Genomic DNA, 115343 nt, shown 5'->3' on the forward strand with positions numbered 1-115343 from the left:
AGTATGAAACCTTTACTTTGGTTAAAAGAAAACAACTATTTAATTTTAATTTTATTGGTTGGAACAATCTTGAGATGTTATCATCTCGACTTTCAAAGTGTTTGGCTAGACGAAATACATACATTAAATGAAGCAAATCCCAATTTATCCTTATCGGATTTATTCAATTCTCTCGCGGCTTCAGATCCTCATCCACCCTTATATTTTATTATTCTTCAAATTTTGTTTAAAATTTTTGGCTACACCACTTTGGTCATGCGGGCATTTTCTGCAATAATGGGCATAATGGGAATGGTTTCAATTTATTTATTAGCCAAAGAATTAATGAATAAAAAGGTAGCGTTGTTTTCTATTGCATTATTAACCGTAAATTATTTTCATATTTACTATTCTCAAGAGGCTAGAATGTATGCAATGATGTTTACAACAACCGTTTTCGCGTTTTATTTTTTAATTAGATTTATTAAAACACCTACCTTAAAAACGGCTTTTTTACATGGCTTTTTTGCTGTTTTAATGATATACACGCACTTTTTTGCTTTGTTTACGCTCTTATCTCACTATTTGATTCTTTTATTTTTTATTGTAAAACCCTATCAACAAAACGGAAAAAAGCTATTTTACTTATCCTTTTTTTCTGGAATAACAACGTTATTATTTTATTTACCTTCTTTGCAGTTGTTTTTTGTTGCTTCTGAACGAAAATCTATATGGATTCCATTACCAACGATAGATGTTTATACACAAATATTTAAAGACTTTTTCGGGCAATCAGAAATAGTCTTGTATTTTATTTCATTTTTGCTCATTTCAGTTTTTATAAAATTATTTCAACAAAAAAACAATAGTAACACCCTTTTAAACCCTATAAAAGATAAATTTATATTCAGCTTTTTTATTGTTTTTATATGGGTATTTATCACATTATTAATTCCATTAATTAGTTCGTTTATTAATTTACCAATGATTATTAATCGTTATTTTATTTCAATACTTCCCGCAATTATACTATTGGCAGGAATAGGGCTGTATTATATAAAAAACAATTTAGTACGGGGTTTGTTTTTAACAGTAATCGTTGTGTTTTCTTTAACGGATCTTATTGTTGTAAAAAAATATTACACACAGATATCTAAAACCCAATTTAGAGAAGTTAGTATGTTCATCATAAACAATAATAAAAAGAAAGAAGATGTTGTTACAAGCCTTGAATGGTACTTTCCTTTTTTTATGAAAAATGAAAAAGTAAACATTATTCCCAAATCACTTGACGAAAAAGTAAACGAAATGATTCTAGACACCACTAAAATCAAGCCCTTTTGGTATGTAGATGCTCACCTAAGACCCTTTAATCCCAGAGAAGAATCAAAAAGTTTTTTAGATAAAAATTTTGTAGTTGAGAATTCAGTTTCGTTTTATGATGCGTGGACAAAACATTTTATTCCTAAAAAGGAATTCCAATCTTTATTAGATGTATCCGAATTGATTTTAAATCAAAAAGAAAAACAAATACACTATTCAATAGAAATGTTCAATGAAAGCGTTGATAAAATAGAGCTTAAAGGATGGGCTTTTTTTGAAAACCAAGATTCTAAGAATACGAGCATCACAATTTTAGCTATTAAAGATGGAAAAGCACAACGAATTTTTAATGAAAATGAATTTAGGGCAGATGTAACAACTTATTTTAAAAGTAATGTTGATCTTTCGTATTCAGGATTCAAGGCAGAATTTAATAAAAAAACATTTTCCCCAGGAAAATATGAAATAGCTATTTTATTGACAGATAATGGTTCAAATCAAAAAAAATTACAATTAACAGATAAAAATTTTCTTGTAAATTAATTTTTATTTGAGTTAATTAGATAATATAAAAGAGTATATATTTGCAAAAAAAATGACAACAATGAAAACAAAGATTTTATTTGTATTTACTTTATTTACAATTGTATTTTTTTCATGTAAAGAAGAGAAGAAAGCTGAAGAAGTTTTGACAGAAGAAACCAAAGAAGTTCTTTATGAAAACTTTACTGTTACGTTAGATATTGTCGCTAAAAAAGATGATAATTTACATCTTTATTTTACAGAAGATAACTCTATCAATTTTACAGTAGACAAATCGGTATGGGCTGAAATTAAAGGAAATGATGCTGCTCAACAAGTAGTTTTTAAGTTGCCAATTAATGCTATGCCTACTGACTTACGTCTTGACTTAGGGTATGGAAAAAATCCAGAGCAAATGGAGATTTTAATCAATTCAATTAATTTTAATTATTTTGATAAGTCTTTGGCAGTTAAAGGTTCAGAACTTTCAACCTATTTTTATCCAAATGAACAGAATACGGTATTAGATATTCCAACGGGAACTGTAAAACGAATAAAAGCTGACCAAGAAACCGCTCCTTCTCTATATCCTCATACCGCTTTAGAAGAAGCCCTCGTTAAGCTTATAAGGGAATAATACTCTTGTTTAAAATATTTTAAATTGTTTAAATCCACTTTTATTTTTTTAGTGGATTTTTATTTTTGATTCAATTTAATAAAAAGTATTTTTACAATCCAATTATGGATATGTGAAACGGATACGCTTAATTAAAAACAACAAACATTTTCAAAATTTTTCAATTTATGGAGTAGGACAATTCTTTAATCTCCTTACTCCATTAATTGTTGCTCCTTATATAATTTCAATATGTGGAGAAGAAGGATTTGGAAAAGCAGGAATTGGATTATCATTAGTTTTTATTTTGACCGTATTAGTTGATTTTGCCTCCGGAATTAATGGTGTAAAAGAGATTTCAATTCATAGAAATGATCCGAAGACTGTTGAAAAAATTGCCACCACATTGTTTTCAATTAAGTTAATCTCATTAGTTTTAGTTGTGGCTTTTGCAACTGTTTTGATATTCAGCATTCCTTTTCTTTATCAAGAAAAAGCACTGTTTTTTTTTAGTTTAATTGTATTAGTATCTCAAGCAATAAACCCAACATGGTTTTTGCAAGGAATTGAAAAATTTAAAATCATTTCTTTAATCACAATTTCAGGGAAATTACTTTACATAATTATAATTCTTTCACAAATAAAAAACCCTGACGATTATATTTTTGTCAATTTCTATTTTGGTTTGAGTATGATAATAACAAATGTATTTTGTTTATTTTGGCTGATTAGAAAAAGATATTTAGTTTTAAATGTGCCCAAAAAGGAGGATATAATCACAGTATTTAAAAGGGATTATAAACTTACTTTTTCTCAACTTTTGTTGTCGTTACAACAGTACTCTCCCATTCTTTTAATTGGCTATTTTGGGAATAACATTTTAGCAGGACAATATAAAATTATTGAACAAATCGTAATGATATTTAGAACCTACCTTCAAGTAATTTTCAATTTTATCTATCCGCGTGTTTGTTATTTACTAACACAAAATAAGGAAAATGGAATTAGAAAATGGTTTTATTTTAATGGTTTAAATTTCATTTTAATCTTATTTTCTTCGTTCTTTCTATTCATTTATGCCAAGGAAATTTTAGAGTATTTTAATGTGTCTGACAGTTTAAATTTATCATTTTACTTAAAGTTAGCAACATTTATTCCTCTTTTGTTCGCCATAAACATTCCACTTCAACAACTTGTTTTAGCATTTAATTTTCAAAAAAAATATGTAAATAGTACCGTTTTAACTTCTATCGTTTTAATGCTATCAATAGTTCTGTTTTTTAATTTATGGCAGTTAACCGGGGTTTTTATTTCTCTTCTCTTTGCTGAACTGCTTGTCATTTTAATTTACATTTATATTCTTCGAAATCATATAACCAACCACAAATGAGAATTAGTTTTACTAAAAATTATTTATACACCTTTTTATTCGCAATTTGTGTCGCAGTCCCCTATTTAAACAATTACGAACTTACATTTCTGGTTTGGACAGCAACGATGGCTATTTCGTTACGAAGAACTTACAGCAAACAATTGATGGTTCAGGTTGCTTTATTCACGCTAATTTTAGGCATTGCTTTTTTTAGTAGCTTTTTTCAAGATTTTAACAATTATGATTTTATTAGGGATATTACATATATGGCCAAACCAATTATCGGGTTATTAATTGGCTACCAATTGTGTAGAAATAGACTTAACAATCCAATCCAAACCGTTGTGAATACCGGTGTTTTATTAGCAATAATCCATCTTTTCATTGTTTTTTACGGAATCATTTTTGTCGGCTTTAGAAATATTCATCAAATTAGAGGTTATGCCGGGTATTTTAGTGATTTTGAAATTTATGTAATCATCATCATCTTATTTTATGAAAAATTTGGATTAACCCTATCTCGAAATAAAAAGAGTCTTTTTCTTTCTGTTTTAGTATTATCTTCTGCTTTTTATCTGTCAAGAACCAATTTTATTCAATTTGGGATTCTATTTTTGGCAATGAAAGGGTATTTCGTTCCTAACAGAAAAAACGCAACAATTTTATTTTCATTCCTACTAGCAGGACTAGTAGCTTATTCGGCAATATTGTATTACAACCCTAAACGGAATGGAAAAGGAATCGAGGCTTTTTTGTATAAAGTAAAAATAGCTCCTACAGAACCTTTTAAAACAAAAATAAACACAGAAGACTACAAAGATTTTAACGACAATTATCGTTCTGTCGAAAATATAAACACTTACCGTCAAATGGAAAGAGATGGTGCCTTTACGGCTTTCTTTGGAAAAGGTCTTGGCTCTAAAGTGGATTTAAAAAAAGAAGTTTGGTTAGATGACACCTCTTTACGCCATATCTCAATACTTCACAATGGTTTTATGACTGTCTATCTAAAAGCCGGAATTTTAGGGCTTATTCTATTGACTTTCTCTGTATTTCTTTTATTTAGAAAACAACTATCAAATAGTGATGAGTTGACCCATTTGAATTTTTTACTTACGGGTACAGCTCTTTTTCTTTTAATTTCCTATTGGGTGTTTATGGGTTACTATTTTAAAGCGGATACCAAATCCATCCTGGTCGGGCTACTTTTCGCTCTATCAGAAAGATATACTTCAAGAAAGACTATGTAAATGATTGTAGAATTCTCCTAATTTGATTACTGGTCGTTCCGTCTCCATAAGGGTTGGAAGTCGAAGCAATTTTTTCATAATAAATTTGATCATCCAATAATTTTAATGTTTCCGAACAAATTTTATCATAACTGGAGCCCACCAATAATGCCGTTCCTGCATCTACACCTTCAGTTCTTTCGGTTACTTTTCGTAAAACCAAAACCGGTTTTCCCAAGGTTGGAGCCTCTTCCTGAATACCGCCGGAATCCGTTAAAATTAAATTACTTTTATTCATCATCCAAATCAATTCAGGATAATCCAACGGGGAGATAAGTTTAATATTTGGTGCAATCAACCATTTATGTGCATATTCTTTTATATTCGGATTCAAATGAACCGGATAAACAACTTCTACACTCTCTTCTTTTTGCTTAGCAATCGCTAAAATTGCTTGACATATTTCTTCAAAAGGTTTTCCAAAATTTTCTCTTCTATGACAGGTAACCAAAATAATTTTCTTAGAAAAATCTATACCATAAAATTTAGTAAGCATGGTTTGTTCATCAGTAGCTTTAATTTTATGTAAACCCATTAGCAAAGCATCAATCACGGTGTTCCCAACCACAAAAACATTGTTAACAATTCCCTCCTTAAGGAGGTTTTGACGTGCGTTTTCTGTTGGACAAAAATGTGCAAACGAAAGCTTGGACGTTAAAACACGATTCATTTCTTCAGGAAAAGGTGAATACATTTGATTACTTCTTAACCCCGCTTCAATATGAATAATTTTAATTTTTTGATAAAATGCAGCAATAGATGTGGCTAAAACCGTTGTAGTATCACCTTGTACAAATACAAAATCAAAAGACTCTTTTAACAAAACATCATCCGTTATTTTTGAAATTAAACGTGCTGTTAATTCGTGTAAAGATTGATTAGGCTGCATAATGTTAAGATCGTAATCAACAGATAATTCGAAAAAATGTAAGACTTGATCAAGCATTTCTCTATGCTGTGCCGTTACTGCAATTTTTACTTCAAAGTGTTTGTCTTCAGAAAAATTTTTTATTAAGGGTGCCATTTTTATGGCTTCAGGGCGAGTTCCGAAAACAAATAGAACCTTTTTCATTTAATAGAATAAAAATATTGAAATGTAAAACTACTAATAAAAACTATATTTGCAAGGTATAAAATGACTATATGAAAGTTTTATTTCAAACAAGAACAAATTTATTTGATGCTCCCGGCGGGGATATGGTTCAAATGCTAAAAACGAAAGAATTTCTCGAAAAAGAGGGTATCCATGTAGATATTTCTTTAGAACTGGAACCCAACCTTGACAATTACGATTTAGTTCATTTGTTTAACTTAATGGAACCTCAGGACATCTATATTCAGATGCTTAATGCAAAAAAGCAAAATAAAAAAATTGCCCTTTCTACCATATATGGACTTTATACAGAATTTGAAAGAAAAGCAAGAGGAGGATTATTTCAAAAAATTGCTAATTATTTATCTCCCTACCAAATTGCTTTTATAAAAAACTTTGTAAAACACCTTAAAGGAGATAGAATGCATAAAGGTGTCTACATGATGATTCTTAAAGGTTATTATGGATTAATGAAAGAAATTGTGGACAACACAACTGTTTTTCTACCTAATTCTCATTCTGAAATGAACAGAGTTATTCGTGATTTTAAACTAAAAAATCCAAAATACGTAAGCGTTCCAAACGCTATAGATAAATCTATTTTTACAACTGAAACAAAATCTCTGAACAATCCATACAGCATCTACAAAGACTGTATATTATGTGCTGCACGAATTGAAGGCAGAAAGTCAACTTTAAATTTGGTCAGAGCAATCAAAAACACCAATTATCATTTGGTCCTTGTAGGAAATGAATCTAAAAATCAAAAAAAATATGTGGATCAGGTTCATATAGAAGCAGGTAAAAATGTTACTTTTTTAGGTGCTATTTCGCAAGAAGAATTAAGGCAACTTTATGATGTAGCTAAAGTACATGCACTAATTAGTTGGATGGAAACCCCCGGTTTGTCTTCATTAGAAGCCGCAGCCATGGGAAAAAACATAGTTGTAACACGCAAGGGTGATACGTATGATTATTTCGATAAATATGCTTTTTATTGTGAACCAGACGATATTGATTCTATTCGCATTGCAATTGATAAAGCTTTTCATTCACCAGTTGACCCTAACTTCCGAAAAAGAATTCTTGAAAATTATGTTTGGGAAAAAACAGCTCTTGAAACATTAAACGGATATAAGTTGGCGTTTTAAAACTTCTTTATTAAATTATTTAGTATAGTTGGTGTCAAAAAGTTATTTTTGCAATCACTCAATGTCATATAATGAAAATAGCTATACTGGGCACCCGCGGCATACCTAACTATTACGGAGGATTTGAACAATTTGCAGAATTTTTTTCAGTATATCTGGTTCAAAAAGGGCATGAAGTATATTGTTATAATTCACATAATCATAAATTTCAAGATAAAATATTTCATGGTGTAAATATAATTCACCAACATGACCCAGAGTATAAATACGGTACGTTCGGACAATTTATTTATGATTACAACTGTATCATTGATTCTCGAAAAAGAGATTTCGACATTATATTACAATTAGGCTATACGAGCAATTCGATTTGGTTTTTTTTACTTCCAAAGAAGTCAATCATTATTACCAACATGGACGGTATCGAATGGAAACGTTCAAAATACAGTAGACCAGTTCAACAATTCTTGCGTTTTGCTGAACGATTAGCAGCACTCAGTAGCGATTTTTTGGTTTCAGACTCATTGGGGATTCAGTCTTTTTTAAAGAAAAGATATAAAAAAGAGTCCACTTATATCGCTTATGGAGCTCATCCCTTTACCGATCCAAATGAAGCTATTTTAGAACAATATCATGTTGAAAAAGAAAATTTCAACATGATTATGGCTCGCTTTGAACCCGAAAACAACCTTCAAATGGTGTTAGACGGCGTGGTAAAAAGTGAGGATAAAACACCTATCCTCGTGATTGGAAACCATAATACTAAATATGGAGAATACTTAAAAAAAAGATATAAAAATTACACCCGTATTCGATTTTTAGGAGCCATTTATAATCTGGAACATCTCAACAATTTACGTTATTTTTCCAAATTATATTTTCACGGTCATTCTGTAGGTGGAACAAACCCTTCCTTGCTCGAGGCTATGGCGTCTAAAGCATTAATTTTGGCTCACGACAATGATTTCAACAAAGGAATTATTAAACAAAATGGTTATTATTTTGCCAATGTCGAAGAAGTGAAAAATTTACTACTCACTATCAAAAAAAATGATAACTTGCAATTCATTCAAAACAATTTTGAAGCCATTGTAAACGAATTTAATTGGGATAAAATAAATGGAGAATACCTCAGCCTTTTTGAGCAATGTATGGAAAGATCTAAAGAAGGAAAATAAAGAACATTTTTCATTTATTCCTTTTTTACTGTTACTCTGCACCATTCCAATGCCGTTAGGGATAAATAACATTTGTTTGGCAATCTTTATTCTTTCTGTGGTACTAAAGAGTAATAAAAACAAGTTTTCTTTTCAACACCCTCTCATACTTCTTATTTCGCTTTTTTTATTGATGGTAACTTCATATTTATGGAGTATCGATACAAAAGCAACACTAAAGGCGATTCCTAAAGAGATTGGATTAGCATTAATTCCTCTTTGTTTTTCTATTATGAAACCGTTTTCAGATGAACAAAGGCAAAAAATAATAAAATACTATAGCTACGCTATGGTCTTTTTTGTTGTTTTTTACCTCATTAAGGCCTTTCTAAGGTTTTTGATGAATGGTGATTCATTAGTGTTTTTTTATCATGAATTAGTCACAAAAGAAGTAAATGCCATCCATGTTTCTGTATACATGGCTATTGCTTTTTTTTATTTTTTTAACAAAGAAATCAAATCTAAAATGGAGGTTGTTTTTGCTTTGCTTCTCTTTTTATTTGTTTTTCTGTTGTCGTCCAAAAACATCATTATCATTTTTGTATTATTGATTTTAATTGATTTTTTCTTTTTTTCAAAAAGCGGAAACAAGATGAGAATGCGAAATTTGTTTGTTCTTAGTCTGGTTTTATTCTCTTTTTTGTTTATAGGAAAAATCAAAGAACGATTCCGAGCAGAATTCCAATCCAATACAGGAAAGAGCATCAGTCACACTGTACTTGATCTTGATAAAAATTTAGAAGGTGTTAATATTCTGAGCATAAAAGAAGCTTGGACAAATGAAAAATTTACACCTAACGACTTTTTTCCTGGAACAGCTTTTCGAGTATATCAAGCCAGAATTTTCATTGAACTTTTTAAAGAAGAAAATGTTTTTTGGACCGGCTTTGGACTAAATGCTTCTTATAAAAAACTTGACGAAAAAGCAATTGAGTACAATATTTACAGAGGAAAAGGCGGTGATAAAGAAGGTTATCAAAATAAAAACTTTCACAACCAATATATACAGAATTTTGCTGAATTGGGTTTCTTTGGTTTTTTTCTTTTAATAATAATTCTAATTGTAAATTTAAAAAAAGCAATAAAAAATAAAGATTTTGTGCAAATTGCTTTTGCAGTTCTGATGATAAGTTTATTTTTGACTGAATCTTTTTTGTGGAGGCAACGCGGTGTAATTTTTTTCAGTTTGCTATATTGTCTCTACAATACAAAAGAGTATATAGCCCCTAAAAATTAAAAGTATGAAAAAGATATTAATAACAGGAGCCGCCGGCTTTTTAGGCTCGCATCTTTGTGACAGGTTTATAGCAGAAGGATATTATGTCATTGGAATGGATAACTTAATTACCGGTGATTTAAAAAACATACAACATTTATTTAAAGAGAAAAATTTTGAGTTTTACCATCACGACGTAACTAAATTTGTTTTTGTTCCAGGAAAATTAGACTACATTCTTCATTTTGCTTCTCCTGCCAGTCCGATTGATTATTTAAAAATCCCCATTCAAACCCTAAAAGTTGGCTCATTGGGTACGCATAATCTATTAGGCTTGGCTCGTGTAAAAAAAGCAAGAATTTTAATTGCCTCTACATCAGAAGTATATGGCGATCCTCTAGTGCATCCCCAAACAGAAGAATATTATGGGAATGTAAACACCATCGGACCACGTGGAGTATATGACGAAGCCAAACGTTTTCAAGAATCCATTACTATGGCTTATCACACGTTTCATGGTTTAGAAACCAGAATTGTGCGTATTTTTAACACCTATGGGCCTCGTATGCGATTAAATGACGGGCGTGTTATTCCTGCTTTTATTGGGCAGGCTTTACGAGGTGAAGATTTGACTATTTTTGGTGATGGTATGCAAACGCGTTCCTTTTGCTATGTAGATGACCAAGTTGAAGGAATTTACAGGCTTCTTTTATCGGATTATAACTTGCCTGTAAACATTGGAAATCCAGATGAAATTACTATAAAGGATTTTGCAGAAGAAATCATAAAACTTACAGGAACAAGACAAAAAGTAGTGTATCATCCTTTACCAATAAACGATCCGCTACAACGTCAACCTGATATTTCCAAAGCCAGAGAAATATTAGGCTGGGAGCCAAAAGTATCCAGAGAAGAAGGAATGAAAATTACATACGATTATTTTAAAACTTTATCAACAGAAGAACTTTTGAAAGAAGAGCACAAAGATTTTTCGGGATTCATTCATTAAAAAATGGTAGCAACCCAAAAAGGAAGATATTCTAAATACATCAGACCTATAAGTATTCTATTAGACTTAGTGGTAGTGGTGTTATTATCTTACTTTTTGTTTGATGAACTTCAAGTAGATTTTTTTCTATTTGAACCTTTTTTAGTTATAACCTGGTCTGTCATTGCTTTTTTTGTTGGTTTTTATGAGGTCTACCGGTTCACAACACCTGTAGAAATTCTCTCTAAAATTCTTAAGCAATTTGTTGTATTTTGCTTAGTAGTTATTGCCTATTTTCCGTTTGCAAAAGAATCTGTTTTCAGTGGTAAAGTAATCGCTGTTTTTATTACTATTAGTTTTATACTTGTTGTTTTAATCAAGTATCTACTTTTTTATTATCTTAAAAAGTATCGAATTATTACCGGTAGTAATTTCCGAAATGCAGTTATTATTGGCTACACACAGGAAGCCAAAAATCTAAAAGAACTATTTGAAAAAAGAAACGACTACGGCTATCGTTTTTTTGGGTATTTTTCGGATAAAAAAACAAATGAACAAATTAGAGGAAAAGTAGCAGACATCAAAAATTATGTGACCGAAAACAAAATTGATGAAATTTATTGTTCGCTAAATGAAATAACAAATGAACAATTAAAGGATTTGGTAGAATTTGCTGATGAAAACAACAAGACCATTAAATTTATTCCGGATACAAAACAAATTTTTTCAAAAAACTTAAAAGTTGATTATTACGAAATGTTTCCCGTTCTTTCTCTAAAAAGAACACTTTTACATGAACCAACGACAAAAGCTTTTAAAAGGACATTCGATATTATTTTTTCTCTTATTGTAATTGCTTTTTTACTTTCATGGTTAGTGCCATTACTAACCATTTTGATTAAACTTGAATCTAAAGGCCCTGTCTTTTTTAAACAAGGAAGGCCTGGTTTAGACGAGCAAGAGTTTTTTTGTTACAAATTTAGATCCATGCAAATTAACCACACAACAGAAAAAGAGGCCTCAAAGAACGATCCGAGAGTAACCAAAATTGGCCGTTTTCTGAGAAAAACCAGCTTAGACGAAATGCCACAGTTTTTTAATGTATTAATGGGTGATATGTCTGTGGTTGGTCCTCGCCCTCACCTTTGGTCTCAAAATAAAGCCTATGGTAACAAAGTAAAAAAATACATGGTTCGCCATTATGTTAAACCGGGTATAACCGGATTAGCCCAAGTAAAAGGATTTAGAGGAGAAATTGAAACCGATGAAGACATGATTAACCGAATTAAATTTGACGTTTTTTACATTGAAAATTGGTCTTTTGTGCTCGATTTAAAAATTATTTTTCAAACAGTAGTAAATATTTTCAAAGGTGAAGAAAAGGCTTATTAAAAAACATCTTTTAGAAACAATTCTGCTACTTGATTGTCCAAATTAAATATTTGATTTGCGTTTTCAAACAACCTGTTTTTCATAGTGGCTAATTCTTCTTTACTTATTTTTGAAATTTGTTTTATTTCCTCATTTAAGGCAGAATAATCGCCAACAGCGGCAACCCATCCCAATTTATTTTCTTGTACAATATCTTCCCCTTCTCCACCTCCAAAATATAAAACAGGAAACCCTAAAGCTCCGTATTCAAATATTTTGGAAGGAACTGAGCCATAAATTCTTGTTTTTAAGGGTACTAAAGCGATATCAAATGTTTTTAGTTCTTCTAACAACTTATTTCGTTCCTTCATTCCATGAAAAAAAATGTTCTTTTTTGGGTGATTTCGAATAAAATCTTGAAGTTGATTTTTTTCTGCTCCATCACCAAAAATATGAAGCTCTATCGGTAATCCTTCTAAATTAATTTGCTTGCACAATTCAAAAACACCTTGAGCAACACCTAAAAGACCTGCGTAAAAAATTTTAACCGGTTCATCTATATTCGTTCTTAAATCAATTTTAGCCTTGTTATGATCAGGAAAGTTGCGGTATAAATAACAATTTTTAGTGGAAGCTATTGTCTTTACATGAGCTATGATTTCGTTAGATTGACCCAAAATCAAAGTTGCCTTTCTATAAATAAACCGTTCAAGATAACAGGAAATCTTATGAGATAAAGAATTTGTTTTAATGGCACCTAACTCAATTGCTGCCAATGGCCATAAATCAGAAACATTGAGAATTATCTTTTTGGATTTAAAAGAAAGTGTTAAAACAGAAATAAATGAAAGCAACAAAGGAGGCGATTGTACAATGACTTTTTTAGGCGTTTTTTTAAACAATAAAAAGAAAAAAAGACTCAATGAAAATGATAAAATAGAAAAAACGCGTAAAATAAAATTTTTACTGTTACTGGGGTAAATCCACAATCGTTTTACCGTGATTTGCTGAAGCTCTTCTGTTATCGAAAATTTACCTTTGTATTCCGGAAAAAGTTCTCCTTTTGGATAATTTGCTAGTGGACAAACAACTGAAACGTTATACTTGTTTTGTTTTAATTTTAATGCCAACTGCTCAATTCGGTTGGCTGCAGCTCCCTTTTCCGGTGGATAGTAATTGGATATTATCAGTATTTCTTCCATTACTTTTTCAAAAGAATTTCAACAATACGCTCAGAAGCCTTTCCATCCCATAATTCAGGTATTCCAGACGCTTTTCTACTTGTTTTAATAAATTCGCTATACACTTTTCGAAGTTTCTCAATCGAGGTTCCTACCAATGTATTTGTACCTATCGATTGTGTTTCGGGTCTTTCGGTATTGTTTCGCATAGTAAAACATGGTATTTTCAATACCGTGGTTTCTTCAGAAATACCGCCGCTATCTGTAATCACCGCAAAACTATTCTTAATTAAAAACATAAAGTTCAAATAACTCTGTGGTTCAACAAGATAAGTGTTTTTTAATTGTAATGAAATATCTGCTAAAATTGACTTCGTTCTCGGATGAATCGGGAAAATAATTTTTTTGTCTTCAACCATCTCATCAATACCTTTTAATAAGTCAATTAATGAATTTACTTCGTCTACATTAGCTGGTCGATGTAATGTAAGAACTACATAATTGTTTTGTTCCAACTGGTAATCTTTCCAAAAAACAGGGGCAGATATTCGATTTAGATTTTCATACAGCGTATCAATCATTACATTGCCTACAAAATGTACATGATCCGGATTGGTACCAATCTGTAATAAATGCTCAGAAGCTGTTGTTGATGTTGTAAAAAAATAATCAGTAATGCTATCCGTCACAATTCTGTTAATTTCTTCCGGCATCGTCATGTCTCCTGAACGAATGCCGGCTTCAACATGAGCGACTTTAATATTCATTTTTTTGGCAACAATTGCACAAGCCATCGTTGAATTTACATCGCCCACAACCAAAACTAAATCACAAAGGTTTTGCATTAATTCCTTTTCAAATGCAACCATTATCGCAGCAGTTTGAATGGCTTGGGAACCGCTTTTTACGTCTAAATTTGCGTCGGGTTTAGGAATATTTAATTCCTCAAAAAAAGTATCACTTAAATTTTTATCATAATGTTGACCCGTGTGGACCAAACGATAGGAAATATCTTTTCCTAGTTTTTTGTTTTTTTCAATTGCTTTAATAATGGGAGCTATTTTGATAAAATTAGGTCTTGCTCCGGCAATTATTGTAATCTTCATAAATTCTGATTTACAAGTGATTTAAATTGTTTTAACTTTCCGCTCTTGCTTCGTTCTAATTTTTCTTTTCTAATAAAAACATACGTTAAACCCTCTTCGAGATAGTCGGTTAATTTTTTTTCAAAATAGAGTATTCTTTCTTCAGAAAGTGGTATTTCGCTGACATATTCAATCTCAAAGGTATTTTTTTCTGTTTGAGTTATTACAAACTCTTTCAAATTACCATCTTCTTCCATAACTGTTTTTGTAATGGAATAAAAAGTCATGCCCGGTGCTTTCTTCCCACTGGGTAAAAAAGCAAAATCATTGGTCCGTCCTGTTAATTTTTTTAAAATGATTTTTTTGGAAGATTTTTTTTCTATAACACCAACATCACCGATTTTATAGCGAATAAAAGGATGGGCTTTATTGAATAAAGCCGTTACTACAATATTTCCTTCCTGGCCAAAAGGCAATGGATTATTTTGGTCGTCTAAAATCTCTATAAAAAGGTTTTCATTGTTTATAAGCCATTCATCGTGTACGTTTTGAAAAGCAATAATATCAAGTTCTGAGGCACCATACTCATTAACAACGGGAACACCCAACTGTCTTTCTAATAATATTTTATCTTCTTCAAATAACATTTCAGAAGTAACAATACAAACTTTTAAAGTAGGACAAATGGTTTTCAGAACAATGTTTTCTTTTTCTAAATATTTAGCCAGCATTACAATGGAGCTTGTATAACCATTGATGTAATGAAATTTTTTTAATTCAAACGTTGCAACAAAGTCCTTTAATGATTTATCTGATAGGTCAAAAATGGGAAAACGATAGCGATTACTCAAAAAATCCTTTAATTTAACTTTATATTTATTCAAAAATTCTAAAGGATAACCATAAAATCTTGCTTGATACGCTTTGTTTAAATCCAAATCATACCAACCAAATCGATGGTAAATGGAACTCCAAACCAAGGCATGACAAAATTTGTCTTTAGCAAAATCAAACGGATCGCCACTTGAACCAGAAGTTCGATTTATGTAAACATTTTTAATGTTGTAACCAAAAGACAATCGTTCAGAAAGTGGTTTTTGAAAATCTGTTTTTGTTAAAACAGGTAAATTATTCCATTTTTCTATAGTAAAATCATCTATTTTGTTTTTTGCTAAATTTTGATAAAATGCATTATTTGACAAGTGATAAGATACAATTTCTTCTCTTTTTTGATTTGTAAAATCCTCAAATTCGTTTTCAGGAATAGCAATAATCTTATTAAAGTACTCCTTTGCCTTTTCTAAGGGAAATCCATTTATTTTGAGAGATAAATCAAGAATATCAAACACAGTCTACTATTTTGTTCAAAAATAACAAAACCATTTACCGAAAACCAATAGAACTTACTTTTTTTACTACTTCGTTTTAACTTCTGTTTAAAACAAGTTATTTTTGCAACATAAAACTGAATTCGTTCAGCTAAACAACAACACAACATGACAATTTTACTCCTTGGTTCAGGCGGACGTGAACATGCGTTGGCTTGGAAAACACTTCAAAGTTCTAAATGCACAAAACTTTTTGTGGCACCCGGAAACGCAGGAACAGCCTCCATTGCAATAAATACTTCAATACAACCCACCGATTTTGAATCGATTAAAAAGTTTGTAATTCTAGAAAAAATTGAAATGGTTGTCGTTGGGCCGGAAGATCCTTTGGTTGCTGGGATTTTTGATTTTTTTAAAAATGATGCCGATTTAAAATCAATTCCTGTGATTGGTCCGTCAAAAGAAGGAGCAAAATTGGAAGGAAGTAAAGAATATGCCAAAGAATTTCTAATCAAACATAAAATTCCTACCGCCGCTTATGATAGTTTTACGGCTTCAACAGTGGAAAAAGGTTGTAAATTTTTAGAGACTTTGTCACCTCCGTATGTTTTAAAAGCAGATGGTTTAGCAGCTGGAAAAGGCGTTGTGATTTTAAATGATTTAGGCCAAGCAAAAACCGAATTGAGAAACATGCTTGTGCATCAAAAATTTGGAAATGCCAGTTCAAAAGTGGTGATTGAAGAGTTTTTAGATGGAATCGAATTAAGTTGCTTCGTTTTAACCGATGGTAAAAACTATAAAATTCTTCCCACCGCCAAAGATTATAAAAGAATTGGCGAAGGTGATACCGGTTTGAATACTGGTGGTATGGGTGCTGTTTCTCCGGTTCCCTTTGCCGATAATGTTTTGATGGAAAAAATTGAGACCCGAATTGTAAAACCAACGATTGAAGGCCTTCACAAAGACGGAATTGAGTACAAAGGTTTTGTATTTATTGGTTTAATTAACGTAAGTGGAGAACCTATGGTGATTGAATACAATGTACGAATGGGCGACCCTGAAACGGAAGTGGTAATGCCAAGAATCAAATCAGACTTGGTTGAATTATTTCAAGCGGTTGCCAATCAAAAACTAGACGAAGTTTCGCTAGAAATTGATTTACGAAGTGCTTCTACAATCATGGTTGTTTCCGGTGGCTATCCCGAAGAATTTGAAAAAGGAAAAACAATTATAGGTATTGATAATGTACAAGATTCTATTGTTTTTCATGCCGGAACTAAATTAGAAAATGGAAATGTGGTTTCAAACGGTGGCCGTGTTCTAGCAGTAACTTCCTATGGAAATGATTTTAAAGAGGCCATAAAAAAATCTTACCAAAATATAGAAAAACTACATTTTGATAAGATGTATTATAGAAAAGATATCGGATTTGATCTTTAAACTTAAAACAAGTAGAAGTTGGATTGAAACAATCTGACTTCTTTTTATTTTAAAAAGGAATGAGCCGTAGTATCTTGATTTTCTTCGTTGTTAGCTTTGTGCAATTTCAATTGCTTAATCCAATAAACAATCGCTACAGAACAAATTATCATGAATAACCAATTGATAGTGTTGGCTCCCCACCAATTAGACAATTCCAATTTTCTGAAAAAATCATATGGAAGAAAAAGAAAATCAACAAACAACGATTGAATTCCCTCGAAAAATGCTTTCATGCTATAAAGTATTATATTTACAACCACAAAAGTATAAAATATCCTTATGATTGCAAGTATTTTTACTAAATCGAGACCATTTAATTATATTTTAGTTTCGAGTTTGTTGGTTTTGTGTTTTCTAATTTATCATTTTTCTTTCTTCGGAACATCTGAAAACGATACTTTTTCATTGTCTGAAGGCATCCAAAAATTGGTTATTTTATTCTTTTTAATCGCTTCATTATTCATCACCAATTTTATTACAAAACGAAATGGTTTGAGTAAAGACAATAGCTTTTCTGCCCTTTTTTTTGTTTCTTTTTTATTATTTATACCGTCTGTTTTCGATGATTTTAAAATCGTGCTCTCCGCTTTCTTTAATTTGTTAGCAATGAGAAGACTAATTTCTATGAAATCATTACTCACGCCTAAAGAGAAAATATTTGATGCCTCATTGTGGATCTTTATTGCCGCACTCTTTCATTTTTGGAGTATATTATTCATTTTTATTGTTTTTGTTTCCATTGTTTTCCATGTTTCGGGAGACTACAGAAACTGGGTTCTACCCCTTATCGCTTTTTTTACAGTGGGTATTCTTTTTCTTTTCTTTTCGTTAATTATTAATGAGGAATGGATTTCTTCCGTTGGAAGTCAAATGAGTATAAATTTTAAATTTTACCCTTATGAAAAATCTGCCAACAACTTAGCTTTGGTTTTGTATGCTCTTTTTTCTATTTCGTTTTTAATTTCTATGATTTTTACTTTGTCAAGAAGACCAATAATGATGTTAGCCTCTTATAAAAAAGTGATTTTTGCTTTCTTAATAAGTGTTTTAGTTTATATTATTTCTCCTGACAAAAGCAACGCATTATTGCTTTTTGGACTTATGCCGGTTTCCATCTTAGCAACCGGTTTTATTGAAATAAATAAGGATTCTGTCTTAAAAGAAATTGTGATAGGAACTATTTTGGCTACGGGAATTTTACTTTTTATCTTCCAATTATAATTTCACGCCATAAGCCAAATCGCCTGCATCGCCCAAACCGGGAACAATATAATTTTTCTCATTTAGCTTCTCATCTAAAGCTGCCACCCATAGATGACAGTTGTCCGGAAGATTTTTCTCTAAATAGGCAATACCTTCGGGAGCAGCAATCACCACAGCAATATGAATTTCTTTTGGCTTTTGTTCTAAATGCAATTTATTTAAAACCGCCACAATCGATTGTCCTGTGGCCAACATCGGATCAATTAAAATTAATGTTTTATTTTCAAAAGAAGGGGCTGCCTGGTATTCTACCAAAATATCAAAATAATCATCGTTATTCGGATGGTGACGATAAGCCGATACAAAACCGTTTTCTGCATTATCAAAAATATTCATAAAACCGGTATGCAATGCTAAACCAGCTCTTAATATGGAACATAAAACCACGTGGTCTTCTAAAGCTGTTGTTTTTTTAATGCCAAGTGGGGTTTGCACTTCAATTGGAATATAAGGCAGCGTTTTACTCAATTCATACGCCATAATTTCACCTATTCGCTCTATGTTTTTTCGAAAACGCATACTGTCTTTTTGAACCGAAACATCTCTAATTTGAGCTAAAAAATGATTGAGAATACTGTTTTGCTCTGAAATATAATGAAGATGCATAAAGCTTTTGAATTTGAATTAGTTTGATAAAGGTATAAAAAGTATATTTGTAATTTAAAATTTAATCCTATGTTTTCACAATTTGCCTTTTCTGTTTTTGAACAAAGTATAGCCGATTATCACGTGCATGATAATGTATATCAACCTGTTAACAATCCTTATCCAAAAGATAAAATTGAGCATTTATTGTACGCCAAAAATTGGGTGGATACTGTTCAATGGCATTACGAAGACATAATTCGCGACCCGCAAATTGACCCGGTGGCAGCGTTAGACTTAAAACGCAAAATTGATGCATCTAACCAAGTTCGTACCGATATGGTGGAATATATTGATAGTTATTTTCTTCAAAAGTACAAAGACATTTCGGTAAAAGCAGATGCAAAAATCAATACAGAAAGTCCGGCTTGGGCAATTGACCGTCTTTCTATTTTGGCTCTAAAAATTTATCACATGAGTGAAGAAGCTAATCGTGCAGAAGCGACTCCGGAACACAGAGCCAAATGTCAGGAAAAACTAAACGTGTTGTTAGAACAAAAAAGCGATATGTTTTCTTCCATCGACCAATTATTGAAAGACATTGAAAGCGGAGATAAATTTATGAAAGTGTACAAACAGATGAAAATGTACAATGATGAGGAATTGAATCCGGTGTTGTATCAGAATAAAAAATAGATGTCGATTGATGTCTAAACCAAAACATATATTGGTCATAAGGCTTTCAGCAATGGGAGATGTCGCTATGACAGTTCCGGTTTTGAGAGCCTTAGTTTTACAGCATAAAAAAGTAAAAATAACTGTCGTTTCTAGACCCTTTTTTAAACCCTTTTTCGACGAAATTCCGAATGTCAATTTCTTTGCCGTTGATTTACAAAAACGCCACAAGGGATTTTTAGGATTACTTCGATTGTTTTCGGATTTGAAAAAATTGAATATTGATGCCGTTGCCGATTTGCATAATGTTCTTAGATCAAAAGTTGTCCGAAGTCTATTCGCTTTAAGCGGAAAAAAAGTTGCCTTCACCGATAAAGGGAGAGCAGAAAAGAAGGCGTTGACCAGTTTGATAAACAAAGTTTTCAAGCCCATAAAACCAATGGTAAAACGTCATCTGGAAACGTTTGAAAAACTTGGCTTTTCTATTGATTTAATTAATCCTCAGTTTCCCGACAAAGCTATTTTGTCGGATGAAATTCTGAAAATAACCGGAATTAAAAATCAAAACTGGGTCGGAATTGCACCTTTTGCTCAATACCAAAGGAAAGTCTATCCACTCGATTTGATGCAACAAGTGATTGATGAATTGGCCCAAAATACTTCCCTCAAAATTTTTCTTTTTGGTGGCGGAAATGAGGAAATTAAACAATTAAATCAATTACAAAACAACCATTTGAATGTGGTTGTAATTGCAGGAAAAATAAAATTTAAACAAGAGTTAGATTTAATTTCTAACTTAGATGTGATGCTTTCTATGGATTCTGGAAATGCACACATTGCAGCAATGTTAGGCGTAAAAGTCATCACGCTTTGGGGAGCTACACATCCGTTTGCTGGATTTTCGCCATTCAACCAACCGATTGAAAATTGTATTACTGCTGATAGAGAAAAATATTCGCTTTTGCCTACATCCATTTATGGCAACAAGAAAGTTGAAGGTTATGAAGAGGTTATGCGAACTATTGAACCGGAAAAAGTAGTGTTCCAAGTTCAGTATTTGTTGGGAGTTTAGTTTTCAGTCGCAGTAGTTTTCAGTCGCATTCTCAGTTTTTCAGGGATAAATTACAAGTAAATTTTATTGTCTATACACATTCCAAAAATAAACGATTTTAAATTGGAAACGGCTTCGGCATAATTGGGAGCATCATAGCCAAACCTTTCGTGTTCCATTTGCGCTTTTTCCATGGCATTGCATCCTTTGATGACTTCCCGAATCATATCGAGTAGAATCAACTCTTTGTTTTTGGTTTTTTCAAACTTTAAATCGACCAATTCATCTTCCAATCGGTCGCAATATGCCAAAAGCTCTTGTACTTCGGGTTCATACAAAAGGTCTTGAGCTTTTTTAAATATGTCCAGTTTGTTTTTCATTTAATTGATTTTTATACGCAATCAAAGAAACCTACAACCAACAACTGATAACCAATTTAAACATCATCATAATCCACGAAAATCTCACCCGAAGTTGGATGAGCTTGACATGTTAGAATTAAACCTTCGGCAATTTCACCATCAGTTAAAATCGTGTTTTTCTTCATTTCGGCAGTTCCTTTTGATATTCGGGCAATACAGCTACTGCAAATTCCGCCTTGGCAAGAATAAGGAGCGTCTAAACCTTGTTTTAAAACGGCTTCCAATAAGGTTTGCTTTTGCGACATTTCAAATGAAGTTTCGTCACCATCCACCAAAACAGTAATTTTTGTATGACCTTCAAGCGATTTTTGCACATCATTTTCGGGGGTAGTGGTTGAAAACAATTCGAATTTTATATCTTTTTCTTTGACGTTGTTTTCTTTCAAAACGTTACTTACGGTGTTAATCATCTCTTCCGGACCGCATAGGTAATATTTGTCAAATTCTTTTTCTTTGTGCTTGTTTTTCAACACAAAATTTACAACTGATTTTTCAATTCTACCAAACAATTGCTCTTCCGTTTTTTGCTGACTAAAAACATAATGCACAAAAAATCGACCGACATATTTTAATTGTAAATCGTGTAATTGGTTGTAGAAAATGGTATCATTAGTTGATTTATTACCGTAAACCAATACAAACGTACTTTTAGGTTCTTTTTCTAAAACCGTTTGCAAAATTGACATTACCGGTGTGATTCCGCTTCCGGCTACAAAAGCAGCATAATTTTTTTGTCGAGACGCAGCGGGTTCAAACGTAAATTTTCCTTCGGGAGTTCCTACTTCTAAAACTTTTCCAGCCGTTAATTGTTCGTTGGCAAATTTGGAGAAATAACCGTTTTTTACGGCTTTAATCGCAATTCGCAATTCACCACTTTCCGGTGTAGAACAAATGGAATAAGCACGACGAATTTCGTTTCCGTCTAGTGTAAGTTTGAGATTGATATATTGCCCGGCGGTAAATTGATAGTTATCCTTCAATTCTGAGGGTACGTTAAACAAAACTGAAACCGCCTCGGGTGTTTCGCGAGTAATTTCTTTGACTGCTAGTTTATAGAAAGTAGACATGAATTTTATTTTTTACAAAGGTAGTAAACCACAGTTTTTATAAACAGCATATTTTTTAAAAAAATATACCTAAGATTTTTATGTATAAGAAACTTATGTATATTTGTGTTTCAAATTCACATCAGATGAAAAACTCAGCATTATACAAAGGAAGTCTTAATACCATTATAATGAAGCTTTTAGAAGAAAAAGGACGAATGTATGGGTATGAAATTACGCAAAAAGTAAAAGCTATCACACAAGGCGAATTAAACATTACAGAAGGGGCTTTGTATCCCGCTTTGCATAAATTGGAAGCCGAAGGTTTGTTGGAAGTAGAAGTAGAAAAAGTAGATAACCGCTTACGTAAATACTATAAACTTACCGAAAAAGGCAACAAAGAAACAGTAAATCGATTGGCTGAACTGGAAGAATTTATTAAGAATATGCAAAACATTGTTAATCCGAAATTGAGTTATTAAGATGAAAACATTAACTACACAAAATCTCAAATTCATTGATAATTATCTCAAAAAAAGCGAAATTATTTATGATGATATTCGGATGGAACTCACCGATCATATCGCTTCTGCAGTTGAAGAAAAAATGAAACTTGAAAGCATTGATTTCTATGATGCTTTTAAAAGTTATATGATTTCAAATAAAAAAGAGCTTTTAAAAAAGTTTTCCGGGAGCGGATTCAAATCTTTTGAACCTATTAAAAATTTTGGTTTGTTTTTATTGAAGCCCTATTTGATTTTATTTGCATTATTCTTCTACTTGGGAATATGTTTTTTTCAAACAACAATTGATATAGAACCATTTATTTATGAATTTCATCATTATTGGCTTTTATCAATGTTTTACTTTGTAATTATTCATTTAGTCTATTTTAATTTTATAAAGAAAAAACGATTTTATGCCATTGAGCAGTCTTTTTTTGTACTGACAATTATATATTATGTTTTTATATTTTTTTCAATACCATACCAAGTAGAAGATTATAATTTTATTTTCTGGACAGATACATCAATACTTTTTTTCTCGATAGCTTTTCTATTTTTTTATTTTAATCGCATCAAAAAATATTATAACAATAAGCATATATGGAACTAAAAGTTAACCAAGAACAAATAGACCGTCTCTACCGCTTTACCCGTGAACATTTTGTAGAACATTATGATTTGCAAACCGAATTGGTCGATCATCTTTCCAATGCTATTGAGCAACAATGGATAGAAAACCCAAAGCTTCCGTTTGAAGAAGCCTTGCAAAAAGAATTCAAAAAATTTGGTGTTTTTGGATTTATGAATGTAGTAGAACAAAGACAAGCTGCTTTACAAAAAAAATATAATTTATTGATATGGAAACACTTTAAATCTTTTTTTTCAATTCCAAAAATAATAGTCACCATTTCATTAATTATTGCCTTATTTTATTTTTTTAAATATGTTTTTTTCTACGAACTGATGGCGTTTGGTATGTTGCTTTGGTTTCTTTTTCTTGTAATTGCATTATTATATGAAAAGAAAAGGATGAAAAAACGTAAAAATCAAACCGGAAAAAAATGGATGTTCGAAGAAATTATCTATGGCTACGGTTCTTTTTCAGGTGTCTTTACTTTTCCCATTCACATGATGAATCTTTTTTCTAATCAAGGAAACGGAACGCCAAACGATTTTGTGCTTTTCGGGATAAGCTTTTTTCTTGTTTCGGTTTTCATTGGAACCTATATTGTTACAAAAATCATCCCATCCAAAGCCGAAGAATACTTAAACCAAACGTATCCTGAATATACTTTTTTAAGCTGAACATGTAACAAATCAAAAAAATTACAGTCCAATTATACAACCTAACATATACACAACCCATAAACCAATCAATCGATGATAAAACGTTTTCTCTCACTCGAATGGAAATATTTTTTTAGAGCTGCTTCGTTTCAGACAAATTTAGCCATTAAAATTCTAATGGTGTTTGGGGCGTTATATTTTACCGTCATGTTTTTATTTTTGGGTGGCGGCTCATATTATTTTATTCAAGAAGTACTGAAAAAAGAACCTTTTTATTTGATAAACAAGTTCATCTTATACTATTTCGTTTTCGATTTAATTTTCCGCTTTTTTCTTCAAAAAACACCAGTCATGAACATCCGACCGTTGTTGTATATCAATATCAAAAAAGATACTATCGTTAATTACACCTTAGGTAAAACCGTTTTGTCTTTTTTTAATATTATGCACTTGTTCTTTTTTATTCCGCTTGCAGTTGTTTTGGTGGTGGAAGGGTTTAATGTAATAGGAGTATTGACATGGACTTTAGGAATGTTAGCTATTGTTCTGATAATTAATTTTTTAAATATATTAATCGATAAAAAAGACATCGTTTTTTATACCGTTGTAACCCTTTCCGTTACTTTAGGCTCCTTACAGTATTTTAATTTATTTGACGCCACCGATTACACCGTTATTTTTTTTAAAGGAATGTACGATTACATTTGGATGGTCATCATCCCAATTGCAGCATTAGTCATACTCTATAAAATTGTGCACCGGTTTTTCAAAAATAATTTATACCTCGATGCCGGACTATCCACTCAACACGAGATTGCCAAAACTCAAAATTTTGAATGGCTAGACCAATTTGGGACCTTAGGAACATTTCTTAAAAATGATATTCGTTTAATTACCCGAAATAAAAGAGCCAAATCGGTAATTATGATGAGTGTCCTATTTCTTTTCTACGGGCTTCTTTTCGGGTCAGGAGCAATTGAAGTATATGATGGCCCTGTTTGGCAAGTCTTTGGGGGAATTTTCGTTACCGGCGGATTTATGTTCAGTTTCGGTCAATTTGTACCGAGTTGGGACAGCTCGTACTACAATTTAATGATGAGTCAAAATATTCAATACCGTGAATATTTGAGTTCAAAATGGTGGCTAATGGTAATTGTAACATTAATAGCTGCAGTATTTGCTTGTTTCTATCTTTATTTTGGTTGGAAAGCATATTTACTTGTTTTGGTAACGGCGGTGTATAACATTGGAATAAATGCTTACATCGTTTTGCTTGCAGGAGCTTTCACAAAAACTCCCATCGATTTAATGAGTAATAAAAATGCATTCGGTGACAAGAAAGCGTTTAACCTCAAAACTTTATTACTTGTTATTCCTCAAATCATTCTGCCTTTAGGTCTTTATTATTTAGGTATTTTAATGTTTGACGAAATAACCGGACTTGCTTTTATTGCATTAGCCGGAGTTCTAGGTTTTGCTTTTAAATCACGCGTATTCAATTGGATTGAAACTATTTATAAAACACAGAAATACGAGACCATTGCCGCATACAAACAGAAAAACTAAAAACGAGACACCATTTACCAATCACTCACAATCTTAAAATCATGATACAAGTTAATAATCTTAGTAAAACGTATAACGGAACAACCGTTTTAAAAATAAATGAATTAGAAATTCCGAAAGGACAAAGTTTTGGTTTAGTTGGAAATAATGGTGCCGGAAAAACCACTTTTTTCAGTTTATTGTTGGATTTGATCCAGCCTTCAACCGGAATGATTACTAGCAATTCTATTCAAATCAATACCAGCGAAAAGTGGAAACCCTTTACTTCAGCATTCATTGACGACAGCTTTCTAATTGGGTATTTAACACCTGAAGAATATTTCTATTTTATCGGTGAGCTTCGCGGATGGAACAAAGCCGATGTGGATAGTTTTTTGTTAAAGTATGAAGATTTTTTCAATGGTGAAATTTTGAATAACAAAAAATATTTACGTGATCTTTCTAAAGGAAATTCTAAAAAAGTAGGTATTGTAGCTGCTTTGATTGGCGAACCGGAAGTGATTATATTAGACGAACCGTTTGCTAATTTAGACCCAACCACACAAATTCGTTTAAAAAAAATCATCAAAGAATTAGCAGAAGACCCAACTGTTACCATTTTGGTCTCCAGTCATGATTTGCAACATACTGTTGAGGTTTCTAATCGGATTGTTGCTCTTCAAAAAGGAGAAGTCGTGTTAGACTTGATACCTTCTTCTGAGACGTTAAAAGAACTAGAAGCTTTTTTTGCTGCTTAAAGACTTCTTATTTCTTAAAAAGCAGGAAATAAGGTTTCTACATAAAAAAGCAGCAATAGTTTTCTCAATTTCAAAAAGAAATGTATTTTTACCCTTGCTATATACTAAAAGTATAGGTTTTTAGTTATGCATTAAAACATTTTTTATTTTGAAATTCATTACTTTTAAATACTTTATTTTTTTTGTTGTTGTTTCTTTTTTAATAGCGTGTTCAACCAAAAAGGACAAGTTTATTAACCGAAATTTTCACGCTGTTAATACCGAATATAACGTTTTGTTTAATGGCGAATTGGCTCTACAAGCCGGTTTGAATGAAGTACGAGATACCTACCAAGATAATTTTTGGGAGATACTTCCCATTGAGCGTATGCAAACGGAAGATGAAGAAGTATTCTTACCCGGGCAAAAAGTTAAAAATGCCAATTTTGAAAAAGCAGAGGAAAAAGCGACCAAAGCCATTCAAAAACGTTCTATGTTGATTGGCGGAAGCGAAAAAAACCCTCAAATGGATGAGGCTCACTTATTACTTGGAAAATCAAGGTATTACGACCAACGTTTCATCCCTGCTTTAGAAGCATTTAATTACATTTTATACAAGAGTCCGGCCAGCGATAAAATTTATGAAGCAAAAATTTGGCGTGAGAAAACAAATGTTCGCTTAGAAAACGATGCCTTGGCCGTAAATAATCTTTCTAAATTATTACGTGAAATTAAATTTAAAGATCAGGTTTTCGCTGATGCCAACGCAACGCTAGCCCAAGCTTTTATTAACTTAGAGCAGAAAGACAGTGCTATTTCCCGTTTAAGATTAGCCTCTAAATTCACAAAAATTGATGAAGAAGAAGCTCGATACAAATTTATTTTAGGACAATTATTCGAATCAATCGAAGAAAAAGACAGTGCATTTGTTTACTATCAATCGGTAATTGATATGAAAAGAAAATCTCCGAAACGGTACACTATTCAAGCTCACGCTAAACAAATTCAACAATACGACATAAAAAAGGATACAATTGCTCTTTTTGAAAGATTTACTAAACTGTTAGAAGATCGCGAAAATCGTCCGTATCTAGATATCCTTTATCATCAAAAGGCATTGGTTTACGAACGGTTGAAACAGCCTGACAATGCCATCAAAAACTATAACAAATCGCTTAAGGCTCAGTCGTTAGACAATTATTTATTGGCTTCGAATTACAGAAATTTAGGAGAAATTTACTTTTACAAAGCAAAATACGCTACTGCTGGACATTATTATGACAGTACTTTGGCCTTGTTAAAACCTCGCACACGAGAATTTAACACTTTTAAAAAGAAACGAGACAACTTAGACGATGTGATTAAATATGAGGGAATTGCACAGCGAAACGACAGTATTTTAAATGTTGCATCACTCGCTAATGGTGATAAAATAGCTTTTTTTGAAGATTATATTGTCAAATTAAAAAAGAAAGAAGAAGAAGCTGAAAAGCTGGCAAAAGACCAAGCAGATAGAGCAGAAATAGCTGCTGCTGCTAATCAAAACGCAAAAGACCTTTCAATAAGTAACCGAAATAGTATTAGCAATTCTACTCTAACATCCTATTCAGGTGGAGGTTCCGCAAACAATTCTAAATTTTATTTTTACAATCAAGTTACTGTCGATTTTGGGAAAAAAGAGTTTGTTAAAAAATGGGGCAAAAGAGATTCCGGTGGAAATTGGCGATTGTCTTCCAACTCCTTTTCAAAATCTAAAGAAGAGGAAAACCAAGAATTAACGGAAGAGTTGGCAACGGCCTCAAAAGAGACTGATCCTAAGTATTCTCCTGATTTTTATATTGCTCAATTACCAACGTCTAAAACCGAGTTAGACAGCATTGCCAAAGAGAGGAACTTCGCGTATTATCAATTGGGCGTGATATATAAAGAAAAATTCAAAGAGTACCAATTGGCATCCGACCGTTTAGAAATTTTATTGCGAAGAAATCCGGAAGAGCGTTTGATTCTACCAACAATGTATAATTTGTTTAAAATATATGAAATTACCGATCCTTCCAAGGCTTTGGCAATGAAAGATAAAATCATCACACAATTTCCCGATTCTCGATATGCTCAAATCCTTTCAAAAGCCGGTACTTCTGCAGAAAATTTAATTGATGACCCTGAAATAGTCTATAAAAACCTCTATAAATCTTATGAAAAAGGTGAATATAGAGAGGTTGTTACTAATACAGTTTTTGCCATTGAAAAATTCACAGGTGATGAAATCATGCCTAAATTGGAATTACTCAAATCAAAAATTACTGCCAAAATAGAAGGATTGGCTGCCTATAAAAAAGGATTAAATTATGTGGCGTTAACTTATCCGAATTCCAACGAAGGAAAAGATGCTGAAGCATTATTATATGATAATATCCCCTACTTAGAAAGTTTATATTTTGATCAAGTAGAACCAACAAGTTTTAAAGTACTTTATCATGCAGACAATTTAGATGATAAAAAAGTAAAAACACTGATAGAAAAAATCACAAAATTCATTAAAGAAAGAAACCAATCTCAATTAACCACTTCCATAGATTTATACACTATGGATAAGAATTTTTTTGTAATTCATGGTTTACGGGATGAAGATTATGCTAAAGGCGTTGTTTCAATTCTGAAAGAATTCAAAGAGTATAAAATTTCTGAAGAAGCAATCATCATTTCGTCTGAGAACTATAAAATAGTTCAAATGAAAAAGAACCTAGAAGAATATTTAGACCCTAATCTACGTGTTGTTCCACCACCTTATACGCCAAAACCCAAACGTATCCAAGAACAACAAGAACGTCCGCAAATTATTATTCCTGCTCAAAACCCCATATTACCTCCAACTCAAAGTAAAGGTACTATGCAACCACCATCAGGAAATGACCCGCAGACAGCACCAAAAAGCAGAACTAATTCTAAAAACACTCGAAACAATGAACAGGAATCAAGATCTGCGATAATGCCACCTTCGGAAGGAGGAAACCTTAAAAAAGGATAATTATGTTTAAAAAAGACGCAAAATCATATACCGACTTGCTGGGAAAAACCAATAGAATTGTTGAAGGAACCGTTATTAAAGGAGACATCACAACAACTACAGATTTTAGACTAGATGGGCAGCTTATCGGAAACTTTCATTCCAATGGAAAAATTGTTATTGGTCCAAGCGGAATAGTAAAAGGAGATATTGTCTGTAAAAATGCTGATGTTGAAGGCAAATTTGAAGGGAAAATACAAGTATCCGAGATCCTTAGCTTAAAATCAAAAGCCGTTATTCACGGTGAAGTAATTTGTGGTAAATTGGCCGTAGAACCCGGAGCAGAATTCAGTGCGACTTGTGTGATGAAACCCAACGTAAAAACGTTACTAACTCAACATGAATCCGGAACCGAAGAAAAAACCGCTTAACAAATGGTTGCAATTAATCAACATTCCTATTCAAATGGGACTAGTGATTTTTCTTTTCGCTTTTTTCGGAAAATGGTTAGATGAATATTATGGCAATCTTAATAGTCCAAACGTGAAAATTTTCACAATGATTGGTGTTTTTTTAGCCCTTTATAATGTTATTCGACAGGTTAATCAACTCAATAAAGAAGAATAAAAATGAATTTTAAAAAACTTTGGTTTTTTTTCGGACTATTAAAATATACCATTCCGGTTTTTATTATTCATTTACTCCTTTTTCAATTACCTGATTTAAAAGTTGCATCACAAAACTTCTACCTGAGTATACCGGAGTTATACCTTATCTATTTTATCTTTTCAAAAATTATTCTTTTCGTATTAATTCAGGTTTCTAAAAAAAATTTCGACAATGTAGGAATGACATTTTTAGTTATTACCAGTGTAAAGTTAGCTATGTCTTATTTTATTGTGCGACCTATTTTAAATTCTACAACCGAAAACACACTTGAAAAAGCTAATTTCTTTTTTATTTTCATTCTTTTTTTAGCAATTGAGACCCTAATTACGATTCGATTATTAAACAAAAAACAATAATCAATCGGTTATGGTGCATATTAGTCAAAAAAAATAATTTAATACACTTGCAGAATAAAGAAAAAATGTACCTTTGCACCAAATTTTAGAAACCCTAATAGTTAAGTTTAATCAATATGGTGATTTCAAAAAAACCACTTCATTTTATAGTTGCCTTACTAGTGTCGGTTTTACCGCTACTATCCTCAGCAAATAATCCGGATTCTACTGCTGTTCACAAAGAAGTTGCTCATGCTGAAATAGAAGAACATCATAACGTAGAGTCTAAAGATTTAAAGACGGAAATAAAAGAATATATAGCTCACCACTTATTAGACTCTTATGATTTTCATCTGTTTTCTTGGGAAGACGACACTAAAGTAGCACACCACATTGGTTTCCCACTTCCGGTTATTTTAATTGATAATGGTATTCAAATTTTTTCTTCTTCTAAATTTCATCATGGAGAGTCTGTGGCAGAAAGCAACGGTAACTATTATAAATTATACCACGGAAAAATTTACAAAACAGATGCAGAAGGAACTGTTAGTTATGATGATAAGCACCATGTTACCAACACAAAACCAACGTTAGATTTATCCATCACCAAAAATGTTTTTATGATGCTGGTGGTTTCTGTTTTAATGTTTTTATTATTTTCCGGCTTAGCAAAATCATATGCTAAAAATGGTGGAATTGCAAAAGGAGCAGGACGCTTTTTTGAGCCTATCATTTTATACATTAGAGATGATATTGCCATTCCTAATATCGGACACAAAAATTATAAAAAATACATGAGTTATTTGTTAACCATCTTTTTCTTTGTGTGGTTTTTAAATATGTTCGGATTAACACCTCTTGGGGTAAACGTTACCGGTAACATTGCAATAACTGCAGGACTTGCTATCTTAACGTATTTAATCACAACATTTACAGCTAATAAAAATTATTGGGGACATATTTTCTGGATGCCGGGAGTTCCAAGTTTAATGAAAATTGTTTTAGCTCCAATCGAATTATTGGGAACAATCATTAAACCTTTTTCATTAATGATACGTTTGTATGCAAACATTGTTGCAGGCCACGTTGTATTAATGAGCATCATTGGTTTGATGTTTATTTTCAAAAACTGGTTAGGAAGTAGTTTATCTTTCTTCTTAGCTTTTGCTTTATCCTTGTTGGAAATTTTGGTTGCAGCGTTGCAAGCTTATATTTTCACCATGTTATCGGCTCTTTATTTTGGAGCAGCCAATGAAGAGCACCATCATGAGGATGCTCATCATTAATAAATTGAATGTTTAATTAATTAATATATACATTATGCAAATTCCAACAATTGTAGGAGCAGGATTAATCGTTATCGGTGCTGGTTTAGGTATTGGTAAAATTGGTGGTTCAGCAATGGATGCTATTGCTCGTCAACCAGAAGCTTCTGGAAAAATTCAAACAGCTATGCTTATTGCAGCAGCTCTTATTGAAGGTATTGGTTTCGCTGCGTTATTCGCTGCTTAATTAAAAAACAAACAACAGTTATAACGGTTGGTTATAACTGTTGTTTTTAAAAAAATTAAAATTTTCTAAATTATTGATATAAATGGAGAAGTTAATAGAACAGTTTTCACTTGGTTTATTTGTTTGGATGCTTGTCATCTTTGTGGGCTTAATTTTTCTTTTGAAAAAGTTCGCTTGGAAACCAATTTTAGATGCCGTTAACGAAAGAGAAGAAGGTATCAAAAACGCATTACTTTCAGCCGAAAATGCTAAGAAAGAAATGTTAAACCTTCAATCGTCAAACGAAAAATTAGCCGCCGAAGCAAGAGCAGAACGTGATGCCATGATGAAAGAAGCACGTGAAATCAAAGAAAAAATGATTAATGATGCGAAATCAGAAGCACAAGCACAAGGCGAAAAAATGATTGCTCAAGCGAAAGCCGCTATCGAAAGTGAAAAAAATGCTGCCATGGCAGAATTGAAAAATCAAGTTTCTACCTTGTCATTAGAAATTGCAGAGAAAGTATTAAAAAGTGAATTGTCTAACACTGAAGCTCAATCAAAATTGGTTGAAAAAATGTTAGGTGATGCAAAATTAAATTAGCCTGTATGTCAAGAGCTGCGATTAGATATGCCAAAGCAATTATAGAAAATGCTGTTGCCAACGGAAAGGTTGAAACAATTAGTCAGGATATGATTTTAATCAACCAGACGGTTAGCTCAAACGAGGAGTTGAAAGCGTTTTTAAGTAGTCCGGTAGTAAAACCTCAAGCAAAATTTGACACCATTAACGAGGTGTTTGCTTCAGTTCAACCGGATACTAAAGGGTTGTTTTTGTTACTTAAGGAAAACAAGCGTTTTGAACTTTTGGGTGAAATTGCTCAGCAATATAAAGTACAACACGATGTGCTAAACGGAATTGAAGAAGCTCATGTAACTACGGCTTTCCCAATTACGGCGGAGTTAGAAACGAAAGTGTTGGCTAAAATAAAAGAGTTTTCAAACAAGAAAATCACGTTAATCAATACAGTAGATCCATCCATCATTGGAGGGTTTATTTTGAGAATTGGCGATCAACAATACAATGCATCTGTTTCCAGCAGACTGCAACAATTAAAGAGAGAATTTAGTAATTAATATTCCAATAAAGATATAACAATGGCGGAAATTAAACCTGCTGAAATTTCAGCAATATTAAAAAAACAATTATCTGATTTCGAATCAGGTGCATCGTTAGAGGAAGTAGGAACAGTACTTCAAGTAGGTGATGGTATTGCTCGTGTATACGGCTTATCAAATGCTCAGTACGGAGAGTTAGTACAATTCGACAACGGATTGGAAGCAATCGTATTAAACTTGGAAGAAGACAATGTTGGGGTAGTATTGTTAGGTCCTTCAACAGGTATTAAAGAAGGTTCTACTGTAAAAAGAACACAACGTATCGCTTCTCTGAAAGTAGGTGAAGAAATGGTGGGTCGTGTAGTAGACACATTAGGAAACCCAATCGATGGTAAAGGACCAATCGGTGGCGATCTTTATGAAATGCCCTTGGAAAGAAAAGCTCCGGGAGTAGTTTTCCGTCAGCCGGTTAACGAACCACTTCAAACAGGAATCAAGTCAATTGATGCGATGATTCCGGTAGGAAGAGGTCAACGTGAGTTGGTGATTGGTGACCGTCAAACAGGTAAAACAACCGTTTGTATCGATACCATTTTAAATCAAAAAGAATTTTATGATGCGGGTCAACCGGTGTTTTGTATTTATGTTGCTGTGGGACAAAAAGCCTCAACAGTAGCCGGAATTGCTAAAACATTAGAAGACAAAGGAGCAATGGCTTACACGGTTATCGTGGCCGCAAATGCTTCAGACCCTGCACCAATGCAAGTATATGCACCATTTGCCGGTGCAGCTATCGGAGAATATTTCCGTGATACAGGTCGTCCGGCTTTAATTATCTATGATGATTTGTCTAAACAAGCGGTGGCTTACCGTGAGGTTTCTCTTTTATTAAGAAGACCACCGGGACGTGAGGCTTACCCGGGAGACGTTTTCTACCTTCACTCAAGATTATTAGAAAGAGCAGCAAAAGTAATTGCCGATGATGATATTGCGAAAAACATGAACGACTTACCGGACTCTTTACGTCCAATCGTAAGAGGTGGAGGTTCATTAACTGCTTTACCTATCATTGAAACACAAGCGGGTGACGTTTCGGCGTATATTCCAACTAACGTAATTTCAATTACTGATGGTCAGATTTTCTTGGATGGTGATTTGTTTAACTCTGGGGTTCGTCCGGCAATTAACGTAGGTATTTCGGTATCACGTGTAGGTGGTAACGCTCAGATTAAATCAATGAAAAAAGTATCCGGTACGTTGAAGCTTGACCAAGCTCAATTCCGTGAATTGGAAGCGTTTGCTAAATTTGGTTCAGATTTAGATGCCGTTACCTTAAACGTAATTGAAAAAGGAAGAAGAAACGTTGAAATCTTGAAACAAGCCGTAAACGACCCTTATACAGTTGAAGATCAGGTTGCAATTATCTATGCCGGTTCTAAAAACTTGTTGAGAAATGTTCCTGTGAATAAAGTAAAAGAATTCGAAAGAGATTTCTTAGAATATTTGAATAACAAACACAGAGATACATTAAACGCTCTAAAAGCAGGGAAATTCACAGACGAAATTACCGATGTGTTAGACCGTGCAGCGAAAGAAGTTTCAGCGAAATATAACTAAAAAGTATTAAGTAGTAAGTATCAAGAATTAAGACGTCTTGATACTTACTACTTAAATCTTAATACTAAAAAAATGGCAAATTTAAAGGAAATCCGTAATAGAATTAGTTCCGTTCAGTCAACGATGCAAATTACATCGGCGATGAAAATGGTTTCTGCCGCAAAGCTAAAAAAGGCCCAAGACGCCATTACAGCGATGCGACCTTATGCCGAAAAATTAACCGAAATTCTGCAAAGTTTAAGTGCTTCGATGGAAGGTGAAGTTGGTGGAGAATTTACAGCACAACGTGAAGTAAAAAAGGTTTTAATTGTGGCTATTACTTCTAATAGAGGTTTATGCGGTGCTTTTAATTCGAATGTTAATAAACAAGTAAAGTTGTTAGCCGATTCTTATGCCGGTAAAAAAGTGGATGTCTTAGCCATTGGTAAAAAAGGGAATGATGTCTTAGGTAAAACTTATTCGGTTATTGCTAACAAAAGTGACGTTTTTGATGCATTGACTTTTGAGAATGTAGCTGCCATTTCTGAATTATTAACCGAAAAGTTCATTTCAGGCGATTACGATAAAATCGAAATTGTATATAACCAATTCAAAAATGCAGCAACACAAATCGTTCAAACAGAACAATTTTTACCGTTAGCTCCTGTGGTTGGTGCGGCTACTGCAAGCTCCGATTATATTTTTGAACCATCCAAAGAAGAAATTGTGTTAACGTTGATTCCAAAATCATTAAAAACACAATTATACAAAGCCATTCGCGATTCATTTGCTTCCGAACACGGAGCTCGTATGACCGCCATGCACAAAGCAACGGATAACGCAACCGAATTGAGAAATCAATTGAAATTAACCTACAACAAAGCTCGTCAAGCAGCGATTACGAATGAAATCCTTGAGATTGTTGGTGGTGCTGAAGCGTTGAAAGGATAAATAAAACATATCTTTATATTAAAAAGAGTCAAACATTAGTTTGGCTCTTTTTTTATTAAATGTAAAAGTTAAACATTTTTTCGTTAGATTTGAAATGCTAATTCACTTATTTCTAAGTATATGAAATTAGTTCTACTCTCGAACACTCAAAAATTAAAGTTTGTTAAATTATTTGTATTTACTTTCTTTTTAATGAATTATTTAATTCATGCACAAGTACAACAACCAAACCATTTTACACCAGGTGGTGTGATGGATAATATTTTTGATAAAAGCGGAAATCAATATACTTTTAATGATATTTTAATAAATACTCAAAGTAATGCACAAAGTAGAGTAACTTTATTATCCTGTTCAAACAATTCCATTTTTAATTTGTATTTTGAAGAAGGAAGTGGTTGTGAAGATAATTCAATTAATGAACATAATTTAAGGCGACAAGTTATTTGTAATGTCTTTGAGGATTTATCCGCTTTTTTAACAACATCGTCTTCTGCATTACAACCAACTTCAACCACAAAAGTAAATATTTGGGTTAGAAATATAGCTAATATATCAAACGTTTCACCACAAACATTAGGTTTAGCTAGTGGTTTTTATAATTTACCTGCAAGTGCTACTACTGGAGGGATAACGGACAATGAAATTTGGAAGACAATTCATAACGGAATAGATTCATACACAAATGTTGTGAATCCTATAATTACTATTGGTAATGGTTCAAACTCTTCCGGAATATTTTTCCATGGTTATATGGCATTTAACTTTGATACATCAATTAATTGGAATTTAGACACTTCTGTATTTGCAAGTACAACAGAAAAAGATCTCTATACCGTAGTGCTCCATGAAATAACTCACGCATTAGGTTTTAATAGTTTAATTGATGTTGATGGAAGTTCAAAATTTTCCGGCGATTTTAATTATTTTTCCCGATATGATTTGTTTTTAAAAAGCAATACAAATGTTCCTTTACTTTCTACAAATTCAACTATAAATTTATATAACAATTCTTTCAATTCAACTTCATTATCTAGTACTATTTTACACCCAAATTGCACTATAAGCGGAAATGTCAATACAGGAAGTACTGTAAATACTACTGTTTGCAACAATGCAGTTAAATATTTTGGAGCGGTTTTTACTGTTCCTGTTTATACGCCAACTTGTTTCGAGAGCGGAAGTAGTTTAAGCCATTTTGAAGACGAACTCTATCCCATTTGCAGTAATGCTTATGGTAATGATAGTTATTTTGTAATGAGTAATGCCAACGGAAATGGTGTAACTAAACGTTTTTTAAAGCCTGAAGAGAGAAATGCTTTATGCGATTTAGGCTATACTGTGAATACAACCTATGGAGTAAGTGGTACAATAATTAATGGGGTTGATACTTTTTACGATTATGGAGGCTCAACATGTGATGGGATAATAGTTGCAGGAATTAATGATGGAATTACTTTTGGTGCAAATGATTTTGTCACATACACCTTTTTAGGTTATACTAGTATGGTTCCAAATATTAATATCTATAATATTTTGCAAAACGATCAAAACGCAACGGGATTTGAGGGTTTAGAAGATATTACTGGCAATTCCACTTTATCAGTAACGTCAGGAAATGCTTCTACAATTATAGAATTTAATAGTACAAGTGTTGGGTTGCATTTACTACGTTATGTACCAACTTACGGTGCACAAAAAGGAAATATAACATATATTTATGTCTATGTAATACCAAATTATCCAGAAGAATTATCAAGCTGTGTTCCTTTACCAAATCCATGTGATTTAATTTTGAACGGTGATTTTGAACAAAATTCATCTATACCTAATAACTGGTCAAATTTAAATTTTGCTTGTGGTTGGTGGGAAGATAGTATTTCCGGCCCGGATTATTTTCACATTGATTCACCAATTCAAACAGGAAGTCCTTCGATCCCTTGTAGTTCTACAGGAAATCAAAACCCGACAAGTTTTTCAAGTAATGGTCATGCCGGATTTTATGCTCTAAAACATATAAATTCAAGTGAACTAAATGTATATGAAACAATTACTTCAAAATTATCTTTTCCTTTGGAGCCTGATACAGACTATCAGTTAAGTTTCAATATTTCACTATCAGAAATGACAAGTACCAATCCAATTAAAGTGCAAGCTTTTCTAAGTTCAGATTATATTCCAAGAGCATTTCCAAATAATCATGACATCAGTAATGGTATTTTTCTAGAAAATGCAACTTTTACAACTAATTCTATTGATAATCAGTGGGATACTGTCGTTTTTAACTTTACAACTACTAGTGGAGGTGAACAATATTTATATTTAGGAGGAATTAATAATGTCCAATTTTCGACAAATCCTATTATTACTTCTCCTTCAAATGGTTGTGCTTTTATTGAGCAGAATGAAATTATTGATAATTATATTCATTCCTATAACTTTATAGATAATATCTCTTTAATTCCAACAAATGGTGCTAAGTTTATTCTTCCGGAGTCAGTCACATGTACTTCTGCCATTATTGAGGATTTACATGCTTTTTTAGGCGGAACGCCTCTAGATGGTTATTTTTCGGGACCAGGTGTTTCAAATTCTGTATCAACACCAGGAACTTATTCTTTTAATCCCGCTTTAGCTGGAGTAGGAACTATAGCAATTACCTATCATTATCAAAATAGTTCGGGTTGCACGATTGAATTAATTAGAAATATTTTAGTAACAGGAGCCGAAATTATTCCGCTTTTCTCACCAATTGACCCAATTTGTATAGGTGCAGCCTATACTTTACCTTCTGTATCAAATAATGGTTTCGCGGGAACTTGGAGCCCTGATTTTAACAATCAGTCCACCACAACTTATACGTTTACACCAAATGCAAATTCGTGTGCAATTCCCACAACACTCACTGTGGAAGTTACCAATACTAATGCTGTTACACCTATTTTTACGAGTTTAGCCCCTGTTTGTGCAGGTGCTACATTTATCTTACCAACTGTCTCTAATAATGGTTTTACAGGTACTTGGTCGCCAGAGATAAACACTGATTTTTCAACTCAATATATTTTTACACCAGATAATGGTCAATGTGCAACTCTTGCCCAAATGAACATAGAAATAATTAATCCTGAAATAAATTTAGAGGGAAGATTAAATGTTTGTATTGGAGAAAATCCTACATACAACTCCAGTATTCTTGGCGGCTTGTGGTCAAGTTCAGATATTTCGATTGCAACAATTAATCCTGTAACAGGTGAACTTACAACTTTTAATACGGGCACAATAACTTTAACATACACGCTTTCTGACTCTTGTTCATCATCGTCAAGTATAATTGTTAATATTATAGATCGCTACACAATCCCAGAGTTTAGTTTCCCAACAACTATTTGCAAAGGTTCAATCCCTCCAAGACTACCTGATATCTCTGATAATAATTTAACTGGTGTTTGGCTACCAGCCATTATTAATAATGTTGAAACAGGGGATTATACTTTTTTTGCAGATGACATCTGTATTGATCCAGTAACAATAACAGTTACTGTGATTACTGAAGGTGAACTAATAGCTACCGAAGATAATTTCAATTTACCTTATATGCCGGAACCCCATTTATCTCCAAGTATTTTAAATAATGATTTGTTTAACGGTAATCTAATTACATCTAATTTTTTAGGGCTTACGATTCAATTAATTGGGTTTAGTCACAATATTACAGTAAATAATGATGGTACTTTAAATATACCACCAGATTTACCCCCTGGGTTGTACTCCTTTGAGTATATATTAGAAAATACATGTTTGCATAGTGAAAGTAAAAAAATAACACTTAATATTTTTTACGTAGAACTATCTGCAAAAGAAAGGTTTATTGTTGATGTATGCTATAAACCTGATGCTTATATTACAGAACAATCCTTTTTAAGCGATGTTGCCTATGGCGAAATTCGTGCCACTTCAGAAAATGTGACTTTTAGTAATATTACTGCACCGGCAGGCTTTTCCATTAATCCGGATGGCACAGTAAATGTACCTGCAAATGCTTTACCCGGTGATTATATTTTTACCTACACACTTTGCCCAATAGGAAGTACAACGGGTTGTGTGTATGATATTATAGTAAGTTTTACAATTTATCCTACCGTTAGAGCTGAACCTGAAATTTTTTATTTTGATAAATTTGGTGTTTTCATTAACTCTAGTCACAATGACCCCCTAGATTTTAATGTTATTAGTAACGATGGGTATTCAGAGAATTGTGCTCTTCTGGCTCCGAATAGTTTTTTACCTCCAGAAATAAATTTAACTATCACAACTATTTCAAATGTGGTTTATGAATTTCCAACGGGTAATCATTTTATTTTGAATGAGGCAACTGGTGTAATAACTTGTTTTTCTAACATTGGTTTATTATCTGGTTATTATTCATTAGAATATTCTATTTGTGATTATCAATATCCTACGGTTTGCAGTAGAACAAATGTTTTAATTTATGTTATAGATGCTGTCGCAAGAACTCAAAATCAAATTAAAGAAACAGAAGTTATTAAAAACATAAGTATTTATCCAAATCCATCCAATGGAATTTATATTGTTGATTTTGGAACAGTAAAAGCTAATGCCTCCATAAAAGTTTTTAATGTTTTAGGTCAGGAAGTGTTACATGAAAAAAATATAAATGATAACTTTTATACTTTAGATATTTCTGAATTTGCAGATAGCTTTTATACCGTGAGAATTATTAATGAAAATGCTATCGTAACTAAATCTATTATAAAAAAGCAGTAAGTATAGAATATTATCATCAAAAACGTAAGTTTTTTTACCTCTTATTAGTAAAGGTATTAGGTATTAATCTTTAAATTATGAAGTCATGAAAAAACTATTATTTATTCTGTTGATTTTTTCAACTAATTTTTCGATGTCACAAATCATTAATTTTCCTGATGCTAATTTCAAGACAAAGTTATTGCAAGCTAATGTAGGCGTTAATATTGCTTTCAATGCTCAATATCAATCTATGAAAATTGACAGTAACAACAATGGAGAAATTGAAGTAAGTGAAGCATTGTTGGTATATAGGCTTAGTGTTGAATATGGGGATGTAGTAAATTTAGACGGGTTAGAATATTTTACTAATTTAATAGTTTTTAGTTGTAGGTTTAATCCAATCTCTTCTTTTTATTTTCCTACTCTTAATCAATTACAAGCTTTAACCATAGGTAATTCAAATATAACAAGCATTGATTGTACACCTTATATCCTGTTAGATACTTTGGCGGTAGGAGAAGGTCCTTTAGAAAATATAGATTTAGCAGGTTTAAATTTATTGCGTAGTATGAATTTTAAAAACACTTTTTTAAACAGTGTGGATTTTTCAAGTTTAACAAGTTTAAAATATGCTCTTCTTTCAGATAATCAATTTACTTCATTGGATTTTAGTACTAATTCGTTGTTGGAAGAATTGGTTTGTAAAAACAATATGTTAACTTCTATTAATATAAAAAATAATTCACTGCAAGACATTGGTCCAACTTCACTATTCAACGACTGTTGGAAAACAGGCAACCCCAACCTAACCACCATTTGTGCCGATGAAAGCGAAGTGGTTGCCGTACAAAATTTCCTGAATAGTTGTGGTACGCCGCAAACCATCAATGTAACGAGTGATTGTAATTTGAGTAGTGAGGATTTTGTAAATAATAAAGTGAAGATTTTTCCTAATCCTTCATCAGGTGTTTTTACTATCGCGTTGCCAAATAGTATTGAGGTAAGGAAAGTTCAAGTTTTTTCTTTAATAGGGCAAGAGCTTTATGTTGATTTTATTTTAAATACGACGGAAAAAACGATTGATGTTAGTCATTTGTCAAAAGGTACATATTTGCTTAAAGTGAGTGGTAATAATAGTACGACGGAGGAGTTAGTGGTTGTGAAATAAAAAGCTTTATTTTACTTATATTTATTATACATGAGAAAAACAAAAGCCACCTCAGAAAATGTAACTTTTAGTAACATTACTGCTCCGGCAGGATTTTCGATTAATCCGGATGGCACAGTAAATGTACCTGCAAATGCTTTACCCGGTGATTATATTTTTACCTACACACTTTGCCCAATTGGCAGCACAACGGGTTGTGTGTATGATATTTTTGTAAGTTTTACAATTCATAACACCGTTCGAGCAATAGCCGATGCCTTTAATTTTGATACTCAAGGTAATTTTTTAGGCTCAAACCATGACGACCCTACCAGCTTCAACATATTAACAAATGACGGCTATGCCGTTGATTGTGGGTTTTCTGCACCTAATAGTTTTGTGGGTGCCGTTTTGAATGATAATGTCACACTATCCAATATTAATCAAACTGAATTAGCTGGATATTTTAATATTTTAAACAATGGAGCTGTAAACGCAATAAATAATATTATCCCTACTGGATATTATAACTTTACGTATGAAATTTGTGATTTTATTTATCCGAATGCTTGTTCAACGACTTATGGTTGGATAAATGTGATTAGCACAGCCAGAGGTTTCTCTACAAATATAAAAGAAAAAGCAGATGACAATTTAGTGTCTATATATCCTAATCCTTCAAAAGATTTTTTTACAGTTTCTTTTCAAAACACAATAGATAAAGGCAATATTAAGGTGTTTTCTTCTTTGGGGCAAGTACTTTTTAGTAATTCCTTTCAACAAACTAATGAAGAAATAATTGATTTAAGTCGTTTTCCAAATGGCACTTATTTAATTCAAGTTATATTAATTGATACTGTGTTTAATAAGAAAATAATTAAAAATTAAGGTTATGAAAAGCATATTTTTATTTTTTATTTGTGTTATTTCAAATGCCCAAATAATAAATATTCCCGACCAAAATTTTAAAAATAAGTTGCTGCAAGCAAATACTACCAATCAAACAGCCGCGGGTAATATTATTGATACCAATGCGAATGGAGAAATTGAAATTAGTGAAGCGTTGATGGTTAACTACTTGTTTGTAGCGGCTTCAAATATTAGTGATTTAACAGGTGTTGAATATTTTACTAATTTGCAATATTTATTTGTAAATGTGAATCAAATTACAAGTATAAACTTATCAACTTTGACTAATTTAATTCAATTTAGATGTAATAACAACAATTTATCAAATTTAGATTTAACGGGTTTAATTAATTTGGTGGGTGTAAATTTTTCTCATAATAATATTACAGAAATTAATTTTTCTTTGTTACCAAATATTAACCAAGTTGTATGTAATAATAATTTATTATCTGAACTAGATTTTAGTAGTAATCCATTATTTACAAAATTATATTGTAGCAACAACAATTTAACAACTTTAAACATTAAAAACGGCATCAATCAAGATTTTAGTGATGTAAATTTTAATGACTGCTGGAAAACAGGCAACCCCAACCTAACCACCATTTGTGCCGATGAAAGCGAGATAGCCAGCGTTCAAAGTTTTTTAGAGGATTGTGGTAGTCCGCAAACTATCAATGTAAACAGTAACTGTAATTTAAGCAATCAAGAGTTCACAAAAAGTAAAATTACGATTTACCCAAACCCTGTAAACGATGTTCTAAACATCAATTTAGAAAACAGTATTATTTCATCGGTTACAGTTTTTAATACATTGGGTCAAAAAGTATATTTTAGTTTTTCAACGACCAGCCAAATAGATGTTTCAAAACTGGAGGCCGGAGCTTATTTTTTAAAAGTGGATGGTTTGGAAGGTGAGTATTATGGTAGGTTTGTGAAGAAGTAAATGGATAGATAGTCAAATAAATAAATGACTTTTTTATCTTTGGCAAACTAGTTTTGTACCTATAAAAATGATTCAACTAAAAGAACGCACAACCAAGGCTGAAATGCTTCAACAATTGCCTTTAATTCAACAATTATATCCTGAATTTACCGAACAAATTTATAGTGATTTGTTAGACGAAATGTTACCCAACAACTACAAACAAGTAGTTGCGTTTGAAAACGAAATAGCCGTTGGACTTTCAGGTTTTTGGGTAGGAACCAAATTATGGTGCGGAAAATATTTAGAATTAGACAATGTGATAGTTCATCCCAACCATCGTTCCAAAGGTGTTGGTAAAGTATTGACAGAATATTTGAATCAGAAAGCAATCGATTTAGGTTGTAAAGTGGTTGCTTTAGATGCGTATACGAACAATTTCCCGGCTCATAAATTTTATTTTAACCACGGTTTTGTGCCGAAAGGGTTTCACTTTGTGAAGTTTTTGGAGGAGAAAAACTAACCTTTTTCTTTAACCGGATCTTGTCTAGAATCGAAAACATCCGTTACATAAACTCTATTTTCATCGACGCTGTAATAATAGATAATCTTGTAATTGCCACAAATCAATCGTTTGTGATTTTTATTAAGATAACCTAAAAACTCATCTTCTTGCCATTCAACTTCTTTGTTTTTAAGTGTTTTTATTGAAGTTATTATTTCTAATTTAATCTTTTTTGCAATTTTTACCGAGGCGTAAATGCAATAATAATCATAAATAGATTTAATTTGAAATAGAGCAAAATGAGTAATTACAACTTTTCTCATCTATAAATCGTCAACATCTATAAATCGTCCCAATTTTATATCTTGCTCAGACTGTTCCGCCCTTTTTTTATATTCATCAACAGTAAATGGACTTAAAACAGCCGCCGTTTTTTGCTTTTTAGCAAAAGCCAATAGCGATTTTATTGAGTTAATTAGATTTTCATCTTGAATCAATTCTAACTCTTTTTGAATTTTTTTTATTTCAAGTGATACATTCATAACTTTATTTTTTACAAACTTACAAAAACTTTTAATTGTTTGTTTTTCAGTTTGAAACAACAATACATTATGTTCTCTTATTTTTAAAACAAATTTCAGAGGATAATTGTATTTTTATAAAATGAAAAGATTGCTTTACATACAATTACTATTTTTATTCGGTTGTGCTTCTAACGAAACATTTCAAACCCAATTTCCCATGCCCATTTCTGATTGTTTTTATCAAATAAACGGAAATAAAACCCATTTTGTCATTGAATTTCAACAATCCATTTCAAAAGATATCAAATTTGAAAAACTCTATTTCAGAAACCAAACCGCAAAAATTAAAATGATTTCCAATCAAAAAGCAGAAGCCATTTTCATTAAACCGGATTTAATTTTAGATGCAAATCCTGAAAATGAATACGAAAATCAACCACCAATTCCTCAAAAACAACGTTTTCAAATCAATTCCTACGAAGCGGTTTTAGAATTTACCCAAAACGGAAAAATAAAACACTTCAAATTCACTAACGTGACTGAAAAATCAAATAAATAGTTAATTTTGCTTGATTGCAAAATAAATTCAACAGCCACTTTGGGACTTTACAAATCACTTTTTAAACAAACCGCCATTTATGGGTTAGCCACCGTGCTTCCCAGAATGCTTAGTTTTTTGTTGGTTCCGCTTTATACAGATATACTGAACCCCGGCGAATATGGAGAAGTTTCCATTATTTTTTCGTGGTTGGTCTTATTTAATGTGCTATTAGCCTACGGAATGGAAACTTCTTTTTTCCGTTTTTATAACAATTATGACGACAAACGTGCGGTCATCGGAACAGCAACAATTTCCATATTTTGGACAACAATTGTCTTCTTAATTGGTTCACTTTTATTTCGAAATACGTTAGCCAATTTTTCCGGAATTGATGTGGAATACATCACCTACACCATTTGGATTTTGGTCTTGGACGCATTGGTTATCATTCCGTTTTCCAAACTTAGAGCTTATCAACGTTCGATCGTTTATGCCATTATTAAAATTGGAAATGTCGCCATCAACCTAGGTTTGAATGTTTTCTTTTTACTGTATTTGCCTAAAATTGCGGCAGCCAATCCGGATAGTTTTTTGGCCAGTTTATATGTAGAAAACTTTCAAATCGGTTATATTTTTGTTGCGAATATTATTGCAAGTTTATTAACGTTAATTGTTCTTTCGCCCAATTATTTCCATATTCAATGGCATTTTGATACGCAACTCTGGAAAAAAATGCTTCGTTATGGTTTCCCGATTTTAATTGCCGGATTAGCGTTTGCCATCAACGAGCATTTTGATAAAATTTTGCTCGAAATCTTTAACATCAGCAAATCTGAAATTGGTGCTTATTCCGCTTGTTACAAAATCGGCTTGTTTATGGTACTGTTCAGAACCGCTTATTCATTGGGAATTGAGCCGTTTTTCTTTAGCTATGCGAATAACGAAAATGCTCCACAAACCTATGCCGATATCACCAAATATTTTGTAATTTTTGGGTCGTTAATTTCGTTGTCGGTTATCGTATTCTCAGATATTTTAAAACTGTTTTTAATTCCGAATGAAACATATTGGTCAGCTATGAAAGTTGTTCCATTGATTGTTTTAGCGAATTTCTTTTTAGGAATTTATACGAATCTTTCCGTTTGGTATAAGTTGACGGACCGAACCAAAATGGGAGCATACATTTCAATTGTTGGAGCAATTGTTACTTTAACAATCAACTTTTTGTTAATTGAAAAATTCAGTTATATTGGTTCTGCCATTGCAACCATTGCAGCGTACGGTAGTATGATGGCCATTTCTTATTCGCTGGGAAATCGTTATTATCCCATTCCGTATGATAAAAATAAAATTGGAGGTTATCTAGGACTTTCCGTTTTGTTTTCGTTTGTTTATTTTTATGGATTCAGAGAAAATTACTTTGTCGGAATCGGATTGTTAGTTGTTTTTATTTATTTTGTTTACCGAAATGAGAAAAACACACTTTTAGGAATTTTAAAAAAGTCAAGTTAAATGCAAATCAAAATCATCAATAAATCGCAGCATCCATTACCAAACTATGAAACAATTGCCTCAGCCGGAATGGATTTACGAGCCAATTTATCCGAACCAATTACCTTAAAATCATTAGAACGAACTATTGTGAAGACTGGTTTGTTTATTGAACTACCAATGGGTTACGAAGCACAAGTTCGCCCGCGTAGTGGATTGGCCGCCAAAAAGGGAATTACCGTTTTAAATTCACCCGGTACAGTTGATGCCGATTATCGTGGCGAAATCGGGGTTATTTTAGTAAATTTATCCCGTGAAGATTTTGTCATCGAAAACGGTGAACGAATCGCTCAGTTAATCATTGCCAAACACGAACGAGCCGAATGGATTGAAGTTGAGGAATTATCTGAAACATCAAGAGGCGAAGGAGGTTTTGGTAGTACGGGAGTGAAGTAATTCTGCATTCAGTATTCGTTATTCATCATTCAAAATTCTAAACATTAACATTAATAACTTAAACGCCATGAAAAAATTTGATTTAAATGAAAGATTAATTGATTTTGCCGTACAACTAATCTTTACAACCGATTCTGTTAAAAATACAAAAGCAGGAAATCATTTAACAAGTCAACTTATTCGTTCAGGAACTTCACCAGCATTGAATTACAGTGAAGCTCAAAGTGCAGAATCAAAAAATGATTTCATACACAAAATGGCTATTGTTTTGAAGGAGCTTAGAGAATCTCTAACAAGTCTTAAAATTATTCATAGAGCTAACCTTTTTGCTTCGGATGAAAGCCAAATTTTAAAAGTGATAAATGAAAACAACGAATTAGTATCTATTTTTGTCAAAAGCATAGAAACCACTAAAAAGAATAAATTATAATCAGCATAATTCATAATTTTGAATAATGAATTTTGAATAACGAAAAACGAACTTTTACATGAAAATAATTGTACCCATGGCCGGACGCGGCTCTCGATTAAGACCTCACACCTTAACAGTGCCAAAACCCTTAATTCCTGTAGCAGGAAAACCAATCGTTCATCGGTTAGTTGAAGATATTGCGGGAGTTTTAAACCAACCGATAGATGAAGTTGCCTTTATCATCCACGAAAGTTTTGGTAAAAAAGTAGAAGAGGAATTAATTGCTATTGCTCAAAAATTAGGTGCAAAGGGTACTATTTACTACCAAAACGAAGCTCTTGGAACCGGTCATGCCATCATGTGTGCCAAAGATTCGTTGAGCGGACCGGCAGTAATTGCTTATGCTGATACGTTAATTCGTGCCGATTTTGATTTGGATACATCCGCCGATAGTGTAATTTGGGTGAAACAAGTCGATCAACCGGAAGCTTTTGGTGTAGTTAATTTGAATGTCAATGGTGAAATCATCGAATTAGTAGAGAAACCGAAAGAATTTGTATCCGATTTAGCAGTCATTGGAATATACTATTTCAAAGATGTTGCCGTTCTTAAAAATGAGTTACAATCCGTTTTAGATAACAATATCATTCACGGTGGCGAGTACCAAATTAATGACGGAATTAAACAAATGATGGCCAAAGGCATGAAATTTGTACCGGGTAAAGTAGACGAATGGATGGACTGCGGAAATAAAGACGTAACTGTTGAAACCAACACAAGAATGTTGGGTTTTTTACACCTTGATGGAGAACAATTAGTTGCAGATGATATTAAATTAGAAAACGCAACCATTATTCCGCCTTGTTATATTGGTGAAGATGTAATTTTGATTAATGCAACCGTTGGACCTAATGTATCGCTTGGAAAAGGATGTCATGTGATTGATTCAACCATCAAAAACAGTTTGGTTCAAACCCATGCACACATAAAAAATGCCAATTTAGATAATGCTATGATTGGAAATCACGCCTCGTTTGATGGAAAATTTACAAGTATTAGTATTGGAGATTATTCCGTTTTAGAATAAAATTAAACATAATGCTCGCTCCCCTCTCCTTCTTGTCTCGTCCGAAGGGGGATGGAGAGGGGTTAGGGTGAGGTAAAATGATAAAGAACAAATTATATTATGTAATCTTTCTTGGAATTCTTTTCCAATCCATCATCGGATTCTCTCAAGAAGAACCGGAAGATATTGAGTTGGAAACAAGCGAATTTCAAGAGGCTTTTTATGCATCACTTCGTGAAAAAGGAATTGAAAATTATGACAAAGCAATTAATGCTCTTCAAAAATGCTTGACTTTAGAGCCCAATAATCCGGTAGTACATTTTGAATTGGGTAAAAACTTCCTTTATCAAAAAGATTACAAAAACGCCTACGACAGTTTTGAAAAAGCAACACAATTAGAGCCAAATAACCGTTGGTATTGGGTAGGTTTATATGATGCTTATTACGCCACAAGAGATTATTCGAATGCGATTGTCATCATGAAAAAACTGATTGAATTCAAAAAAGAATACAAAGAAGATTTGGTTCCATTGTATATGTTTACACAACAATATGATGAAGCCCTAAAGTTAATTGATGAATTGACAGAAACAGTTGGGAAAACGGAAATTAGAGAACAATTCCGAAATCAAATCATGTCAACCACTCGCTACCAAGGTCAGAAAACAGAAAAGCTTTTGGAAGCCATTAAAAGTAATCCTAAAACAGAAGATAATTATGTGGCTTTGATTTACTTATATTCTGAGAATAATCAGGAAGACAAAGCGTTGGAAATAGCCAAAAAATTAGAAAAAGAAATTCCTGATTCCGATTGGGCTCAAGTCAGTTTATTTAAATTTAATATCGATAAGAATAACGGGGAAAATGCTGCTTCAGCAATGCATAAAATTTTGAAAAGTCCAAAAATTGATCAAAAGATTAAACACCGTGTCTTTAATGAATTTTTAATTTTCACCAAAGATAACCCTTCTTTTTCTACAGATTTAGAAAAGGCTATTGCCTATTTTAGAGACGATAGAGAAGTAAAAGTTGCCAAAGAAGTAGGTAAATTTTACGAACAAAAAACGGATTGGTCCAATGCAGTAAAATACTATGAATTATTTGCCAAATCCAATCCGGACGATATAGAAAATGTACTGTTACTTTTCAATGCCTATGCACAAAATAATCAATTTGAGATTTTAGCCAAGCAAGCCGAAGAAAAAGTTGAACTATATCCATTACAACCTGATTTCTATTATTACGCCGGTTTGGCAAATAATCAACTTAAGAACTTTAAAAAAGCAAAAGATCTATTAGAATCCGGTATAGATTATATTGTCGATAATAAATCGTTAGAGGCTAATTTTTATATTCAATTAGGTGAAGCATACCATGGATTGAACGATACGAAGAAAAAGGAAAATTATTTTATCAAAGCCGACAAGCTTTTAAAAGAAATTAAATAATGAAAAAGTCTGTGTTGGCCTTAGTACTTGTTTTTACATTGGTTGGATGTAAAGCCAAAAAAGGATTAGTCGAAGCAAATGCTTCTGCTGATTTGGCCACACAAAAAATCATTGAAAATCATTATGATGTTAAGAAAGATTTTTCAACGGCTTACATTCGGGCAAATGCAAAATACAAGGACAAAAATCAGTCGTTGAGTTTTTCGGCGGAAATCAGAATTAAAAAAAATGAACTGATTTTAGTAAGCATTCGTTTTTTGGGAATAACCATGGCAAAAGGTTTAATTACACCCACCGAAGTAAAATATTATGAAAAAAATGGCGGAAAATTTTTTGAAGGCGATTATTCCACTTTAAGCAATTGGCTCGGAACTGATTTAGATTTTTATAAAGTGCAAAACATGCTTATTGGTCAAGCAATGGATGATTTGCGAAAAGGAAAATATGTAAACACTATTGAAAATAAATTATACAAACTCAAAGACATCAATGATAAACAAAACGTGAAATCATATTATTTTGAGGCGTCCAATTTTTTAATCAAACGACAAGAAATTGAACAAATAACTAAAAACAGAAAGTTAAACGTATATTATCCTAACCACAAAGAATACAGTGAAGCCATTTTGCCTTTAACTATTCTAATTGAAGCTTTTCAAGAAAATGAAAAAAACACGATTTCGCTGGAATATAATTCTGTTACATTTAACGAACAATTATCTTTCCCTTACAGTGTTCCAAGTGGTTATGAACAAATTTTTATAGAAAATTAAAACTCCCAATATGATAAAGACTGTATTGACATTCATCGTTATTCTCTCTAGTTCTTTCCTTTGGGCTCAATCAGATGCACAAAAGAAACTAGAAAAACGCAAGGAACAGTTATTGGAAGAGATTAGAGTAAACGAACGAATACTTCAAGAGAACAGGAAAAAAGAGAAGTCCATCGTTAATGTCATTCAACAACAAAAGGCAAAAATTGAATTACGCGAAAAGCTCATTCAAACTAATGAAAAACAAGCCAAGTTATTAAATGATGATATTTACACCAACCAATTAAAAATAAACAAGTTAAAACGTGAATTAGAAGCCCTCAAAGAAGATTATGCCAACATGATTGTTAAATCATACAAAAGTCGTTCTGAACGCAGTAGAGCAATGTTTCTTTTATCGTCTAAAGATTTTACACAGGCTTACAAACGGGTACAATACATGAAACAATATGCCGGTTACAGAAAAAACCAAGGCGATGAGATTAAAGTAAAAACTACGGAACTAGAAGGATACAATGTAAAACTAACCGCTCTTAAATCCGAAAAAGAAAAAATTATTCAGGAGCAAGAAAAGGAAAAATTAGTCCTTGTTCAGGAAAAACAAGAACAAGAAAAATTGGTAAAATCAATTAAAAAAGATCAAAAGAAAATTATTGCTGACATCAAAAAAAAGCAACAAGAAGCAAAAGATATTGACAAGAAAATTCAAAAAGCAATCCGAGATGCTATTGCTGCAGAAAATAAAAAAACAGCCAAAAAAGGAGGTACAAAAACTACATCAACAGGAACTTCATCTTCAAAAATTGTATTAACCGCTGAAGGCAAAATAGAGTCAGATAATTTTAAAGCCAACAAAGGAAAACTCCCTTGGCCTGTAGAAAAAGGTTTTGTTTCTGTAAAGTTTGGAAATCAACCTCATCCTATACAACCAAGTTTAATTATTCACAGCAGTGGCGTAGAAATTACTACCGAATCTGGTTCTTCTGCCAGAGCCGTTTTTGCCGGTGAAGTAATGTTAATTCAAGTTTTAACGCCTATAAATAAAGCCGTTTATATCAAGCATGGTGATTTTATTACGGTATATCAAAACTTAAGTTCTGTATCTGTAAGTAAAGGTGATAAAGTTACCATTAAGCAACCTATCGGTCGAATCAGAACAAATGAATCAACAGGAAAAACAGCAATAAAGTTCTCAGTACTTCAAAATGACTCGTTTTTAAATCCCCAAAGTTGGCTCTACAATATGTAATCAAAAAGCCTGAAATAAAATGTTCAGGCTTTTTGATTTAAATAAACAATGCTCTTAGTTCCGTAGCGTCATTGGGTTTCATTTTTCCGGCTAAAACTAAACTCAATTGCTTTCTTCGTAAAGCGGCATCAAATCGTTGTTTTTCTAATTCCGTCTGCGGTTCAATTTGTGGAACAGATACGGGATTACCGGTTTCATCTACTGCCACAAACGTATAAATCGCCTCATTAGCTTTAGTTTTGTTTCCCGATTCCCGATCTTCAATCCAAACATCTATATAAATTTCCATAGAGGTGTTAAAAGCTCTGGAAACTTTTGATTCTACAGTAACTACACTTCCCAGAGGAATTGCTTTGTTAAACGCAACATGATTCACCGAAGCGGTTACACAAATTCTTCTCGAGTGTCTACGAGCAGAAATACTGGCTGCTCTGTCCATTCTAGCGAGTAATTCTCCACCAAAAAGATTATTTAACGGATTGGTTTCGCCCGGTAAAACAACATCTGTTAAGGTGGTAGTAGAATCAGAAGGGTATTTTACTTGCATATTGAATTTTTTTGCAAAGGTAGAAAAACAACATTGAATCTTATGGAGTTATACCGAATAAAAAAAGCCCCATAAGTGAAGCTTTAATCAAGATTGTATGGGCAAAGGGTTTATTGTTCTAACGATAAAACAAGCATCCAAGCTTCTTTGTTGTGCGATTGTTTAATTGATTGTAATGCCTCTTGTGCTTCTTTAGCTGTAGCATAACTACCATACAACACAGGGTGCAAACCATATTTATTAGGAGTAATTTTTTTAGCGTTGTAACCTAACTCTTTCAGTGATTGCAATGCTCTTTCTGCATTACTTTCTTCTTTATAAGCTCCTGCTACAAGATGATAATGAAAAGAAGTCTCATCTTCTTTTTCTTCAACATTCATTGAAACAAAAGGAATTGGGCTTTCGATAAAAAAAGTAGCTTGCTGAATCTTATCTTGAACTTTTTGTTGAACATTTTTTTCAACAAGTAAGGTTTCTGTAGCAATTTTCTTCGTATACCATTGGTTGCCAAAATAACCAATCAGACCAAAACCAAAGGTAAAAACAGCTGCATATTTTAACCATACATTCGATTTGCTTCTTTTTTCAGGTGTAAATTGGATTGGAGCTCTTTCTTCTAATTGTTCTACTTCTTTTTTAAAGGTCTCTCGTTTGATTTGCGGTGAAACAAAAGAGGTTAAACCGAAAGAATGCGTAGAATAATTTAAACTGTCAGCCGGCTGAAAAACTAAACTACTCTCTGAATTTAAAAAAAGCTTACCTACATTTTTCAGCGTTATCGATTCGCTTTTTTGAATGGTATATTTCCACAATGTCACTTGCTCTTCAATCATTGCTATGGCTTTTTCATAGTCTATTTGCTCTGAAATAGCCACGTGTTTCGCCAAAAGTCCATCATTGTTTTTTAAATGAAAATTAAAAGAAATTACTTTTTTTGGAGGATAAAAAGTATTCGTCTCTAAAGAAAGGCTTGCCGGTTGATTTTCAGTTAAAAAAGCACCAAAACCCGGTACTGTAACACATTGGTAACGATACAATAGTTGGGATATGTAATGCTCTATTCTCATGATGACAAAGAAAAAATATTCAACAGCCGAAACAAAATTTTATGTTCAAAATTTATTAACAATTTAAAGCAATTTGATAACTATTTCCCTTTCATTGAATTAGAATTCTCTCTCCCTTTTCAAAACCTCAAAAAAACTTTAAAATTGTGTTTTTTTGTCAATTCCTTTTAGAAAATCAAAAAAAGATGTTTCTTTGAGGTTCAATTATACGCCATGACAGAATCTGAATTATATTATACGCTTGCGTTACTTCAAGTAGAAGGAGTCGGTGACATTGTTGCCAAAAAACTCATCAACCACTGCGGTTCTGCAGAAAAGGTTTTTCAATCAAAAAAGAGTAAATTAAAAACGATTGATGGTATCGGTCAATTTCTACTAAGAAATTTAGCAAATTCTTCTGTTTTTAAGTTGGCAGAGGAGGAGATAAAATTTATCAAACAGCAAGGAATCACTTATGCTTCCTTTTTAGATAACGAGTATCCTGAACGGCTTAAACATTGCGTTGACGGGCCTACAATTTTGTTTTCTTCCGGAAACATCGATTTAAAAAAACACCGTATTGTAAGCATAGTCGGTACAAGACAAATCACGAGTTATGGAATAGACTTTTGTAGAAAACTCATTGAAGATTTATCCCCATTAAACCCAATTATTGTGAGCGGTTTTGCTTATGGAGTAGATATTGTTGCTCATCAGGCTGCCATGGAAAATAACCTGCAAACCATCGGTGTGTTGGCACACGGGCTAAATCAAATTTACCCCAAAACACATCATAAATACATTGCAAAAATGGAGCAAAATGGGGGGTTTTTAACTGAGTTTTGGAGTTCCTCAAATCCGGACAAAGAAAACTTTGTTAGACGAAATCGAATTGTAGCGGGTATTTCGGAAGCAACCATTGTTATTGAAAGTGCAGAAAAAGGAGGCTCGTTAATCACGGCTTCACTTGCCAATGACTACAGCAGAGAAGTATTTGCCGTTCCCGGACGAACCACCGATAAATACAGTTCAGGGTGCAATAATTTAATCAAAACCCAACGGGCTCATTTACTTACTTCGGCAGCTGATTTAATTTATATTTTGAATTGGGAGTTGAATTCAAAACCAACCCAATCCGTTCAAAAAAAATTGTTTGTTTCGTTGGAGGAAGAAGAACAAAAAGTCTATGATTATCTCTTGAAAAAAGGCAAAGAACTCATGGATATTATCGCTTTAGAATGTGATTTTCCCATCTATAAACTATCCGGAATTTTATTAAATATGGAATTAAAAGGTGTCGTTCGCCCGCTTCCCGGAAAATTATTTGAAGCTATTTAATTACTGTAATTTTTCCCAAACCACTTCATATTTAGCATATTGACCGTTTTCAATGGCTTCTATTATATATATTTTTGGGAAAAGTTGATTGATATCTTTTCTAAATTTTTCCTCTTCCTCGCGGGAAATCATTTCGTCTAACGTAATCATTTTATAACCAGCGACTGCTGAACCATCAACCGTTTCAAAACTGTTTTTCTTAAATTCAAACACAAAAATATTTCGGCATAAAATAAAACGGGTGATGTTGATTTTGCGATGTCTTTTTTGCGAATAACTCAGTTTGATTTTCTTTATTGGCTCCTCTCGCTTCACCGGAAATTGACAGGTTGCTGTTTCGTTCTGGTTAAAAAGAATATAAACGGGTTCTTGTTGCTGACTAAAACCGAAAACAAAAAACAAAAGAACAACAACCGTGATATACTTTTTCATATTACAAAAATCCTAATTTGTTTCGGACACGTTTCAAAACACCATCGGCTACTTTTCCGGCTTTTGATGCTCCTTCGGCTAATGCCTTGTCCACTTCGGTTAAATTAGCCATATAATAGTTATATTTTTCTCTTTCTGTTTTAAACCGCTCTAAAACCAATTCATACAAAGCTTGTTTAGCATGACCATAGCCATAATTTCCACCCAAATAATTGGCTGTCATTTGTTTAATTTCTTCCGAAGAAGCAACTAATTTATAAATAGCAAAAACCTTGCACGTTTCCGGATCTTTGGGTTCTTCCAACGGTTTACTGTCGGTTTCAATAGACATAATTTGTTTGCGTAACGCTTTGTCGTCCAAAAAGATATTGATGATATTGCCTCTGGATTTACTCATTTTATGTCCGTCAGTTCCGGGAACATACATCGTTTCTTCCTGGATTTTTGCTTCAGGAAGTACCAAGGTTTCACCCATTTGATGGTTAAACCGTGAAGCGACATCACGGGTGATTTCTAAATGCTGCAATTGGTCTTTTCCTACCGGAACCACTTCGGCATCATACAACAAAATATCGGCCGCCATCAACATCGGATACGAAAAAAGACCTGCATTAACATCCTCTAATCGGTCAGCCTTGTCTTTGAACGAATGAGCCAATGTCAACCGTTGAAAAGGAAAAAAGCAACTTAAATACCAAGACAACTCTGCTGTTTGCGGCACATCGCTTTGGCGGTAAAAAATTACTTTAGAAATGTCTAAACCGCATGCCAACCACGTTGCAGCCACGCTGTAGGTGTTTTGACGAAGACTTTCTCCGTCTTTAATTTGTGTGATGGAATGCAAATCGGCAATAAACAAAAACGATTCGTTTTCCGGCTTGCCGGCCATTTCTATAGCCGGTAAAATGGCTCCTAATAAATTTCCTAAATGGGGTGTTCCGGTGGCTTGTATTCCGGTTAATATTTTTGGCATAATGAATGGGTTGTAAAAAGGCAAATTTCGGAAAGTTTTTGAAAAATACCGCAACTTATTTTCGTTTAAATACAGTTACAAAAGTGATAAACTTAATTTTATGCTTTCAAAAATAGTTTAGGTTTGCTTACATTTGGCTTTATGAAAATAGTTCAACTTCTTTTATGGTTGCTTTGGAGAATTTGGTTTTACGTTGTTCTTGCCTCTCTCATTATCCTGCTTTTTCCTTTCTTACTTGTTTCTATTTTGAAAGAAGAATGGTATCCCTTTTTCTTTCGTTTGGCTCAACTGTGGGCAAGAGGAATTTTGTTTGCGATGGGATTTTATCCCAGAATTGTTCGTGAACAACGTTTTAAAAAAGGAGATAGTTATATGCTAATTGCCAATCACACGTCTATGACCGATATTATGTTGATGTTGATTATCGCAAAGAATCCGTTTGTTTTTGTGGGAAAGAAAGAATTGGCTAAAATTCCGTTATTCGGGTTTTTCTATAAACGAACCTGTATTTTAGTGGACCGCGACAGTCCAAAAAGCAGGTTAGCGGTGTATGATAGAGCTCAAAAACGATTAAATCAAGGCTTAAGCATCTGTATTTTTCCGGAAGGATTAGTGCCTGATGATGAGTCAATCGTGTTAGCCGACTTTAAAGATGGTGCGTTCCGGTTGGCGATTGAACACCAAATACCCATTGTTCCTATGACGTTTTATGACAACAAAAAAAGGTTTTCTTACACTTTTTTCAGTGGAAGTCCAGGTATCATGCGAGCTAAAGTGCATGAATTTATCCCCACGGCCGGCTTTACGGCAGATGATAAAAAAGCCATCCGCGACAAAGCATGGGATGTGATTTACAAAGAATTAACGAAACAATAATTTCCTTGGAATTAAAATTGTTCATCATGCTGAGACACATCCAATCCAATTTGTTCCGATTCTTCCGAAACACGAAGTGGAATAATAAAATTGGTGACTTTATAAAGCAACATCGAACCAAAGAAGGTAAATACCGCCACTAACACCAACGCAATCATGTGGTGACTAAAAACGCCCCAACCACCGTGCAATAAACTAGCATTTTCGCCTTGGGCAAAAATCGCGGTTAAAATCATCCCCATAATTCCGCCTACGCCGTGACAGGCAAAAACATCTAAGGTGTCATCGATGGATTTTAATTTTTTCCAATACAGCATTTTGTTGGAAACAATGGCGGCTATAAAGCCAAAAAAGATGCTTTGCGGAATAGTTACAAATCCTGCGGCAGGCGTAATGGCAACCAAACCAACCACCGCACCAATACAAGCTCCCATCGCAGAAACTTTTCTACCGTTTAACCGGTCGAAAAATATCCATGTGAGCATAGCCGAAGCTGAGGCTACCGTTGTGGTAGCAAAAGCCATCGCCGCAGTGGCATTAGCAGCTAAAGCAGAACCGGCATTGAACCCAAACCAACCAAACCAAAGCATTCCCGTACCCAGCAATACAAACGGAATATTGGTAGGAATATGTTCGCTGTTTTTGCGTTTACCTAAAACCAAAACACCGGCTAAGGCAGCAAAACCGGCACTCATGTGTACCACTGTTCCGCCGGCAAAATCTTTTACGCCAAAGTAACTACCTAATAAACCATTGGGATGCCAAACCATGTGGCACAGTGGGGTATAAATAAATAAGGTGAATAAACAAATAAATAATAAATAGGAAATAAACCGAACGCGTTCTGCAAACGAACCGGTAATAATGGCCGGTGTAATTACAGCAAATTTCATTTGAAACAAAGCAAAAAGGATAAATGGAATCGTAGAAGCCATTTTAGCATGTGGTAACACTCCTACTTGATCCATAAACACAAATTGAAACGGATTTCCAATGAGGCCATAATGGGTTCCGTTAACCATAAAGCCAATTGAATCACCAAAAGCCAAACTAAAGCCTACCACTACCCAAAGCAGCGAAACCACTCCTAAACAAATAAAACTTTGCAACATAGTAGAAATTACATTCTTTTTACCTACCATACCGCCATAAAAAAACGAAAGACCGGGTGTCATCAATAAAACCAAACAAGAGGAAGTGAGTAGCCAAGCCACATCGGCTGTAACAATTGTATCGGCTGAATTAAATAGGACTGATTCTGTTGCAGGAGTGCTTTCCCAAAATAATCCACTAATGGCAGCGATACTGATTAAGACAAAAGAAATTACCCAACGTTTTTCTATTTTCATAATTAACCCTATTTTATTTAGGGTGTAAAAATATAAATTATTTTTTTACTTACACATTACCATACAAAAAATAGGGGTTGTGTATAAAAATTATGGTATATTTTGCTTTTTAGTCGCTTAATTTATTTTTTATAAACGTTATTATTTTTTGCTACATTTGAATTTCAACCCATAAAATAAATAAACAAATGAATACAAATGTAATCTGTTGGTTTGAAATTTATGTGGATAACATGGAGCGAGCCAAGCAATTTTATGCAACCGTTTTAGGAACAAAATTCCATGATATGCCTTCTCCGGACGGAAGCGAAGATTTTAAAATGTCTTGTTTTTCTTCGTCGGAAAACCAAGGTGTAAGTGGTGCTTTGGTGCAAATGAAAGAAGCCCGAACCAATAATCCCGGAAACACTTCCACCATTGTTTATTTTCCTTGCGAAGATTGTAGTGTAGAAGAAAGCCGCGTAGAAAATGCCGGAGGTAAAGTACATTGTCCTAAAATGTCAATAGGGGAACACGGTTTTATCAGCATTTGTCTTGATACAGAAAACAACACGTTCGGATTATATTCTATGCAATAAACAAATAGATATGAAAATAGTAAAATTAGTATTGTTCACATTATTCGGATTGATGTTCATCAATGCCGGTTTAGACAAATTTTTGCACTACATGCCCGTTCCACCGTTGGAACCGGAAATGATGAAAGTTTTTGAATCCTTTATATCCATCAATTGGTTAATGCCGCTTGTAGGAGCTGTGGAAATTCTTGCCGGATTATTGTTCATTTTTCCCAAAACACGTTTGTTGGGAGCTATAATGATTTTTCCGGTGATGGTGGGAATCATGCTTCACAATGCCGTTTATATGCCGGAAGGATTAGCAATTGCCGGAGTATTTTTTCTAATCAATCTTTGGGTATTATACGAAAATAAAGAGAAAATAAAAGACTTAGTTGGTTAATGGTTATTAGTAATAGGCTACGAACTTCGAACCGACAACCAAAAAATATGAAACTAATTATCCAAACTAAAATTCAAATTCAAAAACCCATTGAAACGGTTTTCGAAAACATAGTTAATCCCGACAAAATGAACCAATATTTTATTGGAACCAGCACGGGAAGAATAGAACAAGATGCAGAACTCATTTGGACATTCCCTGAATTTGAAGAAAAATGCCCATTAACCGTTACCGAAGTTATACCGAATAGTAAAATAGCCTTTGTTTGGGATCCCGAAACGATTGTAACCATTCAATTGACGGAGCAAGCCGATAAAAGTACTTTAGTTCACGTAACCGAAGACGGTAAAGAAAACACTGAAAAAGGCATCAAATGGTTTGGCGGAAACACCGAAGGCTGGGCAAATTTTTTAGCCTGTTTGAAAGCGTTTTCAGAATATAACATCAACCTCAGAAAAGGAGCTTTCGACTTTCTAAAAATCCAATAATCGAACAATCAAACAATCGAACAATTGAACATGGAATCTATCCAACACTACATCGCAAACCTCTCCGAAACCGACCAAGCTATTGGACAACTACTCTCAGACTTAATTGATACTCATTTGTCGTTTACAGAAAGTAAAATCTGGCATGCTCATCCCGTGTGGTTTATTGACGGAAACCCGATTGTAGGTTTCAGCAAACAAAAAGCAGGTATCCGGTTGATGTTTTGGAGCGGGGCCGACTTTGACGAAGAACAATTGGCTGTTCGCGGTCAGAAGTTTAAAGATGCTTCGATTTTCTACAATTCAGTTTCAGAAATTAATGCGGAGGATGTGCAACGCTGGCTTCAAAAATCAGAAACCATTCAGTGGGATTATAAGAATATTGTGAAGAGGAAAGGGGTTTTGGAACGGTTGAAGATTGTTTAAGGGTTTAAAGGTTTAAAAGGGTTGAGAGACTTAGAATGAATACTACTATGAAAGCAATACAAATTACTATTGAAGCTACGGTAAATCAATCACCGGAAATTGTTTGGGATCATTATACCAATGCAAAACACATCGTCCATTGGAATTTTGCCAGCGATGATTGGCATTGTCCAAAAGCAGAAAACAATCCGGTTGTGGGTGGAACCTATTTTTCACGAATGGAAGCCAAAGATGGTAGTTTTGGTTTCGATTTTAGAGCAATTTACGAAGAGGTCATTCCAAATGAAAAATTGGTTTATTCCTTGGAAGACGGGCGAAAAGTAACCACAGTATTTGAACAAGCAGGTACCACAACCAACGTTACTACCATTTTTGCTGCAGAAAACCAAAACCCGGTGGAGATGCAAAAGGCAGGTTGGCAAGCGATATTGAATAATTTCAAAAGTTATGTGGAGCGAAATAACAGTTAACTAAACGCAACTTCACACTCCTCATTACCTCAGCACCTTAAATAAATCAACATGAAAAAACTACACTATTCAACAGAAATTAAAGCTCCGGCAGCAAAAGTGTTTGCTACCATGATTGCAAAAGCTACCTACAAACAGTGGACGGCAGCATTTAACCCTACTTCTGATTTTGAAGGAAGTTGGAACAAAGGCGATAAAATCTACTTCATCGGAACGGATGAAAACGGGAAAAAAGGCGGCATGGTTTCGCGTATTGCCGAAAACATTCCGAATCAATTTATTTCTATTCAGCATTTAGGGATACTCGATGGAGACAAAGAAATCCTTGATGGTCCTGCAGTAGAAGGATGGGGTGATGCCTTAGAAAATTATTCTTTTGCTGAAAACAATGGTATCACAACCGTGTCTGTTGAAATGGATACGAAAGAAGATTATGCCGACTATTTTGATGGTACTTGGCCAAAAGCGTTGGAGATTCTCAAGGATTTGTGTGAAGTTTAGTGTAGAAGTTTAAGGGTTTAAAAGGTTAAAAGGCATTGCCTATTGCCATTACATGAATGGGGTATAACTTTCACATGGCTTTGACTCGGCTTTGATCAGGCTTTGATCAGGCTTTAGTATGTTATACTACTACTATACTAGTACTATATCTATACTATACCAGTACTATTACAACTTGTAAAAAAAAGGGAAAAAACAGCGAAAAAGAATGGTTTACCTGCCTGAAACAAAGATAACAATTTTGGTGAAAGTTTGGGGTGGTTAGCCTCTTTTTTGAGTGTAACGGCAGATAAAGTGCCCTTTGGTTCTGAAACACCCCTTTTTTTGAAAATACGCCATCAACAATGGGTACCACAACCCCGAACCAATATCGAACAAAACCCGAAGGAAACCCGAAGCAAACAGCAATCACAACAAAAGCCACTACGCTCCTTTATTGACGGGCGATTAGGTAGCATTTACGCTCTTTTACAAGAGAGGCAAACTTTGCTGAGCGGTTGGGTTGAGCAGAAAACGACTGGTTTTAGGGAGAATTAGTGAAAAAGGGTACCACAACCCCCTAGAATTGAGATGAAATCGGGAAGAAATTAGCTCCCAATGTAGTAGTGAATAAAATCATTTTCTGTTTCTTGCTCGGCATCGAATTTTAGGACAAATTGAGAGAGTAGAAATGCTATTTTTTGTTCAATGGCTTCAGGACTGTTTAGCTCATGTAAAAAGGCAAATTGTGGGTTGGCTTCGGTAAAATCATCATTGAAATAAAGATGAATATCAGCTGTGAAATCATTATAATAGGAATGATGGGTTTGGTTAAGGAATTTTTGGAGGTGGTGGATTTTTTGGAGGTGGGTCATGTTATTTTTCTTTATCAGGATATATAGAATTAAAAAAGTTTTCAAAAGCTTTTGATAATAATTCCTTATCTATTTCTAACAATTCATTTCTAATATTGCGGTTAGCATATTTTTTATCATCTTCATCATAAGATTCGCCATCTAATATCCTAGTGTATATGTCACTTAATAAAACACTATCACAATGATAATAATTGGGATAATATTTTTCAATAAAACTCCAATAATCAAATTCAGGTTCTTCTTTTGACTTTAGATTTATTTCAAACTCTTTTATAACATGAAATTCTAACCAACCTACAGTTTCATTAATTCCTTTGTAAAAGGCGTTCCTTTCTTCAAAAGTTTCAAATTCATATTTTTTCAAATTGATAATTTTTTCATAATTGGTTAATTTTTCTCCATTAAGAAATTTCTTTTTTTCAGATTGACCAAAAATTATTTCTACACAATAACCCATTTAACCTCAACTTTAAATTATTTTCAAAGATAAAAAAACCGGACTATACTCCGTTGTTTTATAGTCTACATTTTTAAACTTTTGTTAACTATGGATATAAAACAAAAGTTTGGTATAAAAATTAAAGAATTGAGAAAGGCTAAAAAACTTTCTCAAGAAAAGTTAGCTAACATGGCTGATATTGATCGTACATATCTTCCAACTATTGAAAAGGGGGAAAGAAATGTTTCAATAGAAGTTGTAGAAAAGTTAGCAAAAGCCTTAGAAGTTAAAATAAAAGATTTGTTTGATGAATAGAGCATATTACTCAAATACAATCGAAAATTTTTTAATTGAAAGTGATGATTCCATCTATGGAAAAATTTCAGGCAATTATGATTTAAATAAGCTTTCTATTCAACAATCAAATGCTTGGAAAAAACAAATAAAAATATTAAAAGGAACTTTAGCAGGGTTTAATGGACAAGTTTATTTCGAATTTACTATTCCTAGAATGGGAAAAAAAGTTGATAATATTTTAATTATTGATGGGTGTATTTTTGTTTTAGAATTTAAAATTGGCTCTGATAGCTATGATAAATATGCAAGAGAACAGGTTCTTGATTATGGATTAGATTTAAATAATTTTCACGAAGGAAGTCATAATAAAATCATAATTCCAATTTTAATTTCTGAGAATTCTAATGAGACTTTAAATGCCCAAAATATAATTATTGATAATCTTTATAGTCCTATTTTAACCAATCAAAATGATTTGAAAAATGTTTTAAGACAAACTTTGAATTTGTTTTTATATTCTGAAAAAATCATTGTCGATGTTTGGGAAAATTCAATTTACAAACCAACACCAACAATTGTAGAAGCAGCAACGGCTTTATATAAAAAACATAATGTTGCCGAAATTTCTAGAAGTGATTCGGGAGCAGAAAATCTATCAGTAACTTCAAATTGTATCTCTGAAATAATTGATTATTCTAAAGCAAATAACAAGAAGTCAATTTGTTTTATTACTGGAGTTCCGGGTGCTGGTAAAACATTAGCAGGATTAAACATAGCAAATTCTAGATTGAACCATTTAGAGGAAGAACATGCTGTTTTTTTATCTGGAAATGGACCTTTAGTAGATGTTTTAAGAGAAGCATTAGCAAGAGATAAATATTTCACTTCAATAGAAAATGGTGAAAAAATAACTAAATCTGCTGCACATTCTCAAGTTAAAGCATTCATTCAAAATATTCATCATTTTAGAGATGCGTCTATAAAAGATGAGAAAGCTCCAATTGAAAAAGTTACAATTTTTGATGAAGCACAACGAGCTTGGACTAAAGAACAAGCATCTAGCTTTATGAAAAGAAATAAAGGAAATTCAGAATTTAATAAATCTGAGCCCGAGTTTTTGATTGAAGTTATGGATAGACATAAAGACTGGTGCACAATTGTTTGTTTAATTGGCGGCGGTCAAGAGATAAATACTGGCGAGGCTGGTTTGGAGGAATGGATTAGACCATTTTCAGAAAATTTCTCGGATTGGGATATTTATTATTCTTCAAAAATTGTAGAAGATAAAAATTACATAAAAGATATGTTTGCTCTTTCGATTCTTCAAGATAGAAAAGCAGTTAAAAAAGATGAATTACATTTGTCTGTTTCTTTAAGATCTTTTAGAAGTGCTCAATTATCAAATTTTATTCAAGAAATTATTAACAATGATATTGAAAAGGCTAAGTTAATTTATTTAGAATTTATCAAGAAAAATTATCCGATTAAACTTACCAGAGATTTAGAGACTGCCAGAAAATGGCTAAACACAAGTTCAAAAGGTTCGGAAAGAACAGGAATTGTAGCTTCATCTGGCGGAATCAGATTAAGACCATTTGGATTAAACGTTAAAGCAAAAATTGATGCACCTATTTGGTTTTTAAACGATAAAGACGACATTCGTTCATCTTATTTTCTTGAAGAAGTTGCTACTGAATTTGATATACAAGGTTTAGAGTTAGATTGGACATGTGTTGCTTGGGATGGGGATTTATTTTATCACAATAATAAATGGAATTATAGGAAGTTTAAGGGGACAAAATGGCAAAGTATTAACAGTGTTGAAATAACCAATTATTTAATAAATTCATATCGAGTTTTGTTGACTAGAGCAAGACAAGGAATGATTATTTATATTCCTAAAGGGAATAACGAAGACTTTACAAGACCTGAATATATTTATGATGGAACATTTAATTTTTTCAAAACAATTGGTATTGAAGAAATTTAGTTTATAAGTTCTTATAAATAAGGAACAATTCCATAATACAATATTCTGAATAAGAATTCGCTATTCCATTTTGGAATAATTGATGTTATCATACTCCATACCTCAAGCATAGATAAAGTATGGATAGTGTATGAAAAAAGCATCAAACCTATCCGTTCATTTACCTTCATCATTTTTCATTGGTGAGCAAGAAAGTAGAGCTTGTTGAAATACGTTAGAAAGTTTACCTTTACCTCATGCAAGTCAAAACCAAAGCCCTCGTGATTTCGGCGTTAAAGTACCAGGAGAAATCCCTGATTGTAAAGTGCTTTACCCGCTCCGATGGGGTGAAGAGTTACTTTGTGCCCAACGCGTTTTCGGCCCGAAAGAGTCAACAGAAGATGGGTTATTTTCAACCGCTTACTTTATTGGACATTGTGGCGACGCATAAAAACCAAGGAAAATTGGAGTATTTTAAGGAAGTGCGTATCGCTCAACCGTATGTGAGCTTGCCTACTAACGTGGTGAAAAGTTCTATCGTGTTGTTTCTCTCGGAAGTGCTCCACCATTGCATCCAGGAAGAGGAAAAAAATGAAGCCTTTTTTGATTACCTGGAAACGGCGTTGCTTTGGTTAGACAACCACGAAGAAGTGGCCAATTTTCACTTAATTTTACTGCTGGGCATGACCCGCTTTTTAGGGTTTTATCCGGATGTTTCGCAACAAGAGGCTCCTTTTTTTGAATTAACCGAAGGAATGTTTACGCACTATCATGCCGTAAGTTGCCTCTCTGAACACGAAACGGTGTTGTTTAAAAAATTGCTTTCTTTAAAACTAACCGGTGACACGAAATGTTTTGTATCGGCAGAACGGCAACTGCTGTTGAAGGTGTTGATGGATTATTATGCGTTTCATTTGGATGGGTTTAGGCGGCCGAAGTCGTTGGAGGTGTTGGGGGAGGTGTTTTCTTAAGTGCTAAGGTGCTGAGGCTCTGAGTTTTTTTACCGCTGAGAAGGTCGAAAAGGGCACAAAGACGCTTCGTTTTATTGGGATACGGATTGTTGCGGATTGAACGATACCAGTTGAATTTATTCTATGTATTAAACTAAAATACATTTCCTAACTTTGTGAAATTAATATAACTTCTCTGTGTCAAAACAATACGATTACATCATCCTGGGTTCCGGATTATCGGGTTTGCTCACTGCTTATCGAATGATGAATGATACCTGGTTTGATGATAAATCGATATTGATTATCGACAAAGAAATTAAAAACCAAAACGACCGAACGTGGTGTTTTTGGGAAGTACCCAATGGTGAATTTGATTCCATCCTAACTAAAACTTGGGAAAAAGCATTTATAGGAAATCATGATTTTCAGCAATCGTTTGTTATGCAACCGTATTTGTATAAAATGATTCGAAGTAGTGATTTTTATAAATTGGTATTCGATACTATTTCATCCAAATCTAATTTTACAATAATTACAGATGAAATATTGAGTTGGAAAACGATTGAAGATTCGGTTGAAGTACAAGGGAAAAATCAATCTTATTCCGGTCGTTTTTTATTGAATAGTTTTTTCAATGTGGATCCTCTTCTCAATCAAAAAAAGTATCCGTACTTAAAACAACATTTTATTGGTTGGTTTATTAAAACGAAAACAGAAATTTTTGATGATTCGGAAGTAAAGTTTATGGATTTTAGGATTGAACAAGAGGGTAACACGCGTTTTATGTATGTTTTGCCTACTTCCAAAACCGAAGCGTTGTTTGAATATACCTTGTTTTCGGAAGAGTTATTAGAAAAATCAGTTTATGAAAAAGCCATTCAAAACTATCTTCAAAATTTAGGCATTAACGATTATGAAATTGTAGAAAAAGAAAACGGAAATATTCCGATGACTTGTTTTCCATTTCGCAAACAAAATTCAGAACGCATTTTATTTATAGGAACGGCCGGTGGTTGGACAAAAGCGAGTACCGGTTTTACTTTTTTCAACAGCAAAAAGCAGTCTGAAAAATTAATAGAATTCTTAAAAACCAATCAAAACCTAACCCAATTTCATCAAAAGAATCGTTACTGGTTTTACGATTTAATTTTGTTGGAGGTTTTACATCAAAACAATGAACTGGGAGCACAACTTTTTGGAACGCTTTTTCAAAAAAATTCCATTCAAACAATTTTCAAATTTTTAAATGAAGAAGGCACTTTTTTCTCTGATTTAAAAGTGATGTTAACGTTACCCAAATGGCTTTTTATTAAGGCTACTTTTCGATCTTTGTGGAAGTTAGTATAACCGTTGTCCGTTGTCTGTAAACGGTTGACTGATAACGGATAACTGACAACCGACAACTGTAATAAACGTTAAATCTTTCCATTGTTAACAGCATTTTATAATTGCTTGATATTCAGGTAACATTAAATTAACATCGGTTGTTGATAAATTGAGATAGAATTTTAGAAGTATTTTAATGAGGTAACATTTTTTTTCTAATCAAAAATTGAAATGAAAAAATCAACTTTAGTTTTAAATTTTTACTTAAAAATTATCAACTTTTTCAACTCGGTTTTCAACAGTTTTTTTTACTAAACTTATTCAAAATTTTAATTTACAATTGACTATTAACAACTGTTAATAAAAACCAAAAATTACATCATTTTCAAGTTTTTAACTTCTCAAAAAGCTGTTAATAATTTTGTAAAACAAATTGAAACTGTATTTCAAATTTTTTATCAAAAAAGTTTTTCTACAAATTAACACACCATAATAACCATCATAAAATTAAAATTAATTTAAAATTTCTTTTTGTTGTTTTTAATGAATGTTGAAAACTATTTGAGTTTTGGATGGAAGCGGGAAGTTGGGAGATGGAAGAAGTTTAAAGTTTTATAAATCTGTGTTCTTTTTAATTTTGATATAAAAGAAAATAAAAATGATTATATGAGATATATAAATAAAAATTGGATTTAGTGTCATATAGAATGCAGAATTTGTAATAGTTTCAATGAATTGTAGTTTATATTTTTCTGTGTAATTAATAAATAAATATTCTGATAAGTATAAGCTATATAAAAATTGTAATAGTTGAATTAAAAAGTAAGTTATGAATAATTTCAAAAGAATTTTTTTTTCAAAATTTAATTTCAATTTTTTTTCAAACCTTTTTACTAATACTAATAGAACTATAAAAAGACTTGAATAACTAACAAGATTTGTCAAGTAGAAATTTAAATGATGATCAACTTTTAAAATTAATAGAAAATCGAAAATAACAACTTCTATTAAATGTTTGACAGAAGATGCTATTAAAAAAATAAAAATACCGGAACCAATCTGAAGTAAATTTTTCATAATTATTATTCTACAATTCGCAAATGACTATCCAAATTATCTAAAATTCCTCTTACCACTTCCACATCATTGTGATGCACTTTTAATTTAATTCCGCCATACGCAATACTCGCAAACGGATCGATTGAGACGATTGTTTCATTTTCAAAAAAATAATGAATACCTTCTTTTTCGAAAATTGATTTTAAAACAGCTATCTCGGACGGTAAAGAAAATACGGCAACAGTTACAAAGTCTTTCATTTTTCAAATTTTCATAAAGATACAAAAGTTATATTTTCAATAAATCTACTTTGTAAATTCTATTATCTCCTATCTTATTCGTAATTTTCAGCATTATTAGAAAAGAAGTATGAGTAAGAAACCCAAAAAATTAGGTAAAAAGAATAAAGATTTTACCGCACAAATATTCAAAATATTATCCAAAGAACCCAATAAATCATTCAATTACAAACAAATAGCAGCTGTTTTAGAACTATCTGATACCAAAAGCAGAAACGAAATTATCCGCGATTTAAAAATTCTAAAAGCTCAGGATAAAATTCACGAAACCGAAATTGGTAAATACCAAATGGTATCCAAAGCAGAATATTACGAAGGAACCATCGATATGACTTCCCGAAAAACCGGCTATTTTATTTGTGATGAATTGGAAGAAGATGTGTTTATTCCGTTCATCAATTTGAATCATGCTTTAGATAATGATAAAGTAAAAGCGTATATCTATAACCGAAGAAGTTCTAGGCGACCCGAAGCAGAAGTTTTAGAAATTCTTGAACGAGCTAAAACTGAATTTGTAGGTGTAATAGATGTGCAAAAGAATTTTGCTTTTGTCACTACTGCCAATGCCAAAATGTACACCGATATTTTTATTCCAAAAAATAAAATGGGTGATGCCGAACATGGTGATGTGGTATTGGTAAAAATGGAAGATTGGCCAAAAAAAGCAGATAGTCCGTTTGGTTCAGTAATTAAAGTGTTGGGAAAACCCGGTGAGCACAATACCGAAATTCACGCTATTTTAGCTGAATATGGTTTGCCATATGATTTTCCGATTGAAGTAGAAGCGTATGCCAACAAAATTGATACTTCCGTAACTGAAGAAGAAATTGCCAAACGTCGCGATATGCGAAAAACGTTAACGTTTACGATAGATCCAAAAGATGCCAAAGATTTTGATGATGCGTTATCGTTTGAAAAATTAGACAATGGAAATTACGAAATAGGTATTCACATTGCTGATGTTTCCCACTATTTACAAGAAGGAACCATTTTGGACGATGAAGCGTATAAACGAGCTACATCGGTTTATTTAGTCGATCGTGTGGTTCCGATGCTTCCTGAGGTGTTAAGCAACGATGCGTGTTCGTTGAATCCACATGAGGATAAATTTACCTTCTCTGCCGTTTTTGAAGTTTCACCCAAAGCAGAAGTAGTGAATCAATGGTTTGGAAGAACGGTAATTTATTCTGATCAGCGTTTTGCGTATGAAGAAGCACAATACATTATTGAAACTAAAAAAGAGGTAATTCCGGCTGAAATTTCGTTAACCGGAAAAGATTATAAAGTAGATGAAAAAGTGATAGAAGCTACTTTAAAATTGGATGAATTAGCTAAAATTTTACGTCAAAAACGAATGGCAAACGGAGCAATTTCATTTGATAAAGTAGAAGTAAAATTCAATTTGAATGAACAGGCAGAACCGGTGGGTGTTTTCTTTAAAGTATCTAAAGATGCCAATCATTTAATTGAAGAATTCATGCTGTTGGCCAATCGAAAAGTGGCGGAATTTATAGGAAAACAAAAGAAAACCTTTGTGTATAGAATTCACGATGAACCCAATGAAGATAAATTAATCAATTTACAAACGGTGATTTCAAAATTTGGTTATAAAATAAATTTCAAATCCAAACAAGATATTTCGAAATCCTTGAATAATTTATTAAATGAAGTAAACGGAAAAAAAGAGCAAAATTTAGTAGATACGTTGACTATCCGAAGTATGAGCAAAGCGGTTTATTCTACTGAAAATATTGGACATTACGGATTAGCGTTTGATTATTATTCGCATTTTACCTCGCCTATTCGTCGTTATCCTGATGTGATGGTGCATCGTTTGTTGCAGTATTATTTGGACGGCGGAAAATCGGCTTCGGCTGAATTGTACGAAGAAAAATGTGCTCATTCGTCTGATATGGAAAATTTGGCAGCTCAAGCCGAACGAGATAGTATCAAATACATGCAAGTGAAATACATGCAAGATCATAAAGATCAGGAGTTTTTAGGAGTCATTTCCGGAGTTACAGAATGGGGAATTTATGTAGAAATCATCGAAAATAAATGCGAAGGCATGGTGAGAATCCGAGAAATTCGCGAAGATTATTATGTGTTTGATGAAAAACAATATGCGTTGGTAGGTGAAGTTTCTAAGAGTATTTTACAATTAGGCGACGAAGTGTACGTTAAAGTAAAAAATGCCGATTTGGTAAAGAAACAATTGGATTTTCATTTTATTAGAAGGAAAGAGTAGTTGTCTGTTATCGGTTTTCTGTTGACTGTTTTCCTGTACGTTTTTTAATGTTATACGTATTTGTAATAACTAATTATTTATAAAATGGTATTATTTTTGAGCTAATCAATCATCAAAATTATTACATCATGAAAAAAATCATTTTCCTTTTTATTTTAGCTACTTCTCCCCTTTTTGCTCAAACGGTAACCAAAAGTCCGGGCGATTTTACAACGGTAAAAGTATTTGACAGAATTTCAGCTCAGCTCATTCCTTCCAATGAAAATAAAGTTGAAATCAAAGGTTCAAGAGCGGCAGAAGTGGAAGTAGTGAATAACAATGGTGATTTAAAAATCCGTATGCCATTGACTAAATTACTCAAAGGAGAAACTATTGAAGCCACCGTTTATTACAAGAAATTAGAAGGTGTAGAAGCCAGTGAAGGTTCGTATGTGAATGCTGAAAAAACAATAACGGCTGTTAATTTTGAATTAAATACCAAAGAAGGAGCAGAAATTAAAATTGCATTAAATGTGCAAAAATGCAATAGTAAAGCTTCTACCGGTGGAAAAATAAATATTACCGGAACTACTCAAAATCAAGAGGTTATCGTTACTTCCGGAGGTGAAGTAAATGCAAATAAATTCAATTCCAATCAAACTACTGTGAGCATTAATGCCGGTGGAAATGCCAGTATTCATGCCACCGATTATGTGGATGCTAAAGTAAGAGCCGGTGGTTATATTTATATTTACGGAAAACCAAAACAAATAGACCAAAAAACAGTTTTAGGAGGTTCAATTAAAGAAATGAACTAAGAAGTGTGTTCATTTGAATTTTAAATTTTAAATTAGCCTTTATAAAGTTTGGGTTAAACTTGAAACCTGAAACTTGAAACAAACATTCATGCTTAACGATATTTTAGCTGCCATTCCGTGGGGAATTCTTTTGGCTTTTACCATTGGTCCTGTGTTTTTTGTACTGATAGAAACCAGTATAACCAAAGGTTTTAAAGCAGCTATGACATTTGATTTAGGCGTTGTTTTTGGTGATTTGGTTTTTATTTTGATTGCTTATTTCAGTACTAATCAATTGCTGGAAAAACTTAAAGACGACCCAAGTCTGTTTATTTTTGGAGGTGTTATTATGTTTTTGTTTGGTTTGATTTCCTTTATCAAAGAAAAAAACAATAAAAAGAAGCATTTACAAACAGATATAGAACAGGATATTCTACCTAAAAACAATTACTTAGGTTTATTTTTTAAAGGTTTTTTACTAAACTTCATCAATATTGGTGTGTTGGGTTTTTGGGTAGGTATCATCATTGTTTTTGGTCCGCAAATGAATATGAATCCCAGTCGGATTGTCCTTTTTATGTCGGTTATTCTCATTACTTACCTTATCACCGATATTGTTAAAATCATTTTAGCCAAACAACTCAAAAACCGTTTAACGCCTTATATTATTTATAAAATTAAACGTGTTATCAGTGTAGTTTTAATGATTTTCGGGTTCTTTTTAATCATTCAAGGTTTTTTTCCTGAGGAAAAGGAAATGATTAAGGAGAAGTTTGAGAGGATGAAGGAGTGATTTTTTCCAAAAAATGTAAGTTTTTAGCTTTTAGTCTTTTTCAGTTCTAAATATAAAAATAATGAACTTATTAAATTAAAATTTGTTATATTTTTAGTTTTATGATAAACCAATGTTATATTTTTAATTAAAATTTAGTAATATTGGTTAGAAATTATACATAGAAGTAATATTAATAAAAATGCTAACAAATCAGGAAGCAAATTATTTATTGGAATTAGAAAAAGTTCTCTCTAATCCTAATCAAACAGTAGATTTATCAAAAAAGAAAAATAGATTAGAATTGATTTCACATCAAGATTCTGATTATCAATTTTGGGTTGAAATAACTACAAATCAGAAAATTATACTTAAAACTTCAATACATCATTTAGAATGTAACTCTTATATTGGTTTATTAAGAATCGACTTTAGAGGAGGTCATCACAATCCTTCAACTATTCTTCCCACATTACCAGAATTTCTTATTCCATTTGCAGATAAATGGTTTGATCCGTCTGAATCTCATGTTCATTTTTATGTTGAAGGTTACAAACCTTTAGCTTGGGCAATTCCTTTAACAGAAAGCGACTTTCCTGTTAAAGATATTACACATCCTTCAGACATATCAGATTTAATAATTAACTTTGCTCGAAAGATAAATTTAAAGTCATTAATTAATATTCAACAAGCAATACTTTGAATTGGGTAAATACATATGTTAGTAATTATTACAATTGGTTAAAAGAAAAAACTTTTATTCAAAAGGATTCTAATACTGAATGGTTTCTAATAAGCACACCTTTTGTTGGAGCATTTAATGATACAATTGAAATTTATGCTCAAAAGGATGGTAATTTATTAAAGTTAAGTGACAATGGTGAAACAATGTCTAATTTAGAGCTACAAGGTTTACATATACAAGGATCCAAACGAAGAAAAACAATATTGGATTCAATATTATTAAATTATGGAGTTAAAGTTGAGAATGAAGAGTTATTAATTGAAGCAAATATTGATAATTTTTCTCAAACAAAACATAATTTTTTATCTGCAATTATTGAAATTAACGACTTATATGTATTATCTAATCATAATGTAGCTTCAATTTTTAAAGAAGACGTTAGAAACTATCTAGATTCATATGAAGTAATTTATACTCCTGATTTTATTTCTAAAGGTTCAACAGGTTTGGAATTCAATTTTGATTTTCAAATTGCAAAAAAAGATAAAGAGATTGTCATTAAATCATTCAATACAATAAATAAATCTAATTTACCTTCTTTTCTTTTTTCATGGGATGATATAAAACCAGTACGTGAAAAAATAACTAAAAAGAGTGTGAACGCAATTGCAATAATAAATGATATTGATAAAGAAGTTAGAACTGAATTTTTAGATGCACTTAAATCTAAAAATGCAGATTATATTCTATGGTCTGAGCGAGATTCAGAGAGAAGTAAACAGCTTATTTCTGCGTAAACACTTTAAACAGTAACTTGGTTAAAGGTAATTTAATAGTATTCAAATTTAAAACAAAAAAAGCTTCTTGAAAAAGAAGCTTTAATTTTGAGGCATCGCCCGGATTCGAACCGGGGTAGACGGTTTTGCAGACCGGTGCCTAGCCGCTCGGCCACGACGCCTTATCGTTGGACGGCAAATGTAATTAAAAAGTTTAAAGTTAAAAAGCTAAACTTTAAAAAACTTTTGTAAAAGTAACCTTATTCTTAAAGTCAAGAGATCCTTCCTTTGTCAGGATGACAATTTTACGAAAAAACCCCGCAACCTTTTAACTCCCTACTCCAAACTATCAACTCCTATACTCCTCCATCACCACCGTAACCGCTTCCACATCACCACCAATAGGCGGATTCAGTTTAGAAACAGAAACCATCACGCGTGAAACAGCCGGAAGTTCATCAAAAATGCGTTTGATAATTCGATGGGCTACGTGTTCCAATAACTTGGAGCGAATAGCCATTTCTTCCACAACCACTTTATTCAGGTGAACATAGTCTACTGTATCATGCAAATCATCTGAAACAGCCGATTTTCGCATATCGGTTTTAACTTCTAAATCAACCGAATAATCGGAGCCAATTTTACTTTCCTCCATCAAACAGCCATGAAACGAAAATGTTCGGATGTTTTGTAATTTAATTGTTCCCATTTGTTGTTTTTAATAAGTACACGGACAGTTGCTAATGCCTTGGAAAATATCTATCCCAAGCGTAACCATGTGGGTACCCGAATTGTAATTCACCAATTTGTTGAGCGTGATTTGATAGGAATAAGCGAAATAAAAATTACTTCTTTTTAATCCCAACATCGGACCAATATTCAAAGGTTCTAACAATTGATCATTTAAAAACCGATAGGAAACACCTGCCCAATAATAATCCTCAAAGTTATAAAAACGCAGCTTCAAATTCAAGTCGGTCGTTGATCTTTGATCACTTTCAAAATATTGAAAAAATCCGGAGGGTTCTACTTCAAAATCACTGTTGGAACTGCTTCGCCATTTGTAGCCTGTAAACACTTGATAATTGCGAAGTTCCAACGGTTCTATATCATTAAAAACATCCAAATTTTTGTTTAATAAATTTGCCACCGTAAAACTTCCGTAGAAGCCGTTTTTACGATACAAAAAACCAACATCCACGTTGTGGTTAGTTAGTCTTCTGTCGTCAACAACAGCCATATCTTGTCCTGTAAAATTTTCAATTTCAATTCGAAACTGATTTAAAGCATACGAAATTCCAAACGAAACAAATTGTTCGGCATATTTATCAATCACAATATGATGGGCAAAACTCACTTTTGCTCCCGATTGACGTGTGTTTCCGTTTTTATCACTGTACAAATACAAACCGATTCCGGATTGATCGTGAATTCGCATATCAGCAGCAAGCGACATATTTTCGGGTGCATCTTTAATGCCAACCCATTGTGTAAATCCGTTGGCTCTAATTTTCACATGGTCTCCAATTCCGGCATATACCGGCGAAATTATAAAAGGATTATCTGCCAAATATTGCGTAAAGGAAGGTAGGTTTAACTCTTGTGTTTTTCCGCTTAAACAAGCAAGTAAAATGAAAAATGGGGCTAATTTTTTCATGGTTGTAGGTTTTTGGGTTAAACCAACTCCAAACTTGTGGCGATTTGGAGTTGGCATTATTAAAAATTTTTATCTGTAAAGGGTAACGTTTCCAACAAATTGTCTTCCGCCGTCGAGCGTGATGGTGTACCAATAATCACCGGTAGGTAACAGTGATCCGTTGTAAGTTCCATCCCACTCGCCTTTGTGGCCAAATTGGGTAATAATTCTTCCGTAGCGGTCAAAAACTTCTACGCGTGCATTAGGGAATCCTTCTAAATTTTCCGGAACCCATGTATCATTATCACCGTCATCATTCGGTGTAAAGAAGTTTGGAATATCGATGTCTATAAATTCCATGTTAATTTGAGCTTCGGCAGTACAACCGTTTTCATCCGTTACAACTACAGTATAAGTTCCGGTAGCTAATATTTGGAAGACATCATTGTATCCGTAGTTTACACCATTTAGGTAATAAGTATAATTACCTGTTCCCCCCGTTGTTGTAGCTGTAAACTGATTTTGATAGGTTTCAGCTAATGTCAACACTATAGGCGTATAGTTGGTGATAGTAAATTCAACTGTTTCTATACAGCCACCTTCATGAAAAACGGTTACCGTATGGTTTCCATTTGCTAAATTGGTGAATACATTTTCGTTTTGGAATGCTCCGCCATTAAGCGAATAGGTAACTTCTGAATCCAATCCTTGCATAACTTTAATGGTAACTGTATTAAAAGCAGCGTCGCCAAAACAACCATATATTACATTTGCCGCAGGGGCTATTGTAATTCCGCCGTCTACGTCAACTTCCAATGTAGTTACACATCCGTTGGCATCTCTTACATAGATGGTATAGGATTGTCCGCCTGCTAAATTTTCAAACAAAATACGGTTTGGGGTATAGTTGTTTTCGTTGTTCAGGCTGGTTGCGTAAGGAGCGGTTCCACCATTGATTGCTATTTCAATTGCACCGACATTGTCGCCTGCACACAAATCAGGGAACATGGTTACTAAAGATGCGTCTAACACATTCGGTTCGTTGATTGTGATGTTTAATTCGATAGTACAACCAATTTCATCTCTAACAATCACTGTGTAATCTCCAGCCGGTAAATTGGTAAATGTTTGGTTTGAGCCAAAATCTGTCAAGTTAGGTGAAACCGCAAATTCTAAAACACCGCTACCTCCTGATGCAGATACCTGGAACGAACCGGTTGATTCACCGTGACATTTTACATCTACTTGCGTAAATACGGCTTGAATAGGTGTTGATGGATTGATAGTAAACTGCACTTGTTGTTCACAACCATTCGCATGTCTCACCGTGATGGTATGATTGCCAACTGCAATATTGTTGAAAGTTGCTGATGTTTGAAAGGCTCCTCCATCTAACGAATAAGTGACATCATTTTCAACTGCAGCATCTACACTAACGGTTACTGTATTTCCAACTACATTACCAGCACATACATACGTTACCTCAACACTAGGAGCGATAGTTACCGCAGCATCTAATGTTACCGGTAGGGATGAAATACAACCATTCGCATCTTGAATGAAAATCGTATAGGTTTGTCCACCGGTTAAATTAGTATACGTAAATTGATTCGCAACAAAGTTAGTTTGGTTATTTAAACTTGTTGAATAAGGAGCAACACCACCGTTTACTGCAATTGTAATGCTTGCATTACCATCGCCGGTACATAATTCCTGTACTAAAGCTGAAACGGATGAAGTTACAATGGTTGGTTCAGTAATGATAACTTGTTGCGTTACACTACATCCAATTCCGTCACGAACAATAATGTCATATGTTCCTGCTGCTAAATTCGTAAACACATTGTTTGTGGTAAATGTGGTTAAGTTTGGTGAAATCGCATACTCAATCGTTCCGGTTCCTCCGGTTACATCAACCGTTACGCTTCCGGTTGATTCACCGTTACAAAGTACGTTTTGAACACTTGATAAAGTAGCTTTCAACGGTTGATTATCATCGATATTCACATCAACAGTTTTGATACAACCGTTTGTGTGTTGAACTGAAATAGTGTGATTTCCTGCCGGAACATTTATAAACACGTTAGAAGTTTGATACGTTCCACCATCGATAGCATATTGAACATTTCCAACGGCGGAAGCATTAACAGCAACAGTTACTATGTTACCCGGCACATTTCCGGTACAGTTATAAACCACTGATTCAATGGTTGGAATTACTTCTACCGGAGCATCTAGGAAGATGTACGCTATCGTTTCACAACCGTTAGCATCTTTTACAAAGATGAAGTAATCAGTTCCACCAACTAATCCCGTGAACGATAATTGTCCTTCAACAAAAGCATTTGGATCTTGGTTATTCAAACTAGTTGAATACGGAGCAGTTCCGCCAGAGATAAGAACTGTAAATGAACCATCATTATCACCTAAACATAAATTTTGAACAACAGATGTTAAATCAACATCAGCAACTAAAGGAGCGGGTTCTGTGATTTCTACGTCTAATAAAATAAAACAGCCGTTTTGATCTTGAACGATAATATCATAATTACCCGGAGCCAAATTGTTAAATGTTCCGGTGTTAAAGAATTGATTCAAGTTAGGTGAAATCGCATATTGAACCGTTCCTGTTCCGCCTGTCGTTTGGATGGAAACACTTCCGTTTGCACCACCATGACATAAAACATTATTAACAGTCAAATTAGAAATCATCAATTCTTGCGGATCAGTGATTTGGATAACTGATGAGACCTCATTACAATCCACACTATCCACCTCAACAATATAATTCCCAGATGGAAGATTAGTAAATGTTCCACTAGCTTGTGGACCGGCAATTACGTTATTTGCATCGTCTAAAAGGGTGTAACTGTAATTTCCTAAACCACCTGTTGTGTTAGCAATTATCGTTGCTGTACTTTCTCCAAAACAGTTGATGTTAGCACTATTCAGATTCAAATTCAACTCTAAATCAGGAATTGTTTCTATCGTAATTTGATTGGTTTGAACAATTTCACAATTATTGGCATCTCTTACAAAAAATTGATAGGTTCCGTGACCAACAGTATAAACCGTTGTATTGGTAAAGTTCACTCCATCTGTACTGTATTGATATGGAGCCGTTCCGCCCGAAGCAGAAACAGTGATAACCGCATCATTTAGACATGTCAATGAACTAGTCAATGTTAATGAAGCAACAACCGGAGTTGGTTCAGTTATTGTGATGCTGTTGGTTGTAAAATCACAATTCCATCCGTCGGTGATGGTGATGCTGTAAATTCCGGCACCTAATCCATCAAAAGTTGGACTTGTTTGTCCTGCTGAACTGGTTACAATTGTTGTTCCGGTTGCATCATACGTATTTAAAATATATTGATATGTTACTTGTCCTCCGGTTACATTTGTAGCGGTTACAGAGGCATTTGTATCACCATTACAAAGTAAATTAGTATTGGTAGAAGTAAGGTTAGCTGAAATGAAACTCGGTTGAACCAGAATAACCGTTGCACTTACTAAACATCCACCGGCATCTTGTACAGAAACTGTATAATTTCCGGCAGTAAGTTCTGTGAATAACGAATTGGCTCCAAAAGGTTGAATGGTTGTAGCAGTCGTGTTGTTGACCAATTCATATTGATACGTTCCCCATCCGCCTGTTGCAGTGGCAAAAATTTCACCTAAATTGTTTGTACACGTCACATTTGCTGTTTCATTCGCAGTTAAAACTAATAGCTCACTTGGCGAAGAAACAACGGCAAAGTTGGATGTAGCTGTACAGAAAGGTGTTTCAGTAGCTGTAACAACCACTTGATAGTTTCCACCCGATAATCCGGAAACAATGAATGGATTTACAGTTGTATTTCCACTTCCCGAAGCAACTGTATTTCCTTGAATGTCTATTACATCATAGGTTACATTTCCAACATAACCTAACACATTTACAGTTATCGTTCCATCTGTATCGCCATAACAAGTTACAGCTGATGAGTTGATGATACTTGCTTCAATTGTATCAAAAGGAGCAATTGTATAAGGAGCTGTTGTAAAATAACATCCTGTAACATTATCTGTTACTTGGAATGTATAGGTTCCAGGTTCAGTCAACGTAAAGTTAGTACTGAAAACGCCACTTCCCGGTGTGATGGCAGGCTGACTGCCTTGCGGTAATAATTCAAAAGTGAAATCTCCGGACCCACCGGTTACATTAATTTGAACGGATCCGTCATTTGTACACGTTAAATTCGTTACCGTTGTTGCAGTAACTGCAGCAATAGTTGGTAATGGATTAATATTCACAAGAGTTGTCGCTAAACAATTATTAGCATCGCGAACAGTCACAGTAATGTTTTGAACACTTCCATTATCTACAATTGTAAATGTGTTGGATGCAAAGAAGTTCGTTCCGTTAATGCTGTAAACATACGGAGTTGTTCCAAAATTGGCTGTGGCTGTAATCGTTGCCGTTTGAACCACATTGGAAGCATCACAAGCAAAATCGGTTGCTGTTGCAGAAACTGTTAATAAAGCCGGTTCATCAATTACAATGATTTCTTGTAACGAACAATTTCTAGCCGAAGTAACCGTGATTGTATATGTTCCGGCTGCTAATCCCGTGAAAACGCCATTGTTTTGAGAAATTGGAGCATTTACACCATCTGTTAAAACATACGTGTAAATCGGGTTATCGTTGGATGATGGTAAAGTCACTGTGATACTTCCATCATTTCCGCCATTACAACTTACATCATTGTGTGTTGTAGTGAAAGTTACAGGAATAGCAGGCTCTAATTCAATTGGAGCTTGAGCAGAACAACCCGTGGTTGTATCGTTAATAACTACTACATAATTTCCGGAAGCTAATCCATTAAAAATTGAAGAAGCTTGAGCAGTTACAATTACTCCACCCACATTATTTTGTAATTCATACGTAAAAGTTCCGCTTCCTCCGAAAGGCGTTACGGTAATAATTCCGTCGTTATTAGCACAAGAAGTTTGCGCTGTAATTGCAGGAGTTAAGTTCAACGGAGCAGGAATAGTAAGGTTTACAGTATGAATACAACCATTAAAATCTCTCACTCTAATGGAGTAATTTCCTGAATTTAAGTTGGTATAAGTGAACGTTGGAACGGTTTGCGTTTGGAAAGTTCCGCCATTTAAACTGAATGTATAAGGAGCAATGCCGGCTGTTGTTAAGGTCACTTCAATGGTGAAATCGCCTTGAGCAGCTGTACATAAATTAGTTACCGTTGCAGCAATTTGAGGAGAAGGATCCGTTGGAACAAATACTGGAGCTGACTGAATACAACCGTTGGCATCTTTGATATAAACCACATAATTTCCGCCTTCCACATTGAAAACATTGGTTACACTACCTGCCCACGTTACTACTGTTGGAGCCGGATCACCGGCAACTACCAATTGATATTGATAAGGAGCTGTTCCAAATTGACCGGTTGCTGTGATTCTTCCTCTGTTATTTAAACAGTTGTCATTACGAGTAACATTTGCAGTTACTTGCAATAAATTGGTTGACTGAGAAATGGTAAACGGAACCGAAGCACTACTACAACCGGTTAAGGTTCCGCCATTTTCAGTAAATAAAATGTAATAAATTCCGGGAGCTAATGGTCCAAGATTTGTAACAGAAATTGGTCCGCCTAGTGGTGATGAAGTTCCTGTAATTCCGGTAGAAGTATTTGATTGAGAATTAAATACTTCATAGGAAACACTTGTAGCAGTAGCATCATAATTATCAAATGTAAAATTCACAAAACCATCGTTGCTTCCGGTACAGCTCACATTTCCAATCACATCCAATACGGATGTTAAATTAGAGGGTGTGTTAATTGGTGTGTCGGCAGTTTTAAAATAATAACAATCGGTTATTAAATCGTGTACTACAAACGTGTATGTTACACCCGGAACTAATCCTGTGAATGTTGATGTTTCAGGAGTTCCCGCATCTGCCGGTTGATAACTGGAAGAATAAGGAAGCGTATTGGTTTCTAAAATCGCAAACTCATACGAACCGCTACTTACAGCAGAAGTTACAGTAATTACAGCAGTTCCACCATTCACACAATCCGTTGTTGAAGCTGAAACATCAATAATCAAATCACTTGGCGGAGAAGCAATAATAATTTCATCAACTAAAAAGACACATCCATTAGCATCGATAACTTCCACATTATAAATTCCGAAATCCAGAATTTGGAATGAATGATTTTCATTGGATACCGGAGTGTAGGAAGCAATAAATCCGAAATTATTATTTAAAACATACGTATATGGAGTTGTTCCACCGGCTACACCTTGCACGATTATTTCACCATAAGAAGTACCACCCGGATTGTTACACGTAATATCTACAGTAGCTATCGTGAAAGCAATTGGATTAGGTTCTGTTAATGTAATGGATGCTGTATCGGTACACGAATTAGCATCTGTTAATGTAATTTGATAAATTCCGGCCGTTAATCCGGATGTTTGCGTTCCGTAATTTACTCCGGTTGTCGTATTGATTACTTCTATAACGAAAGGAGCGAATCCAACTGCATTATTGGTATTGATTTGAATTTCTCCTTCATTTCCTCCATTACATAAAATGCCATGTAGCTCTACAACAGATGTAATTTCCGGTAATGTTAAGGGTTCAACGGTAATCGTCTGACTTGTAAAAGTACATCCTTGTGCATCAGTAATTAGAAATTGATAATCTCCAGCATTTGCTGTTGAATAGACAAAGTTAGTTCCAACTACATTTGTGGATGTTCCAAAAGCTCCACCATTAAAAGCAACTTGATAAGTAAACGGAGCTAATCCGCCAGCAATTGCGGCTGAGATTTGAGCATTTGGTAATGCCGTACAATCTAATCCTTTCGTTAAGGATACATCTCCCGTTAATTCAGGTTGTATGATTTGCGAAACAGTTGCGGTACATCCATTGGAATCGATTACAGTTACCGTATAACTACCAGGTGTTAAATTGGCAAATGTGTTTGAATTTTGAGATGGGTTTCCGTTGATACTGTAGGTATAAGGAACTACACCTCCTGTCACTGCAATTACTAATGTAGCCCCATTAGCGTCATAACATAAATCGGATGACGGTGCAATTACAGCAACAGGATTGGTTGGTGTAGTTAGGTTGAACGTGTTGCTCACAACACAACCATTGATATCATTCACCGAAATCGTGTAGGTTCCGGATTGAGTTAAATTTGTAAACGTAGCATTAGACTGAGGCCCTACCACTACCCCATTGGGTTGAGTAAGTTGGTATTGAAAACTTCCCCATCCGCCGGTAGCAGTAATGAGTACATTTCCGTTGGAATTACAACTGATTTGATTGGCTACAAATGTGAAAGCTAATGCACTGCTTGGTGCTTCTACAATAGCTGTCGCCGTGTCTGTACAATTCGTCACTGTATCTGTTACCGTAATTGTATAGGTTGAAGCAGTTAATCCCGTAAGTGAAATAGTTGATAAATTTGAATTAGTAGCTGTAGCAACCACGGCATTTGAACTATTAACTATTTGATAATTGTATGGATTTGAATGGTTTACCGAAAACGAAATTTCTCCGTTTGAAGCTCCAAAACAAACGACATTACTGATCGTTTGACCAATTACATCAATAATTGGTAGTGGATTGATGGTGTAGGTTTCTTGATACGTACAACCATTGTTGTCGGTTACTTCAAACGTATACGTTCCGGTAGTTAATCCAGCAAACACAGGATTAGTTCCGTTATTCACTGTTTGTCCGGCAGGAGCGATAATTTCATACGTAAAGGGAGCAGTTCCGCCGATTGGTGTAACCGTTACCGTTGTGTTTTGTGCAGGACACGTTAATGCTGTTGCATTAAAAGTTACATCCGTTATTTGATTAGGTGTAACAAGAGCAACACTATTGGTTTGGAAAATACAACCATTCGCATCTTGAATATAAATCGTATAATTTCCGGAAGTTAAACCTGCAAATTCTGAAGAAGAAACAAAGTTTACACCATCAATGCTAAATTGATAGGGAGCCGTTCCACCAGATATGCTTCCCGGAACAATATTGATTGTTCCTGCGTTTGTTATACATGTATAATTTTCAGTAATTTCTGCCACACCGGTGATTGGTGTTGGTTCAGTAATGGTAAAATCGGTTGGGAATTCACATACTCGATTTCCTTGTGATTGAACTAAGACAACAGTATAATTTCCGGCTGGTAAATTATTGAAAACCCCTGAATTATTGGTACTAATGATGTTTCCGTTTTCATCTAATAATTGATAAGAGACTTGAAATCCATTAGATGAAGTTAAATTATAGCTAATGGATCCATCATTCTGACCAAAACAATTTATATTTTGAACCGTTGTCGTGAACTGAACATTTGGAACTAATTCAATTGTTACGGGATTTGATAAAGCGGTACAGTTATTTGCATCTACAACAATAAAAACATATGTTCCTTGTTGACCAAATTCAATGTCAAAAATAACACTGGTTTGGTAGTCAGCTCCAGTTGGATTTAATAATGTTCCGTTATAACTGTATATTGCAAAGGAATAAGGCGGTTGTCCACCTGAAGGATTGACTAAAATGTTACCTTGATTACACGTAATATTTTGAGAAACGGAAGCAACTAAAGCCAGATTATTGTCATCTTCAATGGTTACTGTTCCAGTAAATGAACAACCATCTTCTGTTACTACAGTAACGGTATAAGTTCCCGGATTTAAGTTGTTAAAGGTATAATCGTTGTCAACAACCCACCCGCTTGTTGCAGTAATTGGATTAGTGATACTAAACTGATATTGTGGTTGAGCTCCGTTCGCTTGTACCCGAATACTTCCAAAACCGTTACAGTTCGTATTTTCAGGAATTAAATTTACTTGAAAATCATTCTCTTGAATTCCGATGTTTGGTAGTTCGAAAACGCAACCATCGGTTACCCCAATTTGTGTAACTTGAACCGTATAAACTCCCGCATCTGAAATAGTAAACACCGGATTATTTTGGTAGGGAACTAAAATATTTCCGGTCGTTTGATCAACCAATTGAAATTGATAATCCGAAGGTAAATTCGTAATTGTGATGCTTCCCGGCGTATTACATAGTATGTTCGTTGTTACATATTGAATGTCTAGTAAATTTGTATAAACATTAAAATAAAAACGGGTAAAACAACCATCTTGATAATTGATTGTCAAGCGATATTGTCCTGCGGTTGTTACATTAAAATTGGCACCCGTTCCCACTTGATTCCATGAACAAGACGGGTTATTATTGGCACACGTATCAATACCAACCGGTGGACAACTGGTCTCGTTCAATACTTCCCAAACAATACTGGTTGCATCGCTGATTCCGGTTTGAATGAGCTGACTATCATTTGTTCCACACAAGAAAATATAAGGCAATTGTTCACCATTATTTGGACAAATTACTACCTCATCGGCAAAAGGAATCACAGGATTGGTTTGTGTTGCTCCAAATAATAAAACATTAAACGTTTGTGTGATACCAATACACGGTGGTGTCGCCGTATTCACAACTGTATAGGTTCCCACACTGGAAACAGTTATGGTTTGTGTATTTCCGATTACTTGATTAGAACTGTTGTACCAAGTGTAGGTTTCGTATCCATTTGCTGCAGTAAGTGTTAAATCTGTTCCACATAAATAAGCTTCATTTTCAAAAATACAATCGTCGATATCGACCAAAAAATTCGCCGGACCCGGTTGACCAAATCCACAACTATCCAGTCCGGCAAAACTTGGGTCATTCGATATCCAATTACTGTTTAATATTCCGCGATAAGTAGTATAGGCTTGATTTTGAATTAAGTTTGAACAAGCATCCTCCAATTCGCTACAAGTGGTTGCCACTTGAACGCGAATGCGGATGGTATAAACCGGATCGCCAATTTCAACTAAGTTATCGGGTAAAGTAAAAACCAATTCATCCAAACCTGGATCATGCGTGAAGGTCACCCCGGGAGCCCCACTTAAATCAGCCGAAATGAAACTGGTATTGATGGGTAAGATGTCGCGAATCGTTGCGTTTGTTGCGTCATCATTCCCTACATTTTGAAATGTAATAACATAATCTAAGAATTGCCCTAGGTTAACATCAGCCCCACCGATGTCGTTTCCTGCTAAATCTTCGACAGTTTTTACTAATTTAATATCCGGTTCTATGACTTCAATATTAAATGCATTGAAGAACATAAAGTAAGTGTCTTGTGTTGAGGTAATTCGCAATGTTGCTGCTGTTTCATTATTTGGAATTACACTGTTAAGTGGATTCGCAACAGTCATTATATCGCCATCATAACCCAATGTGTTCAAACTGTTAGGTACTCTGTCTGTAAAATCAACATTATTTAGTGTTAACCTACTATTGAAGAAATTGTTGGTTGCATTTAAGGTATTTCCTAAAGCAGTAAAGGTTGCGTTGGAAGCCGCTCTGAAAAGCAATTGATCTCCTGTAATTCTATTATCACCTTCTAAGGCTGCTGAAGCTAATTTTGCTCTTACCGGAAAGGGCGGAGGTAAAGTAGTAAACCCGGTATAGTTAATATCTGTTTGTCCGATTGTTGCCCTAACACCTGCAAAACCATCATAAGCCGTGATATATTTTCCGGTCATGGTTGGATTTTCATATACAAAGAAAATTGTCCATCCGCCGGAAACACCTCCCCCATTGATTTGTCCTTGCGTAACTCTGATGTTCGCTACAGTATATTCTCCCTCTGGATTGGCCAAGCCTGTTACTAAAGAAGTAATATCGGCATAACAAGCATACGGACTGTTGGCAATAAAGTCAGGACTGGTAAATCCGTCAAAAATCAATTGACCGGTAATGTTTTGGTAGCTCCCACCCGGTAACTTTAATTTAATTTGATTAAAATCATTTTCACGCACATTGTCTCCATCTCCCGGAGATGTTGAAAAACCGTTGTTAAAACGATAGGTTGCAGACCAATACAATCCGGCATACACAATTTTGTTACAACCGCTTGCAGGCAACAATAATGAGGCACTACTTGAACTGAAGGTGGAAGAATCCCCATCAATATCGATGTATTGCATATTGAGGTTGTCATTGTATTCCGATGAATTTCCGGTTGCATTATAGGGCACATTCGGACCGTCGGAATTAGTTTGTCTGTTTACAATTCCGTTTGAAATTAAAGTCATATCTCCCTTTAAATTTCGTTCATAACGAACTGTAAAAGGAACGGCAACTTGGGCATAAACAGCCAAGTTCATTAGCAAAAAACAACCGAGTAGGAAGATTGTTTTTAATTGTGGTATTTGGGGCGTTTTCATTTTGGGGTGTTTATTTTATGTTAATGTTCATGATCCAAATTTCATCAAAGTAGGTGTTGTCTACATTCGTGTAATAGGAGATTAGGGCATCACTCCATTCCGAATGTTTTTTTAAATAAACATACCTGAAATTGTTTTTTGGGTTAATAAAATAATGGGCTGTTATTCCTCGCTTTTTTAATTTGTTGATAAAATCATCGGCAAAAGCAGGTTCGGAAAAAACATTGGAAATAATGTAATATCCGGGTTCTTGATTTGCTACTTGCAAATAGTTTCCTTTTTTGGCAGTAGCTCTTTTTTTGTTGGTCAGTCTGGAATAATACTCTTTGATTTCTTCATCGGTTAAGGTAAATTTTGAGTTGGTATTTGTTTTTGGTTCTTCTTTTTTTAGTTTGGAAATTTTAGCTTCCAATTCGTTTTCTTTTGTGTTTTCATTTGTTTTTGGTAATTTAATTTCTTCTCTTTTTGTAGACGATTTCATCGCCGACAACTTGCTGTTTAAATCATTTTTATTTTCTTTTACTATATCGGATTCACCATTTTTCACAGTTGTTTTTGTTGTTGTTTCCACTGTTTTTTCTTCCGTAACTACCGTTGTTTTTGGTTCGCAATTGCAATCTTTTTCGGCTATGGTTGTTTCTAATCTTTCGATGTATTGCATCATGTTCTCAATACGTTTTTCAAAATCGGCTTTCTTCATGTTTTCAACCGAATCTTGTTTGATTATAATTTCTAATAATTTTAAATGATTTTCGTCCAACGTCATTTTTAATTTTTCAATTTCAATGTCTTTGTTATAGGATTTAAGTTCTTCATTTTCCTCTTCATCATCATCTTCTTCTTCAACATCAACAATTGCTTTTGATGGTTTTTTCTTTTTCAAAACCGATTTTTTCTTCTTTGGAGCCGGTTCAATGACAATTGGTTCTTCGGCCATGTCTTCATATTCCTCTTCAGTAAATTCATCCTCGTATTCTTCCTCAATTTCTTGTGTTTTTTTCAACACTTTTGGCTTTTTAACAACCGCTGTAGATTTTCTTTTTGATGGTTTTCTATTATCAGTTTCTTCGTTGTCTTTACCCGCAAATCGATACGAAAGTGTGATTTCGTGCGTTGGACCAAAATTCACTAAACCGTCGTTTATCACTCTTTCATACGTGTAGCCTAAAGACAATTTTTTAGTAAAATGAGCTCCAACGCCAATATTGACACCAAAAAAATCATCAATCCCGGCTTGTACCCAGCCTAAATTTGGAAAATTGGTAATCACCGAACCGCCATAAACAAAATCATCCGTTTGATTCATTTTTCCTCGGGCTATTAATCTGAAAAAACCGTTTTCAAATAACCCTTCTTGGTTTTGCATCTGATGGTGATACATCACGTGGCCTGTATAGGTTTTTTGTGCATAATCCTGAACCATTTTACTGGATTTAAAATCATAATCCACGAAGTTTTCGGCATAAATTCCAAAATCAAAACTTCCCCAGGTTACATTCAAAGCGGGTTTTATCGTTAAAATGGAATTGTTTCGCAAGGCTAAAATCGCTGGATCCGGTTCGTTGGTTACGGCTCTATTTCGATCCACACCACTGTTGTAATAAGCGATGTTAAAACCTAAAGTCAACTTTATTTTTTCACGAATCGGAATTTGATAGGCGTAATTTCCTACTCCACCGAAACTGGTAATGATGCCTAAATTTTGTTGGTAAATTCCAATCCCCACCCCTGCTCTTTCACCATATTTTCCTGAATACGAAAGCATATATAATTCCGGTGAATCATCAAATTGTATCCATTGATTTCGATGATATAACGTGATATACGAATCATTTTCTCTCACTGCAGAAAAGGTTGGATTCATCATAAATCGATTTAATAATAAGGTGTTTTGTGTGGGTATCGTAAACGTCAAAACAGGAGCATCTTGTGCTTGCAAATTGGCAAACACAAATCCTATCAATAGTATTACGATTAGTCTTAACATGGTTATTCGATTACGGTAATAGATCCTCTTTTAATGATTTCATCGTTTTCAGAAATGGTATAATAAAAAACCGGCTCTGTTTTAGCATATTCTAAAACTGTGTTTGGCCAATTATTTTGATAATTTCTGGCTCTGAAAACTACTTTTCCTTTAGGTGAATAAATAATCACCTCAACATCTTCTTTGTTCACATATTCGTTCGGAATAGACCAAAAATCATTGATTCCGTCATTGTTTATTGTAATTACATTTGGCACAACAATACTTGTATTTTCTACTACTGTAACAGTAAATGTTTTGGTGAACTCACATTCGCCAATGGTTCCTATGATGGTATATGTTCCGGCTTCTGAAACAGAAAATGTGTTTCCTGTTGCAATAATTTCATTGTTTAAATACCAAGTATAATTATCAACTCCGCTGGCAATCACTTCGGTTGAACCGCCCTGGATAATTGTTATAGCATCGGCTATGTTTAACGTAATACCGTTTGTTGTGATGACTTCAACAGCAATCGTATTTGATGAGTAAGTACATCCATCAAAATCAATCGTCATGAAATAATTTCCGGGTTCAGTTACGGTAATTGAATTTCCGGTTCCGATTTCGGTATTATTTTCGATAGAAAACCAGGTGAGAATATAATCCGGATTTGTGATGTCTGAAGACAAGGTTACACTACCACCCGATTCGCATAAAACACCTTCGGAAGACAAAGAAAATTCATCTGAAATGCCTAATTTAATTTCAACAACATTGGAAATAATGGCACTAAAACCGGGGATAGTTATGCGTAATTCATACGCTCCGTTTTCTAAATAAGAAGGAATGGTATAAGATGTATTGGATGATGAAAGCACTAATTCTCCTTCTTTAAACCATTCATATACATAACCGTATGAATTGTTTAAGATGGACAATGTTTCAGTAGTAGTTACCGCATTAAAACTTGTTATTAAAAGTGTAGCCAGTTCGCTTTCACAAGGTAAATAGCCTTCATTTGCAGCTATTGTAACGTTGAAAGAATCCGGATAAACCAATTCGGAAATAGCTTCTTGTGTTGCATTACATCCCGTTGTTTGGGTAATAAGTACTTTGTAAATACCATTTTGTGTTACATTAATTGACGAACCTGTTTGGCCGGAAATAATAGCGTTATTTCTAAACCATTCGTAAGTTGGGTTTATCGCGTTGGTTGTAGCGGTTAAGGTTATGGTTTCACCGGGAATGATAATTGAAGTAGCCGGTAAATTCAAACTTGCAGTAATACTGTTTTGTTCTAAATTCAATGTGTTGGAAGTAACTGAACATGCTCCATAAGAAATAACCAAATGATAATTTCCGACTTGGTTGGTAGTATAACTTGGTTGTGTTGCTCCGGTAATTAATGTGTTGTTTCGATACCATTTATAGGTAAAAACACTATTGGTTACTGAACTATTTAATTGAACAGAATTTGTACCACATAAACTTCCCACAGCAGATAGCACCGGAGTTGGAAGTTGCAAAGCAATCGAAATAGCATTAGATTCAATCGGTGCAAAGGTTGGAATGCTTACACGAAGTTTATAGGACCCGTTTTCTGTTGCATTATTAATTGTATGAGTTGTTCCGGTTGCTCCTGAAATAGGCGAATTATTTAACAACCATTGGTATGTAAAATTTGAATTTGGTAATGTAACAGGTACATTTCCAATAGTGGTTTGTGCAATTATCGAATTTAAAGATAATGTTGAAGTTGTTACATTACACGATTGGTAATCGCCCGAATTTTGTATAGTTACTGTGAATCCGATTGGATATTGAACCACAACCGACAATTGTTCAGAAATGGTGCAACCTTGAGTTTCTGTAACTGTTAATTGGTAAGTTCCAGCTTGTGTTACGTTATAATTAGCGGTTGTTGCACCTGTAATGACCACATTATCTTTTCTCCATACATAGGTTGGATTTGTTGCATTGTTGACGGAATTAATAGAAAGTTGTTCACCAGGAATTAATACTTCTGTAGCACCTACATTCCAATCCGCTTCCAATTCTATTAATTCTAAAAAGATAGCATTCGATTCAAAAACACAACCACCAAACGTAATTCTCAATTTATACGTTCCTTCTTGTGTAGCATTATACGTATGTCCGTTTGCTCCCGAAATAGCAACATTATCCTTGAACCATTGGTAAACGTAATTTGTATTTTGATGAGAGGAAGTTAAAAGTCTTGGAGTTCCATCACAAATATAATCTACATTCCCGGCAGAGGAAATCGATAAATTAATTCCGGCTGTTACATTAACGCTTACAATATTGGAGTAGGAGTTCATTACACAACTACCATAATCGACAATGGCATAGTAGTTTCCGGATTGGGTTACATTAAGTGAAGAACCGGTTGCTCCAGCAACTTCTGCAAAATTTCTATACCATTTATATGTTAAACCAGAGTAGTACAATGGCGAGGCAGAAGTACCCGTATTATCAATTTGCAAGGTTGTATTTCCTCCCTCACAAAAAGAAACTGTTCCCGAATTATTATTGATAGAAAAAGGTTGATTATGTACAGCGTAATAGGCAGAAAAAGATACACTTGTTGGACTCGTAACGGCAGGGGCAGTACTTCTTACTCTAATTTTATATGCTTCTCCGGCAACGGTGGTTGGCATGGCAAACGAGACATTTACCGGTGAATATGTACTTGTAGAAGTAGTTAAGGTGGTTGGCGAACCAAAATTTCCGGCGGAATCAGATAGTTCTACAATAAATTGATTTCCCGCTTGAACATTCGATGTGGGAAAGAAAGTAAAACTAAGATTGTAAGAGTTAAATCCTTGCGAAGCACACGCTTGCGTAAAGCCCAACGAAGGTGTTCCAATAACGATAGTTTGAGCATATAAACCCCCGTTGCTATTGATAAGCAAGACAACTAATGCAGTAAGAAAAAAGCTTGTCGGGGTAATTTTCCAAACCATAAAACACTCTTCCTGTTGGATTGCTTTTACCCCAAAAGCAATCGGTTGTTATTTTTTGTAATTTAAATAGGCACTACACTACATTTAATTACGAAAAAAACGATAAATGGTTTTATTTTTTTATCTGTTTTTGGAATTTGATTTCCTAAAAATATACAATTATTTAGATAGCAAATTAAAATTAACATTAAAATCGATGAACGGTATTCAAGTTTGAGGAAAACCGTAATTCCCTTTATTGAAAACCGTAAATACCGATGCAGTTGGTCGATTATTTAGAAATAAACTATCTTTCTAATGCTTTTTTTTTACGTATTTTTGTGGCTCATTTTAGGAATTATGTCAGAAGAAAAGTCGCTCAATTTTATTGAACAAATTATTGAAGAAGATTTAAAAAATGGTTTTCCAAAAGATAAACTTCGTTTTCGGTTTCCACCGGAACCAAACGGTTATCTTCATGTGGGACATGCCAGTGCTATTTGCTTGAATTTTACTTTAGGAATTGATTATCAATCACCTGTCAATTTGCGTTTTGACGATACTAATCCGGCTAAAGAAGAACAAGAATACGTAGATGCTATCAAACGTGATGTGCAATGGCTTGGTTTTCAATGGGCTGAAGAACGTTATGCTTCTGATTATTTTCAAGAATTGTATGATTGGGCGGTTGAGTTTATCAAAAAAGATAAAGCGTATATTGACAGCCAATCATCGGAAGAAATGGCCAAACAAAAAGGAACGCCTACTCAAGTGGGAACCAATAGTCCATACAGGAACCGATCGGTAGAAGAAAATTTAGACCTTTTTGAACGGATGAAAAACGGTGAATTTCCGGAAGGAACACATGTTTTACGTGCTAAAATAGACATGGCTTCTACCAATATGTTGATGCGTGACCCGATTATGTACCGCATTTTGCATAAACACCACCACCGAAGCGGAGACAAGTGGTGTATTTATCCTATGTATGATTGGGCTCATGGCGAAAGTGATTATATTGAAGGAATTTCACATTCCCTTTGTACACTGGAATTTTTACCTCACAGAGAATTATACGATTGGTTTTTAGACCAAATCTATGATAGTAATAAAGTACGTCCGAAACAACGGGAATTTGCCAGAAGAAATCTATCTCATACAGTTGTAAGTAAACGTAAACTGCTTCAATTGGTGCAAGAAGGTCATGTTTCCGGTTGGGACGATCCCAGAATGAGTACTATTTCCGGTATGAGAAGAAGAGGATATACACCGGCTTCCATCCGAAATTTTGCTAAAACCATCGGTATTGCTAAGCGAACCAATTTAATTGATGTTTCACTTTTGGAATTTTGCGTTCGCGAAGATTTAAACAAAACAGCTCCACGTGTGATGGCGGTTTTAAATCCGGTTAAGTTGGTAATTACCAATTATCCAGTCGGACAAGAAGAATGGTTGGATGCGGAAAATAACCCAGAGGAAGAAGTTCTGACGTATCGAAAAGTACCTTTTTCTAAAGAATTATACATTGAAAGAGAAGATTTTCAAGAGGAACCCAACAAGAAATTTTTCCGTTTAACGTTGGGAACCGAGGTGCGTTTGAAGAACGCTTATATCATTAAAGGTGAAAATGTTATCAAAGATGCCAATGGAAACATTACTGAAATTCATGCTTCCTATGATGTAGATTCGAAGTCGGGTAGCGGCACGGAAGCCAGTCAACGCAAGGTAAAAGGAACTATTCATTGGGTTTCGATTCCTCATGCTGTGGAAACAGAAGTTCGTATTTATGATCGTTTATTTAACCACGAAAATCCGGATGGTGACAAAGAAGTTGACTTTAAAAATTACATTAACCCTAATTCATTAGAAGTAATTACGGGTTATGTTGAACCAAGTTTGAAATCGGCAAAAGCGGAAGATAAATTTCAATTTCAACGGTTGGGCTATTTTTGTGTAGACAAAGATTCTTCTAAAGAAAAATTAGTTTTTAATAAAACCGTTGGCTTGAGAGATACTTGGGCAAAAATTGAATTAAAAGAATAATTTTTAACTATAAATAAAAATAATTAAAAACCACACAAGCGTGTGGTTTTTTCTATTATTATAAAAACTTATTGTTTTTTAAAATTAAATAAACAAAAGTAATTAAAATAGGCTTTTTTAGAACAGCTATAGGAAAATAAAAAAAAGCAGCAATATGATTTTACTCTTTTGTCCCATAAAATGAATTTAAACGCTTCTAATTCGTTTTTGATGATTTTGTGTTCTTTTTTGCTTCCTAGTTACCTCAAAAATTAATTTTTAATTTTGATTTTTCAAAATCTGTTTTCAAAAAACATAGATAAATTATTTTAAAAAAAAGAGACCAAAAGGTCTCTCTTATTTTTATTCTTCTTCTTCGGAACTTCCGAATTCATCTTTTTTCTTTTTACTCAATCGAGTGGTACTATTTGCTTTTTTCATTGCCTCTCCCACTTGGTTGCTGGCAGTAAAGCTCGCTACCATATTATTTAGCATATCGCTACCCGCCTGAGGAGAATTTGGCAACAAAATTAAGTTAGAATTAGTATCTGCACCAATCGCTTGCAACGTATCATAATGTTGTGTAACCACAATTAACGCGGAAGCTTCTTGCGAATTAATGCCTACTTTGTTTAAAACGTCAACACTTTCTACCAAACCTCTTGCAATTTCTCTTCTTTGGTCGGCAATACCTTGACCTTGAAGTCTTTTGCTCTCTGCTTCCGCTTTTGCTTTGGCTACAATTCTAATTCTTCCGGCTTCTGCCTCGTATTCTGCAGCGGTTTTTTCACGGTCAGCCGCGTTGATTCGATTCATCGCATTTTTCACTTGAATATCCGGATCAATATCAGTAATTAAGGTGTTGATAATGTCATATCCATAGGTGGTCATCGCCTCGTTTAATTCACGTTTTACGGCAATGGCAATGTCATCTTTACGCTCAAAAACATCATCCAATTTCAATTTAGGAACTTCGGCACGTACTACATCAAATACATACGAAGTAATCTGATCATGTGGATATTCTAATTTATAAAATGCTTCGTATACTTTTTCTTGAATCACTTTAAATTGAACAGACACTTTCATCTTAACGAATACATTGTCTTTCGTTTTAGTCTCAATGATAACGTCTAATTGTTGAATTCTGAGGTTTATTTTCCCGGCAATACGGTCAATTACAGGAATTTTAAGTTGTAAACCGGACTGTCTAATGCTACTAAAACGTCCGAAACGCTCAATTACAGCAGCTGTTTGTTGTTTGACCGTAAAGAAAGATGCTAATAAAATAAAAACACCTAATACAATAATAATGTAACCAATCATAGAAAATAGTTTTATATGTTATGTTATATGATACGAAATTTCTCGTACGTTTGTTACAACTAAATACAATATTCATGATAAGATTTTATTTTACGTTAGTTTTTCTAAGTTTTACAACGTTAGTTTCTGCTCAATACGGAAAAGGAGATTACAATCACATTGGTGTTAGTTTAGGACTTAATCAATCGACAATTTACACCTCAAGTTTTAATGTTAAGCCAGCGATGAATTGGACGGCCGGTTTAGCTATGCGAGGCAATTATTACAATAATTTTTCGATGATATATGGCATGAATTTTACTGAAAACAAATTTTCTATTGAAACTTTTTCAGGTATTTCTCAAAGGGAAGTAGATTTAAAAATGATGGCTGTTCAAATTCATTTGTTGTTGTGTTACAAAATTGGTGGAGGTCCAGTTTCATTAGATTTTGGTCCGGTTTTGCAAGTGAACAGTAAATTAAAATTCAACGATTCTGATGAAAATAATTTTATAGTAGGCAATGAATTGCTTCGTGTGCAAGACATTGAAGACATTACGCCTATTAATTTTAATGTTTATGCCGGAATTTCCGGTGGTTTTGAAAATGTTCGTTTGAGTTTGAGTTATCAATATGGCGTGACCAATATTTTGAATAATCTCAATAAACAAGATGAAGTAGAGCTTTTAGCAGATGGAAAACTCAAAGGGAATTTAGGCGTTATTGCAGGCAATATTATCTTTTATTTTTAAAAAACAAAGGCTCCTTTTTCGGAGCCTTTGTTTATAGCATTTGAATCGCTTTTAGTATTCTTTTAACGGTTTCCTCTTTCCCAATCATTTCAATAATATCAAACAAATGAGGTCCTTTTAAAGCTCCCACCAAACTCAATCGAAGCGGTTGCATTACTTTACCCATGCCAATTTCGTTGGTGGTCATCCAATCTTTTAAAATGGTTTCAATGTTTAAAGAGGTAAAATCCTCAATCGATGCTAAAACTTCAATGACTTGTCTCATTAAAGCTGGTGTTTCTTCTTTCCAATTTTTGGCTGCTTTTTCGTCATACGAAGTCGGTGCTACAAAGAAATAATCCGCTAATTCCCAGAAATCTGAAACAAAGTTTGCCCGTTCTTTTATGGAAGAAACGATTCGTTTCATGTGCGGTTTGTTTGTCATTTCGACGAAGGAGACCCGAGCGTCAGCGAACTGGCGAAGCAAACCTCTTTTTTTTAAGTCAGAAATAAATAAATCCACCAAACTTTCATCACTTTGCTTTTGCAAATACTGATGATTGAACCATTTGTTTTTCTCAGGGTCAAATTTGGCTCCGGCTTTGTGCACGCGATTCAAATCAAATTTTTCTACTAATTCATCTAATGAAAATAATTCTTGATCAGTTCCATCATTCCAACCCAATAAGGCTAAAAAGTTAATCACTGCTTCCGGAAAATAACCTGTTTCACGATAACCGGATGAAACGCCTTCTTCTGTTTTCCACTCTAAAGGAAACACAGGAAAGCCCATTTTATCACCATCTCGTTTGGATAATTTTCCGTTTCCGATGGGTTTTAAAATCAACGGTAAATGTGCAAATTCAGGAGCTTCCCAACCAAAAGCTTTGTACAGCAAATGATGAAGTGGGAGCGAAGGCAGCCATTCTTCACCACGAATAACGTGCGATGTTTCCATCAAATGATCATCTACAATGTTGGCCAAATGATAGGTTGGCATACCATCACTTTTAAATAACACTTTGTCATCCAATAAGTTCGTATCAAATTTAATATCACCACGAATGATGTCTTTCAATTCTAAAACTTCATTTACAGGTGTTTTGAAACGAATCACAAAATCTTCACCGGCAGCAATTCTTCTGTTTGTTTCTTCCTTTGACATGACCAACGAAGTATCTAATTTTTCGCGGTTATGCCAATTGTAAATGAACGTTTTTCCTTGTTCTTCGTGTTGTTTTCTATGCAAATCCAAAGCTTCCGGTGTATCAAACGCATAATACGCCCAACATGAATGAATCAATTGATCGGCATATTGTTTATACAAATGTTTGCGTTCACTTTGACGATACGGACCAAATTTTTCGTTTTTTCCAACCGTTTCAGAAGGTGAAATTCCCAACCATTCTAACGCTTCAAAAATATATTGCTCCGCTCCGGGAACAAAACGATTTTGGTCGGTATCTTCAATACGCAGATAAAAAACGCCGTTATTTTTTTTCGCAAATAAATAATTGAATAAAGCAGTTCTTACTCCACCAATATGCAATGGTCCGGTTGGACTGGGAGCAAAACGAACGCGAACAGGTCTTGACATTTTTAATAAATTTTTTGCAAAGATACATTTTCAAAATGTATTGAATTTCTTTTGCTTTAATTTCATCAAAATTTATCGATTTAATAAGATTAAAATCCGCATGAAACTGTTAATTTCATTAGAAAACATTTAACTTTTGACTATCGAATAAAATTGTACTTTTATCAGTTACAAGTAAAAGCCACATTATTTTGGAAACAAAGTCACTGATTTATCAAAAGTTAGAAGCATTCATAAAAAAATATTACACCAACGAACTGGTAAAAGGAGTCATTTTATTTGTTGGTTTTGGATTGTTGTATTTCTTTTTTACGCTCTTTATAGAATATTTTCTTTGGTTAAAACCAGTAGGAAGAACGATATTATTTTGGCTTTTTGTTGTTGTTCAATTGTTTCTTTTGTCGCGATTTATTTTGTTTCCACTTTTTAAATTGTTCAAACTTCAAAAAGGAATTGATTACAAACAAGCCTCCCAAATTATTGGAAATCATTTCACTGAAGTGAATGACAAACTCACTAACTTTTTGCAATTAGCAGAAAATAACTTGCAATCAGAGCTACTTTTGGCTTCCATCGAACAAAAAGGCAAAAGTTTACAACCTATTCCGTTTAGCAACGCCATCAACTTTAAAAAGAATACCAAATACATACCGTGGGCGATTGTTCCGTTGTTGTTTTTAAGTTTTTTTATGTTGTCTGGAAATAGCGATATTATTGCCGATAGTATGAATCGAGTGGTGCGATATAATGAGAAGTTTTCACCACCTGCACCTTTTTCGTTTGTGATTTTAAATGAAAAATTACAAACAGAACAAGGCTTGGATTATGTTCTTCAGGTAAAATCAGAAGGAAAAGTTATTCCCGAAAATGCGATGATTTTTATTGGTGATGAAAGTTACTACATGGAATCGGTTAAACCCGGCGTATTTGAATATCGTTTTACAAAACCTTCAAAAAATGTTGCGTTTCACATTGAAGCGAATTCCGTTTCATCCGATGATTATGAACTTTCGGTAGTGGCAGTTCCCACCGTTTCTAATTTTGAAATGCTGTTGCAATTTCCATCGTATTTAAATCGAAAAGCTGAAATTATCAAAGGTTCAGGAAATGCGATTATTCCTGAAGGAACGAAAGTGAGTTGGAAGATTAATGCTCTTTCCACATCAAAAATTGAATATGCTGATGGTTCCGGTTTTACCAATTTTGTTCAGGAGAATAATGAATTCAAATTGTCTAAAAATGTTTTTCAAAACACAGAATACCAAATACTTACATCAAATAGTAAAATTAAACATTACGAGAAGTTAAATTATCAAATCTCAACAATTAAAGATCAATTTCCAACGATTACGGTCAACAATGCTCCGGATAGTTTGCGTATTGAGAAGAATATTTTAATCGGACAAGTTTCAGATGATATTGGGCTCTCTAAATTACAAATAGTCTATTATCCCCAAAACAATGAAAAAGCGGCTTTAAAATCAGCTATTCCTGTGAAAAGAGATGTTTTTGACCAATTCATTTATACTTTTCCGGGTAATCTTCCTGTGGAAGAAGGTGTTTCGTATGAATACTATTTTGAAGTGTTTGATAATGATGCGATTCACAATTATAAAAGCTCAAAATCTTCTGTGTTTTCCGATCGAATCAGTACCGAAGAAGAGCGTGAAGACGAACAATTCAAACAACAAAACGACAACATCAATAGTATCCAAAAGGCGTTGAAGAATCAAGACAAACAGTTATCAGAGTTAGATAAGATTCAAAAGATGAGCAAGGAAAAGGAAAGCTTAGAATTCAAAGACAAACAAAAAATAAATGATTTCATCAAACGCCAAAAGCAACAAGAGGAAATGATGAAAGAATTTACAAAGGATTTAAAGGATAATTTGAAAGAATTTAACAAAGGAGAAAAGGACGAATTCAAAGAACAGCTTGAAAAACGTGCTGAAAATGCTGAAAAACAATCAGAAGAAAATCAGAAGCTATTAGACGAACTTCAAAAACTTTCTGAGAAAATCCAAGATTTAGACATAGAGGAAAAGTTAGATAAAATCAAACAAAATTCTAAAAACCAATCGAAGAATTTAGAACAATTGGTGGAACTGACTAAGAAATATTATGTTGAAAAGAAAGCTGAACAACTCATCAAAAAGTTAGACAAATTAGCCGACAAACAAGATAAGTTATCCAAAGAAGATAAAGAAAACACCGCTGAAAGGCAGGAAGACATCAACAAAGAATTTGATAAAATTCAGGAAGAATTGCGTCAGTTGGAAAAAGAAAATAAAGAATTGAAATCGCCGGTGGACATTCCATCAGATGAAAAACAAGAAAAGAGTATCGAAGAAGATATGGAAAAAGCTTCGGATGAACTTCAAAAAGAGCAAAAAGACAAGGCTAAGCCAAAGCAAAAAAGTGCTGCTCAAAAGATGAAACAGATGAGTATGCAAATGCAGGCCGGAATGGCTGGAGGACAAATGGAGCAAATGGAAGAAGATATTAAAATGCTTCGCCAAATTTTAGATAATTTATTGGCATTTTCGTTTTCACAGGAGGAGTTAATGAAGCAGTTTAGAGGGTTAAAAAAAGGTGCTCCATCTTACAATAAGTACCTTAGAGCACAACAGGATTTAAAACAACAATTCAAGCACATTGATGACAGTTTATTTGCGTTGTCTTTGCGTAACGAAATGATTACAGAAAAAGTAACAGAAGAAATAGGAAATGTCCATTATAATGTCGATAAATCGCTTGAAACATTAGCAGAGGCTTTTATTTCTAAAGGGGTCTCTCATCAACAATATTCCGTGGCTGCCTCTAACCGATTAGCTGATTTTCTATCAGATGTGATGAATAATATGCAAATGTCTATGTCCGGAATGGGCTCTGGAAGTAGCGGTATGCCAAAGCCGGGTCAAGGAAAGGGCGGACAATTACCGGACATTATTCAAAAGCAAAAAGGACTTTCTGAGAAAATGAAAGAAGGTTTAGAAAAAGGTGACAAACCTGGAGAAGGCAAAGAAGGAGAGAAGGGAGAGAAACCTGGCGGTAATGAAGGCAATAAAGAAGGCAAGGGAAATAAAAAAGGGAACAAACCCGGCGAAGGAAGTGGTGGAGGACAGGGCAACAATGATGGTGAAGAAAACGCTCGTGAATTAATGGAAATTTTCCAAGAGCAACGTCGATTACGGCAACAGTTAGAAGATGAATTAAAGAAACAAGGTTTAACACCGGGTGGTCAGAAAGTATTAGACCAAATGAAGGATGCCGAAAAACAAGTTTTAAACAAAGGTTTTAAAAACGAAGTACTCCAACGTATGTTAAACATTAATTATGAAATGTTGAAATTGGAAAAAGCCCTTCAACAACAAGGAGAAGATACGAAACGGCAATCAGAAACTAATCGAAAAGAGTTTAACAATTCGGTTAAACCACTTTCTCCTGACTTGCAACAATATTTAAATAGTATTGAAATTTTAAACAGACAAAGCTTACCTTTGCGGCCAAATTACAATCAAAAGGTGCAACAATACTTTAAGAAGGATGATTAATTTTAATTATGAAACAGATTTCGAGCTGGGTGCTGAAATGTTGTTTTCAAATTGGATTTCTGCAATAATTTTTTCGGAAGATAGAGAGGAAGGAGAGATTAACTTTATTTTTTGCGATGATGATTATCTGCATAAGATTAACTTGGAATACCTCCAACACGACACACTAACCGATATTATTAGTTTCGACTATTGTGAAGGAAATTTTTTACACGGCGATGTTTTTATTTCCGTTGAGAGGGTAGCTGAAAATGCTAAAGAATTCAATGTCTCTTTTGAAAATGAATTAAAGCGTGTTATGGCACACGGCATATTGCATTATTGTGGCTATAAAGACAAAAGCAAAGATGACGAAGTGTTAATGCGTCAAAAAGAGAATGAAAAAATAGAAATGTTCCACGTGGAACAGTAACAATGTTAATAAGGTTTCTGTGAATTGTTTCACGTGGAACGTTGGTTAGAATTATGTTTCAAGAAAAATATGATGTAATAGTTGTGGGGGCCGGTCATGCTGGTTCAGAAGCTGCCGCCGCCGCCGCAAACATGGGTTGTTCCACTCTGTTGGTAACAATGAACTTGCAGACTATCGGACAAATGTCTTGTAATCCCGCAATGGGCGGAATTGCAAAAGGACAAATTGTGCGTGAGATTGACGCTTTAGGAGGTTATTCCGGTATTGTTTCGGATAAAACAGCTATCCAGTTTAAAATGCTAAACAAATCTAAAGGACCAGCTATGTGGTCGCCTCGAGTTCAAAGTGACAGAATGCGGTTTGCTGAAGAATGGCGATTGATGCTGGAGAACTCTCCCAATGTGGATTTCTACCAAGAAATGGTTGCCGGTTTAATTATCGAAAATAATGTTGTCAAAGGAATCAAAACATCGTTAGGAATTGAAATCAATGCCAAAACTGTTGTTTTAACGAATGGAACGTTCCTCAACGGATTAATTCATATCGGTGAAAAACAATTTGGTGGAGGAAGAGCCGGTGAAAGTGCTGCCTACGGAATCACAGAAGATTTAGTTCGGCTTGGATTTGAATCAGGTCGAATGAAAACCGGAACACCTCCAAGAGTTGATGGGCGTTCGTTGGATTTTTCCAAAATGAGAGAAGAAAAAGGTGACGATAAACCACATAAATTCTCTTATTTAGATTCTTCAAAACCTTTGACTCACCAAAAGTCGTGTTGGATGACATATACATCTGAAACGGTTCATAATTTATTACGTGAAGGTTTTGATCGTTCGCCAATGTTTAATGGAAGAATTCAAAGCACTGGTCCACGTTATTGTCCATCCATTGAAGATAAAATCAATCGTTTTGCAGACAAGGATAGACATCAACTGTTTGTTGAACCTGAAGGTTGGAATACAGTTGAGGTTTATGTAAATGGATTTTCAACTTCCTTGCCTGAAGAGATTCAATATAAAGCACTACGTTCGGTTGAAGGATTTGAGAATGTTAAATTCTTTCGCCCCGGTTATGCTATTGAATATGATTATTTTCCCCCCACACAGTTAAAACATACTTTGGAAACCAAGTTGGTTGATGGTTTGTTTTTTGCCGGTCAAATTAACGGAACGACAGGTTATGAAGAAGCCGCTTCGCAAGGCTTAATAGCAGGAATAAATGCAGCATTAAAAGTGCAAGAACGAGATCCTTTTGTGTTGAAAAGAGACGAAGCCTATATTGGTGTTTTAATTGATGATTTAATTACTAAAGGCACCGAAGAACCTTACAGAATGTTTACTTCAAGAGCAGAATACCGCACGTTGCTCCGTCAAGATAATGCTGACGAGAGATTAACGCCAAAAGGACATGCTTTAGGACTAGCTTCGGATGAACGCTTAAGAAGAATGGAGTATAAGTTTTCAGAAGCAGAAAAGATGGTTTCTTTTTTTAAAGAAACAAGTATTACACCCGATGAAGCCAATCCTGTTCTAGAGGAAAAGGGAAGTGCTTTAATGACACAATCTGACAAAATGTACAAGGTGTTCTCTCGTCCGCAAATTGATTTAAATGATATTGTTTTGTTTGAAAAAGTGAAAGATTATATTGCTCAGAACGAATTAGATGAGGAGACAATCGAACAAGCTGAAATTCAAGTAAAATATAACGGATATATAGAGAAAGAACGAAACAATGCCGACAAACTTAAGCGTTTAGAAGATGTAAAAATTCCTGAAAACTTTGATTTTGATAAAGTCAAATCCTTATCTTTTGAGGCAAGAGAAAAGTTTAAAAAAATTCGCCCGGTAACTGTTTCGCAGGCCTCCAGAATTAGCGGTGTAAACCCAAGTGATATTTCTATTCTACTAATTTATATGGGTAGATAATAAAGTTTTTTGATCAAATTAAGCTAAATACTGTTTATTGTTCCACGTGAAACTTTTATGTGAACCTCTTTAAAATCAACTTATTTCTAAGCAAAAGAATATAATTGTCTAATGAATTTTTTAAACGAACCATTTCTTAAAGTAAAAGATTATTCAGTTTCCGGTGAAGAGTTTGGGTTATTAATAGATGAAAATCTTCAACTTCTCAAAACCTATCCTCAACCTGAATTGTCTGAATTGTCTAAATATTACGAAAGTGAAGCATATATTTCTCATACTGATTCAAAGCGATCGCTGTTTGAAATAACTTACCATTTTATCAAACAAAAAGCTTTGCGAAATAAAATAAAGTTGGTAGAAAGGTGGAATGGTGGAAAAGGAACATTATTGGATATTGGCACAGGAACAGGAGATTTTTTAGCAGAAGCAAAACGTAATCATTGGAAATCAGTGGGAATAGAGCCTAATGAAAACGCAAGAACAAAGGCGAAACTTAAAGGAATTTGTTTGGTCGAATCATTAACTGAACTAGAAGATAATTATTTTGATGTGGTTACCATGTGGCATGTTTTAGAGCATGTACCTGATTTAGAAAACCAGATAAAAGAACTTAAAAGAGTAGTAAAACCTAATGGTGTGATTTTTATAGCCGTGCCTAATTTTAAGTCATACGATGCCAATTATTATGGAAAATATTGGGCAGCTTATGATGTTCCGAGGCATTTATGGCATTTTTCTAAAACTGCTATGGAAAAATTATTTGCTAAGCAAAATTTAAAATTAAAAAAAGTGCTACCCTTGTGGTTTGATAGTTTTTATGTGAGTTTGCTTTCTGAAAAATATAAATCGGGCAAGATGAATCTATTTAAAGCATTTTGGATTGGATTACAATCAAATCTTAAAGGTAGAAAGAATTTAGAGTATTCTTCTCATATTTACATTTTTAAAAACAGTTAAAATCATTTGAAGGCCTTTTTACGCTTTATTGTCAAATAATAGAGAAATTTGTTTATTGAAAAATAATTATCAATTTAAAGTCCTCTAATGAATTCAATAGGCATAGATTTTAGCTATTTAATTAATAATTTAAATTGTGTTCCTTTATGCAGCTTTTTTGTATATAAAAATCAAATTTGCCAATTAATTAGGAATTATTACTTTTACCAAAATTTATAAATCAGATTATCATAATGAAAAAATCAATTTTAGTTTTCGGCTTACTTTTGGCCTTAACATCTTGTGAAAAAGCAGCCGAACAAAAAGATTTCAAAACTGCTTACGTGGATACTTCAAAACTCTTAGAAGAATATACAGAAGCAAAAGATATAGAAGAAAAGTATAAATCAAAAGGGGAAGAAATGGGGAAGCAACTCGAAGCAGAAGTCGTTCGTTTCCGATCTGAAGCAGCTGCTTTTCAAAAAAATGCTCAAACATACGGACCACAATGGGCTCAACAAAAAGGAGCAGAGTTACAGCAAAAAGAGCAAGAGCTGTCTTATGCTCAACAGGCCATTTTACGTCAATTGCAAGACGAAAGCGGTAAAGAAATGGACAGCTTAGTGAAAGACGTAAAAAAATTCATCAAAGATTACGGTAAAGAAAAAGGATACAATTACATCTACGGAACAGGTGATGCCGCTACCGTATTGTATGCCAAAGACGAATACGATATTACCAATGAAGTTATTAAGTTGTTGAACGAGAAATACAAATCGTCTTCGTCAGACGATAAAAAAGAAAAAGAAGAAGAAGTTAAAGCTGATTCTACAAAAAAATAATCAATCAAATTTTTGAAATCAAAGCCTCTCGTTAAGAGAGGCTTTGTTGTTATTACTATTAATTACCTCAAAAGGACTTATAGGTTTCCGTTGGAACAAATTATCTCCAAAAGCTAATTTAACCAATACACCGCCAAAACAGCCGGAATGAAATAGATTACAATAGTTCTTGCTCCATCATAATCCTTAGCTAAACGTTGTCCAAAAAGCAAAAAAAGTAATGTTATACAACTCATCACAGCGGCATAAAAGCCAAATTCTCGATTGCCATTATAGAGCAATTGCACCATACCGGCAATTGCCAATACAACAGTAATCAATTCCAACAACACAATAAAAACCAAAGATTGTGGAATAAAATTTTTAAGAACAGTTTTGGAAAAATGTGCTTTTAGCCAAGTCAAATTATCTTGCCAATAAAACAACTTATCATAACCTGACTGTAAAAAAGTAACAGTCAAAAGCAGTAAAATTAAAAAAGAAGCTGGATTGTTCACGGGTTTATTTTTTATGAATTAATCGAGTTAATTGAATAGATAAATCAGTTAAAATAATCTTCGCATTACCATTTCGTTCAATATGATACATGGCATCGTTAAGTTCTTTATAAATATCTAGTATGTTGTTTCCGTTGACAAACGGAGCAAAGTTCTCAAGTTTAAATTTCTCAACCTTAGGTTCTAAATAAACCAATGGTGTGGCTTGATAATTTAAAAGCAATGCTTGCCGAAACATTTCGAAGCAGAATAACAAAAATTTTTTTTGTGTTTCTCGACCTAATTTCGAAATTTCTTCGCTCCAATTAATTAATTCTTGAATAGCGGCAGCATTTCCTTTGGCTTTAAAGGCAGCACGAACCCAAAGTACAAACCACTGTTCAAAGGGTAAATCTTCGTTGTCATCACTCAATAATTTTAATGCCTTATTGAAGTTTCCTTGTGCTTGATGAGCAATTTTTGCAGCTGTATTAGAATCAACCTGAAGCCTATTAATAAGAGCTTCAGCAATCACATTTTCAGGAAGTCCGATAAAATCTAAAACCTGACAGCGAGAGCGAATGGTTTGAATTATGTCTTCCTCCTTTTCTGTAATTAAAATAAAAATAGTTTTATCGGTAGGTTCCTCTAATATTTTCAATAATTTATTTGATGCGGCAATGTTCATCTTGTCTGCCATCCAAATAATCATCACCTTATAACCTCCTTCGTACGACTTAAGGGATAGTGTTTTCAGTATTTCTTGTGCATCGTCCACTCGAATTTCTCCTTGCTTATTTTCTACACCTAATATTTTGAACCAATCAAATAAACTCCCGTATACATTATGAGCCAAAAAATTTCGCCAATCAACTAAGAAATCAATGCTTTTTGGTTTTGATTTAACCTCATCTGTGGTCACTGTTGGATAAATAAAATGCAAATCAGGATGAGCAAAATGTTGAAATTTAAGATTGCACGCTTCGTTTCCACCTGAATTTTCATTTCCGGAATTGTTACAGAGTAAGTATTGAGCATAGGCAATGGCCATAGCTAATGTTCCGGAACCTTCCGGGCCAACAAAAAGTTGTGCGTGTGGAACTCTTCCCAAAGTAACGCTTCGGGTTAAATGATTTTTAATATGCTCCTGGCCTAAAATTTGTGAAAATTGCATATAGCAAATATAAATGATTTTTTACCTTAAAACAGGTTTGTTTTCAAGGAAGTTAAATTAACAAAAGGCAGCAAAATCGAGATAGAATACATTGTTTGTATGAAAAAAGAAACCTTTTTTTGCACTTTAATCGATAAAATATGCATTTTGTCGCGAGTCTTTAGTACCTTTGAGCCCAAATTATTCGTCCCAAATCAAAAATTACTCCCTGTAAAATGAGTAAGTTTATGAATCGAAAAAGACATAAAAGATTATCTTTACTATTCTTTTTTATGTCTGTCAATTGGTGCCTTGCACAAATGGCTGTCCCTTTTAAAGAGCGATACAAAGCGAATGTAAAAGGAGATATGACTATTATTGCCAATTCCATCTTAAACCGAATCGACAAAAAAAACGCACCTAACGACCCGTACAATGACCAAAGTATCGATGCGATTACCAATGATGAAATTGATATGGAATACATTGATATTGACAGCGATAAACAGACTTTTTCTTCGAGTAGTGCTGCATTATTTCAAAAAAACGAAAACGCCAAGAAAATAATTTATGCCGGATTATATTGGTCTGCCACTTATAAATATGAGAGTGGTTATAAAAAAGGAGCGGATAAGTTTGTTGCTTTTGATAAAACCAGAGAACCTTTTGAAGAAGTACTAGTTAAGTTTCCAAACCAAAAAGACTACACAACGGTTAAAGGGGAAATAATTTTTGACGGATTTAAAGACAGAATATTTAAAGACGCCGCTCCCTATGCCGTTTATGCTGATGTTACTCAACAAGTTAAAGATCTAGCAAACCCATTTGGCTTTTATACAGTTGCCAATGTAAGAGCCACGCAAGGAACTCTTATTGGTGGTTCAGCAGCGGGATGGACTATGATTTTTGTTTTTGAAGATTCGTCAATGAGTGAAAAATTCATTGTTTCGCATGATGGATTTGCCGGAGCTTCCAGCGAAAGTGTTGCTATTGTTTTTAAAGGATTTAAAACACAACCCGAAGGGAATGTTCTTGTAAAGTTAGCAGGTGCAGCATTAGAAGGAGACTTTAAAGTTGATGGCGATTTGTTTATGTTCGGTTCAAGTAAAAATAAAGATTTTACAAATGTAAAAACCGTTACCAGACGGTACAGTAATTTTTTTGACAGTTCAATCACCATTGAAGATGAACAATTTAAATACCGAATACCAGACAGTAAAAACACTTTAGGGTACGACTCTTTTTTAACTACTTTATCAAATTATAACAACCGCTTTATTGGCAATAATTTAGATGAAGCAACAGTTCGATTCAAGTCCTCAGGTGATGTTTTTTATCTTTTTTTTAGTGCGATGGCCATTGAGACTAAACCGGCTATTGAAATACAAGTAGACAACACGAAATTTGTCTATGAAGACAACAAATTTAAAGTCGTTGACAAAATCACTAATAAAGAGATAGTACAAAATAAAGCAATACAAGATTCAACAACCAATTCTTTGGCATTAAAAACAAAAGAAGCATTTTCGCATGACACTCTTGAAAATTCTAGACCAATTGCAGTTCAAGATGAAAAAAAAGACATTGTACAAGCAGTAAAGCAAGAATCACAACCAACTTCAAATTCTGACACTAAAAAAGAAGTTACAATTCGTTCTTCTTCTCAAACTACCCAAAAAGAGGGAGAAGTAAAAAAAGAGGAAACAAATTTAAAAAAGCCAATAATAAAAGATGAAGTTGCTTCTTCAAATAAAAATAACGTAGTTAAACCACAAACTAATCCTATTGTTATTATTCCCGAGACAGTAAAAACAGAAAGGCCAAAAGAAAAAGAAACTTCAGAAATTGAAGTCCTTAATGATATCGACTCCCCAAAAGGGTACTACTTGGTGGTAAATGTTTTTAACGAAAGGGTAAATGCTGCTCGGTTTATGAAAAGTTTGAGAGATAAAGGGCTAGATCCTAACTATTTTACAAATCCAACCAATAATTACATGTATGTTTATCTTGATTATGTTTCGACAAGACAAGATGCAGACCGACTTATAGCCAATAAACTAAACAATTCATACGCAGAAGAAATGTGGATATTGGTTGTAAATATGAATGAATAACTGAAACAGGAGAAATATCAAACCAAATTATTTTTAAAAATTTTATATTTGTCTTTCAAACAAATAACAAAACTTACAAAACAATGAAAACGTTGAACGACTTCAATTTTAAGAACAAAAAAGCAATAATTCGGGTAGATTTTAATGTTCCCTTAGATGAAAATTTCAATGTAACGGATATCAATAGAATTGAAGGAGCAAAACCAACCATTGTCAAGGTATTAGCTGATGGAGGAAGTGTGATTTTAATGTCTCATTTAGGAAGACCAAAAGGTGTTGAAGAAAAATATTCACTCCAACATATTGTTTCCAAAACGGAAGAAGTAATTGGAGTACCGGTCAAGTTTGTATCTGATTGTATTGGAAATCTTGCTGAAAAAGCTGCAGCCGATTTAAAACCGGGAGAGGTTTTATTACTTGAAAACCTTCGTTTTTATAAAGAAGAAGAAGCCGGGGATGTTGCTTTTTCAAAAAAATTAGCCTCTTTGGGAGACATTTATGTGAACGATGCATTTGGAACTGCTCACAGAGCTCACGCTTCTACTACTATCATTGCTCAGTTTTTTCCAAACGATAAATGTTTTGGAGCTTTATTAGCTAAGGAAATTGAAAGTTTAAACAAGGTTTTAAAAGACAGTGAAAGACCAGTTACGGCTGTGCTAGGTGGTTCTAAGGTGTCTTCAAAAATTACTGTGATTGAAAATATTTTAGACAAAGTAGACCACATGATTATAGGAGGCGGAATGACTTTTACTTTCGTCAAAGCCTTGGGTGGAAACGTAGGTGATTCAATTTGTGAAGATGATAAACTCCAATTGGCCTTGGATATTTTGCATTTGGCAAAAGAAAAAAATGTACACATCCATATTCCGGTCGACGTAGTGGCAGCCGATGCGTTTGCAAACAACGCTAAAACCCAAATAGTTGATGTACGCGAAATTCCTAACGGATGGCAAGGTTTGGATGCCGGGCCAAAATCATTAGAAAATTTCAAAGAGGTTATCATGCATTCCAAAACAATATTATGGAATGGTCCACTTGGGGTTTTTGAAATGGAAACATTTGCTAAGGGAACGATAACATTAGGGAGCTACATAGCCGAAGCAACGGCAAATGGAGCTTTTTCATTAGTTGGTGGAGGAGATTCCGTTGCAGCGGTAAAACAATTCGGATTGGAACCAAAAATGAGCTATGTCTCAACCGGAGGAGGAGCAATGTTGGAAATGTTGGAAGGAAGAACTTTACCGGGAATAGCTGCAATTTTAAGTTAAAAGAAACTTTTTAACAATAAATAAACGATATGTGTCGTTTATCTTAGTTATGTTTGTAATCCATAACCAATTGACCAATAATACATTAACCTAGAAAGAATGAATTTACGAAATACCACACTACTCGTTGTTCTGTTTTCTGCAACTTTTTATGCTCAAGAATCAACGCTTGCTGACGTAAATACAACGGCAGAAACCAAATTATCCTATTTAGATTCCATTAAATCAACTTTTCAAAAACACGATATCGCAGCTTGTGTTGATGAGCGTTGGATGAATGAGTTGAGTAATCAGGATTTATTCAGCGAAATGATTGCGGATATTGAAAACACCAATATTGATGATAAAGTTGACTACGATTTATCAACCGAACTGCTAAAAGAACGATTAAAAGCATTGGATGCAAAATCTGCTTTTCACATCGAATACAATCCAGGTTTAGAAAATATTATTAAACATTATCTTAAAAACAGAAAAAGATCCTACGAGCGTTTGATGGCTTTATCACAATATTATTTCCCAATTTTTGAGGAAGCGTTAGCTAAATACAATGTTCCGTTAGAAATAAAATACTTAGCTGTTGTTGAATCTGCCCTAAATCCCAGAGCAGTTTCCAGAGCCGGAGCAACCGGATTATGGCAGTTTATGTATGGAACCGGTAAGCAATACAACCTAGATATAACGACCTTCACCGATGAGCGTAGTGATTTGTTAAAAGCCACCGATGCTGCCTGTCAATACATGGTGAATATGTATAAAATTTTTGGTGATTGGGACTTGGTTTTAGCCTCTTATAATGCCGGCCCAGGGAATGTAACGAAAGCTATTCGTCGTTCCGGAGGAAAACAAAACTATTGGAATATTAGACCTTATTTGCCCAAAGAAACACAAGGCTATGTTCCTGCCTTTTTGGCAACGATGTATGTTTTTGAATACCACAAAGAACATGGAATTAAACCTGAAAAACCTATTGTGCATCATTTTGCAACAGACACAATTATGGTCAAAAGCAAAATGTCTTTTAAACAATTGTCAGACATATTAGACTTACCGGTAGACCAATTACAATTTTTAAACCCTTCGTACAAGAGAGATTTTATTCCTTTTCAGGAAGATAAAAAACATTTTCTTCGGTTACCATTGGATAAAATAGCTGTTTTTACCTCTAACGAGAATAAAATTTACGCCTATTGTGATTATGATTTTAACCAACGTGAAAAACCGTTTTCTTCTGAGGAGTTGGTAGCTTCTTCAGATGCTTCTATTGTTTCCAAAACCAAGTATCATAAAGTGAGAAGAGGAGAATCGTTAGGTTTAATTGCTCAACGTAATGGTGTATCTGTATCAGAATTAAAACGATGGAACGGATTACGGTCCAACAATATTGTTGCCGGAAGAAGTCTTAAAATAATTAAAGAAGAAAGAGTTGCAGTTGCTCCCAAAAAAGTTGTTGAAACTCCTGTTCCCAAAGCAGTAGTTTCTTCGGATTCGATAAGAGTTAAAGAAGCAAAAACAATTGAAACCGCTAAATTTCATCTTGTTGAAAAAGGAGAAAGCTTGTTCAGCATTGCTCAAAAGTATGATGTAACCAGCGATGAATTAAAAGAATGGAATAATTTGGAAGACGAAGCAATACAATCGGGCTCAAAATTAATTGTAACTGCTTTAGAAAAACAAAAAACAGAAAATCATGTTGTTCAAAGTGGTGAAAACCTAAATTCAATTGCTAAGAAATATGATGTAACAATTGATGAACTCAAAGAATGGAATGAATTAGAAGATAACAATATTAAATTAGGCTCAACCTTAAAAATAATGCTTCCTGCCGATGAAGAAGTTGTTGTAGCAGAAGTTAAACCAAAAAAGTCCGAAAAACAGTCTCCTTACAAGTCTGAAAAAGTTTATATTGTTCAAAAAGGAGACTCGCTTTTCAGTATTTCTCAAAAAATTAAGGGGGTAACGGTATCAGATTTAAAAAAATGGAACGGTATTAGCGGTAAAAATATTAAACCGGGAATGAAACTTAAAATCAGCGGATAAAAAAGTTCATTCTGTTACAAAACACCATCATGAAAAGAGTTGTTATTTTATTGTTTGTTGCGTTATTTTTTGTTTCTTGTAAAGAGGAAAATAGAGAAGATATTCTAAATGAATCTTCAGGAAAGATTAATCATTTGTCGGTTATTATTGAAAACCAATTGTGGAATGGCGAAGTCGGCGATAGTATCAGAACAATTTTTGCTGCTCCGGTAGATGGTTTGCCTCAAGAAGAGCCCTTATTTACCATAAAACAGTATGCTCCTAATTTGTTTGAAGGTTTTATGACTAATAGTCGTAACATTTTGGTGGTCTTGAAAAAAGAGGAGAACAACTTTGAATTAATTGAAAATGAGTTTGCTAAACCACAAAATGTAGCTCATATTACCGGAAATTCAGTAACGGAGATAGTTAATTTGTTAGCCAAACATTCACCGGAAATCATCAACAAATTCAAGCAAACGGATATAAAGGAAAACCAACGAAGAATCGCCAAATCGTTGTTGGACGATTCTAAAATCAGAAAAAATTTTAAAGCGAGTTTAAAACTTCCAACCGCTTATCGGTATATTATTGAAGAAGATAAATTCTTTTGGATACGGAAAGAGCTTCCTTCGGGAAACGCCAGTATATTGATTTACGAAGTGCCACTAAACACTATTCAAAAGGATACCAACACGGTAGCTAATATTATTCAAATGCGTGATTCCATTGGGCAAAAACACATTGAAGGTACACTTCCCAATACCTATATGATTACCCAAGCAGCCTATTCGCCTTATTTTTTTAACATTATCATGAACGGCAAAAAAACCTATGAAACTAAGGGAACTTGGGAATTGAAAAACGATTTTATGGCCGGACCGTTCATCAATTACGCCATTAGAGACGAAAAAAACAATCGCTATTTGATAATTGAAGGGTTTTGTTATAATCCATCAATGGCAAAACGGGACATTATGCATGAATTGGAATCCATCATTAAATCGGTAAAGCTTTTATAAATTTCGTTTTTAATTAAAAACATCTTCAAATTTCATTAAATTCGTAGGAGGTAAACCTGTGAAAACACATTGATGAAGCTACAATTCAAAATAAAGCGATTTAACGAGCTTTCTCTATCCGAACTATATAAAATCCTGCAACTGCGGAGTGAAGTGTTTGTAGTAGAGCAAAATTGCGTTTACCAAGATATTGATGGTAAAGATGATAAAGCAATTCACCTTATCGGAATATTTAAAACCGAAATCGTAGCCTATGTTCGGATTTTTAAACCCGGTGATTATTTTGAAGAAGCCTCCATCGGCAGAGTAGTAGTCAAACAAAAATACCGCGACAGAAAATGGGGTTACGATTTAATGCAAGAAGCTATTGCAGCAACAAAATCAGAATTAAACGAAACCAAAATTACCATTTCAGCTCAACTATACCTTCAAAAATTCTATGAAAACTTAGGTTTTGTAAAAACAAGTGAAGTGTATTTGGAAGATGATATTCCGCACATCCAGATGAAACGGTACTAACCTTACAACTTCGTAATCACCAACTCCACCCGTCTATCCAATTCCGGACTTTTGCCCAACGGTTTGGTGTTTCCATAACCTTTAAAAGTCATTCTGGCTTTTGGTACTTTTTTTAGAGCAAGGTATTTGTAAACCGCTTCAGCACGGTTGTGCGAGAGTTTACGTTTTTTGGTTCCTTTGTCAATGGCTTCTTTGTGGTTGGGCGGTGTGCAACACACATGACCTTGCACTTCGATGTTAATGTTTTTGTTCTTAATTAACATACGAGCTATTTTATCCAACTGGTTTTTGCTTTTAATCGACAATTTGCTACTTCCTCTTTCAAAAATCATATCCGAAAGCATGATACGGTCTCCCACAATGTTTTCTTTGTTAAAAGTGGTATAAACACCGGGCAATTTAATTTCTTCTTCAGGTTGGGGTTTCATGTTCAAAACAACATCAACACGACGGTTTTTGGAGCGAACTTCGGGTAAGTTTTCTTCAATATCATCATCAATCAAAATACGGCCTTTTCCTTCGATGGTCACAATAATTTTACTCTTGATACCACTTTTTGTGATTTCGCTTTTTACTTTATTGGCTCTTTCTGTCGATAATTTTCGGTTATAATCTTCTTTGCCCACATCGTCGCAATAGCCAAAAATTTCAATGCTTTCTACACGCGTGCTGTCTACTTTTTGTAGAAAACCAGCCAATTCATTGGCATATTTTGATTCAACATCTGATTTGTTAGTTTCAAAATAAATGGATTGAACGATTTCTTCCTGAGCAAAAACAGTATGGTTGACCAGAAAAAAAAGGATGATAGCCCAAGGTTTTATCATTTTAAAAGAATTTTATTGTATTCGGAAGCATTAGCCAAAATGGCTGTTCCTTTTTTTACTTCAGAATTATTTTGAATGTAATATTGATAAAGTCCTTCTTTGTATTGATACCGTTTAATCAATTCATCCAAAAGCAACTCTTTGATTTCATTTTTGTTTTTATCTAATTGAATCTCTTCACTTTTTCGCAAAGCAGTCATCAAGTTTTGATATTCCGTTTTGATGTTTTCGTCAATTTTTTCATTTTGAGCAACTTCTAACGTCTTTTTCAATTGCTTTTCGGTTTCCGTATCGAATGAGAAGTTTTCTTTCTTTAAAAAGGCTTTAAAATCGTTAAAATCTGTATCTGTAATGATTGGAATGGCGTTGCCTTGATTCGGATTTTTATAAAAATAAGTTGTAGCAAAATTAAAAATAGCATCATTCTTTTGGAGAGCTTCGGCAATTGAACTTAATTTGGTTTCTACCAATTCTACATCGGGTTGAATGCCGCCGCCATCATACACAGTTCTCCCTTTTTTGGTTTTGAAGGCGTTAAAGTTTTTGGCATCGGTTTTAATTGCTTTTCCTTCCGCATCTTTTTTCGAATAATCTAACGCTTGAATACATCTGCCGGAAGGCGTGTAATAGCGAGAAATTGTCACTTTTACCTGCGTTCCATACGTTAAATCCAGCGGACGTTGCACCAATCCTTTTCCGAAACTGCGGCTTCCCACCACAACGGCACGATCCAAATCTTGTAACGCACCGGAGACAATTTCGCTAGCCGATGCACTTTTTCCATCCACTAAAACAACCAAAGGAATGTCTAAATCAATCGGTTCGCGAGTAGTTTTATAGGTTTGGTTGTGTTTTTCAATTTTCGATTTGGTCGTTACAATCACTTCGCCTTTCGGGACAAAAAGGTTGCAAATATTCACTGCTTCGTTCAATAAGCCACCGGGGTTTCCACGTAGGTCTAGAATGATTCGCTCAGCCCCTTTTGATTTTAACTCCAACAAAGCGGCTTGCGTTTCAAATGAAGCTTTCCGGTTGAATTGCGAAAGCACAATATATCCTGTTTTATCATCTACTTTTCCGTAAAACGGTACCGCTTTTACTTCTACTTCGTCCAACACAATGGTAGCGGTTTGCGTTTTTCCTTGA

At 33.8% G+C, this 115343-nt stretch carries 100 protein-coding genes and 1 tRNA gene (1 of these 101 running past the window's edge); 70 read left to right on the forward strand and 31 right to left on the reverse strand.

The window, feature by feature from the left end; all coding sequences use genetic code 11:
- The 4 genes from R2782_RS03000 to R2782_RS03015 all read left to right on the forward strand — a co-directional run.
- The coding region (locus R2782_RS03000) for a glycosyltransferase family 39 protein (protein WP_371266593.1) at window positions 1-1845 on the forward strand (1845 nt) is incomplete at its 5' end.
- Window positions 1846-1906: 61 nt separating this feature from the next.
- Window positions 1907-2461, forward strand: coding sequence for a hypothetical protein (locus tag R2782_RS03005; protein WP_371266594.1), 555 nt, complete (start codon window positions 1907-1909; stop codon window positions 2459-2461).
- A 112-nt stretch (window positions 2462-2573) separates the two neighbouring features.
- A complete protein-coding gene (locus R2782_RS03010; protein WP_371266595.1) occupies window positions 2574-3830 on the forward strand; it encodes an oligosaccharide flippase family protein in 1257 nt (418 codons plus the stop codon).
- On the forward strand, window positions 3827-5062 hold the full coding sequence (locus tag R2782_RS03015; RefSeq protein WP_371266596.1) for a hypothetical protein: 1236 nt from the start codon (window positions 3827-3829) through the stop codon (window positions 5060-5062). The genes R2782_RS03010 and R2782_RS03015 overlap by 4 nt, the downstream gene beginning before the upstream one ends.
- Here the strand turns inward: R2782_RS03015 and wecB (R2782_RS03020) are convergent.
- Window positions 5055-6173, reverse strand: coding sequence for a non-hydrolyzing UDP-N-acetylglucosamine 2-epimerase (gene wecB / locus R2782_RS03020; protein WP_371266597.1), 1119 nt, complete (start codon window positions 6171-6173; stop codon window positions 5055-5057). The genes R2782_RS03015 and wecB (R2782_RS03020) overlap by 8 nt on opposite strands.
- Before the next feature lie 71 nt (window positions 6174-6244).
- Here wecB (R2782_RS03020) and R2782_RS03025 point away from each other — a divergent pair, with 71 nt between their 5' ends.
- From R2782_RS03025 to R2782_RS03045, 5 genes are all read left to right on the forward strand, one after another.
- Window positions 6245-7345: a glycosyltransferase family 4 protein gene (locus tag R2782_RS03025; protein WP_371266598.1), complete on the forward strand. Its 1101-nt coding sequence runs from the start codon at window positions 6245-6247 to the stop codon at window positions 7343-7345.
- 71 nt (window positions 7346-7416) lie between these two features.
- Window positions 7417-8523, forward strand: a complete 1107-nt coding sequence (locus R2782_RS03030) for a DUF1972 domain-containing protein (protein ID WP_371266599.1) — start codon at window positions 7417-7419, stop codon at window positions 8521-8523.
- Complete coding sequence (locus R2782_RS03035) at window positions 8465-9799, forward strand: O-antigen ligase family protein (RefSeq protein ID WP_371266600.1); 1335 nt, start codon at window positions 8465-8467, stop codon at window positions 9797-9799. The genes R2782_RS03030 and R2782_RS03035 overlap by 59 nt, the downstream gene beginning before the upstream one ends.
- Before the next feature lie 4 nt (window positions 9800-9803).
- The gene (locus tag R2782_RS03040) at window positions 9804-10787 is read left to right on the forward strand and encodes a UDP-glucuronic acid decarboxylase family protein (protein ID WP_371266601.1); all 984 of its coding nucleotides are present in this window, start codon (window positions 9804-9806) and stop codon (window positions 10785-10787) included.
- A gap of 3 nt (window positions 10788-10790) precedes the next feature.
- Complete coding sequence (locus R2782_RS03045) at window positions 10791-12158, forward strand: undecaprenyl-phosphate glucose phosphotransferase (RefSeq protein WP_371266602.1); 1368 nt, start codon at window positions 10791-10793, stop codon at window positions 12156-12158.
- Here R2782_RS03045 and R2782_RS03050 read toward each other — a convergent pair.
- From R2782_RS03050 to R2782_RS03060, 3 genes are read right to left on the reverse strand one after another with little or no spacing between them, the layout of a single operon-like run.
- Window positions 12155-13339, reverse strand: a complete 1185-nt coding sequence (locus R2782_RS03050) for a glycosyltransferase family 4 protein (protein ID WP_371266603.1) — start codon at window positions 13337-13339, stop codon at window positions 12155-12157. The two genes, R2782_RS03045 and R2782_RS03050, sit on opposite strands and share 4 nt — an antisense overlap.
- Window positions 13339-14424: a non-hydrolyzing UDP-N-acetylglucosamine 2-epimerase gene (wecB, locus tag R2782_RS03055; RefSeq protein ID WP_371266604.1), complete on the reverse strand. Its 1086-nt coding sequence runs from the start codon at window positions 14422-14424 to the stop codon at window positions 13339-13341. Before wecB (R2782_RS03055) ends, R2782_RS03050 begins: the two co-directional genes overlap by 1 nt.
- Complete coding sequence (locus R2782_RS03060; RefSeq protein ID WP_371266605.1) at window positions 14421-15752, reverse strand: phenylacetate--CoA ligase family protein; 1332 nt, start codon at window positions 15750-15752, stop codon at window positions 14421-14423. Before R2782_RS03060 ends, wecB (R2782_RS03055) begins: the two co-directional genes overlap by 4 nt.
- 147 nt (window positions 15753-15899) lie before the next feature.
- Between R2782_RS03060 and purD the strand changes: the two genes are divergently transcribed.
- On the forward strand, window positions 15900-17171 hold the full coding sequence (gene purD / locus R2782_RS03065; protein ID WP_371266606.1) for a phosphoribosylamine--glycine ligase: 1272 nt from the start codon (window positions 15900-15902) through the stop codon (window positions 17169-17171).
- A 44-nt stretch (window positions 17172-17215) separates the two neighbouring features.
- Here purD and R2782_RS03070 read toward each other — a convergent pair whose 3' ends face one another.
- The gene (locus R2782_RS03070; protein ID WP_371266607.1) at window positions 17216-17446 is read right to left on the reverse strand and encodes a uracil phosphoribosyltransferase; all 231 of its coding nucleotides are present in this window, start codon (window positions 17444-17446) and stop codon (window positions 17216-17218) included.
- Window positions 17447-17492: 46 nt separating this feature from the next.
- On the opposite strand from R2782_RS03070, the gene R2782_RS03075 reads away from it, so the two are divergent.
- Window positions 17493-18434, forward strand: coding sequence for a hypothetical protein (locus R2782_RS03075; protein WP_371266608.1), 942 nt, complete (start codon window positions 17493-17495; stop codon window positions 18432-18434).
- Here R2782_RS03075 and upp read toward each other — a convergent pair.
- Window positions 18429-19082 carry a uracil phosphoribosyltransferase gene (gene upp, locus R2782_RS03080; protein ID WP_371266609.1) on the reverse strand — a complete coding sequence of 218 codons (654 nt, stop codon included), beginning with the start codon at window positions 19080-19082 and terminating at the stop codon, window positions 18429-18431. The genes R2782_RS03075 and upp overlap by 6 nt on opposite strands.
- A gap of 69 nt (window positions 19083-19151) precedes the next feature.
- On the opposite strand from upp, the gene R2782_RS03085 reads away from it, so the two are divergent.
- Both R2782_RS03085 and R2782_RS03090 read left to right on the forward strand, forming a co-directional pair.
- Window positions 19152-19757, forward strand: coding sequence for a DUF4254 domain-containing protein (locus R2782_RS03085; protein WP_371266610.1), 606 nt, complete (start codon window positions 19152-19154; stop codon window positions 19755-19757).
- Window positions 19758-19767: 10 nt separating this feature from the next.
- On the forward strand, window positions 19768-20808 hold the full coding sequence (locus tag R2782_RS03090) for a glycosyltransferase family 9 protein (protein WP_371266611.1): 1041 nt from the start codon (window positions 19768-19770) through the stop codon (window positions 20806-20808).
- A 50-nt stretch (window positions 20809-20858) separates the two neighbouring features.
- Here R2782_RS03090 and R2782_RS03095 read toward each other — a convergent pair whose 3' ends face one another.
- Window positions 20859-21167 (reverse strand): hypothetical protein, encoded by a 309-nt coding sequence (locus R2782_RS03095; RefSeq protein ID WP_371266612.1) that lies wholly within the window; start codon window positions 21165-21167, stop codon window positions 20859-20861.
- A gap of 56 nt (window positions 21168-21223) precedes the next feature.
- Window positions 21224-22276, reverse strand: coding sequence for a 2Fe-2S iron-sulfur cluster-binding protein (locus R2782_RS03100; protein ID WP_371266613.1), 1053 nt, complete (start codon window positions 22274-22276; stop codon window positions 21224-21226).
- A 125-nt stretch (window positions 22277-22401) separates the two neighbouring features.
- On the opposite strand from R2782_RS03100, the gene R2782_RS03105 reads away from it, so the two are divergent.
- The 20 genes from R2782_RS03105 to R2782_RS03200 all read left to right on the forward strand — a co-directional run bounded on the left by R2782_RS03105 (window position 22402) and on the right by R2782_RS03200 (window position 43769).
- On the forward strand, window positions 22402-22737 hold the full coding sequence (locus tag R2782_RS03105) for a PadR family transcriptional regulator (RefSeq protein WP_371266614.1): 336 nt from the start codon (window positions 22402-22404) through the stop codon (window positions 22735-22737).
- A gap of 1 nt (window position 22738) precedes the next feature.
- On the forward strand, window positions 22739-23371 hold the full coding sequence (locus R2782_RS03110) for a hypothetical protein (protein ID WP_371266615.1): 633 nt from the start codon (window positions 22739-22741) through the stop codon (window positions 23369-23371).
- Entirely contained in the window at window positions 23362-24066 is a 705-nt protein-coding gene (locus tag R2782_RS03115) for a hypothetical protein (RefSeq protein ID WP_371266616.1), read from the forward strand. Before R2782_RS03110 ends, R2782_RS03115 begins: the two co-directional genes overlap by 10 nt.
- Before the next feature lie 75 nt (window positions 24067-24141).
- Window positions 24142-25614, forward strand: a complete 1473-nt coding sequence (locus R2782_RS03120) for a DUF5687 family protein (RefSeq protein ID WP_371266617.1) — start codon at window positions 24142-24144, stop codon at window positions 25612-25614.
- 41 nt (window positions 25615-25655) lie between these two features.
- Complete coding sequence (locus R2782_RS03125; RefSeq protein WP_371266618.1) at window positions 25656-26351, forward strand: ABC transporter ATP-binding protein; 696 nt, start codon at window positions 25656-25658, stop codon at window positions 26349-26351.
- Window positions 26352-26499: 148 nt separating this feature from the next.
- The gene (locus R2782_RS03130) at window positions 26500-29358 is read left to right on the forward strand and encodes a tetratricopeptide repeat protein (RefSeq protein WP_371266619.1); all 2859 of its coding nucleotides are present in this window, start codon (window positions 26500-26502) and stop codon (window positions 29356-29358) included.
- A 2-nt stretch (window positions 29359-29360) separates the two neighbouring features.
- Complete coding sequence (locus R2782_RS03135) at window positions 29361-29768, forward strand: polymer-forming cytoskeletal protein (RefSeq protein WP_371266620.1); 408 nt, start codon at window positions 29361-29363, stop codon at window positions 29766-29768.
- Complete coding sequence (locus tag R2782_RS03140; RefSeq protein ID WP_371266621.1) at window positions 29737-29964, forward strand: AtpZ/AtpI family protein; 228 nt, start codon at window positions 29737-29739, stop codon at window positions 29962-29964. Before R2782_RS03135 ends, R2782_RS03140 begins: the two co-directional genes overlap by 32 nt.
- A gap of 2 nt (window positions 29965-29966) precedes the next feature.
- Window positions 29967-30362, forward strand: a complete 396-nt coding sequence (locus R2782_RS03145; protein WP_371266622.1) for a hypothetical protein — start codon at window positions 29967-29969, stop codon at window positions 30360-30362.
- Between the two features lie 116 nt (window positions 30363-30478).
- A complete protein-coding gene (atpB, locus tag R2782_RS03150) occupies window positions 30479-31627 on the forward strand; it encodes a F0F1 ATP synthase subunit A (protein WP_371266623.1) in 1149 nt (382 codons plus the stop codon).
- Window positions 31628-31661: 34 nt separating this feature from the next.
- Complete coding sequence (gene atpE, locus R2782_RS03155) at window positions 31662-31853, forward strand: ATP synthase F0 subunit C (RefSeq protein ID WP_008255642.1); 192 nt, start codon at window positions 31662-31664, stop codon at window positions 31851-31853.
- Window positions 31854-31935: 82 nt separating this feature from the next.
- On the forward strand, window positions 31936-32436 hold the full coding sequence (locus R2782_RS03160; RefSeq protein ID WP_371266624.1) for a F0F1 ATP synthase subunit B: 501 nt from the start codon (window positions 31936-31938) through the stop codon (window positions 32434-32436).
- Between the two features lie 5 nt (window positions 32437-32441).
- On the forward strand, window positions 32442-32969 hold the full coding sequence (atpH, locus tag R2782_RS03165; RefSeq protein ID WP_371266625.1) for an ATP synthase F1 subunit delta: 528 nt from the start codon (window positions 32442-32444) through the stop codon (window positions 32967-32969).
- A gap of 21 nt (window positions 32970-32990) precedes the next feature.
- Complete coding sequence (gene atpA / locus R2782_RS03170) at window positions 32991-34568, forward strand: F0F1 ATP synthase subunit alpha (RefSeq protein WP_371266626.1); 1578 nt, start codon at window positions 32991-32993, stop codon at window positions 34566-34568.
- Window positions 34569-34640: 72 nt separating this feature from the next.
- Window positions 34641-35498: an ATP synthase F1 subunit gamma gene (gene atpG, locus R2782_RS03175; protein WP_371266627.1), complete on the forward strand. Its 858-nt coding sequence runs from the start codon at window positions 34641-34643 to the stop codon at window positions 35496-35498.
- A gap of 192 nt (window positions 35499-35690) precedes the next feature.
- Entirely contained in the window at window positions 35691-40283 is a 4593-nt protein-coding gene (locus R2782_RS03180) for a T9SS type A sorting domain-containing protein (protein ID WP_371266628.1), read from the forward strand.
- A gap of 85 nt (window positions 40284-40368) precedes the next feature.
- Window positions 40369-41433, forward strand: coding sequence for a T9SS type A sorting domain-containing protein (locus R2782_RS03185; RefSeq protein ID WP_371266629.1), 1065 nt, complete (start codon window positions 40369-40371; stop codon window positions 41431-41433).
- Window positions 41434-41463: 30 nt separating this feature from the next.
- Entirely contained in the window at window positions 41464-42300 is an 837-nt protein-coding gene (locus tag R2782_RS03190) for a T9SS type A sorting domain-containing protein (RefSeq protein WP_371266630.1), read from the forward strand.
- Between the two features lie 4 nt (window positions 42301-42304).
- Entirely contained in the window at window positions 42305-43267 is a 963-nt protein-coding gene (locus R2782_RS03195) for a T9SS type A sorting domain-containing protein (RefSeq protein WP_371266631.1), read from the forward strand.
- Between the two features lie 67 nt (window positions 43268-43334).
- Window positions 43335-43769 (forward strand): GNAT family N-acetyltransferase, encoded by a 435-nt coding sequence (locus tag R2782_RS03200; protein WP_371266632.1) that lies wholly within the window; start codon window positions 43335-43337, stop codon window positions 43767-43769.
- Here the strand turns inward: R2782_RS03200 and R2782_RS03205 are convergent.
- Window positions 43766-44074 carry a type II toxin-antitoxin system RelE/ParE family toxin gene (locus R2782_RS03205; RefSeq protein WP_371266633.1) on the reverse strand — a complete coding sequence of 103 codons (309 nt, stop codon included), beginning with the start codon at window positions 44072-44074 and terminating at the stop codon, window positions 43766-43768. The two genes, R2782_RS03200 and R2782_RS03205, sit on opposite strands and share 4 nt — an antisense overlap.
- A complete protein-coding gene (locus tag R2782_RS03210) occupies window positions 44075-44293 on the reverse strand; it encodes a hypothetical protein (RefSeq protein WP_371266634.1) in 219 nt (72 codons plus the stop codon).
- 121 nt (window positions 44294-44414) lie between these two features.
- Between R2782_RS03210 and R2782_RS03215 the strand changes: the two genes are divergently transcribed.
- The 8 genes from R2782_RS03215 (at window position 44415) to R2782_RS03250 (ending at window position 51711) form a co-directional block, all read left to right on the forward strand.
- Window positions 44415-44834 (forward strand): hypothetical protein, encoded by a 420-nt coding sequence (locus R2782_RS03215; RefSeq protein WP_371266635.1) that lies wholly within the window; start codon window positions 44415-44417, stop codon window positions 44832-44834.
- Window positions 44835-44873: 39 nt separating this feature from the next.
- Entirely contained in the window at window positions 44874-46328 is a 1455-nt protein-coding gene (locus tag R2782_RS03220; protein WP_371266943.1) for a lipopolysaccharide biosynthesis protein, read from the forward strand.
- Complete coding sequence (dut, locus tag R2782_RS03225; protein WP_371266636.1) at window positions 46329-46763, forward strand: dUTP diphosphatase; 435 nt, start codon at window positions 46329-46331, stop codon at window positions 46761-46763.
- 67 nt (window positions 46764-46830) lie between these two features.
- The gene (locus R2782_RS03230) at window positions 46831-47193 is read left to right on the forward strand and encodes a four helix bundle protein (protein ID WP_371266637.1); all 363 of its coding nucleotides are present in this window, start codon (window positions 46831-46833) and stop codon (window positions 47191-47193) included.
- 58 nt (window positions 47194-47251) lie between these two features.
- Window positions 47252-48262, forward strand: a complete 1011-nt coding sequence (locus R2782_RS03235; RefSeq protein ID WP_371266638.1) for a sugar phosphate nucleotidyltransferase — start codon at window positions 47252-47254, stop codon at window positions 48260-48262.
- A gap of 77 nt (window positions 48263-48339) precedes the next feature.
- Window positions 48340-49689: a tetratricopeptide repeat protein gene (locus tag R2782_RS03240; RefSeq protein WP_371266639.1), complete on the forward strand. Its 1350-nt coding sequence runs from the start codon at window positions 48340-48342 to the stop codon at window positions 49687-49689.
- On the forward strand, window positions 49689-50462 hold the full coding sequence (locus R2782_RS03245; RefSeq protein ID WP_371266640.1) for a DUF4292 domain-containing protein: 774 nt from the start codon (window positions 49689-49691) through the stop codon (window positions 50460-50462). Before R2782_RS03240 ends, R2782_RS03245 begins: the two co-directional genes overlap by 1 nt.
- A 10-nt stretch (window positions 50463-50472) precedes the next feature.
- Complete coding sequence (locus R2782_RS03250; RefSeq protein WP_371266641.1) at window positions 50473-51711, forward strand: murein hydrolase activator EnvC; 1239 nt, start codon at window positions 50473-50475, stop codon at window positions 51709-51711.
- Window positions 51712-51748: 37 nt separating this feature from the next.
- On the opposite strand, the gene R2782_RS03255 is transcribed toward R2782_RS03250, so the two are convergent.
- Window positions 51749-52258, reverse strand: coding sequence for an acyl-CoA thioesterase (locus tag R2782_RS03255; protein ID WP_371266642.1), 510 nt, complete (start codon window positions 52256-52258; stop codon window positions 51749-51751).
- A 110-nt stretch (window positions 52259-52368) separates the two neighbouring features.
- Entirely contained in the window at window positions 52369-53325 is a 957-nt protein-coding gene (locus R2782_RS03260) for an SPOR domain-containing protein (RefSeq protein WP_371266643.1), read from the reverse strand.
- A 213-nt stretch (window positions 53326-53538) separates the two neighbouring features.
- Here R2782_RS03260 and dprA point away from each other — a divergent pair, with 213 nt between their 5' ends.
- The gene (dprA, locus tag R2782_RS03265; RefSeq protein WP_371266644.1) at window positions 53539-54642 is read left to right on the forward strand and encodes a DNA-processing protein DprA; all 1104 of its coding nucleotides are present in this window, start codon (window positions 53539-53541) and stop codon (window positions 54640-54642) included.
- Here dprA and R2782_RS03270 read toward each other — a convergent pair whose 3' ends face one another.
- The gene (locus tag R2782_RS03270) at window positions 54643-55074 is read right to left on the reverse strand and encodes a hypothetical protein (protein ID WP_371266645.1); all 432 of its coding nucleotides are present in this window, start codon (window positions 55072-55074) and stop codon (window positions 54643-54645) included.
- Between the two features lies 1 nt (window position 55075).
- Entirely contained in the window at window positions 55076-56047 is a 972-nt protein-coding gene (gene trpS, locus R2782_RS03275; RefSeq protein WP_371266646.1) for a tryptophan--tRNA ligase, read from the reverse strand.
- A 141-nt stretch (window positions 56048-56188) separates the two neighbouring features.
- Between trpS and R2782_RS03280 the strand changes: the two genes are divergently transcribed.
- Complete coding sequence (locus R2782_RS03280; protein WP_371266647.1) at window positions 56189-56923, forward strand: lysophospholipid acyltransferase family protein; 735 nt, start codon at window positions 56189-56191, stop codon at window positions 56921-56923.
- Between the two features lie 11 nt (window positions 56924-56934).
- Here R2782_RS03280 and R2782_RS03285 read toward each other — a convergent pair whose 3' ends face one another.
- Complete coding sequence (locus tag R2782_RS03285; protein ID WP_371266648.1) at window positions 56935-58272, reverse strand: ammonium transporter; 1338 nt, start codon at window positions 58270-58272, stop codon at window positions 56935-56937.
- A gap of 188 nt (window positions 58273-58460) precedes the next feature.
- Here R2782_RS03285 and R2782_RS03290 point away from each other — a divergent pair, with 188 nt between their 5' ends.
- From R2782_RS03290 to R2782_RS03315, 6 genes are read left to right on the forward strand one after another with little or no spacing between them, the layout of a single operon-like run.
- A complete protein-coding gene (locus R2782_RS03290; protein WP_371266649.1) occupies window positions 58461-58850 on the forward strand; it encodes a VOC family protein in 390 nt (129 codons plus the stop codon).
- A 10-nt stretch (window positions 58851-58860) separates the two neighbouring features.
- Complete coding sequence (locus tag R2782_RS03295; RefSeq protein ID WP_371266650.1) at window positions 58861-59232, forward strand: MauE/DoxX family redox-associated membrane protein; 372 nt, start codon at window positions 58861-58863, stop codon at window positions 59230-59232.
- A gap of 47 nt (window positions 59233-59279) precedes the next feature.
- Complete coding sequence (locus R2782_RS03300; protein ID WP_371266651.1) at window positions 59280-59720, forward strand: SRPBCC domain-containing protein; 441 nt, start codon at window positions 59280-59282, stop codon at window positions 59718-59720.
- A 30-nt stretch (window positions 59721-59750) separates the two neighbouring features.
- The gene (locus R2782_RS03305; protein WP_371266652.1) at window positions 59751-60146 is read left to right on the forward strand and encodes a DUF1801 domain-containing protein; all 396 of its coding nucleotides are present in this window, start codon (window positions 59751-59753) and stop codon (window positions 60144-60146) included.
- 47 nt (window positions 60147-60193) lie between these two features.
- The gene (locus tag R2782_RS03310; protein WP_371266653.1) at window positions 60194-60616 is read left to right on the forward strand and encodes an SRPBCC family protein; all 423 of its coding nucleotides are present in this window, start codon (window positions 60194-60196) and stop codon (window positions 60614-60616) included.
- 51 nt (window positions 60617-60667) lie between these two features.
- The gene (locus R2782_RS03315) at window positions 60668-61117 is read left to right on the forward strand and encodes an SRPBCC domain-containing protein (protein WP_371266654.1); all 450 of its coding nucleotides are present in this window, start codon (window positions 60668-60670) and stop codon (window positions 61115-61117) included.
- Between the two features lie 587 nt (window positions 61118-61704).
- Here R2782_RS03315 and R2782_RS03320 read toward each other — a convergent pair.
- Both R2782_RS03320 and R2782_RS03325 read right to left on the reverse strand, forming a co-directional pair.
- Window positions 61705-61971 carry a hypothetical protein gene (locus tag R2782_RS03320; RefSeq protein ID WP_371266655.1) on the reverse strand — a complete coding sequence of 89 codons (267 nt, stop codon included), beginning with the start codon at window positions 61969-61971 and terminating at the stop codon, window positions 61705-61707.
- A gap of 1 nt (window position 61972) precedes the next feature.
- Window positions 61973-62431 (reverse strand): hypothetical protein, encoded by a 459-nt coding sequence (locus R2782_RS03325; protein WP_371266656.1) that lies wholly within the window; start codon window positions 62429-62431, stop codon window positions 61973-61975.
- Window positions 62432-62521: 90 nt separating this feature from the next.
- Between R2782_RS03325 and R2782_RS03330 the strand changes: the two genes are divergently transcribed.
- Window positions 62522-62728 (forward strand): helix-turn-helix domain-containing protein, encoded by a 207-nt coding sequence (locus R2782_RS03330; protein WP_371266657.1) that lies wholly within the window; start codon window positions 62522-62524, stop codon window positions 62726-62728.
- The gene (locus R2782_RS03335; RefSeq protein ID WP_371266658.1) at window positions 62721-64700 is read left to right on the forward strand and encodes a DUF2075 domain-containing protein; all 1980 of its coding nucleotides are present in this window, start codon (window positions 62721-62723) and stop codon (window positions 64698-64700) included. Before R2782_RS03330 ends, R2782_RS03335 begins: the two co-directional genes overlap by 8 nt.
- Window positions 64701-64711: 11 nt before the next feature.
- Here R2782_RS03335 and R2782_RS03340 read toward each other — a convergent pair whose 3' ends face one another.
- The gene (locus tag R2782_RS03340; protein WP_371266659.1) at window positions 64712-64873 is read right to left on the reverse strand and encodes a hypothetical protein; all 162 of its coding nucleotides are present in this window, start codon (window positions 64871-64873) and stop codon (window positions 64712-64714) included.
- A gap of 63 nt (window positions 64874-64936) precedes the next feature.
- On the opposite strand from R2782_RS03340, the gene recO reads away from it, so the two are divergent.
- Both recO and R2782_RS03350 read left to right on the forward strand, forming a co-directional pair.
- Complete coding sequence (gene recO, locus R2782_RS03345; protein ID WP_371266660.1) at window positions 64937-65650, forward strand: DNA repair protein RecO; 714 nt, start codon at window positions 64937-64939, stop codon at window positions 65648-65650.
- Window positions 65651-65827: 177 nt separating this feature from the next.
- A complete protein-coding gene (locus R2782_RS03350; RefSeq protein WP_371266661.1) occupies window positions 65828-66979 on the forward strand; it encodes a lycopene cyclase family protein in 1152 nt (383 codons plus the stop codon).
- 1061 nt (window positions 66980-68040) lie between these two features.
- Here R2782_RS03350 and R2782_RS03355 read toward each other — a convergent pair.
- Window positions 68041-68277: a DUF2007 domain-containing protein gene (locus tag R2782_RS03355; protein ID WP_371266662.1), complete on the reverse strand. Its 237-nt coding sequence runs from the start codon at window positions 68275-68277 to the stop codon at window positions 68041-68043.
- Window positions 68278-68386: 109 nt separating this feature from the next.
- Here R2782_RS03355 and rnr point away from each other — a divergent pair, with 109 nt between their 5' ends.
- From rnr to R2782_RS03380, 5 genes are all read left to right on the forward strand, one after another.
- Window positions 68387-70564 (forward strand): ribonuclease R, encoded by a 2178-nt coding sequence (gene rnr, locus R2782_RS03360; protein WP_371266663.1) that lies wholly within the window; start codon window positions 68387-68389, stop codon window positions 70562-70564.
- Window positions 70565-70692: 128 nt separating this feature from the next.
- Window positions 70693-71361 (forward strand): head GIN domain-containing protein, encoded by a 669-nt coding sequence (locus R2782_RS03365; RefSeq protein ID WP_371266664.1) that lies wholly within the window; start codon window positions 70693-70695, stop codon window positions 71359-71361.
- Window positions 71362-71449: 88 nt separating this feature from the next.
- Window positions 71450-72133 carry a LysE family translocator gene (locus R2782_RS03370; protein ID WP_371266665.1) on the forward strand — a complete coding sequence of 228 codons (684 nt, stop codon included), beginning with the start codon at window positions 71450-71452 and terminating at the stop codon, window positions 72131-72133.
- A 181-nt stretch (window positions 72134-72314) separates the two neighbouring features.
- The gene (locus R2782_RS03375; RefSeq protein ID WP_371266666.1) at window positions 72315-72815 is read left to right on the forward strand and encodes a hypothetical protein; all 501 of its coding nucleotides are present in this window, start codon (window positions 72315-72317) and stop codon (window positions 72813-72815) included.
- Window positions 72812-73594, forward strand: coding sequence for a DUF1828 domain-containing protein (locus R2782_RS03380; RefSeq protein WP_371266667.1), 783 nt, complete (start codon window positions 72812-72814; stop codon window positions 73592-73594). Before R2782_RS03375 ends, R2782_RS03380 begins: the two co-directional genes overlap by 4 nt.
- A 90-nt stretch (window positions 73595-73684) precedes the next feature.
- Here R2782_RS03380 and R2782_RS03385 read toward each other — a convergent pair.
- The 6 genes from R2782_RS03385 to R2782_RS03410 form a co-directional block, all read right to left on the reverse strand.
- A tRNA-Cys gene (locus tag R2782_RS03385) sits at window positions 73685-73755 on the reverse strand.
- Between the two features lie 167 nt (window positions 73756-73922).
- Entirely contained in the window at window positions 73923-74282 is a 360-nt protein-coding gene (gene folB, locus R2782_RS03390; RefSeq protein WP_371266668.1) for a dihydroneopterin aldolase, read from the reverse strand.
- 9 nt (window positions 74283-74291) lie between these two features.
- Window positions 74292-75230, reverse strand: coding sequence for a type IX secretion system membrane protein PorP/SprF (locus R2782_RS03395; protein ID WP_371266669.1), 939 nt, complete (start codon window positions 75228-75230; stop codon window positions 74292-74294).
- Between the two features lie 69 nt (window positions 75231-75299).
- Window positions 75300-86540: a T9SS type B sorting domain-containing protein gene (locus tag R2782_RS03400; protein ID WP_371266670.1), complete on the reverse strand. Its 11241-nt coding sequence runs from the start codon at window positions 86538-86540 to the stop codon at window positions 75300-75302.
- 10 nt (window positions 86541-86550) lie between these two features.
- On the reverse strand, window positions 86551-88527 hold the full coding sequence (locus R2782_RS03405) for a PorP/SprF family type IX secretion system membrane protein (RefSeq protein ID WP_371266671.1): 1977 nt from the start codon (window positions 88525-88527) through the stop codon (window positions 86551-86553).
- Between the two features lie 2 nt (window positions 88528-88529).
- Window positions 88530-91493, reverse strand: coding sequence for a gliding motility-associated C-terminal domain-containing protein (locus R2782_RS03410; protein WP_371266672.1), 2964 nt, complete (start codon window positions 91491-91493; stop codon window positions 88530-88532).
- Between the two features lie 336 nt (window positions 91494-91829).
- Here R2782_RS03410 and R2782_RS03415 point away from each other — a divergent pair, with 336 nt between their 5' ends.
- Entirely contained in the window at window positions 91830-93515 is a 1686-nt protein-coding gene (locus R2782_RS03415) for a glutamine--tRNA ligase/YqeY domain fusion protein (protein WP_371266944.1), read from the forward strand.
- Window positions 93516-93857: 342 nt separating this feature from the next.
- On the opposite strand, the gene R2782_RS03420 is transcribed toward R2782_RS03415, so the two are convergent.
- A complete protein-coding gene (locus tag R2782_RS03420) occupies window positions 93858-94820 on the reverse strand; it encodes an SPFH domain-containing protein (RefSeq protein WP_371266673.1) in 963 nt (320 codons plus the stop codon).
- A gap of 74 nt (window positions 94821-94894) precedes the next feature.
- Here R2782_RS03420 and R2782_RS03425 point away from each other — a divergent pair, with 74 nt between their 5' ends.
- Window positions 94895-95551: a PorT family protein gene (locus R2782_RS03425; RefSeq protein ID WP_371266674.1), complete on the forward strand. Its 657-nt coding sequence runs from the start codon at window positions 94895-94897 to the stop codon at window positions 95549-95551.
- Window positions 95552-95582: 31 nt separating this feature from the next.
- On the opposite strand, the gene gltX is transcribed toward R2782_RS03425, so the two are convergent.
- Window positions 95583-97127 (reverse strand): glutamate--tRNA ligase, encoded by a 1545-nt coding sequence (gltX, locus tag R2782_RS03430; protein WP_371266675.1) that lies wholly within the window; start codon window positions 97125-97127, stop codon window positions 95583-95585.
- Between the two features lie 191 nt (window positions 97128-97318).
- Between gltX and R2782_RS03435 the strand changes: the two genes are divergently transcribed.
- The 5 genes from R2782_RS03435 to R2782_RS03455 all read left to right on the forward strand — a co-directional run bounded on the left by R2782_RS03435 (window position 97319) and on the right by R2782_RS03455 (window position 104796).
- Window positions 97319-100681, forward strand: a complete 3363-nt coding sequence (locus R2782_RS03435) for a hypothetical protein (RefSeq protein WP_371266676.1) — start codon at window positions 97319-97321, stop codon at window positions 100679-100681.
- Window positions 100674-101093, forward strand: coding sequence for an rRNA maturation RNase YbeY (gene ybeY / locus R2782_RS03440; protein WP_371266677.1), 420 nt, complete (start codon window positions 100674-100676; stop codon window positions 101091-101093). The genes R2782_RS03435 and ybeY overlap by 8 nt, the downstream gene beginning before the upstream one ends.
- A 53-nt stretch (window positions 101094-101146) precedes the next feature.
- Entirely contained in the window at window positions 101147-103018 is a 1872-nt protein-coding gene (gene mnmG, locus R2782_RS03445) for a tRNA uridine-5-carboxymethylaminomethyl(34) synthesis enzyme MnmG (RefSeq protein ID WP_371266678.1), read from the forward strand.
- 111 nt (window positions 103019-103129) lie between these two features.
- The gene (locus tag R2782_RS03450) at window positions 103130-103975 is read left to right on the forward strand and encodes a class I SAM-dependent methyltransferase (RefSeq protein WP_371266679.1); all 846 of its coding nucleotides are present in this window, start codon (window positions 103130-103132) and stop codon (window positions 103973-103975) included.
- Between the two features lie 233 nt (window positions 103976-104208).
- Complete coding sequence (locus R2782_RS03455; RefSeq protein WP_371266680.1) at window positions 104209-104796, forward strand: OmpH family outer membrane protein; 588 nt, start codon at window positions 104209-104211, stop codon at window positions 104794-104796.
- A 113-nt stretch (window positions 104797-104909) separates the two neighbouring features.
- On the opposite strand, the gene R2782_RS03460 is transcribed toward R2782_RS03455, so the two are convergent.
- Together R2782_RS03460 and R2782_RS03465 are read right to left on the reverse strand one after the other, a co-directional pair.
- Window positions 104910-105293, reverse strand: a complete 384-nt coding sequence (locus R2782_RS03460) for a DoxX family protein (protein ID WP_371266681.1) — start codon at window positions 105291-105293, stop codon at window positions 104910-104912.
- Window positions 105294-105297: 4 nt separating this feature from the next.
- Window positions 105298-106446 carry an ATP-binding protein gene (locus tag R2782_RS03465; RefSeq protein ID WP_371266682.1) on the reverse strand — a complete coding sequence of 383 codons (1149 nt, stop codon included), beginning with the start codon at window positions 106444-106446 and terminating at the stop codon, window positions 105298-105300.
- 215 nt (window positions 106447-106661) lie between these two features.
- Here R2782_RS03465 and R2782_RS03470 point away from each other — a divergent pair, with 215 nt between their 5' ends.
- The 5 genes from R2782_RS03470 to R2782_RS03490 all read left to right on the forward strand — a co-directional run bounded on the left by R2782_RS03470 (window position 106662) and on the right by R2782_RS03490 (window position 113370).
- A complete protein-coding gene (locus R2782_RS03470; RefSeq protein WP_371266683.1) occupies window positions 106662-108539 on the forward strand; it encodes an SPOR domain-containing protein in 1878 nt (625 codons plus the stop codon).
- Between the two features lie 83 nt (window positions 108540-108622).
- Window positions 108623-109810: a phosphoglycerate kinase gene (gene pgk, locus R2782_RS03475; protein ID WP_371266684.1), complete on the forward strand. Its 1188-nt coding sequence runs from the start codon at window positions 108623-108625 to the stop codon at window positions 109808-109810.
- Window positions 109811-109909: 99 nt separating this feature from the next.
- The gene (locus R2782_RS03480; protein ID WP_371266685.1) at window positions 109910-111850 is read left to right on the forward strand and encodes a LysM peptidoglycan-binding domain-containing protein; all 1941 of its coding nucleotides are present in this window, start codon (window positions 109910-109912) and stop codon (window positions 111848-111850) included.
- 29 nt (window positions 111851-111879) lie between these two features.
- A complete protein-coding gene (locus tag R2782_RS03485) occupies window positions 111880-112851 on the forward strand; it encodes a DUF4837 family protein (RefSeq protein ID WP_371266686.1) in 972 nt (323 codons plus the stop codon).
- A 72-nt stretch (window positions 112852-112923) separates the two neighbouring features.
- A complete protein-coding gene (locus R2782_RS03490; RefSeq protein WP_371266687.1) occupies window positions 112924-113370 on the forward strand; it encodes a GNAT family N-acetyltransferase in 447 nt (148 codons plus the stop codon).
- A gap of 2 nt (window positions 113371-113372) precedes the next feature.
- Here R2782_RS03490 and R2782_RS03495 read toward each other — a convergent pair whose 3' ends face one another.
- Window positions 113373-114197 (reverse strand): OmpA family protein, encoded by an 825-nt coding sequence (locus R2782_RS03495; RefSeq protein ID WP_371266688.1) that lies wholly within the window; start codon window positions 114195-114197, stop codon window positions 113373-113375.
- Window positions 114194-115343, reverse strand: the 3' portion of a protein-coding gene (locus R2782_RS03500; RefSeq protein WP_371266689.1) for a S41 family peptidase. The gene runs 500 nt beyond the window's last position; only the last 1150 of its 1650 coding nucleotides appear in the window; the start codon falls outside the window, past its right edge; the stop codon is at window positions 114194-114196. The genes R2782_RS03495 and R2782_RS03500 overlap by 4 nt, the downstream gene beginning before the upstream one ends.

The organism is Flavobacterium sp. (genome assembly GCF_041392085.1).
Lineage (GTDB): Bacteria > Bacteroidota > Bacteroidia > Flavobacteriales > Flavobacteriaceae > Flavobacterium.

Bases quoted from the DNA above. Each gene is read 5' to 3' on its own strand.
- atpA (WP_371266626.1), top strand. From the start codon at position 32,991: ATGGCGGAAATTAAACCTGCTGAAATTTCAGCAATATTAAAAAAACAA.
- R2782_RS03195 (WP_371266631.1), top strand. From the start codon at position 42,305: ATGAAAAGCATATTTTTATTTTTTATTTGTGTTATTTCAAATGCCCAA.
- R2782_RS03295 (WP_371266650.1), top strand. From the start codon at position 58,861: ATGAAAATAGTAAAATTAGTATTGTTCACATTATTCGGATTGATGTTC.
- R2782_RS03140 (WP_371266621.1), top strand. From the start codon at position 29,737: ATGAATCCGGAACCGAAGAAAAAACCGCTTAACAAATGGTTGCAATTA.
- purD (WP_371266606.1), top strand. From the start codon at position 15,900: ATGACAATTTTACTCCTTGGTTCAGGCGGACGTGAACATGCGTTGGCT.
- atpH (WP_371266625.1), top strand. From the start codon at position 32,442: ATGTCAAGAGCTGCGATTAGATATGCCAAAGCAATTATAGAAAATGCT.
- R2782_RS03145 (WP_371266622.1), top strand. From the start codon at position 29,967: ATGAATTTTAAAAAACTTTGGTTTTTTTTCGGACTATTAAAATATACC.
- R2782_RS03180 (WP_371266628.1), top strand. From the start codon at position 35,691: ATGAATTATTTAATTCATGCACAAGTACAACAACCAAACCATTTTACA.
- R2782_RS03490 (WP_371266687.1), top strand. From the start codon at position 112,924: ATGAAGCTACAATTCAAAATAAAGCGATTTAACGAGCTTTCTCTATCC.
- R2782_RS03245 (WP_371266640.1), top strand. From the start codon at position 49,689: ATGAAAAAGTCTGTGTTGGCCTTAGTACTTGTTTTTACATTGGTTGGA.
- wecB (WP_371266597.1), bottom strand. From the start codon at position 6,173: ATGAAAAAGGTTCTATTTGTTTTCGGAACTCGCCCTGAAGCCATAAAA.
- R2782_RS03015 (WP_371266596.1), top strand. From the start codon at position 3,827: ATGAGAATTAGTTTTACTAAAAATTATTTATACACCTTTTTATTCGCA.
- R2782_RS03040 (WP_371266601.1), top strand. From the start codon at position 9,804: ATGAAAAAGATATTAATAACAGGAGCCGCCGGCTTTTTAGGCTCGCAT.
- R2782_RS03045 (WP_371266602.1), top strand. From the start codon at position 10,791: ATGGTAGCAACCCAAAAAGGAAGATATTCTAAATACATCAGACCTATA.
- R2782_RS03270 (WP_371266645.1), bottom strand. From the start codon at position 55,074: ATGAAAAAGTATATCACGGTTGTTGTTCTTTTGTTTTTTGTTTTCGGT.
- dprA (WP_371266644.1), top strand. From the start codon at position 53,539: ATGACAGAATCTGAATTATATTATACGCTTGCGTTACTTCAAGTAGAA.
- R2782_RS03420 (WP_371266673.1), bottom strand. From the start codon at position 94,820: ATGATTGGTTACATTATTATTGTATTAGGTGTTTTTATTTTATTAGCA.
- R2782_RS03210 (WP_371266634.1), bottom strand. From the start codon at position 44,293: ATGAATGTATCACTTGAAATAAAAAAAATTCAAAAAGAGTTAGAATTG.
- R2782_RS03035 (WP_371266600.1), top strand. From the start codon at position 8,465: ATGGAGAATACCTCAGCCTTTTTGAGCAATGTATGGAAAGATCTAAAG.
- R2782_RS03305 (WP_371266652.1), top strand. From the start codon at position 59,751: ATGGAATCTATCCAACACTACATCGCAAACCTCTCCGAAACCGACCAA.
- R2782_RS03495 (WP_371266688.1), bottom strand. From the start codon at position 114,197: ATGATAAAACCTTGGGCTATCATCCTTTTTTTTCTGGTCAACCATACT.
- R2782_RS03075 (WP_371266608.1), top strand. From the start codon at position 17,493: ATGATTGCAAGTATTTTTACTAAATCGAGACCATTTAATTATATTTTA.
- R2782_RS03190 (WP_371266630.1), top strand. From the start codon at position 41,464: ATGAGAAAAACAAAAGCCACCTCAGAAAATGTAACTTTTAGTAACATT.
- R2782_RS03310 (WP_371266653.1), top strand. From the start codon at position 60,194: ATGAAAGCAATACAAATTACTATTGAAGCTACGGTAAATCAATCACCG.
- R2782_RS03070 (WP_371266607.1), bottom strand. From the start codon at position 17,446: ATGAAAGCATTTTTCGAGGGAATTCAATCGTTGTTTGTTGATTTTCTT.
- R2782_RS03160 (WP_371266624.1), top strand. From the start codon at position 31,936: ATGGAGAAGTTAATAGAACAGTTTTCACTTGGTTTATTTGTTTGGATG.
- R2782_RS03335 (WP_371266658.1), top strand. From the start codon at position 62,721: ATGAATAGAGCATATTACTCAAATACAATCGAAAATTTTTTAATTGAA.
- recO (WP_371266660.1), top strand. From the start codon at position 64,937: ATGCAAGTCAAAACCAAAGCCCTCGTGATTTCGGCGTTAAAGTACCAG.
- R2782_RS03235 (WP_371266638.1), top strand. From the start codon at position 47,252: ATGAAAATAATTGTACCCATGGCCGGACGCGGCTCTCGATTAAGACCT.
- R2782_RS03315 (WP_371266654.1), top strand. From the start codon at position 60,668: ATGAAAAAACTACACTATTCAACAGAAATTAAAGCTCCGGCAGCAAAA.
- R2782_RS03330 (WP_371266657.1), top strand. From the start codon at position 62,522: ATGGATATAAAACAAAAGTTTGGTATAAAAATTAAAGAATTGAGAAAG.
- R2782_RS03215 (WP_371266635.1), top strand. From the start codon at position 44,415: ATGAAAAGATTGCTTTACATACAATTACTATTTTTATTCGGTTGTGCT.
- R2782_RS03125 (WP_371266618.1), top strand. From the start codon at position 25,656: ATGATACAAGTTAATAATCTTAGTAAAACGTATAACGGAACAACCGTT.
- R2782_RS03320 (WP_371266655.1), bottom strand. From the start codon at position 61,971: ATGACCCACCTCCAAAAAATCCACCACCTCCAAAAATTCCTTAACCAA.
- R2782_RS03355 (WP_371266662.1), bottom strand. From the start codon at position 68,277: ATGAAAGACTTTGTAACTGTTGCCGTATTTTCTTTACCGTCCGAGATA.
- R2782_RS03340 (WP_371266659.1), bottom strand. From the start codon at position 64,873: ATGATGAAGGTAAATGAACGGATAGGTTTGATGCTTTTTTCATACACT.
- R2782_RS03105 (WP_371266614.1), top strand. From the start codon at position 22,402: ATGAAAAACTCAGCATTATACAAAGGAAGTCTTAATACCATTATAATG.
- R2782_RS03240 (WP_371266639.1), top strand. From the start codon at position 48,340: ATGATAAAGAACAAATTATATTATGTAATCTTTCTTGGAATTCTTTTC.
- R2782_RS03115 (WP_371266616.1), top strand. From the start codon at position 23,362: ATGGAACTAAAAGTTAACCAAGAACAAATAGACCGTCTCTACCGCTTT.
- R2782_RS03300 (WP_371266651.1), top strand. From the start codon at position 59,280: ATGAAACTAATTATCCAAACTAAAATTCAAATTCAAAAACCCATTGAA.
- R2782_RS03470 (WP_371266683.1), top strand. From the start codon at position 106,662: ATGAGTAAGTTTATGAATCGAAAAAGACATAAAAGATTATCTTTACTA.
- R2782_RS03365 (WP_371266664.1), top strand. From the start codon at position 70,693: ATGAAAAAAATCATTTTCCTTTTTATTTTAGCTACTTCTCCCCTTTTT.
- R2782_RS03285 (WP_371266648.1), bottom strand. From the start codon at position 58,272: ATGAAAATAGAAAAACGTTGGGTAATTTCTTTTGTCTTAATCAGTATC.
- atpG (WP_371266627.1), top strand. From the start codon at position 34,641: ATGGCAAATTTAAAGGAAATCCGTAATAGAATTAGTTCCGTTCAGTCA.
- R2782_RS03375 (WP_371266666.1), top strand. From the start codon at position 72,315: ATGCTAACAAATCAGGAAGCAAATTATTTATTGGAATTAGAAAAAGTT.
- R2782_RS03085 (WP_371266610.1), top strand. From the start codon at position 19,152: ATGTTTTCACAATTTGCCTTTTCTGTTTTTGAACAAAGTATAGCCGAT.
- ybeY (WP_371266677.1), top strand. From the start codon at position 100,674: ATGATTAATTTTAATTATGAAACAGATTTCGAGCTGGGTGCTGAAATG.
- R2782_RS03120 (WP_371266617.1), top strand. From the start codon at position 24,142: ATGATAAAACGTTTTCTCTCACTCGAATGGAAATATTTTTTTAGAGCT.
- gltX (WP_371266675.1), bottom strand. From the start codon at position 97,127: ATGTCAAGACCTGTTCGCGTTCGTTTTGCTCCCAGTCCAACCGGACCA.
- trpS (WP_371266646.1), bottom strand. From the start codon at position 56,047: ATGCCAAAAATATTAACCGGAATACAAGCCACCGGAACACCCCATTTA.
- R2782_RS03410 (WP_371266672.1), bottom strand. From the start codon at position 91,493: ATGGTTTGGAAAATTACCCCGACAAGCTTTTTTCTTACTGCATTAGTT.
- R2782_RS03005 (WP_371266594.1), top strand. From the start codon at position 1,907: ATGAAAACAAAGATTTTATTTGTATTTACTTTATTTACAATTGTATTT.
- rnr (WP_371266663.1), top strand. From the start codon at position 68,387: ATGAGTAAGAAACCCAAAAAATTAGGTAAAAAGAATAAAGATTTTACC.
- R2782_RS03205 (WP_371266633.1), bottom strand. From the start codon at position 44,074: ATGAGAAAAGTTGTAATTACTCATTTTGCTCTATTTCAAATTAAATCT.
- folB (WP_371266668.1), bottom strand. From the start codon at position 74,282: ATGGGAACAATTAAATTACAAAACATCCGAACATTTTCGTTTCATGGC.
- R2782_RS03030 (WP_371266599.1), top strand. From the start codon at position 7,417: ATGAAAATAGCTATACTGGGCACCCGCGGCATACCTAACTATTACGGA.
- R2782_RS03200 (WP_371266632.1), top strand. From the start codon at position 43,335: ATGATTCAACTAAAAGAACGCACAACCAAGGCTGAAATGCTTCAACAA.
- atpB (WP_371266623.1), top strand. From the start codon at position 30,479: ATGGTGATTTCAAAAAAACCACTTCATTTTATAGTTGCCTTACTAGTG.
- R2782_RS03280 (WP_371266647.1), top strand. From the start codon at position 56,189: ATGAAAATAGTTCAACTTCTTTTATGGTTGCTTTGGAGAATTTGGTTT.
- R2782_RS03400 (WP_371266670.1), bottom strand. From the start codon at position 86,540: ATGAAAACGCCCCAAATACCACAATTAAAAACAATCTTCCTACTCGGT.
- R2782_RS03455 (WP_371266680.1), top strand. From the start codon at position 104,209: ATGAAAAAATCAATTTTAGTTTTCGGCTTACTTTTGGCCTTAACATCT.
- R2782_RS03260 (WP_371266643.1), bottom strand. From the start codon at position 53,325: ATGAGAATAGAGCATTACATATCCCAACTATTGTATCGTTACCAATGT.
- R2782_RS03025 (WP_371266598.1), top strand. From the start codon at position 6,245: ATGAAAGTTTTATTTCAAACAAGAACAAATTTATTTGATGCTCCCGGC.
- R2782_RS03370 (WP_371266665.1), top strand. From the start codon at position 71,450: ATGCTTAACGATATTTTAGCTGCCATTCCGTGGGGAATTCTTTTGGCT.
- R2782_RS03450 (WP_371266679.1), top strand. From the start codon at position 103,130: ATGAATTTTTTAAACGAACCATTTCTTAAAGTAAAAGATTATTCAGTT.
- pgk (WP_371266684.1), top strand. From the start codon at position 108,623: ATGAAAACGTTGAACGACTTCAATTTTAAGAACAAAAAAGCAATAATT.
- atpE (WP_008255642.1), top strand. From the start codon at position 31,662: ATGCAAATTCCAACAATTGTAGGAGCAGGATTAATCGTTATCGGTGCT.
- R2782_RS03290 (WP_371266649.1), top strand. From the start codon at position 58,461: ATGAATACAAATGTAATCTGTTGGTTTGAAATTTATGTGGATAACATG.
- dut (WP_371266636.1), top strand. From the start codon at position 46,329: ATGCAAATCAAAATCATCAATAAATCGCAGCATCCATTACCAAACTAT.
- R2782_RS03095 (WP_371266612.1), bottom strand. From the start codon at position 21,167: ATGAAAAACAAACTGGACATATTTAAAAAAGCTCAAGACCTTTTGTAT.
- upp (WP_371266609.1), bottom strand. From the start codon at position 19,082: ATGCATCTTCATTATATTTCAGAGCAAAACAGTATTCTCAATCATTTT.
- R2782_RS03405 (WP_371266671.1), bottom strand. From the start codon at position 88,527: ATGTTAAGACTAATCGTAATACTATTGATAGGATTTGTGTTTGCCAAT.
- R2782_RS03465 (WP_371266682.1), bottom strand. From the start codon at position 106,446: ATGCAATTTTCACAAATTTTAGGCCAGGAGCATATTAAAAATCATTTA.
- R2782_RS03480 (WP_371266685.1), top strand. From the start codon at position 109,910: ATGAATTTACGAAATACCACACTACTCGTTGTTCTGTTTTCTGCAACT.
- R2782_RS03230 (WP_371266637.1), top strand. From the start codon at position 46,831: ATGAAAAAATTTGATTTAAATGAAAGATTAATTGATTTTGCCGTACAA.
- R2782_RS03395 (WP_371266669.1), bottom strand. From the start codon at position 75,230: ATGAAAAAATTAGCCCCATTTTTCATTTTACTTGCTTGTTTAAGCGGA.
- R2782_RS03250 (WP_371266641.1), top strand. From the start codon at position 50,473: ATGATAAAGACTGTATTGACATTCATCGTTATTCTCTCTAGTTCTTTC.
- R2782_RS03050 (WP_371266603.1), bottom strand. From the start codon at position 13,339: ATGGAAGAAATACTGATAATATCCAATTACTATCCACCGGAAAAGGGA.
- R2782_RS03110 (WP_371266615.1), top strand. From the start codon at position 22,739: ATGAAAACATTAACTACACAAAATCTCAAATTCATTGATAATTATCTC.
- R2782_RS03185 (WP_371266629.1), top strand. From the start codon at position 40,369: ATGAAAAAACTATTATTTATTCTGTTGATTTTTTCAACTAATTTTTCG.
- R2782_RS03135 (WP_371266620.1), top strand. From the start codon at position 29,361: ATGTTTAAAAAAGACGCAAAATCATATACCGACTTGCTGGGAAAAACC.
- R2782_RS03425 (WP_371266674.1), top strand. From the start codon at position 94,895: ATGATAAGATTTTATTTTACGTTAGTTTTTCTAAGTTTTACAACGTTA.
- R2782_RS03485 (WP_371266686.1), top strand. From the start codon at position 111,880: ATGAAAAGAGTTGTTATTTTATTGTTTGTTGCGTTATTTTTTGTTTCT.
- R2782_RS03100 (WP_371266613.1), bottom strand. From the start codon at position 22,276: ATGTCTACTTTCTATAAACTAGCAGTCAAAGAAATTACTCGCGAAACA.
- R2782_RS03090 (WP_371266611.1), top strand. From the start codon at position 19,768: ATGTCTAAACCAAAACATATATTGGTCATAAGGCTTTCAGCAATGGGA.
- R2782_RS03255 (WP_371266642.1), bottom strand. From the start codon at position 52,258: ATGCAAGTAAAATACCCTTCTGATTCTACTACCACCTTAACAGATGTT.
- mnmG (WP_371266678.1), top strand. From the start codon at position 101,147: ATGTTTCAAGAAAAATATGATGTAATAGTTGTGGGGGCCGGTCATGCT.
- wecB (WP_371266604.1), bottom strand. From the start codon at position 14,424: ATGAAGATTACAATAATTGCCGGAGCAAGACCTAATTTTATCAAAATA.
- R2782_RS03325 (WP_371266656.1), bottom strand. From the start codon at position 62,431: ATGGGTTATTGTGTAGAAATAATTTTTGGTCAATCTGAAAAAAAGAAA.